Source organism: Oerskovia sp. Root918, assembly GCF_001428945.1.
Classification (GTDB): domain Bacteria; phylum Actinomycetota; class Actinomycetes; order Actinomycetales; family Cellulomonadaceae; genus Oerskovia; species Oerskovia enterophila.
Genome location: NZ_LMJG01000001.1, coordinates 1 through 115,343, shown reverse-complemented (window position 1 = coordinate 115,343; position 115,343 = coordinate 1). Strand labels below are relative to the sequence as shown.

At 72.9% G+C, this 115,343-nt stretch carries 95 protein-coding genes and 2 pseudogenes (1 of these 97 running past the window's edge); 31 read left to right on the top strand and 66 right to left on the bottom strand.

Going from position 1 to position 115,343, the window contains the following annotated elements; all coding sequences use genetic code 11:
• The 5 genes from ASE27_RS00490 to hisC form a co-directional block, all read right to left on the bottom strand.
• Positions 1–397: the beginning of a dihydrolipoamide acetyltransferase family protein gene (locus ASE27_RS00490; RefSeq protein ID WP_056644570.1), read on the bottom strand. 1,052 nt of this gene lie to the left of the window's left edge; the window shows 397 of its 1,449 coding nt (coding positions 1–397); the start codon lies at positions 395–397; its stop codon lies off the left edge, out of view.
• Positions 398–473: 76 nt separating this feature from the next.
• The gene (locus tag ASE27_RS00485; RefSeq protein ID WP_056644568.1) at positions 474–1,484 is read right to left on the bottom strand and encodes an alpha-ketoacid dehydrogenase subunit beta; all 1,011 of its coding nucleotides are present in this window, start codon (positions 1,482–1,484) and stop codon (positions 474–476) included.
• A complete protein-coding gene (gene pdhA, locus ASE27_RS00480; protein WP_056646445.1) occupies positions 1,481–2,611 on the bottom strand; it encodes a pyruvate dehydrogenase (acetyl-transferring) E1 component subunit alpha in 1,131 nt (376 codons plus the stop codon). The genes ASE27_RS00485 and pdhA (ASE27_RS00480) overlap by 4 nt, the downstream gene beginning before the upstream one ends.
• A 432-nt stretch (positions 2,612–3,043) precedes the next feature.
• On the bottom strand, positions 3,044–3,325 hold the full coding sequence (locus ASE27_RS00475) for a DUF805 domain-containing protein (RefSeq protein ID WP_200955864.1): 282 nt from the start codon (positions 3,323–3,325) through the stop codon (positions 3,044–3,046).
• Positions 3,326–3,370: 45 nt separating this feature from the next.
• Positions 3,371–4,423: a histidinol-phosphate transaminase gene (gene hisC, locus ASE27_RS00470; protein ID WP_235535313.1), complete on the bottom strand. Its 1,053-nt coding sequence runs from the start codon at positions 4,421–4,423 to the stop codon at positions 3,371–3,373.
• 216 nt (positions 4,424–4,639) lie between these two features.
• Here hisC and ASE27_RS00465 point away from each other — a divergent pair, with 216 nt between their 5' ends.
• Together ASE27_RS00465 and ASE27_RS00460 are read left to right on the top strand one after the other, a co-directional pair.
• Positions 4,640–5,029, top strand: coding sequence for a phage holin family protein (locus ASE27_RS00465; protein ID WP_056644566.1), 390 nt, complete (start codon positions 4,640–4,642; stop codon positions 5,027–5,029).
• Positions 5,030–5,110: 81 nt separating this feature from the next.
• A complete protein-coding gene (locus ASE27_RS00460) occupies positions 5,111–5,548 on the top strand; it encodes a protein-tyrosine phosphatase family protein (protein ID WP_056644564.1) in 438 nt (145 codons plus the stop codon).
• 34 nt (positions 5,549–5,582) lie between these two features.
• Here the strand turns inward: ASE27_RS00460 and ASE27_RS00455 are convergent, their stop codons facing one another.
• A complete protein-coding gene (locus ASE27_RS00455; protein WP_056644562.1) occupies positions 5,583–7,166 on the bottom strand; it encodes an alpha/beta fold hydrolase in 1,584 nt (527 codons plus the stop codon).
• Positions 7,163–7,462, bottom strand: a complete 300-nt coding sequence (locus ASE27_RS00450; protein ID WP_056644554.1) for a hypothetical protein — start codon at positions 7,460–7,462, stop codon at positions 7,163–7,165. Before ASE27_RS00450 ends, ASE27_RS00455 begins: the two co-directional genes overlap by 4 nt.
• Positions 7,463–7,642: 180 nt before the next feature.
• Between ASE27_RS00450 and purB the strand changes: the two genes are divergently transcribed.
• On the top strand, positions 7,643–9,115 hold the full coding sequence (gene purB / locus ASE27_RS00445; RefSeq protein ID WP_056644550.1) for an adenylosuccinate lyase: 1,473 nt from the start codon (positions 7,643–7,645) through the stop codon (positions 9,113–9,115).
• Between the two features lie 141 nt (positions 9,116–9,256).
• Here the strand turns inward: purB and ASE27_RS00440 are convergent, their stop codons facing one another.
• Together ASE27_RS00440 and ASE27_RS00435 are read right to left on the bottom strand one after the other, a co-directional pair.
• Entirely contained in the window at positions 9,257–10,300 is a 1,044-nt protein-coding gene (locus tag ASE27_RS00440; protein WP_056644546.1) for a hypothetical protein, read from the bottom strand.
• A complete protein-coding gene (locus tag ASE27_RS00435; RefSeq protein ID WP_056646437.1) occupies positions 10,297–10,695 on the bottom strand; it encodes a PadR family transcriptional regulator in 399 nt (132 codons plus the stop codon). The genes ASE27_RS00440 and ASE27_RS00435 overlap by 4 nt, the downstream gene beginning before the upstream one ends.
• A gap of 222 nt (positions 10,696–10,917) precedes the next feature.
• Between ASE27_RS00435 and ASE27_RS00430 the strand changes: the two genes are divergently transcribed.
• Entirely contained in the window at positions 10,918–12,621 is a 1,704-nt protein-coding gene (locus ASE27_RS00430) for a glycoside hydrolase family 10 protein (protein WP_235535312.1), read from the top strand.
• Between the two features lie 271 nt (positions 12,622–12,892).
• On the top strand, positions 12,893–14,704 hold the full coding sequence (locus ASE27_RS20040; RefSeq protein WP_056644543.1) for a hypothetical protein: 1,812 nt from the start codon (positions 12,893–12,895) through the stop codon (positions 14,702–14,704).
• Between the two features lie 124 nt (positions 14,705–14,828).
• Here the strand turns inward: ASE27_RS20040 and ASE27_RS00420 are convergent, their stop codons facing one another.
• On the bottom strand, positions 14,829–16,196 hold the full coding sequence (locus tag ASE27_RS00420; RefSeq protein WP_056644540.1) for an FAD-binding oxidoreductase: 1,368 nt from the start codon (positions 16,194–16,196) through the stop codon (positions 14,829–14,831).
• 198 nt (positions 16,197–16,394) lie between these two features.
• On the opposite strand from ASE27_RS00420, the gene ASE27_RS00415 reads away from it, so the two are divergent.
• Positions 16,395–17,831 (top strand): DUF2252 domain-containing protein, encoded by a 1,437-nt coding sequence (locus ASE27_RS00415; protein WP_056644537.1) that lies wholly within the window; start codon positions 16,395–16,397, stop codon positions 17,829–17,831.
• A 125-nt stretch (positions 17,832–17,956) separates the two neighbouring features.
• Here the strand turns inward: ASE27_RS00415 and ASE27_RS00410 are convergent, their stop codons facing one another.
• The 6 genes from ASE27_RS00410 to ASE27_RS00385 all read right to left on the bottom strand — a co-directional run bounded on the left by ASE27_RS00410 (position 17,957) and on the right by ASE27_RS00385 (position 22,902).
• Positions 17,957–18,706, bottom strand: a complete 750-nt coding sequence (locus ASE27_RS00410; RefSeq protein ID WP_056644534.1) for a hypothetical protein — start codon at positions 18,704–18,706, stop codon at positions 17,957–17,959.
• Positions 18,703–19,044 carry a PadR family transcriptional regulator gene (locus ASE27_RS00405; RefSeq protein WP_056644531.1) on the bottom strand — a complete coding sequence of 114 codons (342 nt, stop codon included), beginning with the start codon at positions 19,042–19,044 and terminating at the stop codon, positions 18,703–18,705. The genes ASE27_RS00410 and ASE27_RS00405 overlap by 4 nt, the downstream gene beginning before the upstream one ends.
• A gap of 86 nt (positions 19,045–19,130) precedes the next feature.
• Positions 19,131–20,054 (bottom strand): hypothetical protein, encoded by a 924-nt coding sequence (locus ASE27_RS00400; protein ID WP_056644527.1) that lies wholly within the window; start codon positions 20,052–20,054, stop codon positions 19,131–19,133.
• 67 nt (positions 20,055–20,121) lie between these two features.
• A complete protein-coding gene (locus tag ASE27_RS00395) occupies positions 20,122–20,397 on the bottom strand; it encodes a hypothetical protein (protein ID WP_056644524.1) in 276 nt (91 codons plus the stop codon).
• A complete protein-coding gene (locus tag ASE27_RS00390) occupies positions 20,397–21,674 on the bottom strand; it encodes a hypothetical protein (protein ID WP_056644519.1) in 1,278 nt (425 codons plus the stop codon). The genes ASE27_RS00395 and ASE27_RS00390 overlap by 1 nt, the downstream gene beginning before the upstream one ends.
• A gap of 10 nt (positions 21,675–21,684) precedes the next feature.
• Positions 21,685–22,902 carry an SHOCT domain-containing protein gene (locus ASE27_RS00385; RefSeq protein ID WP_056646430.1) on the bottom strand — a complete coding sequence of 406 codons (1,218 nt, stop codon included), beginning with the start codon at positions 22,900–22,902 and terminating at the stop codon, positions 21,685–21,687.
• Positions 22,903–23,142: 240 nt separating this feature from the next.
• Between ASE27_RS00385 and ASE27_RS00380 the strand changes: the two genes are divergently transcribed.
• Positions 23,143–23,571, top strand: a complete 429-nt coding sequence (locus ASE27_RS00380; RefSeq protein ID WP_162259206.1) for an NUDIX domain-containing protein — start codon at positions 23,143–23,145, stop codon at positions 23,569–23,571.
• Between the two features lie 113 nt (positions 23,572–23,684).
• On the opposite strand, the gene ASE27_RS00375 is transcribed toward ASE27_RS00380, so the two are convergent.
• Positions 23,685–25,154 carry a glutamyl-tRNA reductase gene (locus tag ASE27_RS00375; protein WP_056644513.1) on the bottom strand — a complete coding sequence of 490 codons (1,470 nt, stop codon included), beginning with the start codon at positions 25,152–25,154 and terminating at the stop codon, positions 23,685–23,687.
• Between the two features lie 49 nt (positions 25,155–25,203).
• Between ASE27_RS00375 and hemE the strand changes: the two genes are divergently transcribed.
• The 6 genes from hemE to hemL all read left to right on the top strand — a co-directional run bounded on the left by hemE (position 25,204) and on the right by hemL (position 32,983).
• A complete protein-coding gene (gene hemE, locus ASE27_RS00370) occupies positions 25,204–26,313 on the top strand; it encodes a uroporphyrinogen decarboxylase (RefSeq protein ID WP_056644510.1) in 1,110 nt (369 codons plus the stop codon).
• A 54-nt stretch (positions 26,314–26,367) separates the two neighbouring features.
• Positions 26,368–27,864: an NAD(P)/FAD-dependent oxidoreductase gene (locus ASE27_RS00365; RefSeq protein ID WP_056644508.1), complete on the top strand. Its 1,497-nt coding sequence runs from the start codon at positions 26,368–26,370 to the stop codon at positions 27,862–27,864.
• A 187-nt stretch (positions 27,865–28,051) separates the two neighbouring features.
• Positions 28,052–29,200 carry a hydroxymethylbilane synthase gene (gene hemC / locus ASE27_RS00360; RefSeq protein ID WP_082608345.1) on the top strand — a complete coding sequence of 383 codons (1,149 nt, stop codon included), beginning with the start codon at positions 28,052–28,054 and terminating at the stop codon, positions 29,198–29,200.
• Complete coding sequence (locus ASE27_RS00355) at positions 29,200–30,612, top strand: uroporphyrinogen-III synthase (protein WP_056644504.1); 1,413 nt, start codon at positions 29,200–29,202, stop codon at positions 30,610–30,612. Before hemC ends, ASE27_RS00355 begins: the two co-directional genes overlap by 1 nt.
• 32 nt (positions 30,613–30,644) lie before the next feature.
• Positions 30,645–31,607 carry a porphobilinogen synthase gene (gene hemB / locus ASE27_RS00350; protein ID WP_056646427.1) on the top strand — a complete coding sequence of 321 codons (963 nt, stop codon included), beginning with the start codon at positions 30,645–30,647 and terminating at the stop codon, positions 31,605–31,607.
• Positions 31,608–31,612: 5 nt separating this feature from the next.
• Positions 31,613–32,983, top strand: coding sequence for a glutamate-1-semialdehyde 2,1-aminomutase (gene hemL, locus ASE27_RS00345; protein ID WP_056644501.1), 1,371 nt, complete (start codon positions 31,613–31,615; stop codon positions 32,981–32,983).
• 173 nt (positions 32,984–33,156) lie between these two features.
• Here the strand turns inward: hemL and ASE27_RS00340 are convergent, their stop codons facing one another.
• Positions 33,157–33,744 (bottom strand): HdeD family acid-resistance protein, encoded by a 588-nt coding sequence (locus ASE27_RS00340; RefSeq protein WP_056644498.1) that lies wholly within the window; start codon positions 33,742–33,744, stop codon positions 33,157–33,159.
• Positions 33,745–34,012: 268 nt separating this feature from the next.
• Between ASE27_RS00340 and ASE27_RS00335 the strand changes: the two genes are divergently transcribed.
• The 3 genes from ASE27_RS00335 to ASE27_RS00325 all read left to right on the top strand — a co-directional run bounded on the left by ASE27_RS00335 (position 34,013) and on the right by ASE27_RS00325 (position 37,970).
• Positions 34,013–34,354: a metal-sensitive transcriptional regulator gene (locus ASE27_RS00335; protein ID WP_082608341.1), complete on the top strand. Its 342-nt coding sequence runs from the start codon at positions 34,013–34,015 to the stop codon at positions 34,352–34,354.
• A gap of 26 nt (positions 34,355–34,380) precedes the next feature.
• Positions 34,381–34,749: a heavy-metal-associated domain-containing protein gene (locus ASE27_RS19570; RefSeq protein ID WP_068625024.1), complete on the top strand. Its 369-nt coding sequence runs from the start codon at positions 34,381–34,383 to the stop codon at positions 34,747–34,749.
• Between the two features lie 380 nt (positions 34,750–35,129).
• Complete coding sequence (locus ASE27_RS00325) at positions 35,130–37,970, top strand: cation-translocating P-type ATPase (RefSeq protein WP_056644495.1); 2,841 nt, start codon at positions 35,130–35,132, stop codon at positions 37,968–37,970.
• A 163-nt stretch (positions 37,971–38,133) separates the two neighbouring features.
• Here ASE27_RS00325 and ASE27_RS00320 read toward each other — a convergent pair whose 3' ends face one another.
• The 8 genes from ASE27_RS00320 to ASE27_RS00285 form a co-directional block, all read right to left on the bottom strand.
• Positions 38,134–38,667 (bottom strand): hypothetical protein, encoded by a 534-nt coding sequence (locus ASE27_RS00320; RefSeq protein WP_157257323.1) that lies wholly within the window; start codon positions 38,665–38,667, stop codon positions 38,134–38,136.
• Positions 38,668–38,987: 320 nt separating this feature from the next.
• Positions 38,988–39,341, bottom strand: coding sequence for a hypothetical protein (locus ASE27_RS00315; RefSeq protein WP_235535310.1), 354 nt, complete (start codon positions 39,339–39,341; stop codon positions 38,988–38,990).
• The gene (locus ASE27_RS00310) at positions 39,338–40,288 is read right to left on the bottom strand and encodes an SPFH domain-containing protein (RefSeq protein ID WP_056644490.1); all 951 of its coding nucleotides are present in this window, start codon (positions 40,286–40,288) and stop codon (positions 39,338–39,340) included. Before ASE27_RS00310 ends, ASE27_RS00315 begins: the two co-directional genes overlap by 4 nt.
• 209 nt (positions 40,289–40,497) lie before the next feature.
• Complete coding sequence (locus ASE27_RS00305; RefSeq protein ID WP_056644487.1) at positions 40,498–41,301, bottom strand: ABC transporter permease; 804 nt, start codon at positions 41,299–41,301, stop codon at positions 40,498–40,500.
• Complete coding sequence (locus ASE27_RS20030; RefSeq protein WP_369818970.1) at positions 41,298–42,545, bottom strand: ABC transporter ATP-binding protein; 1,248 nt, start codon at positions 42,543–42,545, stop codon at positions 41,298–41,300. The genes ASE27_RS00305 and ASE27_RS20030 overlap by 4 nt, the downstream gene beginning before the upstream one ends.
• Complete coding sequence (locus ASE27_RS00295; protein WP_056644484.1) at positions 42,542–42,847, bottom strand: transcriptional regulator; 306 nt, start codon at positions 42,845–42,847, stop codon at positions 42,542–42,544. Before ASE27_RS00295 ends, ASE27_RS20030 begins: the two co-directional genes overlap by 4 nt.
• The gene (locus ASE27_RS00290) at positions 42,840–43,577 is read right to left on the bottom strand and encodes a hypothetical protein (protein WP_056644481.1); all 738 of its coding nucleotides are present in this window, start codon (positions 43,575–43,577) and stop codon (positions 42,840–42,842) included. The genes ASE27_RS00295 and ASE27_RS00290 overlap by 8 nt, the downstream gene beginning before the upstream one ends.
• A gap of 190 nt (positions 43,578–43,767) precedes the next feature.
• Entirely contained in the window at positions 43,768–44,919 is a 1,152-nt protein-coding gene (locus tag ASE27_RS00285) for a hypothetical protein (RefSeq protein ID WP_056644478.1), read from the bottom strand.
• Positions 44,920–45,128: 209 nt separating this feature from the next.
• Between ASE27_RS00285 and ASE27_RS00280 the strand changes: the two genes are divergently transcribed.
• On the top strand, positions 45,129–45,962 hold the full coding sequence (locus tag ASE27_RS00280) for a CPBP family intramembrane glutamic endopeptidase (protein ID WP_369800540.1): 834 nt from the start codon (positions 45,129–45,131) through the stop codon (positions 45,960–45,962).
• A gap of 94 nt (positions 45,963–46,056) precedes the next feature.
• On the opposite strand, the gene ASE27_RS00275 is transcribed toward ASE27_RS00280, so the two are convergent.
• From ASE27_RS00275 to ASE27_RS00255, 5 genes are all read right to left on the bottom strand, one after another.
• Positions 46,057–47,787 carry an ABC transporter ATP-binding protein gene (locus ASE27_RS00275; protein ID WP_056644474.1) on the bottom strand — a complete coding sequence of 577 codons (1,731 nt, stop codon included), beginning with the start codon at positions 47,785–47,787 and terminating at the stop codon, positions 46,057–46,059.
• Entirely contained in the window at positions 47,784–48,833 is a 1,050-nt protein-coding gene (locus ASE27_RS00270) for an ABC transporter permease (RefSeq protein WP_056644471.1), read from the bottom strand. Before ASE27_RS00270 ends, ASE27_RS00275 begins: the two co-directional genes overlap by 4 nt.
• 1 nt (position 48,834) lies before the next feature.
• Entirely contained in the window at positions 48,835–49,947 is a 1,113-nt protein-coding gene (locus tag ASE27_RS00265; RefSeq protein WP_082608340.1) for an ABC transporter permease, read from the bottom strand.
• A gap of 149 nt (positions 49,948–50,096) precedes the next feature.
• The gene (locus tag ASE27_RS00260; protein ID WP_056644468.1) at positions 50,097–51,743 is read right to left on the bottom strand and encodes an ABC transporter substrate-binding protein; all 1,647 of its coding nucleotides are present in this window, start codon (positions 51,741–51,743) and stop codon (positions 50,097–50,099) included.
• Positions 51,744–52,053: 310 nt separating this feature from the next.
• A complete protein-coding gene (locus ASE27_RS00255) occupies positions 52,054–53,025 on the bottom strand; it encodes an HdeD family acid-resistance protein (RefSeq protein WP_056644464.1) in 972 nt (323 codons plus the stop codon).
• A gap of 225 nt (positions 53,026–53,250) precedes the next feature.
• On the opposite strand from ASE27_RS00255, the gene ASE27_RS00250 reads away from it, so the two are divergent.
• Positions 53,251–56,118 (top strand): lysylphosphatidylglycerol synthase transmembrane domain-containing protein, encoded by a 2,868-nt coding sequence (locus tag ASE27_RS00250; RefSeq protein WP_082608339.1) that lies wholly within the window; start codon positions 53,251–53,253, stop codon positions 56,116–56,118.
• 31 nt (positions 56,119–56,149) lie between these two features.
• On the opposite strand, the gene ASE27_RS00245 is transcribed toward ASE27_RS00250, so the two are convergent.
• The 11 genes from ASE27_RS00245 to pdhA (ASE27_RS00195) form a co-directional block, all read right to left on the bottom strand.
• The gene (locus ASE27_RS00245; RefSeq protein WP_056644462.1) at positions 56,150–57,310 is read right to left on the bottom strand and encodes an acetyl-CoA C-acyltransferase; all 1,161 of its coding nucleotides are present in this window, start codon (positions 57,308–57,310) and stop codon (positions 56,150–56,152) included.
• A complete protein-coding gene (locus ASE27_RS00240) occupies positions 57,307–58,134 on the bottom strand; it encodes a 3-oxoacid CoA-transferase subunit B (protein WP_056644458.1) in 828 nt (275 codons plus the stop codon). The genes ASE27_RS00245 and ASE27_RS00240 overlap by 4 nt, the downstream gene beginning before the upstream one ends.
• Before the next feature lies 1 nt (position 58,135).
• A complete protein-coding gene (locus tag ASE27_RS00235; RefSeq protein WP_082608338.1) occupies positions 58,136–59,008 on the bottom strand; it encodes a CoA transferase subunit A in 873 nt (290 codons plus the stop codon).
• Entirely contained in the window at positions 59,005–59,931 is a 927-nt protein-coding gene (locus ASE27_RS00230; RefSeq protein ID WP_082608337.1) for a CoA ester lyase, read from the bottom strand. Before ASE27_RS00230 ends, ASE27_RS00235 begins: the two co-directional genes overlap by 4 nt.
• Positions 59,928–60,479, bottom strand: a complete 552-nt coding sequence (locus ASE27_RS00225) for a MaoC family dehydratase (protein ID WP_082608336.1) — start codon at positions 60,477–60,479, stop codon at positions 59,928–59,930. Before ASE27_RS00225 ends, ASE27_RS00230 begins: the two co-directional genes overlap by 4 nt.
• Before the next feature lie 104 nt (positions 60,480–60,583).
• Positions 60,584–61,768, bottom strand: a complete 1,185-nt coding sequence (locus ASE27_RS00220; RefSeq protein ID WP_056644454.1) for an acyl-CoA dehydrogenase family protein — start codon at positions 61,766–61,768, stop codon at positions 60,584–60,586.
• Positions 61,765–64,023 (bottom strand): biotin carboxylase N-terminal domain-containing protein, encoded by a 2,259-nt coding sequence (locus ASE27_RS00215; protein WP_056644451.1) that lies wholly within the window; start codon positions 64,021–64,023, stop codon positions 61,765–61,767. Before ASE27_RS00215 ends, ASE27_RS00220 begins: the two co-directional genes overlap by 4 nt.
• A gap of 53 nt (positions 64,024–64,076) precedes the next feature.
• On the bottom strand, positions 64,077–65,705 hold the full coding sequence (locus tag ASE27_RS00210) for a carboxyl transferase domain-containing protein (RefSeq protein WP_200955877.1): 1,629 nt from the start codon (positions 65,703–65,705) through the stop codon (positions 64,077–64,079).
• 44 nt (positions 65,706–65,749) lie between these two features.
• Complete coding sequence (locus ASE27_RS19565) at positions 65,750–67,840, bottom strand: dihydrolipoamide acetyltransferase family protein (RefSeq protein WP_235535309.1); 2,091 nt, start codon at positions 67,838–67,840, stop codon at positions 65,750–65,752.
• Positions 67,840–68,871 carry an alpha-ketoacid dehydrogenase subunit beta gene (locus ASE27_RS00200; protein ID WP_056644448.1) on the bottom strand — a complete coding sequence of 344 codons (1,032 nt, stop codon included), beginning with the start codon at positions 68,869–68,871 and terminating at the stop codon, positions 67,840–67,842. Before ASE27_RS00200 ends, ASE27_RS19565 begins: the two co-directional genes overlap by 1 nt.
• Positions 68,868–70,070, bottom strand: a complete 1,203-nt coding sequence (gene pdhA / locus ASE27_RS00195; protein WP_056644445.1) for a pyruvate dehydrogenase (acetyl-transferring) E1 component subunit alpha — start codon at positions 70,068–70,070, stop codon at positions 68,868–68,870. The genes ASE27_RS00200 and pdhA (ASE27_RS00195) overlap by 4 nt, the downstream gene beginning before the upstream one ends.
• Before the next feature lie 159 nt (positions 70,071–70,229).
• On the opposite strand from pdhA (ASE27_RS00195), the gene ASE27_RS00190 reads away from it, so the two are divergent.
• On the top strand, positions 70,230–70,703 hold the full coding sequence (locus ASE27_RS00190) for an Lrp/AsnC family transcriptional regulator (RefSeq protein ID WP_056644442.1): 474 nt from the start codon (positions 70,230–70,232) through the stop codon (positions 70,701–70,703).
• A 232-nt stretch (positions 70,704–70,935) separates the two neighbouring features.
• Here ASE27_RS00190 and ASE27_RS00185 read toward each other — a convergent pair whose 3' ends face one another.
• The 7 genes from ASE27_RS00185 to rpmB form a co-directional block, all read right to left on the bottom strand.
• Positions 70,936–74,733 (bottom strand): SCO7613 C-terminal domain-containing membrane protein, encoded by a 3,798-nt coding sequence (locus ASE27_RS00185; RefSeq protein ID WP_056644440.1) that lies wholly within the window; start codon positions 74,731–74,733, stop codon positions 70,936–70,938.
• Between the two features lie 62 nt (positions 74,734–74,795).
• Positions 74,796–76,091: a YibE/F family protein gene (locus ASE27_RS00180; RefSeq protein ID WP_082608335.1), complete on the bottom strand. Its 1,296-nt coding sequence runs from the start codon at positions 76,089–76,091 to the stop codon at positions 74,796–74,798.
• Between the two features lie 207 nt (positions 76,092–76,298).
• On the bottom strand, positions 76,299–76,580 hold the full coding sequence (locus tag ASE27_RS00175) for an HU family DNA-binding protein (protein WP_056644436.1): 282 nt from the start codon (positions 76,578–76,580) through the stop codon (positions 76,299–76,301).
• Between the two features lie 391 nt (positions 76,581–76,971).
• Positions 76,972–77,277: a type B 50S ribosomal protein L31 gene (locus tag ASE27_RS00170; protein WP_056644431.1), complete on the bottom strand. Its 306-nt coding sequence runs from the start codon at positions 77,275–77,277 to the stop codon at positions 76,972–76,974.
• Between the two features lie 48 nt (positions 77,278–77,325).
• Positions 77,326–77,631, bottom strand: a complete 306-nt coding sequence (rpsN, locus tag ASE27_RS00165; protein WP_056644428.1) for a 30S ribosomal protein S14 — start codon at positions 77,629–77,631, stop codon at positions 77,326–77,328.
• A gap of 10 nt (positions 77,632–77,641) precedes the next feature.
• A complete protein-coding gene (gene rpmG, locus ASE27_RS00160) occupies positions 77,642–77,809 on the bottom strand; it encodes a 50S ribosomal protein L33 (RefSeq protein WP_056644425.1) in 168 nt (55 codons plus the stop codon).
• Positions 77,809–78,045, bottom strand: coding sequence for a 50S ribosomal protein L28 (gene rpmB / locus ASE27_RS00155; RefSeq protein ID WP_056644422.1), 237 nt, complete (start codon positions 78,043–78,045; stop codon positions 77,809–77,811). Before rpmB ends, rpmG begins: the two co-directional genes overlap by 1 nt.
• Positions 78,046–78,159: 114 nt before the next feature.
• Here rpmB and ASE27_RS00150 point away from each other — a divergent pair, with 114 nt between their 5' ends.
• Positions 78,160–79,479, top strand: coding sequence for a GTP-binding protein (locus ASE27_RS00150; RefSeq protein WP_082608334.1), 1,320 nt, complete (start codon positions 78,160–78,162; stop codon positions 79,477–79,479).
• 120 nt (positions 79,480–79,599) lie between these two features.
• Here the strand turns inward: ASE27_RS00150 and ASE27_RS00145 are convergent, their stop codons facing one another.
• The 5 genes from ASE27_RS00145 to ASE27_RS00125 all read right to left on the bottom strand — a co-directional run bounded on the left by ASE27_RS00145 (position 79,600) and on the right by ASE27_RS00125 (position 89,270).
• Positions 79,600–83,934 (bottom strand): endo-alpha-N-acetylgalactosaminidase family protein, encoded by a 4,335-nt coding sequence (locus ASE27_RS00145; RefSeq protein ID WP_082608333.1) that lies wholly within the window; start codon positions 83,932–83,934, stop codon positions 79,600–79,602.
• A gap of 52 nt (positions 83,935–83,986) precedes the next feature.
• Positions 83,987–85,867, bottom strand: coding sequence for a beta-galactosidase (locus tag ASE27_RS00140; protein ID WP_235535308.1), 1,881 nt, complete (start codon positions 85,865–85,867; stop codon positions 83,987–83,989).
• On the bottom strand, positions 85,864–86,811 hold the full coding sequence (locus ASE27_RS00135; RefSeq protein ID WP_231907780.1) for a carbohydrate ABC transporter permease: 948 nt from the start codon (positions 86,809–86,811) through the stop codon (positions 85,864–85,866). Before ASE27_RS00135 ends, ASE27_RS00140 begins: the two co-directional genes overlap by 4 nt.
• Positions 86,808–87,761, bottom strand: coding sequence for a carbohydrate ABC transporter permease (locus ASE27_RS00130; protein WP_056644419.1), 954 nt, complete (start codon positions 87,759–87,761; stop codon positions 86,808–86,810). The genes ASE27_RS00135 and ASE27_RS00130 overlap by 4 nt, the downstream gene beginning before the upstream one ends.
• Positions 87,762–87,959: 198 nt before the next feature.
• Entirely contained in the window at positions 87,960–89,270 is a 1,311-nt protein-coding gene (locus ASE27_RS00125; protein WP_056644416.1) for an ABC transporter substrate-binding protein, read from the bottom strand.
• Between the two features lie 314 nt (positions 89,271–89,584).
• Here ASE27_RS00125 and ASE27_RS00120 point away from each other — a divergent pair, with 314 nt between their 5' ends.
• A complete protein-coding gene (locus ASE27_RS00120) occupies positions 89,585–90,649 on the top strand; it encodes a LacI family DNA-binding transcriptional regulator (RefSeq protein WP_235534099.1) in 1,065 nt (354 codons plus the stop codon).
• 111 nt (positions 90,650–90,760) lie between these two features.
• On the opposite strand, the gene ASE27_RS00115 is transcribed toward ASE27_RS00120, so the two are convergent.
• The 6 genes from ASE27_RS00115 to ASE27_RS00090 form a co-directional block, all read right to left on the bottom strand.
• Entirely contained in the window at positions 90,761–91,801 is a 1,041-nt protein-coding gene (locus ASE27_RS00115) for a nucleotidyl transferase AbiEii/AbiGii toxin family protein (RefSeq protein WP_082608332.1), read from the bottom strand.
• Positions 91,782–92,348, bottom strand: coding sequence for a type IV toxin-antitoxin system AbiEi family antitoxin domain-containing protein (locus tag ASE27_RS00110; protein ID WP_082608331.1), 567 nt, complete (start codon positions 92,346–92,348; stop codon positions 91,782–91,784). Before ASE27_RS00110 ends, ASE27_RS00115 begins: the two co-directional genes overlap by 20 nt.
• A 398-nt stretch (positions 92,349–92,746) precedes the next feature.
• Entirely contained in the window at positions 92,747–94,057 is a 1,311-nt protein-coding gene (locus ASE27_RS00105; protein ID WP_082608330.1) for a Dyp-type peroxidase, read from the bottom strand.
• Positions 94,050–94,667: a copper chaperone PCu(A)C gene (locus ASE27_RS00100; protein WP_056644407.1), complete on the bottom strand. Its 618-nt coding sequence runs from the start codon at positions 94,665–94,667 to the stop codon at positions 94,050–94,052. The genes ASE27_RS00105 and ASE27_RS00100 overlap by 8 nt, the downstream gene beginning before the upstream one ends.
• A gap of 149 nt (positions 94,668–94,816) precedes the next feature.
• Entirely contained in the window at positions 94,817–95,509 is a 693-nt protein-coding gene (locus tag ASE27_RS00095) for a copper resistance CopC family protein (RefSeq protein ID WP_082608329.1), read from the bottom strand.
• A gap of 97 nt (positions 95,510–95,606) precedes the next feature.
• A complete protein-coding gene (locus tag ASE27_RS00090; RefSeq protein ID WP_157257322.1) occupies positions 95,607–96,260 on the bottom strand; it encodes a hypothetical protein in 654 nt (217 codons plus the stop codon).
• Between the two features lie 107 nt (positions 96,261–96,367).
• Here ASE27_RS00090 and ASE27_RS00085 point away from each other — a divergent pair, with 107 nt between their 5' ends.
• Positions 96,368–97,606, top strand: a complete 1,239-nt coding sequence (locus tag ASE27_RS00085) for an amidohydrolase (RefSeq protein ID WP_056644399.1) — start codon at positions 96,368–96,370, stop codon at positions 97,604–97,606.
• A gap of 147 nt (positions 97,607–97,753) precedes the next feature.
• Here the strand turns inward: ASE27_RS00085 and ASE27_RS00080 are convergent, their stop codons facing one another.
• Positions 97,754–99,154: a glutamate decarboxylase gene (locus tag ASE27_RS00080; protein WP_056644395.1), complete on the bottom strand. Its 1,401-nt coding sequence runs from the start codon at positions 99,152–99,154 to the stop codon at positions 97,754–97,756.
• Positions 99,155–99,405: 251 nt separating this feature from the next.
• Between ASE27_RS00080 and ASE27_RS00075 the strand changes: the two genes are divergently transcribed.
• Both ASE27_RS00075 and ASE27_RS00070 read left to right on the top strand, forming a co-directional pair.
• Positions 99,406–100,089 (top strand): TetR/AcrR family transcriptional regulator, encoded by a 684-nt coding sequence (locus ASE27_RS00075; protein WP_056644393.1) that lies wholly within the window; start codon positions 99,406–99,408, stop codon positions 100,087–100,089.
• Between the two features lie 110 nt (positions 100,090–100,199).
• Positions 100,200–100,934 carry a glucose 1-dehydrogenase gene (locus ASE27_RS00070; RefSeq protein WP_056644391.1) on the top strand — a complete coding sequence of 245 codons (735 nt, stop codon included), beginning with the start codon at positions 100,200–100,202 and terminating at the stop codon, positions 100,932–100,934.
• 63 nt (positions 100,935–100,997) lie between these two features.
• On the opposite strand, the gene ASE27_RS00065 is transcribed toward ASE27_RS00070, so the two are convergent.
• Together ASE27_RS00065 and ASE27_RS00060 are read right to left on the bottom strand one after the other, a co-directional pair.
• Positions 100,998–101,387, bottom strand: a complete 390-nt coding sequence (locus ASE27_RS00065; RefSeq protein WP_231907778.1) for a TraR/DksA C4-type zinc finger protein — start codon at positions 101,385–101,387, stop codon at positions 100,998–101,000.
• Positions 101,384–101,752, bottom strand: coding sequence for a helix-turn-helix transcriptional regulator (locus ASE27_RS00060; RefSeq protein ID WP_056646386.1), 369 nt, complete (start codon positions 101,750–101,752; stop codon positions 101,384–101,386). The genes ASE27_RS00065 and ASE27_RS00060 overlap by 4 nt, the downstream gene beginning before the upstream one ends.
• 114 nt (positions 101,753–101,866) lie before the next feature.
• On the opposite strand from ASE27_RS00060, the pseudogene ASE27_RS00055 reads away from it, so the two are divergent.
• From ASE27_RS00055 to ASE27_RS00025, 7 genes and pseudogenes are all read left to right on the top strand, one after another.
• Positions 101,867–102,613 (top strand): annotated as a pseudogene (locus tag ASE27_RS00055) (NADPH-dependent F420 reductase); the annotation flags it as partial.
• Between the two features lie 138 nt (positions 102,614–102,751).
• Entirely contained in the window at positions 102,752–103,300 is a 549-nt protein-coding gene (locus ASE27_RS00050; protein WP_056644388.1) for a type II toxin-antitoxin system RatA family toxin, read from the top strand.
• A gap of 126 nt (positions 103,301–103,426) precedes the next feature.
• Complete coding sequence (locus ASE27_RS00045; protein WP_056644385.1) at positions 103,427–104,353, top strand: NADP-dependent oxidoreductase; 927 nt, start codon at positions 103,427–103,429, stop codon at positions 104,351–104,353.
• Between the two features lie 107 nt (positions 104,354–104,460).
• Positions 104,461–104,883 (top strand): MmcQ/YjbR family DNA-binding protein, encoded by a 423-nt coding sequence (locus ASE27_RS00040; RefSeq protein ID WP_056644381.1) that lies wholly within the window; start codon positions 104,461–104,463, stop codon positions 104,881–104,883.
• Between the two features lie 289 nt (positions 104,884–105,172).
• Positions 105,173–106,600, top strand: a complete 1,428-nt coding sequence (locus ASE27_RS00035; protein ID WP_056644378.1) for a sensor histidine kinase — start codon at positions 105,173–105,175, stop codon at positions 106,598–106,600.
• Positions 106,597–107,268, top strand: a complete 672-nt coding sequence (locus tag ASE27_RS00030; RefSeq protein ID WP_056644375.1) for a response regulator transcription factor — start codon at positions 106,597–106,599, stop codon at positions 107,266–107,268. The genes ASE27_RS00035 and ASE27_RS00030 overlap by 4 nt, the downstream gene beginning before the upstream one ends.
• Positions 107,269–107,431: 163 nt before the next feature.
• Positions 107,432–107,731 (top strand): SHOCT domain-containing protein, encoded by a 300-nt coding sequence (locus tag ASE27_RS00025; protein ID WP_056644373.1) that lies wholly within the window; start codon positions 107,432–107,434, stop codon positions 107,729–107,731.
• Between the two features lie 96 nt (positions 107,732–107,827).
• On the opposite strand, the gene ASE27_RS00020 is transcribed toward ASE27_RS00025, so the two are convergent.
• From ASE27_RS00020 to ASE27_RS21135, 3 genes and pseudogenes are all read right to left on the bottom strand, one after another.
• Positions 107,828–109,333: a dicarboxylate/amino acid:cation symporter gene (locus ASE27_RS00020; RefSeq protein ID WP_056644371.1), complete on the bottom strand. Its 1,506-nt coding sequence runs from the start codon at positions 109,331–109,333 to the stop codon at positions 107,828–107,830.
• A gap of 501 nt (positions 109,334–109,834) precedes the next feature.
• A complete protein-coding gene (locus ASE27_RS00015) occupies positions 109,835–110,245 on the bottom strand; it encodes a hypothetical protein (protein ID WP_235534180.1) in 411 nt (136 codons plus the stop codon).
• A 74-nt stretch (positions 110,246–110,319) separates the two neighbouring features.
• A pseudogene (locus ASE27_RS21135) lies at positions 110,320–110,439 on the bottom strand (DUF1016 domain-containing protein); the annotation flags it as partial.
• Between the last annotated feature and the right edge of the window lie 4,904 nt (positions 110,440–115,343).

The window sequence follows — 115,343 nt, the reverse complement described above, 5'->3', positions numbered from 1 at the left end:
CGGGGGACGCCGCAGCCACCGAGGCGCCACGGCGCGGGCGGCGCGCGCTCGCCTGCTCGGCGACGCCGTAGCCGACCAGCACCGCACCGCTGCCCGACGACTCCACCGCCGCGGGCTCCGCGGCCGGTGCCCCGGCGGACGGGGCTCCCGACGGGTCGGTGTCGACCACGATGATCGGCACGCCGACCTCGACCGTGTCTCCCTCGGCGACGAGCAGCTCGGCGACGACACCCGTGTACGGGGACGGGAGCTCGACGAGCGACTTCGCCGTCTCGATCTCCACGATCGTCTGGTTCACCGTGACCTCGTCACCCACGGCGACGTGCCACTGCACGATCTCCGCCTCGGTGAGTCCTTCGCCGGCGTCAGGGAGCTTGAACTGCTCGAAGGTGGGCACTGCCTGCTCCTCGGGTGATCGTGGTGCTGTGGTCAGGGGGTGGTGCGACGGGCCGGGCAGGCCGAGAGGTCCGGGCCTAGAACGACATGGCGCGGTCGACCGCGTCGAGGACACGGTCGAGGCTCGGCAGGTACTCGTGCTCGAGCTTGGCGACGGGGTACGGCGTGTGGAACCCGCCCACGCGCAGCACGGGCGACTGGAGCGAGTAGAAGCACTCCTCGGTCACGCGGGCGGCGATCTCAGCACCCGAGCCGAGGTAGGTCGCGGCCTCGTGCACCACGACGCAGCGCCCGGTCTTGCGGACCGACGCGACGACGGTCGCGGTGTCGAGCGGCGAGATGTTGCGCAGGTCGACGACCTCGATGCTCGTGCCCTCGGCAGCGGCGGCCGCCGCGACCTTGAGCGCGGTCGGGACGGTCGGGCCGTACGCGACGAGCGTGAGGTCCGTGCCCTCGCGCACCACGACGGCCGAGTTGAGCGTCGAGTCGCCCACCGGGCCGTCGAGCACGACGTCGCCCTTGTCCCAGTAGCGGCCCTTGGGCTCGAAGAACAGCACGGGGTCCGGGGACGCGATGGCCTCGCGGATCATCGAGTAGGCGTCCTGCGGGGTCGAGGGCGACACGACGCGCAGCCCGGGGGTGTGCGCGAACAGGGCCTCGGGGCTCTCGCTGTGGTGCTCGACCGCGCCGATCCCGCCGCCGAACGGCACACGGATGACCACGGGGAGCTGGAGACGACCGCGCGAGCGGTAGTGCATCTTGGCGAGCTGGGTCGTGATCTGGTCGTAGGCCGGGAAGATGAAGCCGTCGAACTGGATCTCGCACACGGGCCGGTAGCCGCGCAGCGCGAGCCCGATCGCCGTGCCGACGATGCCCGACTCCGCGAGCGGCGTGTCGACCACGCGGTCCTCGCCGAAGCTCGCCTGGAGGCCGTCGGTCACGCGGAAGACGCCGCCGAGGGGGCCGATGTCCTCGCCCATGAGCAGGACCTTGGGGTCGCTCGCGAGCGACGCGCGCAGGCCCTCGTTGATGGCCTTGCCCAGCGTGAGGCGGGACGTGGTGGTTGCCGTGGTGGTCGGCGCGCTCATCGTGCTCCTCCGTGCTGGTCGTGCGTGCGGGACGCGCCGTCGTCCGCGAAGGACGCCTCGTACTCCTCGAACCACTGGCGCTCGGCCGTGACGACCGAGTGCTCGGTCGCGTAGACGTGCTCGAACATGGACTCGGTCGAGGGGCGGCCCAGGCCGCGGACGAACGTCCGCAGGCGCTCGCCGAGCGCGTCGCCCTCGGCCGCGAGGTCCGCGGCCCACTGCTCGTCCCAGGCGCCCTCGGCCTCCAGGAGGAGGCGCAGGCGGTCGATGGGGTCCCGACGACGCCACACCGCCTCCTGCTCGGAGGTCCGGTAGCGCGTGGGGTCGTCCGAGGTGGTGTGGGCGCCCATGCGGTAGGTGTACGCCTCGATGAACGTGGGGCCGCCACCCGAGTGGGCCCGCTCGATCGCCTCGGCCGTCGCGGCGTAGCACGCGAGGACGTCGTTGCCGTCGACGCGGACGCTCGGGACGCCGAAGCCGTGCGCGCGCTGGTAGATGGGCACGCGCGACTGCTTGGTCGTGGGCTCGGAGATGGCCCACTGGTTGTTCTGGCAGAACAGCACGAGCGGCGCGTTGTTGACCGCGGCGAAGACGAGGGCCTCGCTCACGTCGCCCTGGGACGTGGCGCCGTCGCCGAAGTAGGTGACGACCGCGGTGTCCTTGGCCGGGTCCCCCGTGCCGACCAGGCCGTCGCGCTGGACGCCCATGGCGTACCCCGTCGCGTGCAGCGTGTGCGAGCCGATCACGAGCGTGTACAGGTGGAAGTTGTGCTCCTCCGGGTCCCAGCCGCCGTGGTCGACGCCGCGGAACTGGCGCAGGATGTCGGCGAGGTCGAGACCGCGCGTGTGGGCGACCCCGTGCTCGCGATAGGACGGGAAGACGTAGTCCTGCGGGGACAGTGCGCGACCCGACCCGATCTGCGCGGCCTCCTGGCCGAGCGACTGCGGGAAGAGGCCCAGCTCGCCCTGGCGCTGGAGCGACGTCGACTCGTCGTCGAACCGGCGGGTCAGGACCATGTCGCGGTACAGGCCGCGCAGCGCGTCGGCGTCCAGGTGGGCGACGCGCTCGCGGTAGGCCGCGTTCTCCGGGGTCTCGACCCGGACGCCGGCCGGGGTCAGGAGCTGCAGGAGCTCGGCGTCGACCGGGAGACCTGCCCCGGTGTCGACCTGCGGGTCAGCGGAGGACCCGACCTCGGGATCTGCTGCAACGGCGGTGTTCTGCTGGTTCACACGCTCTCCTTGGGTGCGGCCGGAGGCGGGGGCCCGGGTCGCTCGGGGGGTCGGTCCTCGGTCGTCTCCGACCGAACCTACGTTACCGTAGCTTACGCAAGCGTAGGCTACGAGTGCGTAGCTTCCTCCGCCATTGGAGGACAAACCTGGCCCGCCCGTCTTTGGAGGTTCCCTCCAACGACCTGTGACCCTTTCCCAGGTCTCACGGGGAGCGGCGGGGCGGATCGTTGGCACAATCCGTCAGGTCCGGCGCGCGTCCGGCCGGACGCGCGCTCGCGCGTCGGCCGGACGGTCGGGGGTCTGCCCCCGCGACGTCCGGGGGCCAGGGGGTCAGCCCGGCGGGTACGTGCTGGAGTACCCGGCCTGCGCCCGCAGTGCGTCGCGCTCGCGCGTGACGGGCCACGTCGAGAACGCGAACACCAGGAACATCACGATGTTCAGCAGGGGCACGATCCCGACGAGCACCCACCATCCCGAGTAGCCGGCCTTGCGGATGATCTGGATGTAGGCGATCAGGAAGATGATCGCGACAGCGGCCCAGATGATCAGGGCAGCAGTGCCGAAGAGCCAGCTGTACTCGTCCGGGATCTGGTCGACCGTGGGAGTGTCCATGCCGCGAGTCTTCTCTCGGTGGACCCCTCCGGCAACAGGTACCGGCTACCGCCAGCCCGCCGCGACCCGCAGGAACGCCTCGGTCGCCTCCTCCTCGCCCACGCTCACCCGGATGCCCTCGCCCGCGAACGGGCGCACCAGCAGACCGGCGGCCGACGCGCCCACGGCGAGCTCCGCCGTCGGGCCGCCGAGGGGGAACCACACGAAGTTCGCCTGCGTCTCCGGCAGGTCCCACCCCTGGTCACGCAGACCCTCGACCAGGCGCTCGCGCCGCGCGACCAGGTGCTCGACGCGCTCGAGCAGCTCGTCCTTGACCGACAGCGCCGCGAGCGCCGCACGCTGCGCGACGTGCGAGACGCCGAACGGCGTCGAGACCGCGCGGATGCCCGCCGCGAGCGCCGGCTCGGCGACGGCGTAGCCGACGCGCAGCCCCGCCAGCCCGTAGGCCTTGGACAGCGTGCGCAGCAGCACCACGTTGGGGTGCGCCGCGAGGACCGCGAGGCCGTCGGGAGCCTCGGGGTCGCGCACGAACTCGAGGTAGGCCTCGTCGAGGACCACCAGGACGTCGCCCGGCACGGACGCGAGGAACGCGTCGAGCTCGCCCGCGTGCACCACGGGGCCCGTCGGGTTGTTGGGCGTGCAGACCAGGACCACCCGCGTGCGGTCGCTGATCGCCGCGGCCATCGCTGGCAGGTCGAGGCGACCGTCCCGGGTCACCGGGACGCGCACCGACGTGCCGCCCGCGACCGCGACCGCGATCGGGTACGCCTCGAACGAGCGCCACGGGTAGACGACCTCGTCGCCCGCGTCCACGACGGCCGACAGGATGTGCGCGAGCACGGCCACCGATCCGTTGCCCACGACGACCTGCGCCGCGTCGACGCCCAGGTCGGTCGCGAGGGCCTCGGTCAGGTCGGTCGCGTACATGTCCGGGTAGCGGTTGGTGTCCGCGGCCGCGTCGACGATGGCCGCGACGACCGCGGCGGGCGGCGGGTAGGGGTTCTCGTTGGACGACAGCTTGAACGCGCTCGCCCCGGGCGCGAGGCGCGCGCCCGGCACGTAGGCCGGCAGGGCGGCGACGGCGGCACGCAGGGGCACGCGGGGGGCCTGGGACGCTGACGCTGGTGCGGACGTGGGCACGGAGGGCGTGGGGCTGGTCACGCCCTCCAGGATGCCACCCCGCCCAGCAGCCCGACGGCGGCGCTCACCTCGCGGGCCGGGTGCTGCGGGCGACCGAGCGACCGCGTGTGCGGGCGACCGGGCGACCGCGTGTGCGGGCGACCTCTCCCACCGGGCGGTGGCAGGATGACACGCATGAGCTTCGTCATCCGCGTCATCGTCACCGGCATCGCGATCTGGCTCACGAGCCTGTTCATGAGCAGCCACTTCGAGATCGTCGGCTCCGACTCCGTCGGCGGCCAGATCGTGATCGTCCTCGCCGTGGCCCTCATCTACTCGTTGGTCAACGCGATCATCAAGCCGATCGTCCAGGTCATCTCGATCCCGCTCTACATCCTCACGCTGGGTCTGTTCACGCTCGTCGTGAACGCCCTCATGCTGATGCTCACGGCGTGGATCACCGAGCAGACGGACTGGGGCATCCGGATCGAGGGCGGGTTCTGGTGGGCGATGCTCGCCGCGCTCATCATCGGTGTCCTGAACTTCGCGATCTCCGCGGTGGTCGCGCCCAAGTCGCGGGTCTGACCGCGCGCCCGGGCCGAGCGCGGGCCGAGCCCGTCGGCAGGACCCGCCCCGGATCGGCGCCGACCCTGGAGAGGGACACCCATGGGCCTGTGGAGCGACACGGCGGACGGGCTCGTCGTCCTGCCCGACGGGCGCCGTGTCCGCGGTCGCGGCCTGCACGCGGGACCGCCTGACCTGACCGAGCCCCCGGAGCTCGGCCTCTATCTCACCGCGCGGCCGCACGTCGAGGTCGCCTGGGAGTCGCGGTGGATCAGCTGGCCGGACTTCCGCCTCCCCCGCTCGCCGTCGGACGCGGTCGCAGCGCTCCGGGACACGTTCGAACGCTCGGCCTCGTCGCGGGTGGAGATCGCGTGCGACGGCGGCACGGGCCGCACCGGCACCGCGATGGCGATCCTCGCCCGGCTCGCCGGGATCCCGGGCGACGACGCCGTCGCCTGGGTCCGTGCGCACTACCGCGAGCGCGCGGTCGAGACCCCCTGGCAGCGGCGCTTCGCCGCCGGCGTCGACCTGTCTCGCTGAACCGTCCACGGCGGACCGCCGTCGTGGCCGTGCCTCAGCCACCCCGCGACTCCTCGAGCCCTTCGACGAGAACCCCGACCGCCCCGAGCGGGGTCAGGGCGCGAGCCGCGGCAGCGGGATCGAGCTCGAGCGCCCCGCGGAAGTAGCGCGCCTCGACGCGTTGCCCTGACACGGCCTCGTCGATCGCGGCGAGGTTGTCGGAGAGCCCCGGCTGGCCGACCTCGCGCGCCCGGCCCAGGACCGCGACGTGGAACGGCACGCCGTGCGGCACCTTCCCCCCGGTACCAGGTGCACCCTGGGCCTCCAGGTCTGCGCGGACGGTGACACGGTCCCGGCCGACGGGGTTGTCGGTGCCGTCGAGCTGGGAGACGCCCTCCTGCTCGATCTCGACGTGCGTGCCCCGCACGCCCGCAGGCAGGCTCGCCCCGCCCACGGGCGCGCCGGCGGTCAGGACGTGCCGGACGTCGTAGCGGGCGGCTCCCCCCGGAGCCCCGGTGGCGCCCGCCCCCGCGGCGGCCCCCGTCGCCGCGGTCGCGACGGCCATCGCGACCATGCCTCCCTGCGAGTGCCCCACGATCACGACCTCCTCCCCGGCAGGGATCTCGGCCTGCCGCATGGCCTCGAGGACGAACGCCGTGCTGTCCGCGTCGGCGCCCTGCACCAGGTCGAAGTTCGAGGTCATGCTGAACGGGGTGGTCGAGCTCCCCAGCTGCGTGCCCGGCACCGTCACGACCCAGGTCGCACGGTCGTCCACCCCGACGTACTTCTCGACCGACACGACCGAGTCGGGCAGGTCGTTGCCCTTGCCGTAGACCACGTCGATCCCCGACAGCAGCGCCTCGGCACTGTGCGCCACCGGTTTGGTGAACCCCGCGGGCAGGGCGTCGCCCTGCAGCTCGGTCGTCGTGACGTCCCGGGCGAACAACCCCCGGTACGACTGCGACACCCCGCGCAGCACCCCCGCGGCCTGGCCCACGCTCGACGTCCCCGCCAGGCCCGCCCAAGGCACCTGCCTGACGATGCCCACGCTCGATCCCCGGACGGCCTCGTCGTGGTAGGCGCCGGAGCCGGTGAGGAGCCGCGAGAGCTGGATCCCGTGACCCGTCGCCACGCCCTTCACGACGTCCACGACCCCCATGCCCATCACGACCCCGATCCCCACCCCGGGCACGCTCGCGAGCCACGAGACAACGGCCTCGGCACCGGACTCGCCCTCCTCGTAGATCCCGGCGGCCTTCCGGAGGCGGTCGATCAGGCCCTGGAGAATCCCCTCGGCCGACACGAGCGCATCGGTCAGAGCCACGATCTCCTCGAGCAGCACCGCGCGGGCCGCGACGACCTCCGCCGGCACCGGCACCCAGGAGCCGGGCACCCCTCCGAGCGAGGGCGCCCCGGGGTAGCAGGCCGCAGCCCCGTCGACCCAGCGGACCGACGACGACGGTCCGGCGAGCGACCCGCTGACCAGGCCGTGCGCGCGGCGCGCCTCGACGAGCGCGGCATCGACGCGCTGCACGGCCAGCCCGACCACGAGCGCGGCCGCGACCAGGTCGGCCGTCTCCACGAACGTGACGCCTCCCGAGACCACGATCCCCGCGGTCGGGTCGGACGTCCCGCTCATCGCAGGCTCGCCTCGGCGTTCGCGGTCTCGAGGGTCCGGACGTACCTCGTGGCCGCTCCCACAGCCCCGTCCGCGACCCGGTCCACGCGGTGCAGCTCGCGGACGGTCTCCTCGACGACGGCCCGGTATCCCTCCGAGGCGTCGCCCCGCCAGGCGATCGCTGCGCTCCGGTTCACGAGGGGGATCGCTGCGGCCGCCTGAGCGGCCGCCTGCTGCAGCTCGGGCCGTGGATCGACCACCTCGAGGGCAGGAGACCAGGCGGACGTGGCACCGGGGAGAGGGGCGGGGGTCGACATGCGCACGACCGTAGGGTCGTCCCCGGGCGCTCCGTCCGGCCGTCAGGCCCGGCTGTGGAGAAGCGTCGTCAGCGCTGGGCCTGTGCACGGCCAGATGGCCTCGCCGCCGGCACCTGCCCTCCCGCCGCCCGACCGCGAGACGCCCGCTCCGCCGTCGGGCACCCGTGGGAGAATGGCGCCATGCCTACGGACTCCGCCGACTCCGCCGCGCCTGTGACCACCCCCCAGCGCGCCACGCTCGCCGACATCACCCCTCCCATCGCCCTGGGCCCGCTCGACGGGCGCTACCGCGGCGCCGTCGCGCCCCTGGTCGACCACCTGAGCGAGGCCGCGCTCAACCGCGAGCGCCTCCACGTCGAGGTCGAGTGGCTCATCGCCCTCACCGAGGGGCCCGTGGTCCCGGGCGCGCCCACGCTGAGCGACGCCGAGAAGACGTACCTGCGCTCGATCGTCACGGACTTCGACGCCGCGGGCATCGCCGAGCTCGGCGAGATCGAGCGCGTCACGGTGCACGACGTCAAGGCGATCGAGTACTACATCAAGCGTCGCCTCGAGGCCGCCCCGAGCGTCCTGGGCGAGGGCACGGTCCTGCCGTCGGCGGGCGAGCTGGTGCACTTCGCGTGCACGAGCGAGGACATCAACAACCTGTCGTACGCGCTCATGGTGCAGGGCGCGGTGCGCGACGTGTGGCTGCCCGCCGCGACGGCCCTCGCGGACCAGCTCGCGGACATGGCGCGCGAGCACGCGGCCGTCCCGCTGCTGAGCCGCACGCACGGCCAGCCTGCGACGCCGTCGACGCTCGGCAAGGAGCTCGCCGTGCTCGCGCACCGCCTGCGCCGCCAGCTGCGCCGCATCGAGGGCGCCGAGTACCTCGGCAAGCTCAACGGCGCGACGGGCACGTACGGCGCGCACACGGTCGCGGTCCCCGGCGTCGACTGGCCCGCGGTCTCGAAGTCCTTCGTCGAGAGCCTCGGCCTCACGTGGAACCCGCTCACGACGCAGATCGAGTCGCACGACTGGCAGGCCGAGCTCTACAGCGACGTGGCCCGCTTCAACCGCATCCTCCACAACCTCAGCACCGACGTGTGGACGTACATCTCGCTCGGCTTCTTCAAGCAGATCCCAGTGCCGGGTGCGACGGGGTCCTCGACCATGCCGCACAAGGTCAACCCGATCCGCTTCGAGAACGCCGAGGCGAACCTCGAGATCTCCTCGGCGCTGCTCGACACGCTCGCCTCGACGCTCGTGACCTCGCGCCTCCAGCGCGACCTCACGGACTCGACGACGCAGCGCAACATCGGCCCCGCGTTCGGCCACTCGCTGCTCGCGGTGGACAACGTCTCGCGCGGGCTGCGCGCCCTCGCGGTCAACGCGGACCTGCTCGCCGCGGACCTCGACGCCAACTGGGAGGTGCTCGGCGAGCCCATCCAGTCGGCCATGCGCGCGGCCTCGGTCGCGGGCGTGCCCGGCATGGAGAACCCGTACGAGCGCCTCAAGGACCTCACGCGCGGGCACCGGCTCACGGGCGAGGAGATGCGGGAGTTCGTCCAGGGCCTCGGCCTGCCCGGCGACGTCACGCGCCGCCTCACCGACCTCACCCCGGGTACGTACACGGGCATCGCGGAGCAGCTCGTGGGCGAGTACCTGGACTGAGTCCGGGCATGTGGGCTGCCGAGAGCTCATCTGCGCCGCCGAGAACGGGGTTGCGGTCGTCATCCGACGGATAGCGACCGCAACCCCGTTCTCGTCGCGTCGATGGCGCGTCGTGGGCGGAGCGGGCACCCTCATGCCGGGTCAGGCCGTCGTCAGGTCTCCGCCGGTCGATCTCTTCCTGCGCTCGGCGGCCTGGTCACCGATCCGGTCGACCGTCCAGCGCAGTGCCAGGAACGTCGCGGCCGCGACGAGGAGCAGGACAAGGACGTCTGCGCGCTCGTACCCGTAGAAGGGGTAGGTGCGCGACCCGAAGATCCCCACGCGTCCGATCATGAACGCCGCGAAGATCCCACCGAGCAACGGCACCGCGTCGCGCGTCGCCTGGATCACCACGAGCACGACCAGCCCCACGACCACCGGCACCACGATCGTGCCGGTCGTGAGCCGCCAGATCGGCGACAGGTATCGCCACGACGGCCCGGCCCCCGTGAACTCGCCCCAGGCCAGCGCGGCGAGCACCGTGGCGATACCGGCTGGAGCGATGCCCCAGCGCCACCCGTAGGGCCGTTCGCCCGTCCGGGTCCGTTCGACCAGGGCGAGCGCGAACGCCGCCATGCCCACGACCCACACGGCCTCGACATAGGCCGCCTGCAACGCGTCCTGCCAGATCATCACACCCAGCGCGACCGTCGAGACGACGGTTCCCGCGACGACGAGGGTCCGGCCGGTACGGAGGAGACCGCACAGCACCAGGACGAGACCCGCCCCCCACAGGACCCACCCCGGCGCGAACGGGTGGCTGGACACGGCGAGCCACGGGCCGCGATGTCCCAACGTGACGGCGGCCGCCACGAGGGTCTTGGCGGCCGGAACCATCAACAGGAGCGGCAGCACGAGCACGAGGAGCGTCGCGGCCGATCGTCGGCGTCCCGGGGTAGGTCCGAGCGGGACGACCGCCCACTCGCGCACAGCGGCCAGCACCAGGTCGCGGCGCTCGGCCGGCGACGGACGGGACTGCCCGGGACGCGCGCCGTCGAGCAGGTGCCCGAGCATCTCGGCCTCGTGCTCACGCCGATACGAGTACGGGAAGAGCCGCAGGAGGCGGCGGTAGTCGCGGACGAGCACGGGTGCGACGGGCAGCGCCTCGTCGGCGGATCCCGCCTGCTCGGGACCGTCGGCGGTCATGCGGGCACCGGCCCGGTGCCCAGGCCCGACGGCGCCGCACCGGTCGATCGGCTGGGCGCGGCGGTCCGTGGGCTGCGCCGGGCGCCCAACCGTTCCAGGGCGCGTCGCGCCTGGGCCTCGGCTCGGTGCGCCTCGGCCTCGAGCCGCACCCCGCCCGCGGCCGTGAGCCGGTAGTACCGGCGCAGTCGCGAGTCGACGACCTCCTCGTGGTCGACCTCGACGAGCCCCGCGGCGGCGAGCCGGTCGATCGCGCCGTAGAGCGTCCCGACGCGCAGCGTGATGCGGCCGTCCGAGCTGACCTCGACGTCCTTGGCGATGCCATAGCCGTGCAGCGGGCCGGCAGCGAGCGCCGACAGGATGAGGAACGCGGGTTCCTGGAGCGGTTTGGATGCCATGCCGAGGAACATACTCTCGTCACAAATATATAGCGCAACGACACTCCGGCGGTCCGACCCCTCGGACCTCAGCAGCCTCGACCACCTCGAGAACGAGGTTGCGGTCACTCTCGGGTCCCCTGGCGATTGCGCCCTCGTTCTCGGCCGGGCACGCGCCGCCGCGCGACACCCTTGCTGTGGCGCAATCCTTCACAATATGTAAGAACTGTGAAATTCTCTTCCATGCATCTGACCCGTACCAACGGAGGCATGGACATGACGCACCACCCGAGCGACCCCACCGCGGACGCCCCCGCTCCCACCACCCCCTCGCCCGAGGTCACCGGCCTCGGCCGTCGGGGCTTCCTCACGCTCGCGACCGCCGGCGTCGCGGCCAGCACGCTGAGCGTGACGATCGGCTCCTTCTCCCCCGCTGCAGCCGCGACCGCACCCGTCCCTGCGACGGGAGCTGCGCCGTCGGGCCCTGTGCCGCGCAAGCGCGAGCTGCGCGCCATGTGGATCTCGAGCGTCGTCAACATCGACTGGCCCTCGGCCGCCGGGCTCAGCGCCGAGCAGCAGAAGGCCGAGTACCTGCACTGGCTCGACGTCGCCCAGCAGTACCGGCTCAACGCCGTGTTCGTGCAGGTCAGGCCCACGGCCGACGCGTTCTGGCCCAGCCCCTACGAGCCGTGGTCGCAGTACCTGACCGGCACCCAGGGCAAGGACCCCGGCTACGACCCGCTCGCGTTCGTCGTCGAGGAGTCGCACCGGCGCAACATCGAGATCCACGCCTGGTACAACCCGTACCGCGTCTCGATGCAGGCGGACCCCGCCCAGCTCGTCCCCGAGCACCCTGCCCGCCAGCACCCCGAGTGGGTATGGGCCTACGGCGGCAAGCTCTACTTCGACCCGGGCATCCCCGAGGCGCAGGAGCACATCCAGCGCGCGATCCTGCACTCGGTCGAGAACTACGACCTCGACGGCGTGCACTTCGACGACTACTTCTACCCCTACGCGGTCGCGGGGCAGACCATCCCCGACGCGCACACCTACGCGACGCACGGCGCGGGCTTCGCGACCGTCGAGGACTGGCGCCGCCACAACGTCGACACGTTCGTGCAGTCCATCTCGCAGCGCATCAAGGCGACCAAGCCATGGGTCAAGTTCGGGATCAGCCCGTTCGGGATCTGGCGCAACGCCTCGACCGACCCGCGCGGCTCGGCCACGAGCGGCTCGCAGTCCTACGACATGCAGTTCGCCGACACGCGCAAGTGGGTCACCGAGGGCTGGCTCGACTACATCAACCCGCAGATCTACTGGCAGATCGGGCTCGCCGTCGCGGACTACGCGAAGCTCGTGCCGTGGTGGGCCGAGGTCGCGGCGCAGTCCGGCACGCAGCTCTTCGTGGGCGAGGCGCTCTACAAGGTCACGTCGGGCGTCTTCACCGACCCCGCCGAGATGTCGAACCACCTGACCTTCACGCAGCAGGTCGACGCCGAGGTCGCGCCCGTGCTGGGCAACGTCTACTTCTCGGCCAAGCACGTCCCCGCCGACCCGCAGGGCTCCATGACCCGGGTGCTCGAGGACCACTACCGGCACCCCGCGCTCGTGCCCGCGATGCCCCGGCTCGGGGTCTCACCGCTGCGCGTCCCGGTCCTCGCCAACGCCCGGCGAGTCCCCGAGGGCGTCCGGCTGCACTGGAACGACACGGGCCCTCGCAGGACCCGGGCCACGGCCTTCGCGATCTACCGGGTCGAGGGCGACGCCCGCCGCATCGACATCGAGGACGCCGCCAACCTCGTCGCGACCGTCCGCACCTCTGGGCACGTCGTGCAGGACTGGGTGGACGAGACCGCGCTCACCGGGCACCGCTACACCTACGTGGTCACCGCGCTCGACCGGCTGTGGAACGAGTCGCGCCCCAGCGAGGCGCGCCGGTCCGTCTGACCTGACCCTCTGGGCTCAGGCCCGACGAGAAGTGAGTAGATGCCCCTGATCCGACGGGATCAGGGGCATCTACTCACTTCTCGGCACGACACACCGGTGCCGAGACCTCTCGACCAGATCCACGACGACGGACGGCCGCCCGGGAAGCGTGCGCGTCGTCGACCGACCTGCGTCGGGGCCCACCTGGGGACTCCTCCCCATGTCGCGATCCTGCACCGTCACGTAGCGTGTCCTCGTCCAGGACTCCCTGCCGGTTGAAAGAGGTTCGCCCGTGGTCATGTACGGCGCCGACGTCGCAGCACTGCGCGACCTCGCCACGAGCCTCGACGGCGGGGCTGGCGTCCTCGACCAGGCGCGCTCGAAGGTCCGCGGCTCGTTCCACTCGGTGCCCTGGTACGGGCCCGACGCGGAGCAGGAGCGCGGCCAGTGGGACGGCCGGCTCGAGCCCCTGCTGACGCAGACGGCCCAGTCCCTGCGCGACGCGGCGACGACCCTCCGGCGCAACGCCGACGACCAGGAGAGCACGAGCGCGGCGGACACCGGGTCGTCGGGCGGCGCCGGCGGGTCAGGCGGCACCGGCGGCTCGGTCGGCGGTTCCGGGTCGGGTGGGCCCGGCGGCGGTTCCGGAGGCGGAGCCGGCTCAGGCTCCTCCTCAGGGGTCGACGACGCCGAGTCCCCCGGCGGCCCGACCGTCACCGTCAAGGGGACCCAGGAGTCGGGGACGGACAACGGCTCGCTCGGTTCGCCCGCGACCGAGGGCAGCGGCGGCTCGGTCTCGGGGGGCGTGACGTACGACCCGACCACCGGGGAGACCACGGTCTCCGGCTCGGGCACGCTCGAGAACTGGTTCCAGACCACGAACGGCTCCAAGGTGACGTTCGGCCTGACCGGTGGTGCCGAGCTCACGTCGGGCGAGAAGAGCGAGGACGGGTTCACCACCTGGACGACCAAGTCCGACGTCTCGGTGGGCGTCGAGGGCGGGTTCGACAAGGGGGGCAACGGCGTCAGCGGCAGCTACACCACGGGTGTGACCTCCGAGTACGCGGTCAAGGTGCCCGACGGCGCCAAGATCACCGACCCGGGTGCCGTCAACCCGTTCGACCCCTCGACCATGCCGACCGGCTCGACCGTCACCATGGACAGCGGGAGCTACACGGGCACCGAGCTCGAGGCCTCGTTCCGGCACATCGCCATGAAGTCGGGCATCGAGGAGTCCGCCGGGGTGAGCAGCGTGATCGAGAAGACGGGCGACGACACCGTGCGCATCACGTCCGGCCCCACGGACGCGCTGAGCAACTACGGCGGGCTCGGCGTCGACTTCGAGGCCGTCAAGGTCCTGCTGGGCAACACGACCTCGCTCGACGGCGCGTCGCTGCGCAGCGCCGAGCTGGACCTCTCGACGCCCGAGGGCCGGGCCGCGTACGACACCTACCTCCTCACGGGCGAGATCCCGCAGGACGCGTCGACGGGCATCTCGGGGCTCACGACGATCGAGAAGATCGACTACAAGTCCACGACGTCGCTCGACGTCGAGACGCCCGTGGGCGGCGCGTCGTGGGACCTCGGCGAGAACTCGGGCTCGGCCGTGGTCACGACCTACCCGGACGGGTCGGCGGACCAGCAGACCAAGCTCAGCTACGGGGGGCGCAGCGACACGTTCTTCTCGCAGGCCTTCAACCCGGACGGGACCGAGAACACCGCAGGTCGCACCTACACGTACACGGTCGAGGCCGACCAGATGTCGACCCAGCTCTTCAACCAGAGCGAGTTCTCGGGCCTCGACGCGGGCGGCACGGTCAAGGAGGGGGACGTGCTCCGGCTCACGCTCACCGAGCGCCAGATGGCGACGCTCCACGCCAACGCGGTCGAGTACAGCCAGGACAGCATCGGGGTCAACCAGGTCTCCGCCCTGGCGCTCGACTACGACGGCAAGCCCGTGAGCACGTTCGACTACGCCGCGAGCCTGGCCCGTGGTCCGCGCAGCGACGGTTCGCTCGTCGAGATGCTCTTCTCCATCAACCAGGGCTCCGGCGGCGGCGGCGACCTCAAGCAGTTCCCCGGGACCATCACGCCGGCCACGTAGGCACGGGCACAGCAGGAGGGGCCCGTCGTCTCACCCAGGGGGCCGGGCATCACGGCCCGACGGCGCCGCGCCCCCTCCCGTCGTCTCGCCTCGAGCGTCGGGGCGGGACGACGGCGCCGGGCCCTCACGCGGGCATGAGGAACCGGCCGTCGGGGTCCAGGTCACGACGCACGGTCGCGAGGTGCGCCTGGTCGGCGGGCGACCACAGGTCGATCATGGCGGCCTCGCTCACCGCCCCGGCGAGATTCGCCTGGGTACGACCGAGCGACCACGGCTGCACGGCCTCGAGGAGCCCGCGGATCGCGGCCGGCACGGCCGTCTCGAAGAGCTCGGGGACGGGAACTCCGATCACGAAGAGCGAGAACGCGGCGTCACGGCCGGTCACGCTGTCGGGACCGTGCGCGCCGTCGCCGAGCGCCCCGCCCAGGTGGCGGATCTCGGCCATCATCAGCGGTGCGGTCGACTGCGGCCCGGCGACGGCGAGCAGCGCCTCCGCGGTCTGCGGCTCGAACGTGTGCAGCAGGGTCGAGCCGTCGAGCACGGGCATGGGGTCGGTCGGGTCCTGGTGGACCGCTCCGATCGCGGCGTACGGCATCTCGCCGATCGAGTCCAGGATGATCGGGGCCGCGTCGCGCAACGGGGCGATCGCCTCGGCCACCTCCGCGAGGGGGCGGGTCGAGGCGACCCTGACGTTCGCGACGTACTGACCTCGCAGGGGCTCGGGCAGGAACTCGAGCGGGGGCAGCCGCAGCAGCGCGACCGAGGTCGTGATGTCGGCGGGGGCGGTCGCGACCCAGTCGGCGTAGGCGCGGAACATGGTCGCGGCGTCGTCCCCGACCGCGAAGAAGCTCCCTCCGGTGATGGTCGCGAGGGGCAGGAGCCTGATCGTCACGGACGTGATGATCCCCAGGCCCCACTTGCCGCCGCGCAGGGCGCGCAGGACCTCGGGGTGGTGGTCGGCGTCGACATGGAGGAGGTCGCCGTCCCCCGTCACGACGTCGGCCGCGAGGAGGTAGTTCGAGCCGAAGCCGACCTCCCGGGCGAGCGGGCTCATCCCGCCGCCCAGCAGGAAGCCGACGACTCCCACGTCGGGCGACGACCCGGTGACGGCGGCGAGCCCGAGGGGCGTGACGGCGTCGAGCACGTCCCTCCAGCGGGAGCCGGCGGCGACGCGCGCGGTACGCGCGGGCTCGTCGACCTCGACGCCCGTCAGGCCCGCGGTCGTGAGCGCGATGCCACCGTCGATCCCGCGCGCGAACCCGTGGCCCGTGCTGAAGACCGCGACGGGCAGTCCGAACGTCTTGGCGACGCGCACGGTCGCCTGGACGTCGGCGGTGGACGTGGCGTGGACGACGTAGTCGGGACGGTGCTCGACGGCGACGTTCATGCCCGAGAGCCGGGCCTCGGCGGCGTTGCCGGGCAGGACGCGGCCGGTCACGGCCTGCGTGAGGGCGTCGAGGACGACGTCCTGCGTGATCTCGTGGGTGGTCATGGGCGTTTCCCTCTCGAACAAGGTGGGGAGCGCGGAGCAGCGCTACCCCAGAAAGAGAGCTGGGAGCGCTTCCGGTGACAGGTCAGCCGAAGGTGCCGGGAATGTCCGCCGAGGCTGATGCTTCCACCGCGCCCTGGGTGACCGCGCGCGCCATGATGAGCGAGGGCGCCCTCACGCCCACGGACCCGAGGAGCGACGATGCCCCAGACCACGGACCAGCCCCCCGACCGCGCGCCGTTGCGCGGGACGCCCTCGCCCGAGCACCGCAAGGAGCAGGGACGCGCAGCCCGCACGCTCCTCCCCCGTCGCTCGACCGCCGCGTGGACGCCGCCGACCGACCGTCGCGACCCCGTCGCGATCCTCCAGGCCCAGAACGCGAGCCGGGTCGCGTCGCTCGTCCCGCTCCGCATGGGACGCATGGCCGCCACCCCCTTCTCGTTCTACCGGGGGGCGGCCGCGGTCATGGCGGCCGACCTCGGCACCGGGCCGCGCACGGACCTGACCGTCCAGCTCTGCGGCGACGCGCACCTCGCGAACTTCGGCGGGTTCGCGTCCCCCGAGCGCTCGCTGGTCTTCGACATCAACGACTTCGACGAGACGCACCGCGGCCCCTTCGAGTGGGACCTCCAGCGGCTCGTCGCGAGCCTCGAGATCGCGGGACGCCACCGCGGCATGTCCCACCAGGAGCGCGAGCGGATCACGCTCGCCGCGGCGCGCGGGTACCGCCAGACGCTCCGCACGTTCGCCGACCTGGGCCACCTCGACCTGTGGCACGTGCAGCTCCGCGGCGACGAGATCGTCGAACGGTGGAACGGGTCGGTCCCTCCTGGCGTCATGGACAACCTCCGCAAGGCGCTGCGCAAGGCGCGGACCAAGGACCGGCAGAAGGCCCGGCGTCGGCTCACCACGCTGCGCGACGACGGCGAGCTGCGGTTCGTGAGCGACCCGCCCCTGCTCGTCCCGGTGCGCGACCTGTTCGACGACGCCGAGCAGGCTCGCCTCCTCGGCGTCGTGACCACGGCCCTCGCGGCCTACGGCGACTCGCTCACGGGCGCCCGGCGCATCCTGCTCGAGCGCTACCGCCTCGTCGACCTGGCTCGGCGCGTGGTCGGGGTCGGGAGCGTCGGCACACGCTGCTGGGTCGCGCTGCTCGTCGGCCGGGACAACGACGACCCCCTGTTCCTCCAGGTCAAGGAGGCCGAGCCGTCGGTCCTCGAGCCCTACACGTCGGCCAGCCCGTACCCCGAGAACGGGCGCCGCGTGGTCGAGGGACAGCGCCTCCTGCAGGCCACGAGCGACGCCCTGCTCGGCTGGAACACCGTGCACGGCGCCGACGAGCGCCCCCACGACTACTACTTCCGCCAGCTCTGGGACTGGAAGGTCTCGGCGGACCTCGAGACGATGCTCCCGGTCGCGATGGCCGCCTACGCGCAGATGTGCGCGTGGGTCCTCGCCCGCGGGCACGCCCGCTCGGGCGACGCCCTCGCGATCAGCGCGTACCTCGGCAAGGGCGACGTCGCGGACCACTCGTTCACCGAGTTCGCCCGTCGCTACGCCGACCAGAACGCCCTGGACCACCAGGCCCTCCTCGACGCGATCGCCGCGGGCGACGTGGAGGCGGTCCTGGGCGTCTGACGCCGGGGCTGGCGCGGCGTCGGACGCCCCCGTCGGCCCGGGCCATCTCGTGCCCGACGGCGCCGCCCACCTCGCGCGGACGCGTCCCGTCGGGGGGCGTCCGCGGCGAGGCGGTCGGGGGCGGCTCAGGCGTCGGCGGTTCGGCCCGCTGTGGACCGCGCGAGCCCCCGGCGCAGGAGGACCACCTGGTAGACGAGCGCCGCCAGGACGATCGCCCCGAGCAGGACCGTCAGGACCAGCCCGCCGACGTTCGCACCCGCGGCGTCGCACGTGGTCGTGAAGTCCCCGCTCGTCGGCGCGTGGAAACCGCCGTCCGACCCCTCGGCCGTGATCGCGCCCACGGCCGAGGGGCCCGCGGCGGACAGGGAGCCGACCGACGCGCAGCTCGCGGACGGCAGCAGCATCATGCCCGTGAGCCCGAGCCACGCGGCCCCCGCCCCGAAGCCCGAGACGATGCCCCAGATCTTCTCGTTCGTGGTCCAGAGCGGCGAGGCACCGAGCAGGACCGCTGCGACGAGCCACAGGACGCCCGGGAGGAGCAACGGTGCCCCGACGATGCCCACGAGGGCGAGGGCGAACACGACCGGGGCGACCCACGCACCGGTGAGGGCGGGACGAGAGGAGGCTCCGCCGTCGGGCAGGGGATCCCTGAGCGCACCCGACGCCGCTCGCGCCACGTCCTCCGGGGCGCCGAGCGACGCGAGGACCGCCGCGACCTCCTGCTCGCTGGGCTCGTGCCCCAGCTCGGCGAGGCTCGCATCGACGTGCTCGCGCACCCCACCCAGGACGTCGGCCCGCTCGGCGGGATCGACGTGCGCGAGCATCCGCGCGAGGTCGTCCAGGTACGCGCTGATCGCGTCGTTCGTGCGGTTCATCGGTGGCTCCCCAGGGTCGAGTCGACGGCGTCGCGGAAGGGCGCCCAGGTGCGGGCGAAGGTCTCGAGGGCTGCGCGCCCCTCAGGGGTCAGGGCGTAGTAGCGCCGAGGTGGTCCGGCGTCGGACTCGCGCCAGTGCGTCTCCACGAGCCCGCCCCTGCGCAGCCGCGCGAGGAGCGGATAGAGCGTGCCCTCACCGCTCAGGAGCACCCCGTCCGTGGAGAGGCGGCGGGCGATGTCCAGGCCGTACCACTCGTCGTCGGCCAGGAGCGCGAGCACGCAGTACTCGATCGCCCCTCGCCGGAGGTTCGTGAGGATCATGTCCTCGCTAGGTACCATGCGAGACAAGATAGCACCATGTGCGGAGGCCCGGTAGACGCTTCACGTGGGACCGAACGGGGTGCAGCGAGGCCCGGCGCGGGCCGTCAGATCTGGTCGAGGCGACGCAGGATCGCGCCCTCGCGCAGCGCCCACGGGCAGATCTCGACCTCCGCGACGCGCAACGCCTTCATGGTCTCCTCCGCGACCACGCCGCCCGCGACGATCTGATAGGTCCGCTCGGCCGTGATCCCCGGCAGCTCGGTACGACCCGCCGCAGGGATGCGCGCGAGGCGCGGCACCCAGTCGGACAGCTGCGAACGCTCCATGCGCCACCGCTCTTCCGGACCCACGACCGCGACCTTCATGCCCGCGAGCCGCGCGAGCGACCGGAACGTCTTGGAGGTCGCGACCACGTGGTCGGGACGCGGCAGCGCCTTGATCTCGCCGAGGGCCTCGGCGAGCACCCCACGCACGTGCGAGCGCAGCGCCGCGACCTGGTGGGCCGTGGGCGGGTCGTCCGGGAGGTGCTCGATGGTCATCCGCCCGGCCCCCAGGGGGACGGAGACCGCGACGTCGGGCTCCTCGTCGAGGCCCGAGGCGATCTCGAGCGAACCACCACCGATGTCCAGGACCATGAGCCGACCCGACGCCCACCCGTGCCAGCGCCTCGCCGCGAGGAACGTCAGCCGCGCCTCCTCAGGACCCGAGAGGACCTCGATCGGGACCCCGACACGCTCCTCGATCTCCGCGAGCACCTCGGGGCCGTTGGTCGCCTCGCGCAGCGCGGACGTCGCGAGCGCGAGCGACTCGTCGACCTCGTACTCGCGGGCCAGCGCCGCCGCCCGGTCGGCCGCCTCGAGCAGGGCGTCGACGCCCTCGGCCGAGATCGAGCCGTCGGGCTGGAGGTAGCGCATGAGACGGACGACCGAACGGCCCGACGCCGCCGGGTCCGGGCGGGCACCGCGCACCGCGTCCACGACGAGCATGTGGACGGTGTTGGAACCGATGTCGAGCACTCCGAGTCGCATCCGCCCACGGTAGCGGGGGACGCGAAGGGCGACCGGACGGCCCGCCGGGCGGGAGCCCTCGCGCCCTCTACGACCGGTGGTTGGCGCCCGACATCCTGCTGTTCGTCCGGCCGACGAGCCGGCGCACGTGGACGTCCGACCCGCGCACCGCACGCACCTCGGAGCGCGTGTCCCTCCGGTGGTCATGACGCTCGCCCGCGTTGCGGTACCGGCGCCAGGTCAACCAGTAGAAGAGCGGCCCGGCGAGCAGCAGCAGACCCACGACGACGAGCCGAAGGGCCCCCTCCTCGCCGGACGAGGACTCGGCCGCCACGGTGAGCGCATCCAGGGCGAGCAGGTGCATCAGGTCCCGATCATGACGAGGAGGGCCATCACGGCCGCGACGGCCTCGACGGCGAGGGACACCGCGAGCAGGCGGCGGCGGTTGACCGGGACGGAGCCCATGGTCTCGCCCGTCCGCCCGTTGACCGCGACGTAGTGCAGGACCGAGCTCCCGTTCTTGCGGACCTCGTGGTACGAGTACAGCCACACGGGCAGGTAGGCAGCGACCCAGCGCTGGCCCACGACCTCGAGCTGCTGGTGGTCCCACCGGAGACCGCGGTCGTAGGCCTCGATCATGTCGAGCGCCCGGAACCGGGCGATCTCCTTGGCCTGAGCGAACGCGGGCTCGCGCACGTCGTCGATGTCGGTGTCGCGCCGCTCCGCGGTGAACCCCGAGAGGAAGTTGGAGTCGTAGCGGACCGCGTTCTCGACGTCGAACGGCAGGATCGTGTTGATGACGTTGTTCGTCCGCGAGCTCGCGCCGTGGTCCCGTCGGTCCGCGGAGGACTCGAGCGTCAGGTCGTCGACGTGCAGGTCGAACTCGCGCACGACGTCGTAGACGTCGGCGTCGTAGCGCCGCTCGTCGCGCTCCTCGCCGTCGGCCCCCTTGACCTTGACGGTGTAGGACCGCACGAGACGCTCGCCCTGCCCGGACAACCGGGCCTTGGTGTTGAGGTCCGCGACGAGGTACGGCATGTAGACCCCGACGACGCTCTCCGGGACGAACTCGGCCCGGAAGGTCGGGTGGGCGTAGAAGCGACGCTTGCCGACGAACTCCCGGATGCGCGTGATCGCTTCGTCCTTGGCCAGGCGGAACGGCAGCACGACGTCGGGCACCGCGCCGTTGGGGACCTGCTGGTTGACCGACAACGTGTTGCGGCACCAGTGGCAGCGCGCCTGGGTGCCGTGCGCGGTGTCGACGACGACGTCCGCACCGCACGCCGAGCACCGGAACGTGAGGACCTCGTCGGTCCCCGGCACGATCGCGGCGGTGCCGGACCCGACGACGACGCCGCGCAGCGCGCCGATGTCGCCGTCGAGGCCGAGGTCCGCGATCGTCCCGGCAGCGGCCCACTCGTACCGGCAGAACCCGCAGCGCAGGTTCCCGGTCGCGACGTTGAGCGAGATCTCGGTCGCCCCGCACCGTGAGCACTTGACGAGACCGTCGCTGGCCCCGACGTCGGTACGGACGATGGCCGGCCCGCCGTCCCGTGTCCCGACGGGCGGCGGGGACACCTCCTGCGGGGAGGCAGGCGGGGCCGACGACGGGACGGCCGCCTCCGGCTCGTGGACAGTCATCGTCGGCGCCTCAGAACCCGAGGACCTTGGCCTTGGCGGTGTCGTAGTCCGCCTGCGTGATGAGTCCCTGGTCAAGCATGGCCTTGAGCTGCGTGAGCTTCGCGACCGGGTCCTCGGTGGGCGGGGCGGCGGCGGGCGCCGCGGCGACCGGTGCGCTCTGCACGGGAACCTGCTGGAGCGGGACGACGGGCTGCTGGAGCCCGGCCATCGCGCCGCCCGCGGCGTTCATCCCCATGCCGAGGATCGCCATGTTCGCGCCGCCCCCGGCTCCTCCTGGGTTCTCTCCCGCAGCCTGGATGCCGCGCGCGGCAGCCTGCTGGAGGAACGAGTTCCCGCGAGCACCTGCGAGCGCGTCAGCCTTCTTGACGTCGCTCAGCAGCGCCCTGGTGTCCTCGTCGTACTCGATCGCCGCGAGCGCGACCTTGACGATCGACAGACCGCGGTAGGACGTCCACTGGTAGCCCTCCTCGACCGCGCCGGCCAGCGACTGCGCGAACCCGACCGAGTCGCTCTGGATCCGGGTGATCCGGTTCCCCTTGTCCGGGTCGTTGGTGTAGCTCGAGAACGCTGCCGCGAGCGACCCGACGACCTCGGTGAAGAGCTGGCTCGCGGCGTCGTTGTCGAGGTCGGAGAAGTCGAACACCTTCGCGCCCGTACCGAGGTAGGTCAGCGGCACGAACTGCTTGACGAAGAGGATCGGGTCGACGATGCGCAGGGTGTAGGTGCCACGCGTCACGGCACCCACCTGGGCGCCGAGGTACGCATCGTCCCAGTAGATCTCCGACTGCGTACCGAACCGGTTGTTCGGCAGCTCCTTGAGGTTCACGTAGAACCCGAGCTGCTGCGACCCGGGTTGCCCGCCGAACTTGAAGCGTTCCCACGTGGTCTTGATCAGCGGGCTCAGGAAGCCGTTGTCGGCGAAGATCGACTGGGAGTTCTGGTCGTCGGACGTGAACAGGTAGCCACCCGGTTCGGCCACGAAGCCCGTGAGCGCGCCGTCCTGGAACGTCAGGAGCCCGTAGCCCTCGGGAACGACGAAACGGCTGCCGTTCGTGATGATGTTCGCCGAGCCCTTGGTGTTGGACCCGCGCCCCGCGTTCTGCCCCTGCGCGACCGCCGGGAAGAGCGCCGCGGTCGGCGCCAGGTTCGTGGGCGGGGTCAGGAAGTCCTTCCACTGGTCCGCGAGCGTGCCGCCGAGGGCACCAGCAAAGGCCTTGATGAATCCCATCGAGCTCTCCGTCCGATCGGGCGGACGGAGCCGCGCGTGACCTGTCGTCGTCGCGGCCGACGCCCTGAGGCCCTCGACCGCGATCGGCACAGTATCGACTTTCGTTCTGAAACGGAACTATCGGCGAGTTTCCGGCGCATCCGCTCTCACGGACCGGACCGCCGACGGTGACCGACCCGCCCGCCCACGGTGACCGACCCGCCCGCCCACGGTGACGCACCGGATGACAGGATGTTCTCCGTGACCTCCCCCTCTCCCCTCACCGCACCCCTGAAGACCGTCGGCTGGATCCACGTCGTGGACGGGCGGCTGCTCGTCGTCCGCAGCCGGGACAACGACCTGTTCTTCATGCCGGGCGGCAAGCTCGACCCCGGTGAGAGCGACGAGCAGGCCCTGGTCCGGGAGATCGAGGAGGAGCTCGGCGTGCTGCTCGACCCTGCCACGGTGAGGTCCGGCCTCGTCGCCGAGGCGCCCGGCCACGGGCTCGGCGGGCGGCTCGTGCGGATGCACTGCCTCTACGCCGACCTGTTGCCCGGGTCCCCCGAGCCGGCGCCTCGTGCCGAGGTCCGTGAGGTCACGTGGGTCACGGCGAACGACGCGCACCGTGTCCCGCCCGCGGGCCGGATCGTCCTGGAGCGGCTGGCGGCGACGGGAGAGCTCGCGGCCTGACGCGGACCGTCACTCGGTCGAGCACGGGGTTGCGATCGGTCGAGCACGAGGTTGCAGTCGCAAGTCGCACGAGAACGACCGCAACCTCGTGCTCGACCGAGAGCCGGACCGGGTCAGCGCCCCGCGCACGCCTCGACGTCGAGCCCGTTGGTCCCAGCACTGCGGAGCGCTTCCTCGGCGTCGGCCACCACGGCCGAGGCCTCTGCCTGGGCCGACGCGAGGGCCGACGACCGGGCCGCGACGATCGCGTCGTGCAGGTCGGCGTGCACGCGGCGACGGACCGAGCGCGTGAGCGCCTCGGTCTCGGCGTCGTCGACCTCGGTCCCCGCGGCGCGGCGCTCGGCCACGCGCTCGGCGACCTCGGCCGCGATCCGCCGGTCGGCGTCGTCGAGCAGCTCCATGACGGCCGTGTCGGCCGCGCGCCCCAGGCGCGTCTCCTCGAAGTCCCGCGTGGCACGGTCCACGATCCGCCGTGCCTGCCCGACGACGAGCGACCCGAGCGCGGGTGAGTGCGCCTTGAGGGAGGCCAGGTCGTAGAGCAGGACGCCGTCGACGTCCGCGACGCGCGGGTCGACGTCGCGGTGCAACGCCAGGTCGAGGACCACCATGGGCCGGTGCAGCGCCTCGTCACCCGCGGCCTCCGCGGCGCGGGACCGGGCACGGACGAGCGCGGCGGCGTCGAGCACGTGGCCCAGCGCGTCACCTCCGGCGGCGGCTCCGTCACCCTCGGCGCCCGGCCCGGTCCCCCTCGGCGCACCCGCACCCGCACCCGGACCACCACGGCCAGCCCCACCGCCGTCCGCGTCGGCGACCACCCGTCCCCGCGCCCCGCTGCACGAGACCACGAGGTCGGCGTCCTCGAGAGCCGCCACGAGATCCGTCACCGCGACGGCGCCCCGGTCGGCCGCGAACTGCTCGGCGCGACCCGACCCCGAGTACACGCGCACGTCCTCGCAGCCCCGCGCCCGCAGCGCGGCGAGCGACGCGCCGGCGTACGAGCCCGTCCCGATGAGCACCGTGCGGACCTGGCGCCACGGCGGGAGCTCGGCGCTCGCGAGGTCGAGCCCCAGGGACACGACCGACCGGCCGTTGCCACCGAGCGTCGTCTCGTTGCTGATCTTCTTGGAGGTCCGGGACGCGGTCTGGAACAGGAGCTCGAGCGTGGACGACGTCGCACCGCCCTCGCGGGCCTCCTCGAGCGCACGCTTGACCTGCCCGGCGATCTCTCGCTCGCCCACGACCATCGAGTCCAGGCCGGCGGCGACCTCGAAGAGGTGAGCGGCGACGTCGGGCCCGGTGCGGGTCGAGAACGCCCCGACCGCCACGTCCTCCGCGACTCCCGACGCCGCGGCGACGAGCCGCGCGACCTCGTGCGACGCGTGCTGCACGCCCCGCCCGTCCACGGGCGAGTCGACGTCCAGGTACACCTCGAACCGGTTGCACGTCGCGACGACGACGGCACCGGTGATCGCTTCGCAGGTCTCGACGGCCGTCCGCCCGACCGACGCGGCTCCGGTGGAGAGGAGCTCGAGGGTGGACATGTCCAGCTCGTGGTGACTTGCAGTCATCGACAGGAGAACCACAGTGCTCCGATTGAATCATTCCTCCCCGCGCACGGCAGAATCGGTTCTTGTGACGTTCACCGCGCTTTCAGACAACCACCCTCTCGTCGACGGCCGGACGACGAATTCTCCCCTCGTGCGCGCTTTGCGCGGCGACCGCCCGGAAACCACACCCGTGTGGTTCATGCGGCAGGCCGGTCGGTCCCTTCCCGAGTACCGCGAGCTGCGCCAGGGCATCGGCATGCTCGACTCGTGCCTGCGCCCGGACCTGGCGAGCGAGATCACGCTCCAGCCCGTGCGCCGCCACGGCGTGGACGCGGGGATCTTCTTCTCGGACATCGTCATCCCGCTCAAGCTCGCGGGGGTCGACGTGGACATCGTCCCGGGCGTCGGTCCGGTCATGGGGCAGGCCTACCGGACGCCCGACGACGTCGCTCGCCTCGTCGAGCACGAGCTCACCCCGGAGTCGCTCGCGCCCGTGACGGAGGCCGTCGCGCTCACGGTCGCGGCGCTCGGTTCGACGCCCCTCATCGGGTTCGCGGGCGCGCCGTTCACGCTCGCGGCCTACCTGGTCGAGGGGCGCCCCTCGCGCGACCACCTCGCGGCGCGCACGCTCATGCACGCGGACCCCGAGTCGTGGGCCCGCCTGACGGCGTGGACCGCGCAGATCACGGGCGCGTTCCTGCGCGCCCAGGTCCTGGCCGGGGCCAGCGCCGCCCAGCTGTTCGACTCGTGGGCCGGCAGCCTGTCGCTCGAGGACTACCTCACGGGCGCCAAGCCGGGGAGCACGGTCGCGCTGTCGCAGGTCAGCGACCTGGGCGTCCCGGCGATCCACTTCGGGACGGGCACCGGGCACCTGCTCGGGGCCATGCGTGACTCCCTCACCGAGGCCGGTGTGACGCACCCGACCGTGGGCGTGGACTACCGCACGCCGCTCGACGAGGCCGCGGCGACCCTCGGGGGGTACGTGCCGGTCCAGGGCAACATCGACCCGGCGCTGCTCGCCGCGCCGTGGCCCGTGCTCGAGGCGCACGTCCGCGACGTCCTGCGCCGTGGGAGCGCTGCCCCCGGGCACGTGGTGAACCTCGGCCACGGTGTGCCGCCCGAGACCGACCCGACCGTCCTGACCCGGGTCGTCGAGCTCGTCCATTCCGTCCGGAACGTGTCGGAACCCGCGTGACCCCGGGGTCCCGCACGGTCTGACACACCCTCACAGCGGGGGCACACTTGACGTGTGCACCCCGTTGCTGATGGATCGTCCGGCCCTTCCTCCTCCACGTTCGACGCCGTGGTCGTCGGCGCGGGCATCGCCGGCCTGACCGCCGCGCGCTCCCTGCGCCGCCGCGGCCTGCGCGTCCTCGTCCTCGAGGCGGCCGACCGCCCGGGCGGCCCCGTGCACGGCGACAAGCTGGGCTCGACGGGCCTGTCGGTCGACGTGGGCGCCGAGTCGTTCGCGGCCCGCGGGTCCGCCGTGGGCGACCTGGTCGCCGACCTGGGCCTGACGGTCGTCGAGCCCGCCCCGATCAGCGCGTGGGGCTATGCCGCTAGCCGCGCGTTCCCGCTGCCGAAGGCCGGGATCATGGGCATCCCGGCGCACCCGTTCGCGGCCGACGTGCGCCGCGCGGTCGGCTGGCCCGGTGCGCTGCGCGCGGGCATGGACCGGATCAAGCCGCGCCGGTGGGTCGACGAGGAGAACCTCGAGACGTTCGCGCGCTCGCGCCTGGGACGCCGCGTCGCGGAACGGCTCGTGGCGCCGGTCGCCGCGGGCGTCCACTCGGCGCCGCTCGAACGTCTCGACGTCGATGCCGTGGCCCCGGGCCTGCGCGAGGCCTACGCCCGCGAGGGCTCGTTGACCCGGGCGGTCGCCGCGATGCGCGCCCAGGCCCCGGCGGGCTCTGCGGTGCGCGGCATCGAGGGCGGCATGCACCGCCTCGTCGAGGAGCTCACGCTCGCCGTGACGAGCGACGTGCCCGACGGCGGGGCTCCCGCCGGGAGCGCGGGCCCGGCGGGGGTGCTGCTCGTGCGCCACGAGGTGGTCGCGCTGGACCGTGACGGCGACCAGGGGTGGAGCGTCCAGGCCGAGGGTCCTGGGGGCCCCACGACCTTCCGGGCCCCGCGCCTGCTGGTCACGACGCCCGCGGTCGTCGACCTGGTGTCCCCGCTCGCGGGCCGCACGGCCGACCCGGTGCCGGACCCCGAGCCCGGCGCGGACATCCGTCTCGTGACGCTCATGCTCGAGGCCCCTGAGCTCGACGCGGCCCCGCGGGGCAGCGGGCTGCTGGTCGCGCCGAAGCCCCGCACCTGGTCGACGCGCGACGAGAACCACCGGGCCGGCGCGCACGACCCCGTCCAGGCCAAGGCCCTGACCCACTCGACCGCGAAGTGGCCGTGGCTGGCCGCCCGGGTGGCGGGCGCCGTCGGGCCGGGGAACCACGTGGTGCGCCTGAGCTACGGGCGCATCGGCGAGACGGTCGAGCCGACGCTCGACCAGGTCGTGCGCGACGCCTCGGTGCTGCTCGGGGTCGACCTCGACGGCAAGGTGCGCGAGCACCTGTCGACGCGCTGGAACGGGTCGCTCCCCCCGCCCACGCCCGTCTACCGGCGTGAGGTCGCGGCGTTCGTCGAGCGGGTCTCGCACGTCGACGGGCTCGGGGTCACGGGTGGCTGGATCGCGGGTACGGGGCTCGCGGCGATCGTCGGGCACGCCCAGGACTGCGCCGAGCAGCTCTGATCCTCGGGGGCGGTGCGGACGGCACCTCATGCCTTCCGCATTCCTGCGACAAACGTCCTGACAATTCGTCTCGTTGTTCTGACCTCGCGTCAGGTCGATGTCACTCGCGCCTCCTTTCCGCAGAATGCCGCGCCGCACCGGTTCACGCGCATTTCGACAATGCCTCCGGGCAGAGGAGACTAGGAGCGTGAGCATTCGTGTCGGAACCCGTGGCAGCGCCCTCGCGACGACCCAGACGGGACTCGTCGCACGACGCATCGAGCACCTGACCGGGCACCCGGTGGAGATCGTGCGCATCCGCACCGAGGGCGACGTCCGCTCGGGCTCGCTCGCCTCGATGGGCGGCACCGGGGTGTTCGTGACCGCGCTGCGCGAGGCCCTGCTCGACGGCCGCTGCGACGTCGCGGTCCACTCGCTCAAGGACCTGCCGACCGGCGCGGCCGAGGGGCTGACCCTCGTGACCCCCGAGCGCGAGAACCCGCGCGACGTCCTGTGCGCCCGGAACGGCTGGACGCTCGCGACCCTGCCGCGCGGCGCCAAGGTCGGCACCGGGTCCCCGCGCCGCGCGGCCCAGCTCCTCGCGGTCCGCCCCGACCTCGACGTGCTCGACATCCGCGGCAACGTCGACACGCGCCTCGCGCGCGCTCTCGGCCCCGACGCGGACCTCGACGCGGTCGTCCTCGCCTACGCGGGGCTCTCGCGCCTGGGCCGGCTCGACGCGGTCTCCGAGGTCATCGACGTGCGCGTCATGGCCCCCGCGCCCGGGCAGGGGGCCCTGGGCGTCGAGGTCCGGACCGCGGACCTGTCTCCCCTCGCGTCGTTCGACCTCCTGCCCGACGGCGGCACGCGCCAGCCCCTCGACCTCGCCGAGGTCGTCGCGGGCCTCGACCACCTCCCGACCCGCCTCGCGGTCCTCGCCGAGCGCGCGCTGCTCGCCCGGCTCGAGGCCGGGTGCGCGGCACCCGTCGGGGCGCACGCCGTGGTCGAGGACGACCAGCTCCATCTCTCGGCCGTCGTCGCGCGGCTCGACGGCGGGCAGGTCCTCACGCACTCGGCCCGGGTCGCGCTGCCGCCGGTCTCCGGTGGAGCCGGACGCTCGGCCGACACGACCGACGCGCTGGCCCGCGGCCTGGGCGTCGAGGTCGCCGACGCCCTCCTGGCCGGCGGGGCCGCCGAGCTCGCGCCCCTGCGCGCTACCGGTCCTGGCGGGGGCTCGCTCGCTCGGGCCGAGGCGCCCGCGCTCTGGGCCCCGGGCACGGCGCCGACCGGCGGTACCGAGGACGACGAGCTCACGGTCGGCGGCACCGACGCCCCCGTGGGCCCGGAGCAGCGCTGATGCCAGGCCGGCTGCGCGACCCCCAGCGCGGGCGCGACCTGCCTCCCGTGCCGGCACGCCCGGCCACGCCTGCTGCGGACACCTCCTCCGAGACTCCCGCCCGCCCCGCCGCGGTGAGCGACGCCGTCGGGCCGGACGACGCTGCCCCTCCCACGGACACCGACGCTCCCGCGGCGAGTGGCGCCGTCGGGCAGGGGGACGTGCCCGCGGCGCACGACCCGGCCACCTCCGGACCGGCCCGCGCCGTCGGGGCGCTGACCGGTACCACCGTCCTGGTGCCCCGCTCGCCCGAGCGAGCCGAGCCCCTCGCCGCGCGGCTGCGCGCGCAGGGTGCGACCGTGCTCGTGAGCCCGGCGATCGAGCGCGCCCCCATCGAGGACACCGCAGCGATGGACGCCGCCGTCGCGGACCTCGCGCACGGCGCCTTCGCGTGGGTCGTGGTGACGAGCGTCAACGCGATCGACGAGCTGACCGCGAGCGCCGCGCGCCGCGGACTGGACCTCGCCGCGCTGGCCGGACCTGCGGGAACCGGTGGCGCTGCCGACTCCGCGGGTGCTGGCACGCGGTGGGCTGCGGTCGGGCCCGCGACGCGGCGCGCGCTCGAGGCCGTGGGCGTCCACGTGGACCTCGAGGCGACCGTGAACTCGGCGCGCGGTCTGCTCGCGGCGTTCGACGCGCTCACCGATCAGTTGTCAGAAGCACACCGGGCGGAACCCCGGGCCACTTCTGACGACTCGTCGGCGAGCACCTCGTCGCGGCGCGTGCTCGTGCCGCAGGGCGACCTCGCGAAGCCCACCATGGCCGAGGGCCTGCGCGAGCGCGGCTGGGACGTCCACGTCGTGACCGCGTACCGGACCGTGTCGCACGCGCTCTCCCCGGAGGTCGTCGAGGCGTGGCGGGCCGGGGCGGTCGACGTGGTCGTGCTGACGTCGGGCAGCGTGGCGCGCGAGGTCGCGGCCCAGCTCGGCGTGGACCCCCGCGTCGCGGGGGTCGCGATCGGGGAGCCGACGGCGGAGGCCGCGCACGCGGTCGGGCTGCGGATCGACGCCGTGGCCGAGAAGGCGACCGACGAGGCGCTGGCCGGTGCTGTGCTGCGCGTCGGCGCCGAGCTGTCAGAAGCACGCCGGGGTATCCCCCGGGTCAGTTCTGACAACGAATCTCTCGGCGCGGGGCCAGGGCCAGCGGGAGCGGCGGGTCCGGTGGGCCCCGTGGGCCCCGTGGGCCCGGGGCGCAGCAGGACCGTCCCGTCCCCCGACCCGGCTCCCACCGGCACCCCCACGTCCCCCGACCCGGCTCCCACCGGCACCCCCACGTCCCCGGCACCCCTCGACCAGTTGTCAGAAGCACACCGGGCCATACCCCGGCCCAGCTCTGACAACCCATCCCCCACAGAAGGCAGGAACCTCCCGTGATCCGTCCCCGCCGCCTGCGCTCGACCCCGCAGATGCGCCGGCTCGTCGCCGAGACCCGGCTGCACGCCGCCGACCTCGTGCTCCCCCTGTTCATCAAGGAGGGCCTGACCGAGCCCAAGCCGCTCGGGTCCATGCCGGGCATCGTGCAGCACACCGAGGCGAGCCTCGCCGAGGCCGTCGCACAGGCCACCGCGGCCGGGGTCGGCGGCGTCATGCTGTTCGGCATCCCCGAGCACCGCGACGCGACCGGCTCGCAGGCCGACGCCCCCGGCGGGATCCTCAACCGGGCCGTCCGCATCGCGCGCGACGCCGCCCGGGACGCCGCTGCCGGCACGGGCCGACCGGGACCGGTCGTCATGGCCGACCTGTGCCTCGACGAGTTCACCGACCACGGGCACTGCGGGGTCCTGACGACCGGCCCGGACGGCGACCTGGTCGTGGACAACGACGCGACCCTCGTCCGCTACGCCTCGATGGCCCGCGCGCTCGCCGAGGCGGGCGCGGAGGTCGTGGCGCCGTCGGGCATGATGGACGGCCAGGTCGCCGTGATCCGCGAGGCCCTCGACGACGCCGGGCACGCGGGCGTGAGCATCCTGGCGTACAGCGCCAAGTACGCGAGCGCGTTCTACGGTCCGTTCCGCGAGGCCGTCGACTCGACGCTCCAGGGCGACCGCCGCACCTACCAGATGGACTCCGCGAACTTCCGCGAGGGCCTGCGCGAGGCCGACCTCGACCTGGCCGAGGGCGCCGACATGGTCATGGTCAAGCCCGCAGGCTCGTACCTCGACGTGCTCGCGGCCGTGGCCGAGCGCAGCGACGTCCCCGTCGCCGCCTACCAGGTCTCGGGCGAGTACGCGATGATCGAGGCCGCGGCCGCGAACGGCTGGATCGACCGGCGCGGCGCCGTCCTGGAGTCCGTGCTCGGCATCAAGCGCGCGGGCGCCGACATCATCCTGACCTACTGGGCCCTCGAGATCGCAGAATGGATTCGGTGACACCGATGACGATCCACCCCGCCGGCTCCCCGGCGCACGCGACCACCCTCCACGACAACCACGAGGCGTTCGTGCGCGCCCAGGGCGCGATCCCCGGCGGCGTGAACTCGCCCGTGCGGGCCTACGGCTCGGTCGGCGGCGACCCGCGGTTCATCGCGAGCGCGCGTGGCGCGTACGTCACCGACGTCACGGGCCGCGAGTACGTGGACCTCGTGTGCTCGTGGGGTCCCGCGCTCCTGGGCCACGCGCACCCAGCAGTCGTCGCGGCCGTGCAGGACGCTGCGGCACGCGGACTGTCGTTCGGCGCCCCGACGCTGGGCGAGGTCGACCTCGCGGAGGAGGTCCGCCGTCGGGTCCCCGCCGCCGAGCGCGTCCGCCTGGTCTCGACGGGCACCGAGGCGACCATGACCGCGGTGCGCCTCGCGCGCGGCTTCACGGGCCGCAACCTGATCATCAAGTTCGCGGGCTGCTACCACGGGCACGTCGACTCGCTGCTCGCCGAGGCGGGATCGGGCGTCGCGACGCTCGCGCTGCCCGGCTCGGCCGGCGTGACCGAGGCCAGCGCGGCCGAGACCCTCGTGCTGCCCTACAACGACCTCGACGCCGTCGAGCGCGCGTTCACCGAGCGCGGCTCGGAGATCGCCGCGGTCATCACCGAGGCAGCCCCGGCGAACATGGGGATCGTCCCGCCCGCCCCCGGCTACAACGAGGGCCTGCGCCGCATCACGTCCGCGCACGGCGCGCTGCTGATCCTCGACGAGGTCCTCACGGGCTTCCGCGTGGGTCCGAGCGGCTGGTGGGGCCTTGAGGCAGGCCTGGCCGCGGGCGCCCTCCCCGAGTACACGCCCGACCTCTTCACGTTCGGCAAGGTCATCGGCGGCGGCATGCCCGTCGCGGCACTGGGCGGACCGGCCTCGATCATGGACCAGCTCGCGCCGCTCGGCCCGGTCTACCAGGCGGGCACGCTCTCGGGGAACCCGGTCGCGGTCGCGGCGGGCCTCGCGACGCTGCGCCTGGCCGACGCCGCCGTGTACGCGCGCGTCGACCACGTCGCCCAGGTCGTGGGGGACGCCGCGAGCGCGGCCCTCGCCGCCGAGGGTGTCGCGCACCGCCTGCAGCGCTCGGGCAACCTGTTCTCGATCATGTTCGGCGACTTCGCCGCCGCGGCCGGGGTCCGCAACTACGCCCAGGCGCAGGCCCAGGACGCGTTCCGCTACAAGGCGTTCTTCCACGCGATGCTCGACGCCGGGGTCAACCTGCCGCCGTCGGTCTTCGAGGCGTGGTTCGTGTCGTCGGCGCACGACGACGCCGCGGTCGAGCGCATCCTCGCAGCGCTCCCGGACGGAGCGAAGGCCGCGGCGCGAGCCACGGCCTGAGCCCTGCACGCCCGGCCCGGGCGCGGGGTGAGGGTGCCTGGTGGGTGAGCGGCGCCGTCGGGCACCTTCCTCCGTGCCCGACGGCGCCGCTCACCTCACGCCCTGCCGCGCCGTGGTGCACGGCGCGGCAGGCGGTCCCGCCGGTCGAGGGGGGCTCGACCGACGGGGGCCGGTCAGTAGGTGACCTGACCGGCCTTCTTGCCGAGGCTGCGGATCTGGAAGCCGAACGCGATGAGCGAGATGCCCCACACGAGGGCCACGATCGCGAGGATCCAGACGATCGACACGACGCCCGCGCCGACGTTGAAGAGCACGAGCAGACCGAACACGAGCGACAGCAGGCCCGCGAAGACTCCCCAGCCCCAGCCGCTGCCGGGGACCTTGCGCAGCTCGATGCTCGCGATCGCCTGGAAGATCCCGAGGACCACGGCCCACAGACCCACGATCCACACGAGGACCTCGGCGGTCTTGCCGGGCCACACGAGCAGCACGATGCCGACCGCGACGCTCACGAGGCCGACCGTGACGAGCGCTGCGGTGCCGCCGGTCCCCCGGCGACGGATGCCCTCGACGATCTCGAACAGGCCGTCGACGAGCGTGAAGATCGCGACGATCCAGATGAAGACGACGGCCGTGATCTCCGGCCACGCGAGCGCGACGATGCCGAAGAGGATCGCGATCACGCCGCGGATCACGGGCCAGTACCAGACTTGCTTGGCGGCGGAGGAGAAGGCTGTGAGGATCGGGTCCTGCGTTGTCATGGTGGGCTCCTGACGTCGGGTCGAGTCCCGCCAGGAACGCTGGAGCACCGTCCGTGCGGGCTGTTCGGTTCTCATCGAACACCCGAAACGGCACTATGTCGTGGCGAACGCCGCATTCGTCGCAGAGGGCGGGCTGCGCGTGCGCGACCGGGGGCCCGGACGGCCTGCGCGGGACCTTCGGCCCCTTGACAAGGGGATACCCCTCCCGGGTACTTTGGAGGGTGGTACCCAGTAGGGGTATCTGCGAGAGCGAACACGGAGGCCCAGCATGAGCGACACGACCACCCAGCACCCGGTCGAGCCGGGTCTTGCCCCTGCCCACACCGGCCCGCACGGATATGCCTCCGACAAGGAGGCCTACCTCAAGCGCATGCGCCGCATCGAGGGCCAGGTCCGCGGGATCGCCCGCATGATCGACGAGGACGTCTACTGCATCGACATCCTCACCCAGGTCTCCGCGGTGACCAAGGCTCTCCAGGCGGTGTCCATCGGACTCGTCGAGGACCACCTCGGCCACTGCGTCGTCGACGCCGCCCGGTCCTCCGAGGCCGAGGGCGCCGCCAAGGTCCGCGAGGCGTCCGAGGCCATCGCCCGACTCGTCCGCAGCTGACACCCACCCCCTCTCAAGGAGCACCCATGAGCACCGTCACCACCCTCGGCGTCACCGGCATGACCTGCGGCAACTGCGTCTCGCACGTGACCAAGGACGTCGGCGCGGTCGCCGGCGTCGAGAACATCAGCGTGGACCTGAACGTCGGCGGGGCCTCCGAGGTCACCGTGTTCTCGGACGACCCGCTCGACGAGGCCGCGCTGCGCGAGGCCGTGGACGAGGCCGGCTACGAGGTCACGAGCTACGAGGTCCAGCTCGACGCCCAGGCTGCGCAGTCGGCCGAGCAGGCCGCGGACCGCAAGGCGCACAACTGCGGCTGCGGCTGCGGCACGGACTCCGCGGCGGACGCGGCCCCGGCCGTGAAGACGTACGACCTCCAGGTCCCCCAGGCCTGACGCTCCCGTCGCCACGGATCAGTTGTCAGAACCACGCCGGTCCATGCACCGGCCACGTTCTGACAACTGATCCGCGCAGGGTGCTTCAGTGCCCGTGAGGCCCCAGCCCCACGCTCGTCCTGACCGCTCGACCCGCCCGACGACGGAGCACCGGCCGGGCGCCCGGCCCACGCTCCGCCGTCGGGCACCGCTCCACCCGCACGCCGCGTGCCGACGCCTCGGCCACGCCGCCCGCCCGCAGGACCGACGGTCGCACACCGTGACCCGCGACAGCGCGTGGAGCGCGCCCACCGTCCTCCGGCCGCGAACAGCGGGCCGCGACGGAGAAACCCACCCGGCGAGACCCGCCGGACGCACCACCGGACCTCCCAGGAGCAACCATGACCACCCCCACCGGCCTGACCGCCGGCCCCACGTTCGTCGAGGTCGACCTCGCGATCGAGGGCATGACGTGCGCGTCGTGCGTCGCGCGCGTCGAGAAGCGGCTCAACCGCGTCGACGGCGCCCAGGCCACCGTGAACCTGCCGCTCGAGAGCGCGCACGTCGTGCTGCCCGACGGCGTGACCGACGCCGAGCTCGTCGCAGCGGTCGAGAAGGCGGGCTACCAGGCGCGGGTCACGGGCCGGCGCGTCGCCGCGTCAGCGGTTGCCGCGACGGCGGCTGCTGCGGCGCCCGTCGCTGAGCCTGTGGCGCCCACCGGCGGCGTGGTGACGGGGGCTCGTGCTGCCGGGGTTGGTACCGGTGTCGGCGTCGCGGCTCCCGCTGCCGGGACCTCGACGCCCGCCGGGGCCGAATCCGCACCGGCGAGCCCCTCGGTTCGCCCGATGTCCGACGCAGCCCCGGCCGCGACCGACACCTCGGCCCCCACGCGCGACCGCGGCGCCGACCTCGCCCGACGACTCAAGGTCGCCGCGGTCCTCACGCTGCCCGTCGTGCTGCTGTCGATGATCCCGGCGCTGCAGTTCCCGGGCTGGCAGTGGGTCGTCACGGCCCTCGCGCTGCCGGTCGTGACGTGGGGCGCGTGGCCCTTCCACACCGCTGCCTTCCGCGCGGCCCGCCACGGCGCCTCGACCATGGACACGCTCGTGTCGATCGGCGTGATCGCCGCGACCCTGTGGTCGCTGTGGGCGCTGCTGCTGGGCGGCGCGGGCGAGATCGGCATACAGATGCAGGTCTCGCTGCTGCCGTCGCGGGAGCATGCCGCGATGCCCGAGCTCTACTTCGAGGTCGCGGCCGTCGTCACGACGTTCCTCCTCGCGGGCCGCTGGTCCGAGCACCGCTCGCGCCGCAAGGCCGGCGACGCGCTGCGCTCGCTCCTCGCGATGGGCGCCAAGGACGCCGAGCGCGTCACGACCGGTCCCGACGGTCAGCGCGTGACCGAGCGCGTGCCCGTCGCCGCCCTGCGCGAGGGCGACCTGTTCACGGTCCGCCCGGGCGAGAAGATCGCGACCGACGGCGTCGTGGTCGAGGGCAGCTCCGCCGTCGACACCTCGCTCCTGACGGGCGAGCCCGTGCCCGTCGACGTGACGCCGGGCGACGACGTCACCGGCGCGACCGTCAACACCTCGGGCCACCTGCTCGTCCGTGCGACGCGCGTGGGCGAGGAGACGACGCTCGCGCAGATCGGTCGCCTCGTGAGCCAGGCGCAGACGGGCAAGGCTCCCGTGCAGCGCCTCGCGGACCGGATCTCGGCCGTGTTCGTGCCGATCGTCCTCGTCCTGGCCGTGCTCACCCTGGGTGGCTGGCTGCTCGCGGGGGCGAGCACGCAGTTCGCGTTCACGGCGGCCGTGGCCGTGCTCATCATCGCGTGCCCGTGCGCCCTGGGGCTCGCGACGCCGACGGCCCTGCTCGTCGGGACGGGCCGCGGCGCGCAGCTCGGCATCCTCATCAAAGGCCCCGAGGTCCTCGAGTCCACGCGCCGCGTCGAGGTGATCGTGCTCGACAAGACCGGCACCGTGACGCAGGGGCGCATGGCCCTCGAGCGTGTGGTCACGCGCGACGGCGAGCTCGACCTGTCGTCGGAGCCGGCGCGGGCTGCTGCTGGTTCGTCGAGCGAGGGACCCGACGGCGCCGCTCACCACGCCCTGCGCCTCGCCGGCGCGGTCGAAGGGTTGAGCGAGCACCCGATCGCGCAGGCCGTCGCGGCTGCCGCGGCGCGGGTCGCGGGGGTCGGACCGGGGTCGGCTGCTCCTGAGGCGCCTGCCGGTGCTGGCGGTACCGTCGCAGAGCAGGTCGGGACAGCGGCTCTCGCGGCCGCCCCCGATCAGGTGTCAGAAGCACACCGGGCTATCCCCCGGCCCAGTTCTGACAACTCGTCCGTGGCGGGTGTCGAGACCGGGGGTGTCGAGACCGGGGCCGACGGCGTCGTGATCGGCTCCGCGCAGGTCTTCGACTTCGTGAGCTCTCCCGGTGGCGGGGTCAGCGGCCTGGTCCGCACCGCGCACTCGGGTCTGTCCCCCGCGGGAGCGCTCAACGCGCAGCGGGTCCTGGTCGGACGCCCCTCGTGGCTCGCCGAGCAGGGCATCACGTTCGACGCCTCGGAGCCCTCGAGCCCCGAGGATGAGGCTCGCCCCGGCACTGCAGGGACCGACCTGCGCCGCGCGTTCGACGAGGCCGAGTCCACGGGCGCGACCGCCGTCGTCGTCGCCTGGAACGGCACCGCCCAGGGCGTCCTGGTCCTGCGCGACCCGGTCAAGGAGACCTCGGCCCAGGCCGTGGCCGAGCTCCGCAAGCTGGGCCTGCGCCCCCTCCTCCTCACGGGCGACAACGCGGGCGCGGCGCGGGTCGCCGCCCAGCAGGTCGGCATCGCGGAGGAGGACGTGATCGCGCAGGTCCTGCCGCAGGACAAGGTCGACGTCGTCGCACGCCTGCGCGCCGAAGGTCGGGTCGTCGCGATGGTCGGGGACGGCGTGAACGACGCCGCGGCACTGGCCGGGGCCGACCTGGGGCTGGCCATGGGCACGGGCACCGACGTCGCGATCGAGGCGAGCGACATCACGCTGGTCCGCGGCGACCTGCGCTCGGCCGCGACGGCGATCCGGCTCTCGCGCCAGACGTTGCGCATCATCAAGCAGAACCTCTTCTGGGCCTTCGCCTACAACGTGGCGGCGATCCCGCTCGCGGCGGCGGGCCTGCTCAACCCGATGATCGCGGGGGCGGCGATGGCCATGAGCTCGGTGCTCGTCGTCGGGAACTCGCTGCGGCTGCGCTCGGCGGGCTGAGCACGGGGCCTGCGCGGGCGGGGTTCTGCGCGGGCGGGGTTTGCCGGGGTGCCGAGAACGAGGTTCCGCGCAGTCGAGAACGGGGTTGCGGTCGTTATCCACCGGATAACGTCCGCAACCCCGTTCTCGGCACCTGGAGAGGGCTCGACGGTGCCGGTCAGGACTACGACGCCCAGCCGGCCACGATCGTCGCGACCGCCCCCACCATGAAGACTGCCGTGCAGGAGCCCCCGACGATCCGGGCGACGCGCATCGCCGGAGGCGTCGGGCCCTCCCCCGGGTCCAGGAGCCCCAGGCGCGCAGGACCGGCGAAGGAGGGGCGGACGGGGACGTGGAACTGGCGGACGTCGTCGTCGGTCAGTGCCGGTGGAGGCTCGTGCGCGAGCGCCGCCGCGGTCCGCTGATCGCGCAGCCGGCCGACCTGCAGCGCGTAGAAGGCCAGGACGCCGTACTGGCTCAGGTAGAACAGCCCCAGCGCCAGCACCGTCACGCCGAGGCAGACCGTCACGGCCGACTGCGAGGACCAGAGCACGGCACCGCCCACGACCGTGATCGCGGTCCCGAGCAGCAGCCACAGCGGCACCGTCCCCCAGCTGCGCGAGTGATCGGTCGTGTAGCGCGATGCCGACCTCGTCGGCCGGCTCGAGTCAGCGAGCTGGTCGGCCAGGCTCGGCTTGTCGTCCTCCCACCACGCCACGTGGTCCACCTCTCGTCGTGGCGGTCCGGCGACCACCGCCTGGGAACAGTAGCGGCCATGGACCCGGGGCTCAACGGGGAGGACTGCCCATCGGTCGGACCGGAGCAACCGGAGCGCCCCGGCCCAGGCGGGCTGCTCGGACCGACTGTGCGAACCGACCAGGTGACCAAGGTGACCGAGGTGACGTAGCCCCCGACGCTCTGCGCCGAGCATGCGGTCGTCGTTCGATTCGCGCCGATTCACGACGCCAACCGCATGCTCGACCCCCGCAGAGGGTTGCTCGGCAGGCAGTCACCGTCCCGGACGGCACCACGCGTCGGTCACTCCGCCGGCGGCCGCCCCGGACGGCGTGGCGGGCGCACGTCCCGCGGGAGCCGCCCCTCGGCGTCGAGGGCCCGGCGCAGCACCATGTCGATCTGCGCGTTGACGCTCCGCAGCTCGTCCGACGCCCACCGAGCGAGCGCGTCGTGGACTGCCGGGTCGAGGCGCAGCAGGACCTGCTTCCGCTCGGCCCGGGGCCTCCGTGGCGCACCCTCGCGCTCGACGCTCGCTCCGCCGTCGGGCACCCCCGCACCCGGCGCACCCTCGGGCCCGACGCTCGCTCCGCCGTCGGGTCCCGGCTCTCCCGCCCCCGGCGACCCGCCGGGAGCCGGCGCCGGGACCTCCGGCGTCACGAGTAGAGCGACCCGGCGTTGACGACGGGGGTCGCGCGGCTGTCGCTGCACAGCACGACGAGGAGGTTCGACACCATGGCGGCGCGTCGCTCGTCGTCGAGCGTGACGATCGACTCGGCCTCGAGGCGCTGGAGCGCGTCCTCGACCATCGACACCGCGCCCTCGACGATCCTCGACCGGGCCGCGATGATCGCCCCGGCCTGCTGGCGCTGGAGCATGGCCTGCGCGATCTCCGGGGCGTACGCGAGGTTGGAGATGCGGGCCTCGACGACCTCGATGCCCGCGATGACGACGCGCGCCGCGACCTCCTGCGCGATCTCGGCCGACACGAGCTCGGTCGCGCCGCGCAGGCTCTCCTCGCCCTCGTCGGCCTGGTCGTACGGGTGGGACATCGCGACGTGGCGCAGCGCGGACTCGGACTGGACGCGGACGAAGTCCTCGTAGTCCTGGACGGCGAACGTGGCCTTCGCGGTGTCGGCGACCTGCCACACGACGATCGCGGCGATGTTGATGGGGTTGCCGTCGGCGTCGTTGACCTTGAGCTCGCTCGTCTCGAAGTTGCGCACGCGCACCGAGACCCGCTTGTGCGTCGTGAGCGGGACCGTGAAGACGAGGCCCGTGCGGCGGATCGTGCCGAGGTAGCGGCCGAAGAGCTGGACCACGAGGGTCTGGCCGGGGTTGACGACCCCGAGCCCGGTCAGGAGCAGGACCGCGAGCACCGACACGACGACGCCGCCGAGGACCGCGAAGCCCTCGCCCTGGGCGAAGAGCACGACCGCGCCGACCGCGAGCAGCGCCACGCCGAGCAGCGCGACCAGGGCGCCGCCCGCGCCGGTCGACCAGGCGGGGCTCTCGGTCACGTCGACGCGCGTGCCGTCGTGCCCGACGGGTCGGCCGCTCGGCTCGCCGCCCACGGACTCCTGCGGTGGGGCCGTCGTCTCGGTCATGGCTGTTCCTCTCGTCGGGCTACGGCGCCTCGCGCTCCGCATCTATCAAAGTGATATCACATTAGGGATGGTCGGCGGAAGCGGGCGGGCGTGCTCGCCGAGCACGAGGTTCCGCGCAGTCGAGCACGAGGTTGCGGTCGCTTTCCCGTGGATAGCGACCGCAACCTCGTTCTCGGCACCACGTCAGCACCACGTCAGCCCCCAGAGGGCTACTTGAACCGACGCCCCTCGTCCCGCCGGTACGCCCACACCGCCAGGACCGCGAACACCACGGTCCACCCCACCAGCACGACCCACGCGAGCGCGTACGCCGGTTCGCCCGTGAGCGCCTGGACCAGCAGGTCTCGACCGGCGCGCGTCGGGGTGGTCATCGAGATCGTGTCGAGCCACGGCGGGAACAGGAACGGCGGCAGGAACAGGCCGCCCGCGAACGCGAGCGGGAACAGGATGACCTGCACCACGGGCAGCGCGGCCTTGGCCGAGAGCGAGTACCCGATCGCGATGCCCAGCAGCACGAACGGCACCGACACGAGCAGCACGGTCCCGACTCCCGCGAGCAGCTGCGACCACGTCACGGTGGCCGCGGTCAGCAACCACCCGATGAGGATGAGCGGCACGAGCCCGAACAGCGAGAAGATCCCACCGTTGAGGATGCGCGCGATCATGCGCGGCGCGGGGCCCGCCGGCAGCGAGCGCAGGAACGGGTCGAACGGCAGCGCCCGGTCCTCCGCGACGCCCAGCCCGTACGTGAACAGGCTCGCGGAGCAGATCGCGAACAGCCCGAGCGACGCGACGGCCGTGGTCGCCGCGACAGGGTTGTCCGCGACCTCCTTCTGCGGCACGACGAAGAAGAACATCGCGAGCGCCGGGAACAGCAGGTTCCCGAGGACCGCGATGGGCACGCGCACGGTCTCGAGGAACTGGTACTTGAGGTGGATCCAGGTGAGGGTCGCGGCGCTGGGCGGACGCCCGCTCACGCCGGGGGTCGTGGTGACTGCGTCGAGGGTGCTCATCGCGCGCTCTCCTCCTCGGAGGTCCGGTCCAGGGTGCCCGACGGCGCCACGCCCGTCGGGGTTCCCGCGTGACCGCGGGAGGGGGGCGCGTCGGGCCCGCCGAACCCGGCGCTCGTCGGGCGGGCGGCGCCGGCCGGTCGGCCGGCCCCGGATGCGTGTCCCGGAGGAGCACTCCCCGCAGGGCCGCTCGCGACCATCTGCTCGAACGCCTCCTCGAGGCTCGCGCCCCGGATCTCGAGCCCGTGGAACGGCAGGCCCGAGGTCACGAGCGTGCGGACGAGCTCGTCGGCGTCGGCCGTGTACAGCTCGTAGCGCCAGCCAGCGGCAACAGATCCGGCATCCCTGGTTCCTATGCCCCCGGCTCCAGCCCCGCTCTCCACCGCGACGGCCCCACCGGCTCCCCCGGCGCCTCCCGCACCGCCCGCAGCGGTCCGCTCCGAACGCACCACGCCCGGCAGGTCGGTCCCCAGGTCCGCGGTGCTGCGCACGACGACGCGCCGCAGCCCGACGCGGCGCAGGATCGCGTCGAGCGTGTCGTCGGCCTTGACCATGCCCTGGTCGATCACGACGACGCGCTGCGCGAGCGCCTGCACCTCCTCGAGGTAGTGGCTCGTGAGCAGCACGGTCCCGCCGCCCGCGTGGTACTCGCGGATCGCGGCCCACAACGCCTGGCGCGCCCCGACGTCGAGCCCCGTGGTGGGCTCGTCGAGCAGCACGACCCGGGGCCGCCCGACGAGCGAGAGCGCGACCGCGAGCCGCCGCTTCTGCCCGCCGGACATGGCCCCGGTCTGGCGCCCGGCGAGCTCGGACAGCCCGAACTGCTCGAGCAGCTGCCCCGTGGGCACGGGGTTCGCGTAGTGCCTGCCGACGAAGTCGACCACCTCGCGCACCTTGAGCGTCGCGGGCAGCCCGGTCTCCTGCGGCGTCAGGCCGAGCCCTTGCCGGGACGAGGCGTCGCGCGGGTTGCCGCCGAACAGGCGCACGACGCCCGAGTCGGGCTTGCGCTGCCCGCTCACGAGCGAGAGCAGCGTCGACTTCCCGGCGCCGTTGGGGCCCAGGAGGCCCACGAGCTCGCCGGCCCCGACCTCGAGGGTCACGTCGTCGAGAGCGACGACGTCGCCGAAGCGGCGGGTCACGTGCTGCGCGGACACGAGGGACCCGCCAGGTGCCGAACCTCCTCGCACGGCGGGACGGGCGGTGGCCGGCGGGGCCTCCTGTCGGGCGGCTGAGTGCTGGGTGCTCACGATCCGGCTCCTCTCAGGAGCGTGCTCAGGGACTCGGTGTAGACCTCGAAGGCGCGGCGCCCCCGAGGGGTCAGGCTGATGTAGGTGGCCGGCGTGCGGCCCTCGTGGGTCTTGGTGACCGTCACGTACTCGGCGTCCTCGAGCTTGCGCAGGTGCGTCGACAGGTTGCCCGCGGTCATGTCGAGAAGCTTCTGGAGCTTGGGGAACGCGATCTGGTCGCCCGCGCCGAGGGCCGCGAGCGTCGCGACGACGCGCAGGCGCGACTGGGCATGGATGACCGGGTCGAGCTCGACGTCAGGCACGGGCGCCTCCCGCGATCCGGCGCCGGGTCCGCAGACGCAGCACCTGCTCGACGAGCGCCATGAGCAGGAACCCGCCGCCGCCCGCGGCGGCCATGACGAGGTACAGGCCTGGTTGCCCCACGATCGTCGCGGCCCCGGCGACGAGCAGGATCCACACGCCCAGGACGTACAGGCGCGTCTCCTGCCACATGGCCCCGCCGGCGAGGTACATGATCCCGACCACCAGGCACGACAGGGAGTTGCTCGCGAGCGCCATGACCTCGGGATTCGCTCCCGCCCGGGCGAGGCCGCCGAGGACCATGCTCATGGCGGCGAACGAGATGAACCAGGCCCAGCCGTAGAGCGCGCCCGAGCGGGCGCTCGCCCCGCGCACCCCGCTCACGCGGGTCATGATGTGCACGATCGTGATCGCCACGGCGCTCACGATGAGGAAGCTGAAGGCGAGGAAGGCCCAGGGCTCGGGCTGCCCGACGGCGCCGCCCGCCCCGGTCGGTCCGGTCACCGCCCCCGCGGCGTCGGCCGTGCGCAGCGAGCTCACGTAGAGCGTCGTGTAGCCCAGCAGCCAGGCCAGCCCCCAGACCCCGTAGAGGACACGGCCGTCAGGCTCGACGTCCTTGGCCTTCTCCTGCTGGGCCGCGATGAGGCGCAGGCTCTCGGCCGGGTCGAGCGGCAGGTCGTCGTCGGGCTCCCGGGCGGGTCCGGCGGTCTGGTCGGGATTCTGGGCGGGCACGGCGGCTCCTCCTGAGGTTTGTACTGCAAACTACTTTGTAGCCTGCCAGGAGGAGCGGTCGAGCGCAAGGGGTCTCGGGCACGGGAAATGCGAGCCGCCTGCGCCGAGAAGTGAGTAGATGCCCCTGATCCGCGTGGATCAGGGGCATCTACTCACTTCTCGGCGTCGGCAGGTACGGACCTGGTGCGCGTCAGGACGTCGCCGAGCCCGAGGTCCCGGTCCCCGGGGCACCCTCGGCACCAGTGCCGCTCCCGGTCCCGCTGCCCGTCCCCGTACCGGGCAGCTGCTCGAGGTCGGTGCCTCCCGAGCCCGAGCCGGCACCCGAGCCGCCGGTGTCCCCGCCCGTCCCCGGCGTCGGGTCCGGTGCCGGGGTGACCGGCGTGGTGGGCTCGGGGTCCGGGACCGTGGTCGGCGGGTCGGTCGGCGCAGGGGCCGGCACGCTCTCGCTCGGCGCCGGGCTGGGCGTGGTGCCCGAGCTCGGCGCGTCGGTCGAGGGGTCGGTCGTGCCACCCGTCGTGTCGCCGGTGTCGCCGGTCGACGCGGGCTCGCGCGAGACGACGTGGCTGATGGTCGTCCCCGAGCCCTCCTCGCCGCGCAGGATCTCGCTCAGCGGCCGCCCGGCGACGACCTCGACCAGGGTCACGCCCACGAGGAGCACGACGAACACCGCGACCGTCGACAGGATCAGGGTGCGCCGGCTCGGCCGGCGCGAGTCCGCCGTGTCATCGCCCGCTGCCCCGTCGCCCGAGGCGTCGCCGTCGTCGGGGAGGTCCGTGGCGCCGTCGGGCCTGTCCCCTGCCTGCGCGCCCGCCGCGGTGCGCAGGTCGTCGAGGTGCGTGCCCTCGAGGTCGTCGGGGCCCAGCACCGCGGTGTCGCCGAGCCGCGCGGTGTCCCCGACCGCGGGGAGCACCGCGGTGCCGCTCCCGGTCGCGTCCGTGCCCTCGCCCGGCCCACCGGCGGAGCCGTCCGAGCCCCCGGCGCCCTGTCCGTGCGAACCCGCGAGCGTCGGCAGCAGGACCTTGCGCCCGTTCTTGCCGACCGGCAGGACCACGCCCGCCTGGAGGGCCGCCTTCATCTGGCGTCGCGTCTTGAGGATCGAGCGCGTGTAGATGTTGTTCCCGACGATCGTCAGGACCGAGGCGATGCCCGCACCGATGATCGTCCCGGCGACCCCCAGGTACGACAGCAGGACCGTCGAGCTCACCGCAGCGAGCGCGCTCGCCACGACCTGCGTGACGCTGATGCCTGGCGGCTTCTCGTCGAGGTCGTCGGCGGGGTCGTTCGGTGCTGCGGAGTCGTCTCGGGCGGTCGGGCTGATGGAGGGGGGTCTGTTCGAAGTCACGGTCCTCCCAGCGTAGGAAACGGGTCTGCACGCCCCCCGGACGCCTGTTGACCAACCCACGAGGATTGTGTGAAGACCGCTCGGCGCGCCTTCGCACGGGGTGCTATAACGACCAGGTGACCACTCCTCCCGGCACTCCCCCCGGCTCTGGCGCCGAGCCAGCAGCACCGACCGGCACGCCGCGCGAGCCCGGAACAGCGGGGGTCGGTGTGGCACCCACAGGCGAGGCCGGGGGCGGGAAGCGGTCGCGCTGGGCCCCCACGACGGCCGACCGCCCCGAGACCCGCCGCCGCATCGGGGCCGAGATCTGGATCCTGCTGGGACTGAGCCTCGGCCGGTCCGGGGTCTACGCGGTCGTCAACATCATCGCGCGCCTCACCGAGGGCACCCCGCTCGCCCAGCAGAGCGCGAGCCTCAACAACAGCCAGTCGCCCCGCCCCTACCTCGACCTGACCTACCAGATCCTCAGCATCGGGTTCGCGCTCATCCCGGTCGCGCTCGCGCTCTACCTGCTCTCGGCGCGCGGGCGGTCGGTCACGCGGGCGATCGGGCTCGACGGCAGCCGGCCGTGGCGCGACACGGGCTGGGGCGTCGCGCTCGCCGCGGTCATCGGCATCCCGGGCCTGGGGCTGTACGTCGCCGGGCGTGCCCTCGGGATCACGGTCGAGGTCAACCCGGCCAACCTCGCGGACTACTGGTGGACCGTGCCGATCCTGATCCTCGCGGCCCTCCAGAACGGCCTGCTCGAGGAGGTCATCGCGGTCGCGTACCTGTTCGAGCGCACCAAGGACCTGGGCTGGGGCCGCGTGAAGTTCGTCGTGTGGAGCTCGCTGCTGCGCGGCTCGTACCACCTGTACCAGGGCATCGGGCCGTTCGTCGGGAACGTGGTCATGGGCGTCGTGTTCTCGTGGTTCTACACGAGCAGGTGGGGGCGGCACCGCGTGGTCCCGCTCGTGATCGCCCACACGATCCTCGACGTGGTCGCGTTCGTGGGCTACGCCCTGCTGCCGCGCGAGTGGCTCGAGGCGCTGGGCGTCGGGTAGTGGCACATCGCTGAGTGCGGAGCTCTTGCGCGACACGCCGGGCGCGTCGCGCAAGAGCTCCGCACTCAGCGGACCGTCAGACCCGCAGCGGAACTCAGACCCGCAGCGCCGCCAGCTCCTCCCGGCGCTCGGCCTGGAGCACCGGGTCCGGCACGGGCAGCGAGGCCAGGAGCTGCTTGGTGTACGTGTGCTGCGGCGCGCCCAGCACCTCGGCCGACGTGCCCTCCTCGACGAGCCGGCCCCGGTAGAGCACCGCGATCCGGTCGGCGAGCAGGTCCACGACCGCGAGGTCGTGGCTGATGAAGAGGCACGCGAAACCCAGCTCGCGCTGGAGCTCGGCGAACAGCTCGAGCACGCGCGCCTGGACCGACACGTCGAGCGCAGACGTCGGCTCGTCCGCGACGAGCAGCTCGGGATCGAGCGCGAGCGCGCGGGCCAGGCTCGCGCGCTGACGCTGGCCGCCGCTCAGCTCGTGCGGGTAGCGGTCGCCGTACGCGCGCGGGAGCTGGACCGACTCGAGCAGCTCGTCGACGCGTCCCCGGGCGTCCCCCGCGTCGGCAGCCCGCCCGTGCACCACGAGCGGCTCGGCCACGCACTCGGCGATCGTGAGCAACGGGTTGAAGCTCGACGCCGGGTCCTGGAACACGAACCCGATGCGCGGCCGCACGGGCCGCACCTCGCGCTCCCGAGCGCCCCGCATCTCGACGCCCAGCACCGACAGCGACCCGCCCGTCACGGGCGTGAGACCGCCGATGGCCCGGCCGATCGTCGTCTTGCCCGAGCCCGACTCGCCCACGAGCCCCAGCACCTCGCCGGGACGGATCGACAGGTCCACCCCGTCGACCGCGACGAACGCGGGCTTGCGGAACCGCCCCGGGTACTCGATCCGCAGCCCCTGGGCCACGACCACGGGTTCCCCCTCGGCCCAGCCGTCGGCGCGGGCCTCGACCCGGGCCGCCGCGTTGACCACGCCCCCGCCGACGCGGGGCACCGCGTCCAGGAGCGCGCGCGTGTACTCGGCCTGCGGGTCCTCGAACAGCGACCGCACGTCGGCCTGCTCGACGACCTTGCCCTGGTACATCACGGCCACGCGGTCCGCGAGGTCCGCGACCACGCCCATGTTGTGCGTGATGAGCACGATCGCGGTCCCGAACTCGTCGCGGCAGCGCCGCAGCAGGTCGAGGATCTCGGCCTGGACGGTCACGTCGAGCGCGGTCGTCGGCTCGTCCGCGACGATGAGCCCGGGGTCGAGCACGAGCGCCATCGCGATGACGATGCGCTGCTTCTGCCCGCCCGAGAACTGGTGCGGGTACTTGTCGACCGCCGTCTCGGGGTCGGGGATCCCGACCCTGCGCAGCACGTCGACCGCCTGCCGGCGCCCTTCCGCACGGCGCACGCGCCGGTGCGCGCGCAGCCCCTCGACGATCTGCCACCCCACGGTGAAGACGGGGTTGAGCGCGGCCGACGGCTCCTGGAAGACCATCGCGACGTCCGTGCCGCGCACGGCCCGGAGCTGGGCCCGGGTCAGGCTCACGACGTCGGACCCGCTCGTCCCCTCCTTGTTCGACAGCACGACGGCGCCACGCGCCGTCGCGGTCTCCGGCAGCAGACCGAGGATCGTCTTGGCCGTCACGGTCTTGCCGCTGCCGCTCTCGCCGACGACCGCGAGCACCTCCCCCGGGGCCACCTCGAGGTCGACCCCGTCGACCGCCAGGATCGGTCCGGCGTCGGTCGCGAACGAGACCGTGAGGTCCCGGATGGTGACGACCGCGCCCTGCTCGCGCGACGTCGTCGGGCCTTCGCCTGCTGCCTGCTGCGCGCTCACGGGCGCACCTCGATTCCCTCGTCGCCCAGCGTCCCCGAACCTTCCAGACCACCCAGGCCCGCCGGGCCGGCCACGAGCGAGCCTCCCGGCACGACCGACGTCTCCGCGACCTCGCCCGCACCGACGGCCGCCGCCCGGCGGCTGCGCAGGCGGGGGTCGGCCAGGTCGTTGAGGCTCTCGCCCACGAGCGTGATGCCCAGGACCGCGAGCACGATCGCGAGGCCCGGGAAGAGCGCGGTCCACCAGATCCCGCTCGTCACGTCGGACAACGACTTGTTGAGGTCGTAGCCCCACTCGGCCGCGGCCGTCGGCTCGATCCCGAAGCCCAGGAACCCGAGCCCCGCGAGCGTGAGGATCGCCTCCGACGCGTTGAGCGTCACGATGAGCGGGAGCGTGCGCGTCGCGTTGCGCAGCACGTGCCGACCCATGATCCGGCGGTGCGGCGTGCCGATCACGCGCGCCGAGTCGATGTACGCCTCGGCCTTGATCCGCACGGTCTCGGCGCGGATCACGCGGAAGTACTGCGGGATGAAGACCACGGTGATCGAGAGCGCGGCCGCGAGGATGCCGCCCCACAGCTTGGACTGGCCTCCGCTGATGACGATCGCGAGCAGGATCGCGAGGAGCAGCGACGGGAACGCGTAGATCGCGTCGCACAGGACCACGAGCACGCGGTCGAGCCAGCCGCCGAAGTACCCCGAGACCAGGCCCAGCAGGATGCCGATCACGATCGACGCCGCGATCGCGACCACGATCACCAGGGCCGCGGTCTGCGCACCCCAGATCACGCGCGACAGGACGTCGTAGCCGCCCACGGTCGTGCCGAGCAGGTGCTCGGCCGACGGCGGCTGCTGCGCGCCGAACGCCCCGTCCGCGTTGCGGAGCTGGCTGTACCCGTAGGGCGCGAGCAGCGGCGCGGCCAGGGCCGTGAGGAGGAAGAGCCCCGTGATGATCAGGCCCGCGACGAGCATGCCGCGCTGGAGCCCGACGCTCTGGCGGAGCTGGTGGACCACGGGCAGGCGTCCCCAGGAGAGTCGTCGTGCCATGTCAGTACCTCACCCTCGGGTCGATGAGCGCCGCGAGGACGTCCACGAGGAAGTTCGTGATCGCGACGATCACGGCCAGCAGGACGACGATCCCCTGGACCGCGACGAAGTCACGGGCCTGGAGGTACTGCGAGAGCATGAAGCCGAGGCCCTTCCACTCGAAGGTCGTCTCGGTCAGGACCGCCCCGGCCAGGAGCATCGCGATCTGCATGCCCATGACCGTGATGATCGGGATGAGCGCCGGCCGCCACGCGTGCGTGCGGACGAGGCGACGCTCCGAGACGCCGCGCGAGCGGGCCGCGTCGACGTAGTCGGTCGCGAGCGTCCCGATCACGTTGGTCCGGACGAGGCGCAGGAACACCCCGGCGGTCAGGAGCCCCAGGGCGACCCCGGGCAGGACCGCGTGCATCAGGACGTCGCCCAGGACGGCGGGGTCGCCCGTGCGGATCGCGTCCACGACGTAGAAGCCCGACGGGTCCGGGAGCGAGAGCATCTGCAGCTCGGCGCCGGTCGAGGCACGGCCCGCGACGGGGAACCAGCCGAGGCCGACCGAGAAGACCAGCTTGAGCAGGAGGCCCGCGAAGAACACGGGGGTCGCGTAGCAGAGGATCGCGAAGACGCGCAGGAACGCGTCGGGGACCCGGTCGCGGTGGTGGGCCGCGAGCAGCCCGAGCGGGATGCCGACCAGGAACGCGATGATCAGCGCGTAGACCGCGAGCTCGAGCGTCGCCGCACCGTAGGTCGTGAGGATCTCGGAGACCGGGCGGTTGTCGCTGATCGTGGTGCCGAAGTCGCCGCGCAGGATCCCGCCAAGGTACTCGAGGTACTGGACGATGATCGGGCGGTCGTAGCCGGCCGCGTGGATGCGCTCGGCGAGCTGGTCGGCCCGGAGTCTGCCGCCGAGCGCCGCGGTGATGGGGTCGCCCGTCGCGCGCATGACGAAGAAGACGGTCGTCACGAGGATGAAGACGGTCGGGATGATGAGGAGGAACCGGACCAGGACGTACCGCCCGAGCCCACCTCCTCCGGACGTCCTGGGCCGCGGGGTGGTGGGGCGTGGGGTCCTGGCGCCTGGCGGGTCGGCCGTGGTCACCTGGTCGGTCGTCGTGGTCATGTCGTCCGTTCGTCGTGGTCCGAGCCACGCTGCTCGGTTGCCTGCGGTGCTGCGGGCGCTCGGCGGAGGTCGCTCGCACGGCCCGCCGAGAGCCGTCGGGGCGGGGCGGCCCGGCCGTCGCCGGTCGGGCCACCCCGCGTCCTCGGGGATCAGCTCTTCGAGAGCGCTCCGTAGCGGAACTTGAACGACGCGTCGAGCGTGTCCTCGGTCCCGTCGACGCCCGTGCCGACGACCGCGACCTGTGCGCCCTGGAGGTACGGGACGGTCGAGAGGTCGGCGGCGACCTTCTCCTGGATCTCCTCGATGAGGGCCGTGCGGGCTGCCGCGTCGGGCGTGGCGGCCTGCTGGAGGATCAGGTCGTTGACCTCCTGGTTGTCGTAGTGGTTCGCGAGGAAGTTCTCCTGGAGGAAGAACGGCGTGAGGTAGTTGTCGGCGTCCGAGTAGTCCGGGAACCAGCCGAGCTGGTAGGCGGGGTAGACGTCGGCCGTGCGGTCCTTGGCGTACTGGACCCACTCGGTGGTCTGCAGGTCGACCGTGAACAGGCCGCTCTTCTCGAGCTGGTCCTTGATGAGCGCGTACTCCTCACCGGAGGACGGCCCGTAGTGGTCGTTGCTGTACTGCAGGTCGAGCACCACGGGGACGGTGACCCCGGCGGCCTCGAGCGTGGCCTTGGCCTTGTCGGCGTCGGCCCCGCCCTGCCCGTCGCCGTAGAGCTCCTTGAGCGGCTCGACCGCGCCGGTCAGACCCGCGGGGACGTACGAGTACAGCGGCGTGTAGGTGCCCTTGTAGACCTGGGTCGCGATCTCCTCGCGGTCGATCAGGTCCGCGACGGCCTGGCGCACGGCGAGAGCCTTGGCCGGGTCCGCGCCCTCGGCCTTGGCGCCGTAGGGCTGGGAGTCGAAGTTGAACGTGATGTAGCGGATCTCTCCGCCCGGGCCGTCGACGACCTTGACCTTGTCGTTGCCCCGGAGGTCGTCGATGTCGGTCGCGGACAGGCTGCGGAAGGCGACGTCGATGTTGCCCTCCTGGATGTCGAGCTTCAGGTTGGAGGCGTCGGTGTAGTACTTGGTGTTGACCTTCGCCGTCTTGGCCTCGCCGAGCACGCCCTGGTAGTCGGGGTTGGCCTCGTAGGAGATCAGGTTGTTGAAGTCGTACTTGGCGATCGAGTACTGCCCGGCGAACGCCTTGCCCGCGACGATGTCGGCGTCGGGCGTGAGCGCGTCGGCCGCGAACACCTCCTCGTCGACGATGGGGCCGGCAGGGCTCGACAGGATCTGCGGGAAGACCTGGTCGTCGGGCGACTTGAGCGTGAAGACGACGGTCGTGTCGTCGGGTGTCGCGACGCTCTCCAGGTTGTAGAGCAGCGAGGCGGGGCCGTTCTCGTCGTTGATGGCGACCTGCCGGTCGAACGTGAACTTCACGTCGGAGGACGTGAGGTCGTGGCCGTTGGCGAACTTCAGGCCCGGCTTGAGCTTGACGGTGTACTCGGTCGGCGCCGTGAACTCGGCGGACTCCGCGATGTCGGGCTCGACGTCCGGGCTCCCGTAGGGGGTGTTGAGCAGGAACGGGAACACCTGGTTCATGACCGCGAACGACCCGTTGTCGTAGGAGCCGGCCGGGTCGAGCGTCGTGACCTTGTCGGTCGTGCCGATCGTCAGCGCGCCTCCTGCGCTCGCGTTGCTGCTGCCGCCGTCGTCGTTCGTCCCGCTGCCGCTGCCGCACGCCGTGAGCGTGAACGTCACGACGGCGATGCCTGCCGTTGCGGCGAGGAGCCGCTTCCTCGAAACGGTCGTCATCCGTCACACCTCTTCTTCGGGGTCATGAGGTGGGTGCGCGGTGGCGCTCCCACGGCCTGGTTCTGCGACCAAGGTCCGTGATGTCTAACACACTGTTGTTTCGGTCAAGCACCTCGGAACGGCTCAGCACGGCGGTTCCGAGCATCTTGTTACCGGGTCGTAACCCCCGTCGCCACATGGTGAGACGGATCACAGTCGTGAAGTTACCGAGGAGTACGGTCCGGTGCGTCACGGCCATTTCGAGGCGGTGGACCGCGCCGTGCGGGGTCGCCCGCTCGGGACCGCCAGCGCTGTCACCGGCGGCGCACGCTCAGCGCCCGGACGTCTCCTGCCCGACGTCGGAGCCCGGCTCGCGCGGCCCGGTCACCTCGTCGGGAGCGGGGGTCGGCAGGCGGTCCTCCGCAGGGACGTTCAGCACGCTCCCGGCGCCGGCGCCTCCGAGCTCCTCGACCGGGCGAGCCGGCGACAGCTCGCCGCCCGACCCGGCCGCCCCGCCCGACCCGGCCACCGTCCCGGCGACCTCACCGCCCGCGGTGAGCTCCGCCGTCGGGCCCGACGCCGGTACGCCCTCCGGAGCGGGCGTCGCCGCGGCCTCCGCGACCACCGGGGCCGTGGCCCCCGCGCCCAGCACCGACCCGCCCGTGACGACCACGCCCGCCGCGACCGCCTGCGCACGCAGGTCAGCCAGCTCGCGCGCGACCGACCGGACCCCGAAGCCCGAGACCACGTGGATCGCCCCCGCGACGAACGCGTACAGGCCGAACACGACGACCGTCAGGCTCAGGACGTCGTCGGCGTCGACGGGGCGCGTGACGAGCAGCAGGCCGAACAGCGTCGAGACGATGCCGAACGTCAGCAGCCACGGCCACCCCAGGTCCCTGTTGCGCACGAGCCCGGCCGCGCCCACGATCGCCGTGACCCCCAGGACCAGGACCCACACGACCAGGACGTAGTAGAGCGCGGTCACGCTGAGGTCCGGCCAGAACATGACCGCGGCGCCGAAGAGCAGGTTGACGACGGCCTGCGCGAGCCACCAGGTCCACCCGACCTGCTTGCGGTGCGCCAGGCCCTGGACCGCGACGAGGACCGCGTCGGCCACGAGGAAGATCCCGAAGACCCAGCGCAGCGTCTCGAACGCCTCGAGCGGCTGGATCATGAGCAGCAGCCCGAGCACGACCAGGAGCAGCCCGCGCACCACGGGGAGCCACCAGACGTTCTTGAACGCGTTGAGCGGTTCGGGGATCTCGACCGTGTCCCGCCCTCTGCGCCTGCTCCGGACCATGCGCCACCACCGTTCGTCGTGCGCCGTGCACCCTGCCCCGCGCCCAGGGCGATCGCCCTCGGCGCGCCTGCCAGAATGGGAGCGCTACCTGCGTTCATCCTGCTGGAGGTTGGTCACACTCGCCCGGCGAAGCACGTCGGACAACGGGAGCAAGCGGGCAAATCACCCGGCAGAAAGTGGCGTAATACCGCGCCTCTCGGGACCTCCCGCCCTAGACTCGCAAGCATGTCTGCGCGTGCTCACGACCCGGCCGGTCCTCCGGCGACGGCCGAGCCACGCCCCCAGGTCCACGAGGTCGGGTCGTTCGAGACGACCGAGCACGAGGCCCCGGACCCCCGCTCGTTCCGCGCGTTCCTGGCGACACCGCGTGCCGTCGGCGACGGGACGGACCCCACGGTCCAGATCGTCGACACCCCCGAGGCGCGCGTGCGCCACCCGAGCGACCTCGTCGGGATCGTGCTGTGCGCCCTGGGCGTCGCGCTCGTCATGTTCATGTCCGTGTACGCGCACGGCACCACGGCAGGCGTCGCCGAGGACGTCCAGGGGTTCTCCGACCTCCTCGCGAGGATCCTCTTCATCCCGGTCGCGGTCCTCGAGGGCCTCGTGACGCTCGCGATCCCCACGGCCGTCCTCATCGAGCTCGGCATCCGCAAGCTCGGACGCCAGGTCGTCGAGTCGATCGCCGCGGCCGCGATCGGCATGCTCCTGGGCATCGCCATGACCTACTCGGTGCTGACGTTCGGGTCGGCCGACCTGATCCAGGGCCTGTCGGTCCGCATCCGCGGCGAGTGGCAGCTCAGCATCCCCGGCTACGTCGCCGCGATCAGCGGACTGCTCACCGCGGCCGGCCCCCGCACCCGGCGCCGCACGGTCGCCTGGTCCTGGAACCTGCTGTTCATCGCGCTCGGCGTCGTCCTCATCACGGCCCAGGTCTCGCTGCCGGGCGCGATCATCACGCTCCTGCTCGGCCGGATCGCCGGCAACGCCGTCCGGTGGGTGTCCGGGGTGCGCAGCGAGCGAGCCTACGGACCGCACCTGGTCGACGGCGTCCGGCGGGCCGGGTACTCGCCCACCGCCCTCGTCCGCGTGCGCGACGTGTCCCAGCCCGCAGAGCTCGCCGAGGCGGCAGAGGACCCCATCACCGAGGTCAACGCCGACGGCGAGATCACGGGTGAGGTGCACGTCGGCGTCGTGCGCATCGCCGGCACGGACGAGGACTCGGCGCTCACCGCGGACGCGCGCATCACGGGCGACCACCTGTCCGGCGCCCTGGGCGACGGGGTCAGCGAGCCCGCCGAGGCCCCGTCGGACCCCGCGGCCATCGCGCTGACCCGCTCCGGTGACAACCGCGTCTACGCGATGTTCACCGAGGACGGGGTGCGGCGCGACGTCGTGGTGCTCGACGGCGACCGGCAGGTCGTCGGCTTCATCACGCGATTCTGGCGCTCGCTGCGCCTGCGAGGCATCGAAGGACGCGCCGCGATCTCCCTCAAGGCCGTCGCCGAGCGCACCGCGCTGCTCGCCTACGCGGCCCGCGCCGCAGGGGTCCGGACGCCGCGCCTGCTGGGCGTGGCCGAGGCCGACGACTCGATGATCCTGGTCCAGGAGCACGCGGTCGGCGCGGTCTCGCTGCGCGACCTGCCCGACGACGAGGTCACCGACGCCGTCCTCACCGAGGCCTGGCACCAGATCCAGCTCGCGCACGACGCCGGGCTCTCGCACCGCGCCCTGACCTCCGACGTGATGCTCGTGAGCCGGGGAGAGCCGGGCGGCGCCTCGACGCACCCGGCGGGGACGGGCACGGACCCCGCGTCGGCGACCGTCGACCTCCGCCCCGAGGGCGCCGAGGCCGGCCCCGACGACTCCGAGGTCAAGGTCTGGCTGACCGGGTGGGAGCAGGGAGACATCGCGTCGTCCGAGCTGTCGCGCCGCATGGACCTCACGCAGATGGTCGCGCTCCTCGCGCTGCGCGTGGGCGCGCAGCGCGCCGTGGCCTCGGCCGTGAGCGTGCTGCCCAACGAGGACATCGCGGCGATCGGGCCGCTCCTCCAGTCGATCGCGCTGCCCGTGAGCACGCGCGAGGAGATGCGCGCCAACAAGGAGCTCTTCAAGGACCTGCGGGCCGCGCTCGTCGAGCGCCTGCCGGAGACGGACGTCGAGCCCCAGCGCATCACGCGCTTCGGGGCCCGGACGATCATCACGCTGACCCTGACGATCGTCGCGGTGACCGTGGTCGTCACGACCATGAACTTCCAGCAGATCGCCGAGGCCGTCTCCCAGGCCAACCCCTGGTGGGCCGTCATCTCGTTCGCGCTGGGCATCCTCACCTGGTTCGGCGCCGCCCTGACGTTCGTGGCGTTCTCGCCCGTGAAGCTGCCCATGATCCGCGCGACGCTGACCCAGATGGCCGGGTCGTTCGTGGCCCTCGCGGCACCGGCCGGGATCGGACCGGCGGCCCTCAACCTGCGCATGCTCACCAAGCGGAACGTGTCGACCCCCATGGCCGTCGCGACCGTGGCCCTGGTCCAGGTGTCGCAGTTCGTCATCACGATCCTGCTGCTGGTCGTCCTGTCGATGACGGCCCGGTCGGGCGGCCTCATCAAGCTGCCCTCGACCACCGTGCTGCTCGCGATCACGGGCGTCGCTCTCGCCGTGATCGCGACGCTGCTCGTCCCGGCCGTCCGGCGCTGGGTGCTCGCCAAGATCCGGCCCACGGTCCAGCAGGTCTGGCCGCGACTGTCCGAGATGCTCAGCCAGCCGGGACGCCTGGCCCTCGGCTTCGGCGGGAACATCATCATGACGCTCGGCTACGTGCTCGCGTTCGACGCGGCCCTCGCGGCGTTCGGACAGGAGCTCGCGCTCGTCGACGTGGCCGTGATCTACCTGGTCGGCAACGCTGCGGGCGCGGCGGTCCCGACCCCCGGCGGCCTGGGCACGATCGAGATCGCCCTGACCGCCGGCCTGACCGCCGCGGGCATCCCGCCCGCGATCGCCACCTCGGCCACGATCCTGTTCCGTGTCGCGACCTACTGGGCCCGCATCCCCATCGGCTGGGCCGCGATGCGCTTCCTGCAGCGCAAGGGCGACCTCTAGCGCGCGAGCTCCCGCAGCCGCTCCGGATCACCTACCCCTGCAGCACCACCGCCGAGCCCTGTCCCCCGCCGCCGCACAGCGCGGCCGCCCCCACGGTGTCGCCGCCCAGCGCCGCGAGCCGCCGCGCCAGGTGACCGACGATGCGCGCGCCCGACGCCCCGATGGGGTGCCCGAGCGCGATGGCCCCACCGTTGGCGTCGACGATCGCGGGGTCGACGCCCAGCAGGTCCGTCGACGCGAGGGCCACGACCGCGAAGGCCTCGTTGATCTCGACCGCGGACAGCTCGCCGACCTCCAGCCCGGCCCGGGCGCAGGCCGCGCGGATCGCGTTGGCGGGCTGCGCGTGCAGCGAGACGTCGGGACCGGCCACGAGCGCGTGACCCAGGACCCGGGCGCCGGTCAGCCCACGCCGGTCCGCCTCCTCGTCGCTCACGAGCACGAGCGCTGCGGCGCCGTCGGAGATCTGCGAGGCGTTCCCTGCCGTGATGGTGCCGTCCTCGCGGAAGGCGGGACGCAGCCGCGCCAGGACCTCGGCCGTGGTGTCGACGCGCACGCCGTCGTCGGCCTCGACCAGGCGCCCGCCCCGCCCGGGCGTCTGGAACGGCGCGATCTCGCCCCGCAGGAAGTCGGCCGCCGCGGCTGCCCGCGCGTGCGACGCCGCCGCGAACGCGTCCTGGTCCGCTCTGCTGATCCCGATCCCCTCGCCGTGGCGCTCGGTGCTGAGCCCCATCGAGTCCCGCTCGAACGCGTCGCGCAGCCCGTCGTGCGCGAGCGTGTCCACGAGGGTCACGTCGCCGAACTTCTGGCCCGCCCGCGACCCGACCCACGCGTGCGGTGCGAGGCTCATGGACTCCTGCCCCACGGCCACGACGACCTGGGCCTCGCCCACGGTGATGAGCCGGTGCGCCTGCACCACGGCCTCCATGCCGGACAAGCACACCGCGTTGAGCGTCATCGCGGGCACCGAGTACGGCACGCCCGCGCCGACCGCGGCCTGCCGTGCGGGGTTCTGACCGGCCCCGCCCTGGAGCACCTGTCCGGCGAGGACGAGCTCGACGTCGTCGGGCATCATTCCTGCGTCCGCGAGCGCCGCGCCCAGCGCGTGCGCCCCGAGCGTCGCGGCGGGCACGGCCGCGAAGGCGCCGTTGAAGCGCACGAACGGGGTGCGCGCGTACCCCACGATGACCGTCATGCTTCCTCCTGGTGTCCTGGGCGGGTCGCCGTGCGGGTGGTCGCCCCGGCCGCGGGCCGTGGTTCCTCCAGCCCGACGGCGTAGCTCGCCTCGGTCGCGTCGCGCACCTCGTCGAGGGTCACGCCGGGCGCGACGGCGCGGAGCACGAGGCCGCGGCGCGAGGCCCCTGGTCCTCCTGGTCCCGATGAGTTGTCAGAACGTGGCCGGGGAATACCCCGGCCACCTTCTGACAACGAGTCCGTGGCGGTCGGGACCCCGGGGGATGCGGGCGGCGCGAGGTCGACGACGTCGAAGACCGCGCGGTCCGTGATGATCCGGTCCACCACGGCCTGCCCCGTGAGCGGCAGCCCGCACACGTGCCGGAGCTTGGGCGACCCGTCGCGCGCCACGTGGTCCATGAGGACGACGATGCGCGGCGTGCCCGCGACGAGGTCCATGGCCCCGCCCATGCCCTTGACGAGCTTCCCGGGCACGGTCCAGTTGGCGAGGTCGCCCTTCTCGGAGACCTCGAGCGCACCGAGGATCGCGATGTCGACGTGCCCGCCCCGGATCATGGCGAACGACGTCGCGGAGTCGAAGTAGCTCGCGCCCGGCAGCGCCGTGACGGTCTGCTTGCCGGCGTTGATGAGGTCGGCGTCCTCCTCGCCGTCGAGCGGGAACGGCCCGATCCCCAGCATCCCGTTCTCGCTCTGCAGCGTGATCGAGACTCCGGGCGGCAGGTGGTTCGCGACGAGCGTGGGGATGCCGATCCCGAGGTTCACGTAGTCGCCGTCGTGCAGCTCGGCCGCGGCGATCGCGGCCATCTGGTCCCGGTCCCAGGGCATGTCAGGACTCCTTTCCTGCGGCGGGCACCGGGGCGGCGGCCTCGGCACCCGTGCTCGGTCCCGCGCCGTCCCCGCCCGCCGCGGGCGCGGCAGCCCTCGGCGCCGCCCCACGAGCCCGCACGGTGCGCTGCTCGATGTCCTTGACCCGCGGCCGCGCGGGCACGAGCCGGTCGACGAAGATCCCGGGCGTGACCACGACGTCGGGATCGAGGGGCTCGTCGGCCAGGATCTCGGCCTCGACCACCGTGACGCGGCCGGCCGTCGCGACGAGCGGGTTGAAGTTCCGCGCCGTGAACCGGTAGGTGAGGTTGCCGTAGGCGTCGGCCCGGTGCGCGTGCACCAGGGCGAGGTCGGCGACGATGCCGCGCTCGAGGACGTAGCGACGCCCGTCGAACTCCTCGACGGGCTTGCCCTCCGCGACCGGTGTCCCGACGCCCGTGGCCGTGTAGAACGCGGGGATGCCCGCGCCGCCGGCGCGCAGGCGCTCGGCGAGCGTGCCCTGCGGCACGAACTCGACCTCGAGGTCGCCGTCGAGGTACCGCTGCGCGAACAGCTTGTTCTCCCCCACGTAGGAGGACAGGACCTTGTCGACCTGGTCGCTCTCGAGCAGCAGCCCGAGCCCCTTGCCGTCGACGCCCATGTTGTTGGACACCACGGTCAGGCCCCGCACGCCCGAGTCGCGCACGGCCTCGATGAGATCGGCCGGGATGCCGCACAGCCCGAACCCGCCCACGGCGATCGTCATCCCGTCGCGCAGCAGCCCGTCGAGGGCGGTGGCCGCGTCGAGGTAGCCCTTGGCGCCCTGCGGGTCGCTCCTCGCGTCGCGTCGGGCCGGGGCGTCGTCGCTCACCGGCCGGGTTCCGTCGGTCGTCATGTCGGCCTGCTTCCTGTGCGGAGGGCGTCCGGGGCCGTCCGCCCGGTGGTGTCCGGGGTCTCGAACGATCCGGCGGTCCGTGCCGACCCGGCCGCGCCTGCCTCGTCAGCCTGCCCGGCCGCGTCGGCCCGCCGCAGCACGGCCTCGGCGTGCCGGAGCGAGGGGCCGTCGATCATCACGCCGTCGTGCACGAACACGCCGTCGTGCCCGCGTGCGGCGGCCAGCAGCGTGCGGGCGCCATCGACGGCGGAGCGCGGGGGCGCGTACGCGGCCCGGATCACGGGGACGTGCGACGGGTGGATGCACGCGGTCGCGGCGAAGCCGACGGCCGCGGCGTCGAGCGCCTCGTCGCGCAGACCGTCGAGGTCCTCGATCGCGAGGTGCACCGCGTCGACCGCGGCCACGCCCGCGGCCCCCGCGGCGAGCAGCACCGCGGAGCGCGCGGCGCGCGCGACGTCCCGGTAGCCCCCGTCGGGGAACCGGCTCGACGTCCCGCCGAGCGAGGCGACCAGGTCGTCGGCCCCCCACATGAGGGCCACGACGCCGGGCCGGCGGGCCAGCTCGGGCGCAGCCAGCACGCCCGCGGCCGTCTCGCACAGCGCGACCACGCGCAGCCCGCCGAGGCCGAGCGGCAGCCGCTCGTCGGCCTTGGGCACCATGACGGTCCGGTAGGCGGTGCGGGCGAGCGCGGCCAGGTCGGCGAGGTGCTCCGGGGTCCCGACCGCGTTGACCCGCACGATCGTCCGCGCCGGGTCGAGGGGTTCGGCGAGCAGCGCGTCGCGGGCTGCGGCCTTGCGGTCCGGCGCGACCGCGTCCTCGAGGTCGAGGATCACGGCGTCGGCGCGATCGAGCGCCTTGCGGTACCGGTCCGGCCGGTCGGCGGGGCAGAAGAGGAGCGCGGGCCCCAGGTCGAAGGTCGTCACGAGGGGTCGCCCTCCTGCCCGACGGCGTCACGCGCCCCCGCGCCCGGCCCACCCTCCGTGGTGGTCGCGACGGCCGTCTCGTGCGCGGCGCGCGTCCACACGAGCGTCGACCGCACGGCCCGGGCCACGAGCACGCCGTCCTGGTTGTGCCCGCGGTGCTCGAACGTCACGACGCCCTGCCCGGGCCGCGAGGCGGACGGCCGCTTCTCGAGCACCACGGTCGAGGAGTACAGGGTGTCGCCGTGGAACACCGGGTGCGGGAACGCGACCTCGGCGAACCCGAGGTTGGCGACGATCGTGCCCTGCGTGAGCTGCGCGACCGAGGCCCCGACGAGCGTCGAGAGCGTGAGCATCGAGTTCACGAGGCGCTGCCCGAACGGCTGGGTCGCGGCCCACGCGGCGTCGAGGTGGAGCGACTGGGTGTTCATGGTCAGCGTCGTGAACAGGACGTTGTCGGCCTCGGTCAGCGTGCGCCCCGGGCGGTGGACGTAGCGGACCTCGGTCTCGAGCTCGTCGTAGTAGAGCCCGCGCTGCTCGATCTCCCGCATCCTGCGCTCCTTCCTGCTGGTCTGATGTGTGTCCCGGGTGCCGAGAACGAGGTTGCGGTCGTTCTGGCCGGCATACCGACCACGACCTCGTTCTCGACCGCGGCTCAGGCCGTGAGCCCCAGCCCGCGCGCGATGATCATGAGCTGCACCTCGGTCGTCCCCTCCCCGATCTCGAGCACCTTGGAGTCCCGGTAGTGGCGGGCCACGGGGTTCTCGTTGAGGAACCCGTAGCCGCCGAAGATCTGCGAGGCGTCGCGCGCGTTGGCCATGGCCGCCTCGCTGCCCACGAGCTTCGCGATCGACGCCTCGACCTTGAAGGGCGCGTCGTTCGCGAGCTTCGACGCCGCGTCGTAGTAGCAGAGCCGTGCCTGGTGGACGCGGGCCGCCATGCGCGAGAGCGTGAACGCGATGTGCTGGTTCGAGCCGATGTCGCGGCCGAACACGTTGCGCGTCCGCGCGTACCGCAGCGCCTCCTCCAAGCACCCTTGGGCAGCCCCCGTGGCGAGCGCCGCGAACGCGACGCGGCCCTCGTCGAGCACGCGCAGGAAGTTCGCGTACCCGCGCCCCTGCTCGCCCAGCAGGTTCGCCTCGGGGACCCGGACGTCCTCAAAGGTCAGCGGGTGGGTGTCGGACGTGTGCCACCCGACCTTGTCGTACGCCGGCCCGACCGTGAACCCCTTCGTCCCCGACGGCACGAGGATGCTCGACAGCTCCTTCTTCACGGTCCCGTCGGCCCGGGTCTCCTCGCCCGTGACCGCGGTGACGGTCACGACGCTCGTGATGGGCGTCCCGGAGTTGGTGATGAACTGCTTGCTGCCGTCGATGACCCACACCCCGGCGCCGCCGTCGGGCCCGGTCTCGATCTGTGCCGTCGTGCGCGTCGCGCCCGCGTCGGAGCCCGCCTCGGCCTCGGTCAGCCCGAACGCCGCGAGAGCCCGTCCCGTGACCAGGTCCGGCAGCCACCGCTCGCGCTGCGCGGCGGTCCCGTGCCGGACGATCGGCATGATGCCGAGCCCGACGCCGGCCTCGAGGGTGACCGCGATGCTCTGGTCGACGCGCGCGAGCGCCTCGACCGCGAGGCACAGCGAGAGGTAGTCCTTGCCCTGGCCGCCGTGCTCGACGGCGAAGGGCAGGCCGAACAGCCCCAGGTCGCCCATCTCGCGGATGATGTCGAGCGGCAGGCGGCGCTCGGTGTCGTACGTGTACGCCGCGGGCGCGACGACGGTGTCCGCGAACTCGCGCACGGTGTCGCTGAGCTTGCGCTGCTCGTCGGTGAGCTCGGTGTTCATGGCGCTCCTGGGGTGTGGGAGGGGACGGGGACGGCCGGGGTACCGGCCTGGGTGGGGACGTGCGAGGGCGGCGTGACCACCGCGGGGGCAGGCCCGTCCGCCGGGGCGGGAGACACGTCGTCGGGCACCTGGTCGACGCGCGCGACCACCTCGTCGCGGCGCACCAGGTCTCCCGGGCGGATCGTGAGCCGCACGACGCCCGCGTGCGGGGCCCTCAGCGCGTGCTCCATCTTCATGGCCTCGACCGTGACGAGGACCGCGCCCGCGGCGACGGTCTCGCCGTCCGCGACCGCGACCGTCACGACCGTGCCGGGCATGCCCGCGCGGACGTCGGGGCTCGTGAGAACGTCGGCGCCGTCGGCGTAGGCACCGCGGGCGGCGGCACGGAGGGCGAGGAGCTCGGCGCGCGTCGGGACCGCGACCTGGACCACCCGGCCCCCGCGCGCGAGCCACACGCTCGCGTCCCTGGGGTCGGCCGCCAGGTCCACGGTCTCTCCCACCCCGTCCACGACGTAGCGCCACGCGTGCGCGCTCCCCGCGACGGGGGTCAGCGCGGCCCGCCGGGCTGCCTGTGGGTCCCCGTCCACGTGCACGACGGCGTCGCTCGCCTCTCCCGTCACGGTCACCTCGCGGGGTGCACGCGTCGGGGTCGTCGTGCCGGGCGCCGTGTCGACCAGGGTGACCCTGCGTGGGCGCGGCGCGGCGTTGAGACGCCAGCCGTCGTCTGCACCCCACGGGCCGGTCGCGTGCGGCGTCGCGCCCCGGGAGCCGGGAGCGCGCGCCCCGAGCGAGAACAGCGCGACGGCCACGAGGTCGTCCTCGGTCGCGGTCCCCGGGGGCACTCCCCCCGCCGCCACGAACCGCTCGATCAGCCCCGTGTCGAGGTCGCCGGACCGGACGTCCGGGTCCCCGAGGAGTGCCCGCAGGAAGCCGATGTTGGTGTCGACCCCCAGGACGAGCGTCTCCGCGAGCAGGCGGTCGAGCCGGTCGAGCGCCTGGGCGCGGTCGGCGCCGTGCGCGACGGCCTTCGCGAGCAGCGGGTCGTAGTCGCCCCCGACGCGCAGCCCCTCGGTGAGGCTGCTGTCGAGACGCCACCCCTCGCCGTCGGGCTCGGTGAGCGCGAGGACCTCGCCCGTCGCGGGCAGGAACCCGCGGGCCGGGGACTCGGCGTAGATCCGCGCCTCGATCGCGTGGCCCCGCAGCGCGACGTCCTCCTGCGCGAACCCCAGCGCCTCCCCCGCCGCGACGCGCAGCTGGGCCTCGACCAGGTCGAGGCCCGTGACCATCTCGGTCACAGGATGCTCGACCTGCAGGCGCGTGTTCATCTCGATGAAGAAGAACGTGGTCGGGTCGTCGGCGGGCACGAGGAACTCGACCGTCCCGGCGCCCTCGTAGTCCACGCTGCGCGCGACCTCGCACGCGGCGGCCCCGATCCGGGCACGGGTCGCGGCGTCGAGCAGGGGCGACGGCGCCTCCTCGACCACCTTCTGGTGGCGGCGCTGGAGGGAGCACTCGCGCTCTCCCAGGTGCACGACGGCGCCGCGCGAGTCCGCGAGCACCTGCACCTCGATGTGGCGCGGCCGGGCGACCAGGCGCTCGACGAGCAGCGTGCCGTCGCCGAACGACCGGGTCGCGACGCGTCGGGCGCTCGTGAGCGCGGCCGGGAGGTCGTCGGCCGACGTCACGACCTGCATGCCCTTGCCGCCGCCCCCCGCGGAGGGCTTGACCAGCAGCGGGAAGCCGACGTCGCGCGCGGCCCGCGCGAGCGCCTCGTCGTCGAGCGCTCGGCCCGTCACGGGGTCGCGGCCCGTGCTGCCCGGCACGACCGGGACCCCGCGCGCCGCGACGATCTCCTTGGCCGTGATCTTGTCGGCCATGGCCTCGAGCGCCGCGACGCTCGGCCCGACGAACACGATGCCCGCGTCCGCGCAGGCCCGCGCGAGCTCGGGGTTCTCCGACAGGAAGCCGTAGCCGGGGTGGACCGCGTCGGCGCCCGTGGCGCGGGCCGCGTCGATGATCGCGGGCACGCTCAGGTACGACTCGGTCGCGGGGGCCGGGCCGATCCGCACCGCGGCGTCGGCGAGGGACACGTGGCGCGCGCCGGCGTCGGCGTCGCTGTGGACCGCGACCGACCGGATGCCGAGGCGCCGCAGCGTGGCGATGATGCGGCACGCGATCTCGCCGCGGTTGGCGACGAGGACCGTGCCGAAGGGGCGCCGCCCCGCGGACGAGTTGTCAGAGCTGGGCCGGGGCATAGCCCGGCTCGCTTCTGACAACTGGTCGGTGGTGTGCTGCGGGAGCATGGCCCTCACATCCTGAAGAGCCCGAACCGCGGGCCCTCGGTCGGGGCCAGAGGCGTGCGGGCGCACACGTCGAGCGCGAGTCCCAGCACGCGGCGCGTGTCGGCGGGGTCGATGATGCCGTCGTCCCAGAGCCGGGCCGTCGCGTAGTACGGGTCGCCCTGCTCCTCGTAGCGCGAGCGGATGTCCTCGCGGAACGCGGCCTCGTCGTCGGGCGCCCACTGCTCGCCCCGCGCCGCGAGCTGGTCGGCCTTGACCGTCGCGAGCACCGACGCGGCCTGCGGGCCGCCCATGACCGAGATCCGGCTCGCGGGCCACGACCACAGGAAGCGCGGCGAGTACGCGCGCCCGCACATCGAGTAGTTGCCCGCCCCGAACGACCCGCCGACCACGACCGTCAGCCTGGGCACGCGCGTCGTCGCGACGGCCGTGACCATCTTGGCTCCGTCCTTGGCGATCCCCCCGGCCTCGGCGTCCGTGCCGACCATGAACCCCGAGATGTTCTGCAGGAACACGAGCGGGATGCCGCGCTGGTCGCACAGCTCGACGAAGTGCGCGCCCTTGAGCGCCGACGGGCTGAACAGGACCCCGTTGTTCGCGACGATCCCCACGGGGTGCCCGTGCAGGTGCGCGAACCCCGTGACCAGGGTGTCGCCGTACTCGCGCTTGAACTCGTGGAACACGCTGCCGTCGACGAGCCGCGCGACGATCTCGCGCGCGTCGTAGGGCGCCTGGACGTCGACCGGGACCGCGCCGTACAGGCTCTCGCCCGGCCCGCCGGGCTCGTCCTGCCCGACGGCGGGCGGGGCGGTCTCGCGCACGGCCCACGCGGGTGCGGGGTCCGGCGGGAGCGTCGAGACGATGCGGCGCACGATCGCGAGCGCGTGCTCGTCGTCCTCCGCGAGGTGGTCCGTGACGCCCGAGCGGCGCGCGTGCAGGTCGCCGCCGCCCAGCTCCTCGGCCGTGACGACCTCGCCGATCGCGGCCTTCACGAGCGGCGGGCCGCCCAGGAAGATCGTGCCCTGGTTCCGCACGATCACGGTCTCGTCGCTCATCGCGGGCACGTACGCGCCGCCCGCGGTGCACGAGCCCAGGACCGCCGCGATCTGCGGGATGCCCGCGGCCGAGAGCCGGGCCTGGTGGTAGAAGATCCGGCCGAAGTGGTCACGGTCGGGGAAGACCTCGGCCTGCAGCGGCAGGAACGCGCCGCCCGAGTCGACCAGGTAGATGCACGGCAGCCGGTTCTCGAGCGCGATCTCCTGGGCCCGCAGGTGCTTCTTGACCGTGAGCGGGTGGTACGTGCCGCCCTTGACCGTCGCGTCGTTGCACACGACCAGCACCTGGCGGCCCTCGACCAGGCCGATCCCCGCGATCACGCCCGCGCCGGGCCACTCGCCGCCCAGCATCCCTTCGGCCGCGAGCGGCGCGATCTCCAGGAACGGGCTGCCCTCGTCGAGCAGGTGCTCGACGCGCTCGCGGGGCAGCAGCTTGCCGCGCGCGACGTGCCGGGCGCGCGCCTGCTCGGGGCCGCCGAGCGCGGCACGGGCCGAGCGCTCGCGCAGCCCCGCGACGAGCGCTCGCTGCGCCGCGTCGTTGGCCAGGGCCGTGGCGGAGGCCGGGTCGACGGTCGTCCCCAGGACGTCGCCGACGCCCGGCGCGCGCGTGCTCGGCAGGGTCGCGGTCACGACGCGCCGCCCGTCCGGCGAGCGGCCTGGCCGTCAGGGTCAGCCGGGTCGGCCGGGTCGGCCGGGTCGGCCGGGTCGGCCGGGTCCCCCGCGAGCAGCAGGGCGAGCGCCGGGTCGGCGAGCAGCGCACCGAGCTCGGCGAGGAAGCGGGCGCCCTGCTCGCCGTCGACCACACGGTGGTCGAACGACAGGCTCAGCGTCACGACGTCGCGCAGCGCGACCTGGCCCTCGTGCTCCCACGGGCGGCGGCGCACGGCCCCGACGCCCAGGATCGCGGCCTCCCCCGGGACCAGGATCGGCGTCCCGGCGTCGACGCCGAACACCCCGACGTTGGTGATCGTGATGGTCCCGCCCGTCAGCCGCTCGGGCGCGGTGCGTCCGCTGCGGGCCGTCGCGGTGAGGTCCGCGAGCGCCTCGGCGAGGCCCGTGAGCCCGAGCGTGTGCGCGTCGGGCACGTGCGGCACGACGAGCCCTCGCTCGGTCGCGACCGCTATCCCCAGGTGCACGCGCGGGCTGTGGACGATCTCGGCGCTCCCGTCCGGCAGGTCCTCCCACCGGCTGGCGAGCGACGGGTGCCGCGGCAGCACGACGCACAGCGCCCGCGCCACGAGCGCCAGGACCGTGATGCGCGTCCCGCGGGCGAGCGGGTGGCTCCGGAGCCGGTCGAGGAGCTCGGTGCTGGGCGTGACGTCGACCGTGAGGAAGACGGTCGCCTGGGGAGCGGTGAACGCGCTCGCGACCATCGCGGCGGCGGTGTGCTTGCGCACGCCGCGCACGGGGGTGCGCGTCTCGCGGGTACCAGGGTCGCCCGTCCCTCGGCCGGGGGTCCCGTCGGCGCGCAGGCCCGACGGCGTCGCTCCCGCCCCATGGTCGGGCGCGGCCGGCACACGGTCCTCGTCGGGCGGGGGGAAGCTGCCGGCACGACGGGCTGCCGCGCGGGCCAGCCCGGACTGGCCGAGGATGTCGCGCAACGAGGTCGGCGCGAAGCGCCCCGTCGTGCGGAGCGCGGTCTCGTCCCCGTCGGCGTCCGTCCCGGTGGTGTCGTGGCCCGCTGTGCCGCGGTCGGCGACGTCGCCGGTCACGAACCCTCGGGACAGCGGGCCCGCGGCGGCCGTGCTCGGCAGGCCGTGGACGCCGTTGCGCTCGCGCCCCGTCCCCGCTCCTCGACCGGCCAGGGCGCCGGTCCCTGTCCCGGTCCGGTGGCCCGTCGCCTGTTCGGCCCCGGCAGCCGTGCCGTCCCTGGCCCCGGCCTGCGCGCAGCTCACGGCCGACAGGACGTCCTCGCGGGTCACGAGCCCGCGGGCCCCCGTCCCGACGACCCGTTCGAGGTGGACCCCGAGCAGCTTGGCGAGCCGGCGCACGGGCGGCGTCGAGCGCGGTCGCTCGGCCGGGACGGCCTCACCCGCACCCGCGAGGGTCCCCGTACCGGTGCCGGGACGCTGGCCGGGCGCCGGCTCGTCCGTCGAGATCGGGCTGGTGGGGGTTCCGACCGGGCCTTCGACCCCCGTACGCCCGTTCTCGATCGCGGCGCGAGCAGGAGCGCGTCGGGCACGTCGCGCGGGTCGGCCCGACCGCTCCGGCCGCGCCCCGTACCCGACGAGGTTCGGCTGAGGCGCCTCCTCGGCGACCTCCGCGTCGCCGCCGGCCGAGTCCCCCGCGGAAGCCGCGCCGTCGGGCACCCGAACCGCCGTACCAGCGCCCGCCGAACTGCCCGCGGACGCACCGCCGTCGGGCGCTCGACCCGCCTGACCCTTGCCGGACGCCCTCCCCACGGACGCACCGCCGTCGGGCCGCGTGCCCGCGGAACCGCCTGACGAGGACGTGCCTCCCGGCGCCTCGCCCTCGTCGGGGACCTCGAACGTCACGAGGGGTTCCCCGACGTTGACCGTCTGCCCCGGCTCGGCGTGCAGCACCGTGACGACCCCGGCGTAGGGCGACGGGAGGTCGACGAGCGCCTTGGCGGTCTCGACCTCCGCGATGACCTGGTTCAGCTCGACCGTGTCGCCCGCGGCGACGTGCCAGCTCACGAGGTCGGACTCGGTGAGGCCCTCGCCGAGGTCGGGCAGGCGGAACTCGCGCGTGCTCATCACCGTGCCGCCCCCTCGAACGCCGGGCTGTCGGACTCGTCGTACGCCCCGCGCCCCAGGACGCGGTCCACGCCGTCGAGCAGGCGGTCGAGGTCGGGGACCTGGTGCTGCTCGAGCTTGGCGGGCGGGTACGGGACGTCGTGCCCCGTGACGCGGAAGGGCGCGGCCTCGAGATGCTCGAAGCAGCGCTCGGTCGCCGCCGCGGCGATCTCGGCGCCCAGGCCCGCCTGGTGCGGCGCCTCGTGCGCGACGACCAGGTGGCCCGTCTTGCGGACCGACGCCGCCACGGTCGCGTGGTCGATGGGCGAGAGCGAGCGCAGGTCCACGACCTCGACCGACACACCCTCGTCGGCGGCGGCGACGGCCGCGTCCCGGGCCGTCGTCACGAGCGACCCGAACGTCACCAGCGTGACGTCGGTGCCCGGCACCACGACGCGCGCTGCGTCCATGGGCGGTGCCGAGCGGAGGTCGGCCGCCTCGTTGACCTCGCCCTTGAGGTGGTAGCGACGCTTGGGCTCGAAGAACACGACCGGGTCGTCGCACGCGATGGCCTGCTGGAGCACGGTGTACGCGTCCTGCGGGTCCGAGACGGTCACGACGCGCAGTCCCGCGGTGTGCGCGAAGTACGCCTCGGGCGACTCCGAGTGGTGCTCGGCGGCACCGAGCCCCCCGCCCACGGGGATGCGGATCGTGATCGGCAGGCGCACGGCCCCGCCCGTGCGGGCGTGCATCTTGGCGAGCTGGGACACGATCTGGTCAAACGCGACGTACACGAACCCGTCGAACTGGATCTCGCACACGGGCCGGTAGCCGCGGTACGCGAGGCCCACGGCCGTGCCCAGGATGCCCGACTCGGCGAGCGGGGTGTCGAGCACGCGGCGCGGCCCGAACTCCTTCTGCAGCCCGTCGGTCACGCGGTACACGCCACCGAGCCGGCCCACGTCCTCACCCATGACGACGACCTTGTCGTCGTTCGCGAGCGACCTGCGCAACCCCGCGTTGAGGGCCTTGGCGAGCGTCAGGGTGGTCATCGGGCGCCTCCGGTCGGTGCGTCGGTGCCGGTGGCCGGGTCGGTGGTGCCGGCGGCGGGGTCGGCGGGCCCGTCGCCGTCCGCACCGTCGGCGAACCCCTCGAGGTACTGCGCGTACGCGGCGCGCTCGGCCGCGAGCGCCGCGTGCGGCTCGGCGTAGACGTGGTCGAAGATCGTGAGCGCGGGCGGGTCCTCGAGCGCGATGCACCCGGCCCGCAGCTCGGCCGCGGCCCGGTCGGCGACGCCCTGGACGCGGGCCTCCTCGTCGGCGGTCAGCAGGCCGAGCCCCGTGAGGTAGGTCCGGTAGCGGGAGATCGGGTCGCGGCCCGCCCAGGTCTCGAGCTCCGCGGGGTCGCGGTAGCGCGTGGGGTCGTCGGCCGTGGTGTGCGGGCCCATGCGGTAGGTCACGGCCTCGACGAACGTGGCGCCGCCGCCCGTGCGGGCCCTGTCGAGGGCCTCGTGCATGACGGCGAGGACCGCGAGGACGTCGTTGCCGTCGACGCGCACGCCCGGGAGCCCGAACCCCGCGGCGCGGTCGACGAGCGGCACGGTCGACTGGATTGTTACGGGCTCCGAGATCGCCCACTGGTTGTTCTGGCAGAAGAACACCACGGGGGCGCCGTAGGTCGCGGCGAAGACGAACGCCTCGTTGACGTCGCCCTGGCTCATGGCGCCGTCGCCCAGGTAGGCGACCGCGACGGCGTCGGCACCGTCGTTCTGGACGCCCATGGCGTAGCCCGTCGCGTGCAGGGTCTGGGCGCCGATGATGACCTGAGGCGTCGCCATGTTGACCGCGTACGGGTCCCAGCCCGACGCCGTCACGCCGCGCCACACCCGCACGAGCTCGACGAGCGCGACACCCCGCGTGTACGCCACGGCGTGCTCGCGATAGCTCGAGAACACGAAGTCGTCGGCGTGCAGCGCCCGGCCCGACCCGATCTGCGCGGCCTCCTGGCCCAGCAGCGGGGGCCACAGCGCGAGCTCACCCTGGCGTTGGAGGGCCGTGGCCTCGGCATCGAGGCGCCGCACCACGATCATGTCCTCGTAGAGGCGCAGCGCGAGCGCGGGGTCCGCGTCGAGCCCTTCGAGCCATCGGTCGTACTGCGTCGATCCGTGTCGTGCACCGGTCTCGTCGAGCAGCTGGACGGCGTCCAGCCCCGTTCCCCGCACTACCCGGCTGTCCACCTGGCTGGGCGTCATCGCGTCACCTCGCGTCTGCTCCCGTGCTCACCGTCGAGCACCCCGGCGCTCCTCGTCGAGCACCGGATACCGCGAACGTAACCCCACCCCGCACATGGCTCCAGTCATCACGGAAAGGCTGGGCAGTGTGCTGCGCGTCACAGGGATAGGCTGAACACTGTGCGCAGCTACGATGCCGTCGACCTCGATCTCCTCGTCGCGCTCGCGAAGGACCCGCGCGGCACGATCGTCGCGCTCGCCGAGCGCCTGCGGCTCTCGCGGAACACGGTGCACGCACGCATGGCCCACCTCGAGGAGGCCGGTGCGTTCCTCGACTTCGACCGGCGCATCGACCCGGAGTTCCTGGGGCACCCGCTGACGGCGTTCATCGAGGTCGAGGTCAAGCAGAAGGAGCTGAGCCGCATCGTGGCGACGCTCGCGGAGATCCCCGAGGTCCTCCAGGCCCACGGCCGCTCGGGCACGTCGGACCTGCGGGTACTGGTCGCGTGCCGCACCACGGACCACCTGTTCCGCATCGACGCCGCGATCCTCGCGATCGACGGTGTCGAGCGCACCGAGACCTCGCTCTCGATGGGCGAGCTCATCCCCTACCGGGTGCGGCCGCTGATCGAGCGGGCGCGCAAGACCCTCTGACGAGGGCGTGGGCCGGAGTCAGCGGCAGAGGGGTCGACGGCGGAGTGATCAGCGACTGAGGGCCCGCGGCGGGGGGGCAGCGCCCGGGGGCGGAGCCCTCGACGAGCAGGTTCGGCTGGGCAGGAACGGCGTTCGCTGAGCAGGAGCCGCTCCTGGTCAGCCGAACAGCCCCGACACAAGCCCCCGGACCCGGCGTGGGCCGGGTCAGCGGGGGCAACCACTTCCCCCGTCCTCACCGCAGGTCGCGCAGGTACGCCGCAGCGCCGTCGAACGCGGCCATGCGCCGCTCGTAGTAGACCGCGAGGATCAGCAGCAGCCCGCCCGCGGCGGTCAGCGTGAGCATCCACGGCCCGGCCGAGATGGCCGTCCCGAGCTGGCTCACGAACACCACGAGGATCTCGACCGGGAGCACCACGACGCCCAGGACGAACGGTGCCGCGAGGTGCAGGCGCGTCCCGACCAGCACGGCCGCGAGCGCGAGCCCGACCACGAGCACGGCCCGCCAGGTCCGGGCGTCGGTGTAGGTCGCGAGGACCGAGGGGCCCAGCGTCGCGGCGATCCCGACCGCGAGCGTGCGCCACGAGCCCACGAACCCGACGGGCCAGTCCGCGAGCCGCGCCACCGGCGCTCGTCCCGGCGCGGGCGCGGGACCCGACGACGCCACGAACGCCAGGTATCCCGCGACCAGCAGGCCCGCCCCGAGGGGCAGGGAGAAGACCTCGACACGCAGCTCGCGCGGGGACCAAGCGCCGATCGCGGTGACGAGCGCGAGCCCCCACACGAACCACGCCGGAGGCCAGCGCAGGTCCTCGGGCGCCGTCGTGCGCAGCGCCTGGCGCACGGTGTGCACGACGAGCACCAGGAGCGCGACCTCGAGCGACCAGGTCAGGACGATCGCGGTCCAGCTCTCGCCGACCGCGGCCACGGGCCCGACGACGGCGAGCACCATCGCGGGCGCGGCCCACCACCGCCGGGCCGTGGGGGCGAGCCGGAGGTGGGCGACGTCGTCGGGCCCGGCGCCCGTCGCCCCTGGCCCCGTGGACGCCGCCGACACCACCCGGTGTCCCGCGAGCGCCGCGAGCGCGGCCCCGGCCGCGGACCAGGCGAGCGCCCCGAGGTAGGTCGCCGTCGGGTCGTCCCCGGCGCCCCCCGAGGCTGCGACGAACCGCAGCGCGGCGGCCAGGCCGCCGACCGACGCGAGCACCGCGGCGAGCGACAGGTACGTCGCGGCATCCCTCGCCCACGAGGTGCTGACGCGGGTGCCGCGGGCCGCGAGCCGGCGGGCGACCTCACCACCGACGACGAGCACGAGCCCCAGGGCGAGGAGCACGGGGTTGCGCCACGGACCCGCGTCGGGCAGGAGGATCGAGACGAGCAGCGACGGCACCACGAGCAGTGCGAGGCCCCCCGCGACCAGGCGTCGACCACCCGGTCCGCGACGCGCGAGGATCCCGCCGACCACGACCGCCGCGAGCGCGGGCGGCGCGGTGTACGCCTCGACGAGACCGACCCCGAGCAGGCTCAGCAAGGACCACAACGCCCCGACCCACAGCGCGGCCGCGAGCCACCACGTCCAGCGGCGGGCGGGTCGACCCGCGACGACCGCGGCGCCGGTCCCCAGGACCAGGAGCACGATCATCGCGGTCTCGGGCCCCGCCGAGACGCGCACCAGCGAGAGCAGGACCGCGACCGCGGACGTGACGAGCGTGCTGACCTCGACCGCCCGGCCGACCGGCTCGGTGTGCGCGTCCGGGAGCCCGCGCGCGCCGAGGAACGCGAGGGCCTGCGGGACGGCCACGGCCGCGACGGCCGTGAGGATCGCGACGAGCGGGAGCACGACGGGCGACCCGCTGCCCGGGACGAGCTCCGCGCCCAGGCACACGAGCACGACCGAGGCCGTCGGGAGCAGGAGCCCGGCCGCCGCGACCCGCACGGCGCGCGTCATCCCGGGGCGTCGTGTCAGGACCAGGACGGCCTCGAGCGCGAGCATGGTCGCGGCGGCCACGGTCGACCAGTAGCTGCGCTCCTCGAGGACCGAGGCCACGCCCAGGACGAACGGCACCGACGTCGTGACCAGGACGGCCCACCACGAGGGACGGTCGACGGCCCGCAGGCGCGTCACGACGATCGCCACGACCGAGGCCGTGACCGACACGACCGCGAGCGCCTCGACCCCCGCGAGGCCCGCCCACCCGAGCGTCATGCCCAGGACCAGGAGCGCGTACCCGTAGCCGACGCCCACGAGGTACGGGCGGACCCCCGCGGGCACGACCCGTCGGGCGAGCAGCAGGAGCCCCAGCACGACGGCGCCGCCCAGGACCGCGGTCGGGCGCGCCGCCCAGGAGACGACGGCTGCCATGCCCGTCAGGGCGAACGTGCCCGCGAGCGCCGCTGCGAACCACGGGGCCCGGCGCGCCGCAGCCCACCGGTCGGTGAGCACGAGGAGCGCGAGGGCCAGGGCCGCGAGCAGCCCGAACGACGTGAGCGCAGCCCACGCCGGGTGCAGCGCGATCCCGGTGAGCAGGAAGAGCACGACCCACGGCAGGCCGGCGCGGGCACCCGAGCCGAGCCACGTCCCGAGGCGGAGCACGCTCAGGCCGAGGAGCGCCAGGGCGAGCGCACCGACCCCGACGAGCGCGGCCGTCGTCGTCGCGTCGTCGAACACGCCGTCCTGGGCGAGCGGGACGTCCGTGAACGACCACTGCGGACCTGCCGCCCGGACCGATGTCAGCGCGACCAGCACGCGCGCGGCCAGGTACCCGACCGCCGGGAGGGTCGCCGTCGCGAAGACCACGAGCGCGCCCGTCACGAGCGCCTCCCGGGAGCGTGCCGTGGCCCGCGCGGCCGTCGCGGCCGCGACCAGGACGGCGCCGGCCGCGAGTCCGGCGACGGGGGCCAGGCCGATCGACCACGGCCAGTGCCCGACGCCGAGGAGCACCGCCGCGAGGACCGCCACCGCGCCCGTGACCCACCACCAGAGCCGCTGCCCCGTGCACCGGGCCAGGATCGCGGCCGTCGCAGCACCCCCGACCATGACCAGGGCCGCGCCGCTCCACCCGGGGAGCCACGAGACCGGCGGGACGGCCATGCCGACGAGGAGCGCGGTCGGGTACACGAGGTAGCGCGCGACCTGGAGCACGGTCGTCTCCGCGACCAGACGGGATCCGAGCCTGGTACCCGAGACGCGCGCGACCGGCAGCTCCAGGAGGGTCACGAGGCAGGCCGCGAGCATGCCGACCGCGTACACCCCGGACTCCGTCCCGAGGTCCCCGGACGCGCCCCCGGCGACCGCGCCCGCGAGGACCACGGGAACCACCGGGGCGAGGATCAGCCCGGCGGCGCTCCAGGTCCGCATGCGCACCAGGTGCCCGGCCACCAGCAGACCCGCCGAGACGAGGAGCAGCAGCATGCCGCGCGCGAGCGCCGGGTCCGTGCCACCGAGCAGCCCGGCGCTCAGGAACAGCTCGACGTCGACGAGCAGCAGGACGACGCCGAGCGCACCGATCGACTCGGCCGAGGCGCCCATGCCCCGCAGGCGCAGGAACACGGCGGCCCCGAGCGCGAGGAGCGTGACGACGCCCGTGACGAGCGCCCGGACCGCGAGGTCGTCCGCGAGCGTGAAGAAGACGAACACGATCGTCGCGACCGCGAGCAGCCCGGCCCCCGCGCTCGCGAGGATGGGCTGGAGGCCGACGCTCGACCGGGTCGGTGCCGGTGCCGGTGCCGCGGGAGCGGTGTACACCGGTCGGCGCGCTGCGCCCGCCACGGGCACGGGGGGCTGGGGGCGGGCCGGGGCCCCCTGGGCGCGGAGCCGCTCGTCCGCGGACCGCAGGGCGCGCAGACCGGCGGCTCGCCGGTCGAGCGCGGCGGCCGCGTCGCGCGACGCGCGCAGCACCTCGACCGCCCACGGCCCCGACAGGGCGAGGCCGCACGCCTCGCAGCGGGTCGACGTGAGGACGGTCCCGCACCCGGGGCACGCGTGCTGGTCGCGCAGCCGCTCCGTCGCGACCTCGACCCACTGTTCGCTCATGCGCACATCATGGCGAACTCCCAGGTCAGGCATCGGCCCGTCCCGTGGGGTGTCGGTGTCGATCAGGTGAAGGGGGTGCTCCGGGCCAGGTCGTCGTCGCGGTCCGGGTCCACCGTCTCGCCCGAGGTGTCCGCACGAACCACGGTGTCCGCGGCGTCGACGGTGCCCAGCACGCCCGTCGGCACCGTCACGGCCGCGATCGCGGTCGTGAGCGGGATCGCGAGCACGAGCCCGATCGACCCGACGAGCGTCCGGACGACCTCCTCGGCGATCTCCCCCGAGGTCAGGCTCACGCCGAGCGCCTGGTCGGACAGCCAGACCGCCATGAGCAGCGGCAGGGCCGCCCCCACGTACGCGAACGCGATGGTGTAGACGGTCGAGGCGATGTGGTCGCGGCCGATCCGCATGGCCCGGGAGAAGAGCTCGCGCCGTGAGGCGCCCGGCGCGAGCGCGCGCAGCTCCCACACGGTCGACGCCTGGGTGATCGTGACGTCGTTGAGCACGCCCATCCCCGCGAGGACGATCCCGCAGATCGCGATGCCCTGGAGGTCGATCGCGGGGGCGTAGGACGGGAGCCAGAGCGCCTCCTCGGACGTGAGCCCGGTGATGTGCGAGGTCCGGGCGCCCCACGCGGCCAGGACGGCCGTCAGCGCCAGACCGACGAGCGTGCCGACCATGGCGGTCGACGTCCGGGCCGTGAACCCGTGGGCCACGTAGAGCACCACGAACATCACGGCCGACGACGTCACGAGGGCCACGTAGAGGGAGCTCTGGCCCGAGAGCAGCGCGGGCAGCGTGAACTGCCCGATCACGACGAGCGCGACGGCGAGCCCCGCGAGCGCCGCGAGCCCGCGCAACCGGGCGACCGCGAGCACGAGGACCGCGTAGGCGATCGCGAGCAGGGCGATCGGGATGCCGCGCTCGAAGTCCAGGAAGACGTAGGGGGTCCCCCCGTCGCCCGCAGCCTGCTCGATGTGGAGGAGGCGGAGCCTGTCGCCGACCTCGAAGCCGTGGTGGACGTACTCGGGTGGTGCGACCACCTCGACCTCGGTGCCGTCGTCGAGACGTACGGGGACCAGACCGGTCTCGACCTCAGCCTCACCGGTCACCTCGCCGAACACCACGAACGCGCCCTGGGCGGTCACCGGGATCTGGTCCGGCACGTCGGCCCCGCGAGGCCAGAGCGCGACGAGCCCGACGATCGTCAGCACCAGCGCGGGGACCAGGATCGCCGCGAGCACGAGCCGGACCCGTCTGCTCGCAGGGGGCGTCGGGCCGTCGCCGTGCGCGTGCCCCCCGCGGTCGGGACCGCTCCGTGCTCGCCGTGCTCGCCTCGTCGGGTGCTGCGGGACGCTCATGGTGCCCTCCGGTCGGGGTCGGGCGCACGCCCTGGACCCGCCCACCTTAGAGAATGAGAACAGTTATCGCTAGCGCTCCACGCCCGACCGCCACGCACCCAGGGCACGACACAGGCCCGGGTGCCCGACGTCGTCGGGCACCCGGGCCTGTGTCAGTGGTGCGGGGCGCGGCCCCGCGGTGCGGCACGCCTCAGCGCGCCGCGAGGATCACTTGGTGACGGCCTTCTTCAGGAGGCTGCCGGCGCTGATCTTGACACCGAAGCCGGCGGGGATCTGGATCTCCTCGCCGGTGCGGGGGTTGCGGCCCGTGCGAGCGGCACGCTCGACGCGCTCGACCGAGAGCAGGCCGGTGACCTTGACGGCCTCGCCGTTGCCGAGCGACTCGACGAGGACTTCCTGGAACGCGTTGAGGGCGTTCTCGGCCTGAGCCTTGGTCAGGTCGGACTTTGCGGCGATGGCCGAGACGAGCTCAGACTTGTTGAGCGACATGCGGATCCCTTCATCGGTTCACGCCTCGCGGTGGGCACCGCGCGACGTTGAGGTCTCAGTTTGCCAGCCGTGAGGCGGGACTTCGTGGACAACACTAAGGAATCTACGGGGGTTTCCGCGCGTTTCCGCGCCGAACGTGTTTCTCTGAACGCGGAATCTTGCCCGTTTTGCCCTGAATGTGACCTACTTGGCGCCCCCGGGACCCCCGGAGGAGCTCCACGCGCACAAGATCCGCACACGCGAGAGGCGCTCGACGACGCGCCCACAGCCCCGTTCGCCGTCACTCGGCGCGCTGCAGCACGCCCCGGTACGCACGGAGCCGCCCACCCCGAGGGGTGGGCGGCTCTCCTGGCCACGAGCTGGCGACCGCGGCCCGACGACGAGCGACGGCTCAGCGGCCCTCGCTCTTCGCGGCACCTCCCGTGGCGCCCTTGCCGTAGCGCTGACGGAACTTCTCGACGCGGCCGGCGGTGTCCACGACGCGCGCGGTACCCGTGTAGAACGGGTGGCTCGCGCTCGAGATGTCGACGTCGACGACCGGGTAGGTGTTGCCGTCGGTCCACACGATCGTCTTGTCCGGACGGCCAGGACCCGACGCGCTGGTCCCCGCGAGGGTGGAACGCGTCAGGAACGCGAAGTCGGCCGAGATGTCGCGGAACACGACCGGTCCGTACTCGGGGTGGATGTCCTTCTTCATGGGTGCTCCTCTACGACTCTCGACTGCTGGGCTCTCGACGGGTGTCGACTACCAGCTGGACTTGGTGACGCCCGGCAGCTCCCCGCGGTGCGCCATGTCGCGCAGCCGGATGCGGGAGAGGCCGAAACGCCGGTTGTACGCGCGCGGACGACCGTCGACCACGTCGCGGTTGCGCAGGCGGGTCGCGCTCGCGTCGCGAGGCTGCTTGCGCAGCTCCGTCGCGGCCGCCTCCTTCTCGGCGTCCGAGGCGCTGGGCGACGCGATGATCCTCTTGAGCTCGGCGCGCCGCTCGGCGTACCGAGCGACGATCACCTCGCGCTGCTCGTTGCGCGCGATCTTGGACTTCTTGGCCATGCGGCTCCCCTTACCGTTCCTCGCGGAACGCGACGTGTGCCCGGGCGACCGGGTCGTACTTGAGCAGGGTCAGCCGGTCCGGGTCGTTCCGACGGTTCTTGCGGGTCACGTACGTGTACCCGGTCCCTGCGGTCGAGCGCAGCGTGACCACGGGACGCAGCTCGGTGCGTGCTGCCATCAGACCTTCTCCCCTCGAGCGATGATGCGTGCGACGACCGCGTCGATCCCTCGACGGTCGATCGTCCTGATCCCCTGGGCGCTCACTCTCAGCCTGACATGCCGGCCCAGTGACGGCACCCAGTAGCGCTTGTGCTGGATGTTGGGGTCGAAGCGACGCCTGGTCCGCACGTGCGAGTGCGAGATCGAGCGGCCGAACCCCGGCGAGGTGCCGAGCACCTGGCAGACGGCGGACATGAGCTTCCCTTCGGTGGGTCGTGGAGACCCGACGGTACTTACTGAGAACGATTCTCGTCAAGAGGTATGCTCTCGACTGATGAGAACCGTTCTCTGTAGAGGTGGAGCGTCCAGATGCCCGCAGATATTCCCGGGGCCCCCGGCACGGCAGCGAGCCGCCGCGCGGCCTCGCCGGCCTCGACGAGCAGCGGCCCGGCCCCCGACCCGAGCGACCCGCCGGGCCGCGTCCCGCTCAGCGTGCTCGCCACGATCGACCCGGTGCTGCGCGACACCACGGTCTTCGGGCTCGTGACCGACACCCCGCGGTCGGTCGTCCTGCGCCACGACATCCGTGCCGAGGACGGGACCCTGCGCCGCCTCGTCGTGGACGCGACCGGGGTCGTCGAGGACACGCTCGTCGACCTCGAGCACGCGTGCCTGTCGTGCGCGGTCCGCGAGGACGCGATCCCCACGCTGCGCGGCCTCGCACGCGACGGACGCTGGGACCAGGTGCTCCTCGCCCTGCCCGTGTCGGCCGAGCCGCTGCCGGTCGCGCGGGCCCTGGGCGGCGCGACCCGGCCAGGGGGTGCGCTCGACGGGTTGCGGCTCGCCACGGTCCTCACGGTCGTCGACCTCGCCGCGGTCGAGACCGATCTCCTCGACGACGACCTGCTCGAGGAGCGCGGCCTCGCGCTCACCACCGCCGACCACCGCTCGGTCGGCGAGGTGCTCGCGGCCCAGGTCGAGCACGCCGACCTCGTGGTCACGACGGGCGCGCCCTGCCCGGCCCTCCTGGACGGTCCCGGGACGCCCACCCGACGCCCCCTGCCCGACGGCGCCTCCCACCCGGGCGCGTCCGCTGCGGTCCACGCCGCGCAGGACAGGCGGCACGCGAGCGCACGCACGGGATCGGGCCTCGTCGACAGGCTCATGGCCGACGGCTCGACCCTGCTCGACAGCCTCGACGGGCTGCATCTCGCGGACCTGTCCGCGGCGACGCACGACGCGACCCGCGCCGAGCGCCGCGCCCACCCGTTCGGGACGCGCGCCGTCGTCGGGCAGGACGAGGAGACCGGGACCTGGACCCTCGAGCTGTCCTCCGACCTGCCGTTCGACCCGCAGCGCCTCCTGCACCAGGTCCGGCGCCTCGGGACCGGGCGCCTGCGCAGCCGCGGCGTGTTCTGGGTCCCCAACCGGCCCGACTCGATGTGCGCGTGGGACGGCGCGGGCGGGCAGCTGAGCATCGGAGAGGTCGGGACGTGGGAGGACCTCGCGCCCCGGACCCGGCTGGTCTTCACGGGGGCAGCCGACTCGGCCGGGGACCGCGACGAGCTGCGCGCGGCGTTCACCGAGATCCTCGCGACGCGCGAGGAGGTCGCCGACGGCGGGCTGCGCTGGCTCGGCCGTGAGGACGTGCTCGCTCCCTGGCTCGGGGCGCGCACCGACGCCGTCTGAGGACGAGCAAGGCCCCGGGAACCGTCGTGGGTCCCGGGGCATTGCTCGTGGTGCTCGACGGCCGGCTCGCACCGGCCGCCGTCCGTCCGCCGGGAGCACCCCCGGCGGACGCCTCGCGGGCTAGCCGCAGCTCGTGGCCGCGTACTCGCTCTCGATCGTGGTCGTGACCTCCTTGCCGTCGACCGTGGCGGTCGCCGTCACGGTCGCCGTGCCCGCCTCGATCGCGTCCTTGCGGGTCGCGAACGTCTGGCTGGCGCTCTTGCCCGGCTGGACCTGCTGGAAGGTCTTGGTGCCGAACGGCGTGGAGATCTTCACGTCGACCGGGAAGTCCTCCTCGTTGACCGCGCGGACCGCGAGCTGGACGCGCGAGGCCGTGCACTGGGCCTTGGCCGCCGTGGTGACCTCGAGCTCGGGCTCGGGCTCGACCGGGTCGGCACAGGACACCTTGGCGGAGCCCCAGTCGGCGTGGTCGTTGCCGTTGCCGTCGCCGCCGTCGGTCACGATCAGGTCGAGGTAGCGGACCCCCGTGACCGGCACGTCCAGGTCGACGGTCTTGCCGCCGCCCTTGAGCACCTCGGTCTGGGCGAGCTGGGTGCCGTCACCCACGACCTTGAACTGCACCGTGCCCTTGGTGCCCTGGACGTCGTCGACCCCCACGGTCGCCGTGAACGCGTCGCACTGCGCGGCGAGGAAGACCCGGACCGACGAGTTCGCGTGCGTGCCGAGGCCCTTCTCGTGCGCGACGCCGCGCAGCGAGAGAGGCTTGCCGTCCTTCTCGCCCTGCTCGCCGTTGGACAGGTCGCGCTCGACCGGTCCCCACCCGTTGGTCGTCGAGACGAACGGCAGGTCGCTGACCCAGTTCTCGCCACCGTTCGGCGGCACGACGACCCACACCGACTGGCCGGCCTCGACCGACCGCTCGCCGACGGGCGCAGCCGTGGTCGTGTACGAGCCGCCCGAGGTGAGCGTGTAGGCGTCGGCGGTGATCTTGCCGTGCGGGGTGACCTGCCACGTCGTGGTCAGGACGCCGCCGGCCGGGAGCGTGGCCGCGGTCGAGGCGTTGGTCGCCTCGACCTCCCAGCCCTCGGGCACGTCGAGCGTCACCGCGACGTCCGCGACGGCCACGGGCTCGTGGACCGTGAGGCGCGTCGTGACGGTGCTCGCGACGTCGGGCTCGAACGCGACGGGTCCGGGGGACACCGTCAGGGACGCGCAGGCCGGGGTGGCCTCGGCCGGACCCAGGTCCACGACGCGGAAGTCGTCGAGGATCAGGTCGGACTGGTTGCCGCCCGCGGTGAGCTTGCGCAGCCCCACCCAGGTGTCGCCGCAGCCGCTGGCCACGACGTCCTCGGAGAACGTCGCGGTCGTGCGCTGCTGCCCCAGCGGGGTCGCGTGGGTCTCGACCGACGCCGGGGCGCCGCTCGCGACCGAGTCGTAGCCCGTGACCCACTGGTACTCGCCGCCGTTGCCCGACTGGTAGTCGAAGCTCACGCGGTACTGACGCCCCGCCTCGAGCTTCACGGTGCTGGGCACGGTGCGGTAGACGAGGCCCTTGTTCTCCTCGTGCGCCTTGAGCGACCAGTCGCCGGACAGCGCGTCGTCGACGAGCTTCCCGTTCCAGCCGGCCTGCGTGTAGGGCGCGTTGCGCTGGGCGATGTGCGTGCGCGGGTCGGTCACGCCGCCCGCGTCGCCCTTGACGAACGGTCCCCAGCCCTGGGGCACGTTCTCGAAGTCCTCGAACGCGACGACCGTGCCGGTCTCACCCTCGACGGCCGGGGCCACCGAGCGCGTGGCGCTCACGACGCGCAGGTCGTCGACCCGCACGACGGCGTCGCCCGCCGAGGCGGAGACCGTCAGCGTCGGGCGGGCCGGGCCCGTGACGTCGACGAGCACCTGGACGCGCTGGTAGTAGCGGTTGTTCTTCTCGTCGGCCGCGACGAGGTTCTTGGCGGTCGAGCGCTCGACGACGGTGCTCGCGTTCTGCGCGACGCCCTCGCCCGAGACGGACAGGGTGGTCGAGCGGGACTTCCCGGGCTGGACCTCGACCCACGCGCTCACGGCGTAGGTCCCGGTCGAGAGCTCACCGAGCTGCTGGCTCAGCGACGAGGCGCCCGCACCGAGCGTCGCGACGCGCTGCCCGTTGGCGAGCGTCTCGATGCCCGTGGTGCCGGTCGTCTCGTACGCGTCGAGCGTCGCGGCGTTGAAGCCGGGGTCGACGATGCCGCTCGCGGCGCCCCACGCGACGTCCTCGGCCGAGGGGGTCGCGACGCCCTGCGGGTACAGCACGTAGGGCTGGCCCGCGGTCGCGTCGACCGTGACCTTGCCGCCCGTGACCGGGACGTCCGCGACCTTCTCGCGGCCCGTGGTCGTGAGCTTGTACATGGTCAGGCTCGTGGCCCCGGCGAGCTCGTCCGTGAGGGTCCACGTGGTCGAGCCGCCGGCCGGGTTGTAGTGGTAGAGCTTGCTGCCCTCGGCAGCCTCTCCCTCGAGCCCGGGGGCGTCGGACGCGTTCCACGGCAGGAGGTAGGTGCCGCCCTGGGCGACGACGGCGTCCCCGACGAGGATCTGCCGGTCGGCCGCGGTCGTGCCGCGGGCCGAGACGTCACCCGTGAAGTCGATCCGGTCGGTGCCCCAGCGCACGATCTCCTGGTGCTGGAGGAACTTGGTCGGGACGTTGGTCGTCCAGATGTTCTTGTAGAACGCGTTCCAGTCGGTCTGCCCGGTCCAGCCCTCGAACTCGACGAGCCGCGCGTTGCCGAGCAGCGGGTGCGGGTTCCAGGTGTCCTTCTCGGCGTTGTCGATGAAGCGCACGATCTGGGAGTTCAGGCCCTTGTTCGCGGCGCCGCCGTAGTTCTCGTCGGCGGACCAGTGGCTCCACAGCGAGTTCGCCTCGAACTTGTCGGACCACTCGGTCGCGATCTGGAGGTCGTTGGCGCGGGCCGCGTCCGCGAGGGCGCGGGCCTGCCAGCCGAAGTTGTAGTAGACGTCGACGTAGAGGAGGTCCAGGTTGCCCTGGGTCTCGTCGGCGAGCTGGCCGATGCGTGCGGCCAGGTCACCGCTGTTCACGTCGCGGCGCTGGTCGATGTAGTACGACTGGCCGAGCCAGTTCCAGCCCTTGGCCGAGGGGTCGACGAGCTCGTCGGAGAAGGCGTTCGCCTCGGCGTAGGCCTCGGTCGCGTTGATGTGGACGCCGAAGTCGGCGTTCCAGTCGCCACCCTGCGCGAGCAGCGTGTTCATGTCCTCGAGGCCGCCCGCGCGCTCGTTGTAGTTGCCGCCGTAGTCGGGGTGCGCGGAGTCGTGCCCCTCGGAGCCGTAGCCCTTGAGCAGCGCCATCTGGCCCAGGCCGTCGGTCGCGAGCGAGATGCGCTTGACGTCGTCGAGCGTGCGCAGGAACGGGTGCGTGGCCTGCGAGGCAAAGTTGAACGGGATGTGGGTCACGACGCGGTCGGCGATCTGGTCGGCGCCGAGCGCCTTGGGGGCGGTCGCGCGGAACGCGATCGCGCCGTCCTGCCAGTCGACCTTGTCGTCGGCGTTGGCGTCGGCCGTCACGACGACGGTCGCGTACGGGAGCTCCTCGGTGACCGGCGAGCCCTGGGCCCGGTAGGTCCACGCGCCGCTCCAGACGCCCACGCGCACGCCGCCGTCGGCCGCGCGCGCCTGGCGCTGCAGGCGGTTGCCGTCCGCGGCGGCCTTGCCGTTGGCCTCGTCGTAGACGCTGTTGGTCACGATCGTGGCCGACAGCGCGCTCGTGCTCACGATCGCGTACGCGGACCCGACCGGGTTCGCGTTGACGGGGGTCTGCCCCGTGACGGACGTGAACGTGTCGCCGACCTTGCCGCGGTCCGGGCTGATGACCGCCGAGGCGACCACGGCCGACGGGTCGGCCGACGAGACCGAGAGCAGGTCGTGGCCCGGGACCTCGATGGTCCCGACGCGGAACGCCTCGGTGTCGGTCACGCCCGTGACGCGGAACGTCACGGCGCTGCCCTCGACCTCGAGGCGCGTGTCGATGCTGACGCCCGCGAGGTCGGGGAACGTCAGGCGGTAGTCCCGGCTCGTCTCGCCGGGCTCGCCCGCCTCGACAGCGACGGCCCGGTCGGTGCCGTTGAGGCGCACCTTCGTGACGGTCGCGGTGCTGCCCGCGAGCGAGGCACCCGACGCGCGGTCGGTGTAGCTCAGGACCCGCGGGAAGTCCGCGGCGACCTGGACGTCGAGCTGCGCCGAGCGCAGCGTGGCCGCGCCCTCGACGCTCGCGGCCGCGACCTGCTCGGCCGTCAGGCCGAGGGCAGAGAGCGACGTCGCGCTGCTCGCCGGGGTGTGGACCGCCGCGGCCGCGGCGGGCAGCGCCGCGAACGGCACCACCACCGCGGTCGCGAGCGCCACGAGGCTGCGGGCACGGCGCGAGGCGCCCCCCGGGTGGGAACCGGCCCGAGGGCCAGGGGAATGTCGAACCATGTGCTGATCTCCTTCGATAGCAGTTCATCGGCCGTCCCCCGACCGACGGGCGTCACAGCTCTTCGACGTACTCCTCGGGCTCGCCGAGGACGGCCTCGTCCGTCAGCTCGAGGTCGGAACCGACCGCGTGCAGCTCGAGGACCGTGACGGTGTTGCTCCCCGCGCGCAGCAGCGGCGCGGGGACGTAGAGGGTGTGCTGGGGGCCGCGCTCCCAGTAGCGGCCGAGCAGCACGTCGTTGACCCACACGAAGCCCTTGGTCCAGCCGGGCAGGGTCAGGAAGGTGTCGGCGGGCTCGTCGAGGTCGAGGGCCGTCCGGGCCAGGACGCCCTGGGCCCCGACGGCGTCGCGGGGCACGCTCGGGGCGTCCGCGGCGTCGGGCTCACCCGCCGCCCACAGCCCGTCCACGGGCAGCAGGTCGAGCGGCAGCGACCGCGAGGTCCAGCCGTGCACGATCCGGCGCTCGACCAGGACGTCGCCCAGGATCCCCTTGTGCTCACCGAGCCGGGGGCCGTAGTTGATGCGGCCGAGGTTCTCCACGAGGATCTCGAGCCGCACGGGCACGCCCTCCCCGTGGACCGTGAGCCCGCGGTGCGAGGTCTCGCGCTCCAGCACGCCGACCTCCCGGCCGTCGACGTAGACCGTCGCGCGGTCGTGCAGCCCGAGGACCGAGAGCGTGCTGTCTCCCGGAGGGAGCACGGGCGTGGCCGTGTGGAGCACGAGCCCGGCGTTCTGTCCGAGCTCCTCGAACGTCAGGGGCGACGACCGGACGACCGCAGCGCCCGACGCCCGCAGCGCGGGCAGGAGCGGGCGCGTGCTCACGGGCGGCAGGGCGCGCGCGGCGAGCTTGGGCGACGGCGCGATCCACCGGTCGTCCTGGGCGTCCTCGGGGATCCGGGTCCCGTGCGCGGCGTGCTCGGACAAGACCTTGCGCAGCGCGAAGAACTTGGGGGTCACGCTCCCGTCCTCGGCGACCGCGGCGTCCGAGTCGTAGCTCGTGACCGTGGGCTGCAGGCGGGTCCCGTCGTGGTTCGCTCCGGCCGTGAGCCCGAAGTTGGTGCCACCGTGCGCCATGTAGAGGCTCACGGAGCCGCCGAGGTCGAGGAGGTCGCGCACGTCGGCCGCGGCGCTGTCCGCACCGCGCACGTGGTGCGGGTCGCCCCAGTGGTCGAACCAGCCGTTCCAGAACTCGGCGCACACGAACGGCTGCTCCCCGCGGCGGGCCGTGAGCTTGTCGAGCGCCTGTCCGGGACGGCTGCCGAACGTGGCCGCCGCCAGCACGCCGGGGAGCGAACCGCCGTCGAGCATGAGGTCCGTGGGGCCGTCCGCCGTGAAGAGGAGCTCGTCGATGCCGCGCTCCACGAGCGCGTCGTGCACCCACGCCATGTAGGCGTGGTCGTCGCCGAAGCTGCCGTACTCGTTCTCCACCTGGACGGCCACGACCGGGCCGCCGCGGTTCGCCTGGAGCGCCGCGATGCGCGGCAGCAGCTCGTCGAACCAGGCCGCGACCGCGGCGAGGTAGGCCTCGTCGCTGCACCGGAGCCGGATCCCGGGCGTCGCGGTGAGCCACGCGGGCAGGCCGCCGTTGTCCCACTCGGCGCAGATGTACGGCCCGGGGCGCACGACCACGTCGAGTCCCAGGTCGCCCGCGAGGCGCACGAACCGCTCGACGTCGCGCCACCCGGTGAAGTCGAACGTGCCGCGCGCGGCCTCGTGCCAGTTCCACGGGACGTAGGTGTCGACCGTGTTGAGGCCCATGGCGCGCAGGCGCAGGAGGCGGTCCTCCCACAGGTCCGGGTGGACCCGGAAGTAGTGGACCGAGCCCGAGAGCATCCGGTGGGGCACGCCGTCGCGCACGAGGGTCGCGCCGTCGGCGCGCAGGGTCTGGCCGCCGGCCGGGCTCGAGGCCCGGTCGGCTGGGTCGTGCTGGCTCACTTGATAGCCCCCGCTGCAAGTCCGGAGCGCCAGAAGCGCTGGAGGGAGAGGAACGCGACGATGAGCGGGACGACCGCCACGAACGCGCCGATGATGACCATGTGCCGCTCGATCTGGCCGGCCTGGACCAGGGCGTTCCAGCTCACCAGCCCGACCGTGACGGGCCGCAGGTTCTCGGAGATGAGGACCTGCGAGGGGAGCAGGAAGTTGTTCCAGATCTCGACGAACTGGAAGAGGAAGATCGTGACGAGCGCGGGGGCCATCATCTTGAGGCTGACCCCGAAGAAGATGCGGCCCTCGTTCGCACCGTCGAGACGCGCGGCCTCGATGACCTCGTCGGGCACCGAGCTCGCGGCGAAGATGCGGCCCAGGTAGACGCCGAACGGGCTCACGATACTCGGCAGGAGCACCGCGAAGTAGGTGTTGACGATGCCCGTCGCGGAGAACATGAGGAACAGCGGGAGCGTGAACAGCACCTTGGGGATGAGGACCGCACCGAGGACCACGCCGAACAGCAGGCCCTTGCCGCGGAACTCGTACTTGGCCAGGGCGTAGCCCGTCGCGACCGCGATGAGCGTCCCGAGCCCCGCGCCGACGATCGAGTAGAGCGCCGAGTTCGCCATCCAGACGGCGAAGATCCCGTCCTTGTACGCGAACAGGTCCTGGATGTTCCCGAAGAGGTCGAAGTTCGAGAACCACAGGGGGCTGCCCGCGAACGTGAACCCGGCGTCCTTGGTCGCCGCGACGAACAGCCACCACAGGGGGAACAGGAAGTACACGGCGGTCAGCGCGAGCACCGCGGTGACCGCGATGCGGCTCGTGGCCGTGGTCTCGATCGAGTCCTTGCGCAGGCCGTCCGGGGTCCCCTTCGGGGCGGAGCGCTTGCGGCGCAGGCGGTTGCCCGCGGTCTTCTCGGCCACGACGGGCACGCTGCTCGTGGTCACGAGGACCTCCTGGACGTCAGACGGAAGAAGAGGACGGACAGCACGGCCACGCCCACGGCGAGGAGCACCGACTGGGCTGCGGCGTACGGGTAGTTGGCCGACTGGAGCGAGGCCTGCGCGGCCATGATCGGCGTGTAGCTCGCGTCGATCGCCCCGGTGCTCTGCTTGAGCACGAACGGCTCGTTGTAGAGCTGCGCCGAGCCGATGATCGAGAAGATCGTGGTGAGGAGGATCGCGGGCCGCACGAGCGGGATCTTGATGCTCCACGCGGTGCGCCACGGCGAGGCCCCGTCGAGCTTGGCGGCCTCGAGCACCTCGCCCGGGACCCCCTGGAGCGCGGCGTAGATGATGATCATGTTGTAGCCCGTCCAGCCCCACGTCACGACGTTGGCGACGGCCCACAGCGCGAGGCCCTGGCTGAGGAAGTTGACCTCGATCCCGAACCACCCGAGCACCTGACCCATGGGACCGTTGGTGGGCGAGTAGAGGAACGACCACATGAGCGCCGAGACCACGGTCGGCACCGCGTAGGGCGCGAAGCTCGAGAGCCGGAAGAATCCCTTGGCCCGGGCCGAGGCCGAGTCGATCAGGAGCGCGATCCCGAGCGCGAGGACCAGCATGACGGGCACCTGCACCACGCCGAACAGGAGAACGCGCCCGATCGAGCTGATGAACTTCTCGTCACCCAGCGCGTACGCGTAGTTGAACAGGGGGTCGAAGATCTCCTGCGTGCCGCCCAGGCCGAGCGCGTCGCGCTGGATCCGGAACAGGCTCTTGTAGAGCGCGAAGAGGATCGGTGCGACGTACATCCCGACGAACAGCACCACGAACGGTCCGACGAACCAGATCGCGTACCGGCTGGTCCGGCTGCGCGGCCGCCTGGGCGGCGTGGCCGCCGTGGGCTTGGTCTCCACCGGCGGCGGTGCCGCCGACGTCAGGCTCGTGGTCATGGTGGGTTCCTCAGGGGGATGCGTCGTGGTGCCCGACGACGTCACGCGCCAGGGTGCACCGGTGCTCGGAGGTGCGTGGCGTCGTCGGGCCTTCTGCTGCTGTGCTGCGGTGATGCGGTGATGCTCGGGTGATGCTGTGCCGGTCGGTGCGACCCGGCCGTCGAGACCGGGTCGCACCGCTCGTGCGGGACCGTCAGGTCACTCGTTGACGGCGATGCCCTGCTGCTTGAGCTCGGACTCGGTCGCCTCGCGGGCGCCCGTGAGCGCGGTCGCGACGGTCGCGCCGCCCTCCTTGGCGTAGGCCTGCTTCATGCCCGTGGCGAGCGTGCCGACCAGGGTCGAGACGCCGGGGCCCCAGGCCCAGTCCTCGTTGACCTGACCCGAGGCGGTCTTGAAGACGTCGGCGACGACCTGTCCGCCGAAGTAGTCGTCACCCGAGGTGAGGAGCTCGGACTCGAGGCCCGCGACCGAGGCCGGGTAGACGCCGCCGCCCTCGATGAGCGAGTCGACCGAGCCCGGGTCGGTGCTGAGCCAGTTGGCCACGGTCCAGGCGGCCTCGGGGTCGTCGCAGCCCTTGAGGACCGCGGAGAGGCTGCCGCCCACGTTGCCGGTCTTGGCGTCGCCGGCCTCCCACTGCGGGAGCTCGGCCACGGCCCAGTCGCCGGCCGAGGCCGCCGCGGAGTCCTTGAGGATGCCGGAGAACCAGGCCGCGCCCACGATCGTGGCGATCGAGCCGTCACCGAGGCCCGCGGACCACTCGTCGCTCCAGATGCCCGCACCGATCAGGTCGGCGTCGATCAGGCCCTGCCAGTAGCTCGCGACCTCGAGGTTCTCGGGCGAGTCGGGCGTGATGGACCAGGCGCCGTCCTTGATCTCGTACCAAGGGGCGCCGGCCTGCCAGGCGAAGCCCGAGTAGTCGTAGTCCTCGTAGGTGCCCGTGAGCTTGACGCCCGCGGCCTTGAGCTGCTCGCCCGCGGCCTGGTACTCGTCCCACGTGGTCGGCACGGCCACGCCGTTCGCCTCGAAGACGGTCTTGTTGTAGAACATCACCATGGGGCCCTGGTCCTGCGGGGCGCCGTAGATCTTGTCGCCCACCGAGACGCCGGCCCAGCCTGCGGGGGCATAGAGGTCCTTGTCGGCCGAGGCGAACTCGGTGACGTCCACGACGTTGCCCTCGGCGACGAAGCTGGGGAGGGTCTCGAAGCCCACCTGGGCGAGGCACGGGGCGTTGCCCGCGGTGATCGAGTTGCGGATCTTGTCGTAGCCGCCCTTGTTGCCGGGCTCGATCTGCGTGTACTTGATCTGGATGTCGTCGTGCGCGGCGTTGAACGCCTTCGCGGCCTCGTCGTACCCGGCGGCCCAGGTCCAGACCTCGACCTCCTTGACCTTGCCGTCGCCCTCGGCCGATCCGCTGCCGGACGTCGAGTCGGACGAGCAGGCGGTCAGGCCGCCCACCGTGAGGGTGAGGATCGACGCGACCCCGGCTGCCTTGATGATCGATGACTTCATGACTCTCCTTCTGACCACACTGTGCTGAGGATGGAGCGGCGACGGCGCCGCGGTCTGCGTGGGGCACACTCTGACACACCGTTGATATGGATCACAACCCTTGCAACATCTGGATGCTCGGTCTGCGTGAATCCGTCACTTTTCGCTGCATGTTCTGACTGTTATGGTCAACACAGGTAACAGTTGGGTGACGGCGACGTGGGCCAGGCAGGCCTGCGGTGTTGACGTCCACTACGCTGCGGAGCACATCCGTGGCCACGCACACCGAGGTGCCCGACGCTCCGCGAGCGGCCCTCACGCCCGAAGGAGAGCACGTGGAACCACCGTCACGGTCCGAGCGGTCGGAGCCGGCGCAGAGCACCACCACGGTCGCTCCCCCGCGAGGCCGCGGCCCCGCCATGGCCGACGTCGCCCGCGTCGCAGGCGTGTCCGCGCAGACCGTCTCGCGCGTCCTGTCGGGGCACCCCAACGTCAACGAGACCACCCGCAACCGGGTGCGTGCCGCCGTCGAGCAGACCGGCTACCGCCGCAACAGCCTCGCTCGCGCGCTCGTGACCGGGCGCAGCAAGACCATCGGCGTCATCACGCACGAGACCGACTTCTACTCGGGCAGCGCCATGATGCTCGGCATGCAGCGCGCGGCCCGCGACGGCGGCTACTTCGTCAGCACCGCGAGCACCGCGTCGCTCTCGCCCGCGTCGATCGCGCAGGCCGTCGAGCGGCTCCTCGACCAGGGCGTCGACGGCCTGGTCATCGCCGTGCCCGTGCGCGACGACGAGTCGCTCGGCGACCTCATCCACGGGACCCCGACGGTCGTCGTGGACGGCATGCAGTCGTCGGCGACCGAGGTCGTCGCGGTCGACCAGGTCGCGGCCGGGCGCGCGGCGACCGAGCACCTCCTGGAGCTGGGCCACGAGACCGTGTGGCACCTCGCGGGCCCCGCGTCGTGGAACGACGCCAACGGACGCACGGCCGGGTGGCGGGCCGCGCTCGAGGACGCGGGGTGCACCGAGCCCCCCGTCCTCTACGGCGACTGGAGCCCCGAGTCGGGGTACCGCAACGGCCTGGTCCTGGGCCGCCTGCCCGAGGTCACGGCGGTGTTCGTCGCGAGCGACGAGATGGCGTTCGGGCTGATCCGCGGACTGACCGAGATGGGTCGGCGCGTGCCCGAGGACGTGTCGGTCGTGGGCATGGACGACATCGCGCTCGCCGCGTACTGCGCTCCCCCGCTCACCACGGTCCGCCAGCCGTTCCACCTGACCGGTCGCCTCGCGGTCGAGCACGTGATCGCGCTCATCGCGGACCCGACGACGGTGCACGAGCCCGAGGTCGTGCTGCCAGAGCTCGCGGTGCGCCTCAGCACGGCGCCGCCGCGCTGAGCCATGGGCGGGACGAGGCCTTGGTGATCGAACGAATGGCCAAGTACGCCCTCTGGATGTCGGCTGCGTCGGCGACGACAGGCTCAGATTCAACGCGTGAGGCGCACGCGACTACTGGGCGTGCTCTCCCTTCAGTTCCCCGTCGCCACACTCGTCGTCTTCGTCATCTTCATCGTCATCATCGCTGTCGTCACCGTCCGAACCGTTGGCCGGGGACACAGCTGCGTCAATCTGCGCCAGCCACGCGTTGAGCTCCGCAACTGCTTCGTCGAGCGTAAGGTCCATCTGCGCATCGGCCGCGGCGCGCGCGTAGTCGGTCGGCCAGTGCGGGTGAGCGACCACGACGCACGGCCACGTACGCACAGCGCGACTCAGGGCCTGGGCATCGCGTGCACGCGCGACGAAGAGGTCGACGACGGCTGCGCGCACGACGGCGGGGTCCTGGCCGATCTCGGCGAGGTCGCGAAGCAGCAGCAGGTCGACGACGTCGCGTGCCCTGTCATTGACCGCAGTCGGCGGGTCGTGGGGGTCAGTGCAGGCGTGGATCTTCTGCGCGACCTGGTAGCGCATCGCAATGCCCACCATCGCGGTAGGGTCCGGAAGCCCGAGGCCTGCCAATGTAGGCGGCGTGAACGGTTCAGGCTCAGCGCCAGCACTACCTTCGTCAGGCGCGATCTCAACCTGGATCCTGCGCCACGTCTTCCCCCGGAGCTCGACGACGACGTCGAAGCGGCGCGGCTTGACGACGCGGGCAGGAGCTTGGATGACCTCGACGGCGTCCCGTCGCAGCGTCAGCGGGCCCCAGGGTTCGGCGAACTCGTCATCGAGCTTGGCAAGGAAGTCATCGATATCACCGCGGATGAGCCCGTCCACGTCCTTGGTCGCGCGCTTGGGCGCGCTGGGAAGCCGATGCTGCAGCAGAGTACCGCCCTTGAGCAGGAAGAGCGGCTGGCCGGTTGTGTCCAGGGCTCGCTGTAGCGCCGCGATGACAACTGTGGATGCAACGAGCCAGGCCAGGCGGCCGCCGCGGCCCCCCAGGCGCTTCTCGGCCTGCAGGAGCCAAGAGTTGAGCACTGTGACCGACGCGGGTTCCTTGTTCTTGGCAGGCAGTTCGGCAAGACCTTGGGGCAGATCAGCGCTCTGCTGTGTCACGGTTCGCCAGTCTCCTTCGCAGGTCAGCGCTCTCGCTCGGGGTGACGCGCCCTGTCTCGCGGGCCGCCGTCAGGGCCTGGCGTAGAAGGTAGGTCGGGGTGCCCGTGTCGATGCACTGGGCGATCGCTGTCGCGGCTGTCACCGTCGGGATCTGTTCGAACCATCCGATCTGGCGGGTATCGAGGTCTTGGTGGTGGACCTCGATCCCGTCGGCGCCGGCACGCCGGATTCGGCAACGCCTGGGCACGGTGACGTGGATCCTGTCGGGGTTGACATCGCTGAGCCCGTAGAGATCGAGGGCGGTCTCGTGAGACAACGCGGCTTCGTCGACACCAGTCCACAGCACTGCCAGATGCAGGTCGTCGTACTCGCTCACCGGGACGACGGTCACACGGTAGACGCCATGAGCGACCTTCTCCAGGTAGCCGCGCGCGACGAGCTGCTTGAGCGCGTGCGGGCTGTGCCCTTCGCGCAGCGCGTCGACGCGGCGGACGAACCCGTGGCTGTCGAAAGCCCCTTCGAGCAGGCGGTCGCGAGCGTGCGGCATGTCAAAAGGGTACCGCCAGTGGCACCCTTTTGACATCGTGTGGCGACGAGGCATCGCCAACGGGGGCTTGGCCGAGGAATGCGACACAGGTCAGCTGTCTCAAACGAGCCCGCTCTGCCGAAGGTCCACCCTCCGACCCCGGACGCGCCGGAGGCGGCCCGTCGCGTGAGCGCCCCCCTGCAGCGCTCACACCACGGGCCGCCTCCGACCCTCGCGCTCGTCACGACCCCCATCGACGACCGAGCACTCACATGACTCAGAGGAGGGGCCTCCTCCTTTGATACAGAACGCCGACGTGACCCGCATCACATTCTGACATCGGGTGTCACCATCCGCAGCGGAGCGGCCCGTGCCGAGCGCCACGAGGCGCCCTGCACGGGCCGTCCGGTCGGCCGCGCTCAGCCCAGCAGCGCCTGTCCCAGGAACTCGCCCTCGGCGCAGCCCGGCGGCACCGCGAAGACCGCGGAACCGATCGGCGTCGTCCACTCGTTGAGCAGGTCCACCTCGTCGAGCCGCCGCTGGACCGGCACGAACTGCCGGTCGACGTCCGCCTGGAACGTCACGAACACCAGGCCCGAGCTGCTGAGCGCGCCAGGGTCCGCCGCGACGTCGGGTGCGTCGTCGTAGCTGTACGCACGCCGCAGGAACCGCTCGGCCGGGTCGCTGGTCCGCGCCCTCCGCACGTGCGCCGCCGGCCCGATCACGGTCAACCCGTGCGGACCGACCGCCTCGAGGTCCGGCTCGTCGTGCTCCTTCTCGCCCGTGAGCGGCGCGCCGTCGGCGAGGCGACGCCCCATGACGGCCTCGCGCGTGGAACGGTCGACCTCGTCCCACGTGTCGAGCTCCATGCGGATGCGCCGCACGACCATCGACGTGCCGCCCGCGAGCCACCCGTCCGTGCCGTCCGACCACACGAGCGGGGCGTCCGCGACGGGGTCCAGGTTCCGGGTCCCGTCGATCTGCCCCATGAGGTTGCGCATGGTCCGGCCCGCGGGCTCGCTCCCGACCGACCGCCGGAAGCCCTTCTGCAGCCACCGCACCGACGCGAAGTCCCGCGCCTCGCGGAGCAGCATCCGGACCGCGTGCGAGACCGTGACCTCGTCGTCGGCGCAGACCTGGAGCACCAGGTCACCGTCGTTCCAGCGGTCCTCGAGCCGGTCCACGGCGAACGCCGGCAGCGGACCCAGCCAGGCGGGACGCCGGTCGTCGAGGCCCGCGGCCGTGAAGACCGCGGGCCCGTAGCCCACCGTGACCGTGAGGCGCGCGGGCACCTCGGCGAGCTCGGGCTCGGTGTCGGTCAGGCCCGGGCGCCCCTCGGTGAGACGCACGACGTCGTCGGTCCAGATCCGCATGAGCCGCACGAGCGCGTCCCGGTCGGTGCCGGGGGCGAGGTTCAGCGCGACGAGCGTCAGGTACGCCTGGGGAGGCGTCTCGACGCCCGCCTGGCGCGGGCCGTGGAAGGGCACGCGCAGGTCACCGTGCAGCGCGAGGGCTCCTGCGGTGCCCGACGACGCCGCTCCCGTCGCGGGGGCCGTGGCCCTCCCGGCCCACGCACCTCCCGCACCGGCGACCGCGACCGCACCCGCGGCGGCCCCGCCGACCAGGAACGCCCGGCGCGAGACCCTGGCCCGCCGGGTGGGGTCGGCGGGCGGCGTCGGTTCCTGATCGGGGGCGGAACCGAGGCCCGTACGGGACGCGCGGTCAGCCATCGTGGCTCATGTCGTGACCCTCGTGACCCTCGTCGTAGTCCTCCTTGGCCCCCGCGAACGTGCGGGCCGGAGCCGTGACGACGAGCGTCGAGCCGTCGCTCAGCTCGAGCGTGACGTCGTACTCGGCCCCGGGCTCGACCGGTGACGAGAGCTCCATGAGCATGAGGTGGTCGCCGCCCGGCTCGAACGCGCGCTCGCCGCCCGCGGGGATCGTCAGACCGCCCTGCTTCTCGCGCATGACCATGGCGCCCGAGTCGTCGGTCGCCATCTCGTGGATCTGGACCGGGGACAGGTCGGACGTCGCGCCGACGACCGTGACGTCCTGGTCGCTGTCGTTGTGCAGGACGGCGAAGGCCGCCGTCATCCCCGAGTCGGCCGCCTTGATCCAGGGGTCGGTCGCGGTCAGGTGGTCGGCTGCCGTGCCCGTCGACGCGCTGCCGGACGAGGCGCTCGGCGCGGGCGCACCGGACGAGGTGTCGGCCGAGGTCGTCGAGCATCCCGCGACCGCGAGCAGCGCGAGCGTCGTGACGGCCGCGCCGAGCAGGGCCGTACGCCGCGGGCGGGCGGAAGCGGATCGGGGCGAGGGGTGGGTGGTGGTGCGTGCAGTCATGGTGGTTCCTTCGAGAGGCCCGGCGTCGTGGCGCGCGAGGGCGGCCCGCGGCGCGGGTCGTGCGCGGTCCGGGGCAGGACGGGACGCACGACCGACGGGTCGCGGGAACGCCCGGGCGACGAGTCGCCGGGAAGTGGGTGGAGGGTCTGTCAGTCCTGCTGGCGGCGGCGCACGATCAGCACCGCGACGACGACGGCCGCGGCCGCGAGCACCCCGATGCCGATCAGCAGCGGGGCGATCGAGCGGCCCTCGTCACCGGTCTCCTCGGGCACTGCCGACGTGGTCGCCTCGGTCGTCGTGTCCTCGGTGGCCGACGGCGTCACGGCCGAGGGCTCCTCGCTCGCCGTGGTCGGGGCAGGCTCGGGAGCCGCCGCGACCGCGAACGAGAACGTGCCCTCGATGGGGTGGCCGTCAGACGAGACGACGCGCCACGCGACCGTGTACGTGTCACCGGTCAGCTCGGCGGGCCACGGGAACGTCGCGGAGGTCCCCTCGATCGTGGGGCTGCCCTGCGCGACGACGGTCCCCGCGGAGTCGGTCACGACGACCTGGGGCTCGACCGCGAGCGGCTCGGTGCTGAACGTCATGGTCAGTGCCGCGGGGGCCGTGGCGAGCTGCGCGCCGTCGGCCGGGTCGGAGCTGATGATGCGGTCGTGCGCCTGGGCCGGGACGGCACCGCCGACGCTGAGCAGCAGGGTCGCTGCGAGCGTCGCGAGGGCGGCGAGGACCGCCACCAGGAGACGGGCCGGGCCGGCGAGGGGTGCGGGGCGTGCGAGGGAGACCGCTCGCCCTCGGCGTGAAGTGGGCGTGGACGGGTGGGACTGGTCGGTCTGCAAAGGCATGGAAGAGGCTCTCGATGAGGCGCGGCACGAGCTCGCGCAAGGGGTACCCAGGGGGCGGCCGGCCTCGTCGATGGTCCGCGCGCGAGCGCGGACGGGGTCAGGAAGGAAGGGCGACGGGCCGGGCGAGCAGCGGTGGCCCGCGCGTCGTCGGGATCCGCAGGTGGACCGTCGTCGCGCGGGACGGCGCCACGACCGGGGTCGGGAGCCGGTGCGCGACGGGCAGCGCCGGCAGCATGTCCGTGAGCGCCGTCCGCGGGGCGAGCCACGCCAGCAGCAGGCCGAGCGCCCGCTCGCCGTGGGCGACGACCAGGGCCACGACCAAGGTCGCGAGCACGTGCGCCAGGACCATCCACGCTCCCGCGGGCGTCTCGTGCGGGAGGTGCGCGACGCCGTCGGGCAGGAGGGGCGCGCCCGCGGCGCACGCCGACACCTGAGCCGCTGCCCCGTGCCCCGCGTGCCCCGCCGCGGCGCCCGCCGCCGGGGCGCACGTGACGCCCGCGCCGAACCCCAGGCCGTAGTGCAGCGCGACCTGGCCCGTGCCGAGGACCGCGACCAGTCGAGCGAACGTGAGGCGGAAGCGGGCCGCGAACGTCGCGCCGGCCATCGTGAACGCGGCCAGGGCCGCGAGGATCAGCGGGTCCGGGAGCGTGCCACCGCCGACGCGGTGCGCGAGCGCCGCGAGGGCGAGCACCAGGGTCGCGACGAGACCGGCGCGCGCGACGCGCAACGGACCGGCGACCTGGGTGAGCACGGGGACCACCCTAGCGGGACATGACGCGGCGTCTGATCCTGCTTTCGGTGGGCGCACGGCCCGTCCCCGAGTACTGGGCCCGCCCGGTCGGGGAGAGGATAGAGCGCATGACCACACGCAACAGCATCGCCATCACGAACGGCTACGTCGTCCCCGTCGCCTCCGCACCCCTGGAGAACGCGACCGTCCTCGTCGAGGACGGTGTCATCACGGCCGTGGGCCAGGACGTCGTCGTGCCCGACGGCGTCCGCACGCTCGACGCCGGGGGCCGCTGGGTCCTGCCCGGGTTCGTCGAGTCGCACGGCCACATGGGCGTCATGGAGGAGGCCGAGGGCTGGGCCGGCAACGACACCAACGAGATGACCGACCCCAACGGCGCCGCGCTGCGCGCGCTGGACGCCATCAACGTCGAGGACGAGGGATTCCGCGACGCGCTCGTGGGCGGCGTGACGTCGGCCGTCATCAAGCCCGGCTCGGGCAACCCGATCGGCGGCCAGACCGTCGCGATCAAGACCTGGGGCGGGCGGACCGTCGACGAGCAGGTCATCCGCGAGGCCGTGTCGGTGAAGTCGGCGCTGGGCGAGAACCCCAAGCGCGTCTACGGCGACCAGAAGAAGCTCCCGTCCACGCGCCTGGGCGTCGCGAACGTGATCCGCAAGGCGTTCGTCGACGCGCAGAACTACGTCGCCAAGCGCGACGCCGCCGAGGCGAAGGGCGAGCCGTTCGACCGCGACCTCGCCAAGGAGACCCTGGGCCGCGTGCTCGCGGGCGAGCTCTACTGGGACCAGCACACGCACCGCGCCGACGACATCGCGACCGCGCTGCGCCTCGCGGACGAGTTCGGCTACCAGCTCGTCATCAACCACGGGACCGACGGCGCCGCGGTCGCCGACGTCCTCGCCGAGCGCGACGTCCCGGTCATCTTCGGCCCGCTGTTCACGTCACGCTCCAAGATCGAGCTGCGCAACCGGAACATCGCCAGCCTCGGGGCGCTCGCACGGGCCGGGGTCCGCGTCGCGATCACGACCGACCACCCCGTGGTGCCCATCAACTTCCTGGTCCACCAGGCGTCGCTCGCGGTCAAGGAGGGTCTCGACCGCGACGTCGCGATCCAGGCGCTCACGACGAACCCGGCCGCGTTCCTGGGGCTCGACGACCGCATCGGCTCGCTGCGCCCCGGGCTCGACGGCGACGTCGTGATCTGGTCCGGCGACCCGCTCGACGTGACCTCGCGCGCCGAGAACGTGTTCGTGACCGGCACCGAGGTCTACACCTGGGACCGCGCGGCGGCCGGTGGGCGCGGAGCGGGCCGGGTCGTGGAGCGCGGGGAGCGCTTCGCGGACTGACCCGTGAGGTGGGACGGGCGCTCCGGGCCGGCCCGCCCGGCCCGAGGTAGAACGTGCTGCGCGAGGTAGAACCCGCCGAGCACTACGTCGCTCAGCGCGTTCTACCTCGCGTCCCGCGTCGACCTGACCTCTCCGGTCACGCGCACCTCAGTGGTGGAACCCCTTGCTCACGGCCTCGACCGGCATGGGTGACTCGAGCGCGTCGAGGAACGCGATCTCCGTCCGGATGTCGCCGAGCAGGCTGGCCGCCAGGTCGCGGCTCAGCCCGTTGCGCACCACGATGCGCTGGACCGTCAGCTCCTCGAGGTCCACGGGCATGGGGTACGACGGCAGGAGCCACCCCTTGGTCCGCAGCCGCTCGGACAGGTGGTAGAGCGTCCACTTGTCGGTGTAGCCCTTCTTGAGGCTCCAGGCGAAGACCGGGATGTCGCTCCCGTCGTTCCACAGGTCGAACTGCGGCATCTTCGCGATCTCGCCCGAGAGGTAGAGCGCGACGTCCTGCGAGGCCTTCTGCACCTTGTAGTAGCCGTCGTAGCCGAGGCGGAGGAACAGGTAGTACTGGAGCAGGACCTGCGAGCCGGGCCGGGAGAAGTTGAGCGCGAACGTCGGCATGTCACCGCCCAGGTAGCTCACCGAGAAGACGAGGTCCTCGGGCAGCGCAGCCTTGTCCCGCCAGACGACCCACCCGAGCCCGGGGTACACGAGCCCGTACTTGTGGGCCGAGGTGTTGATCGACACCACGCGCTCGACCCGGAAGTCCCACACCAGGTCCGGCTGGAGGAACGGCGCGATCATGGCTCCTGACGCGCCGTCGACGTGGATGGGGACGTCGAGCCCGGTCGCGGCCTGGATCTCGTCGAGCACGGCCGAGATCTTCTCGACCGGCTCGTAGGCCCCGGTGTACGTGACCCCGAGGATCGCGACGACCCCGATCGTGTTCTCGTCCACGTACTTCTCGAGCTCGAACCCGTCGAGCACCTTGTGCTCGAGCGAGATGGGGACGTAGCGGGCCTCGACGTCCCAGTAGTTGCAGAACTTCTCCCAGCAGACCTGGACCGCGCTCGACAGCACGAGGTTGGGCTTCTCGGTCGACTTCCCCGCGGCGCGGCGCGCGTGCTGCCAGCGCCGCTTGAGCGCGAGCCCGCCCAGCATGGCGGCCTCGGAGGACCCGATGGTCGAGGTCCCGATCGTGCTCGCCGGGTCCGGCGCGTTCCACAGGTCGCCGAGGATCTTCCAGCACCGGGTCTCGATCGCGGCCGTGGCCGGGTACTCGTCCTTGTCGATCATGTTCTTGTCGGCGGTCTCGGCGTTGAGCCTCTGCGCGTAGGGGTCCATCCAGGTGCCGACGAACGTCGCGAGGTTGAGGCGGGCGTTGCCGTCGAGCATCGCCTCGTCGTGGACGATCTGGTAGGCCGTCTCGGGGAAGGACTCCCCCGGCGGCAGGACGTTGCGAGGCAGCTCGGTCGCCTCTCCCGGTCGGGAGAACAGCGGGTTCATGGCGACGACGTCGCGCTCCTCGGACTCTGCACCACGGTTCGATCCGGACATGTTCGTCCCTTTGGCAGGAGGGAGGGCGGGTCGGTCGATCCGCCCGACCTTCCCACGGTAGGTCCGTGCCAGGAGGACCGCCCGGCGAGGCGTCCGGGTCGTTCGGGACAGGGCCGACAGGACCGACTTTCCGCCCTTTCCGCGTCTCGGCCGCGCTTAGACGACAGGCGTTGCCAAAATGGTTGCCCGGGCGTACTGTCGAAGTGTCAGCACGTTTCGCGGGCCCGTCCCGCACCCACCGAGGAGGCGACATGGACCCCCGCATCGAACGCACGACCGCAGCACTGCGGACCGCGGTCCTCGAGCTCGCCACCGAGCACGACATCGACGACGTCACCGTGTCCCAGGTCGCCGCGCGCGCCGGGATCAACCGCGCGACCTTCTACGACCACGCGAGCAGCCCGGCCGATCTCCTCACGGGCATCCTGCGCACCGAGCTCGATGCGATCCGCGACGAGCTCTTCGCGACTGTCGGCGTGATGCCCGACGGCGGAGCCGCCCAGGAGGGCGGGCCCGGCCCGGGTGCACCCCGAGCCGGCACGGAGACGAGCACCGCCACCGCCACGCCCCCCGATCCCCGCCGGGTCGTCGACTCCATCACCCGCTCGGTCGCCGGGCACGTCGACGCGCACGCCGACATCTACGAGCGTGCTCGCGACGGCGGGCTCAGCGCGCCCCTGTTCCGGCTGCTCGCCGAGCACTTCACCGAGACGCTGCGAGCCTTCCTCGTGAGCCACCCGCACCTCATGCCGGTCTCCCACGACGCCGGGCCCACGGACGTCGAGCAGGCCGCCCACGCGTACGCGTGCTACGTCGGGCTCGGCTCGGTCGGGGCCCTCGAGTCGTGGCTCGCCACCCCCGTGCCGCGCGACCCGGAGTTCTTCCCCCGGATCGCCCGCACCTCGCTCGCCTCCTGGTGGACCGCGCCGAACTGACCCGGCGCCCCACCCGCGCAGGCGGGCTTCACCGCACACCGCACGCTCCGCCGTCGGGCACCCCACGAGGGCTCCCCCGACCCCGGGCACACCCGAAAGGAGGCCCCACCATGGGCCGCGTGTTCAACAAGGTCGCCATCGTCACCGGAGGAACCGGAGGCATGGGCGTCACCCACGCCAAGGCGCTCGTCGCCGAGGGCGCCAAGGTCGTCGTCGCCGACCTCGACGACGCCAAGGGCGAGGCGCTCGCCACCGAGCTCGGCGAGAACGCCGCGTACATCCACCTCGACGTGACCAAGGAGGAGGACTGGGACGCCGCCGTCGCGTTCACGCTCGAGACGTTCGGCCGCATCGACGTGCTCGTCAACAACGCCGGGATCGCGAACGCGGCGCCCATCACCGAGTTCACGCCCGACATGTGGCGCAAGATCATCGACATCAACCTCACGGGCACGTTCCTCGGCATCCACGCCGTCGCCCCGGTCATGGCCAAGGCCGGGCGCGGGTCGATCATCAACATCTCGTCGGTCGAGGGCATGCGCGGCAGCGCGGGCCTGCACGGCTACGTCGCGTCGAAGTTCGGCGTCCGCGGGCTCACCAAGTCCGTGGCCCTGGACCTCGGCCCCTCGGGCGTGCGCGTCAACTCGGTCCACCCGGGATTCATCAAGACGCCCATGACCGAGAAGATCAGCCACGACCTCCTGCCCATCCCCCTGGGCCGTCCCGCCGAGCCCGAGGAGGTCTCGCAGCTCGTCCTGTTCCTCGCGAGCGACGAGTCGAGCTACTCGACGGGCTCCGAGTTCATCATCGACGGCGGGCTCATCGCGGGGGTCCCGCACAAGTAGGCCCTCGCACCGGCCGGTCCGGTGGACCCGGGCGGGCGAGGCGGACACCTCGCCCGCCCGGGTCTACCTCCTCTCGCGTCCGGACCTGCCGGCGGCCGACGCGCACGCGATGCACAGCCGCGCGGTCGGGCGGGCCTCGAGCCGCGCCTCGCCCACGGGCCCGCCGCACGCCTCGCACGTGCCGTACGTGCTTGCGTCGAGCCGGGCGAGGGCGGCGTCGACCTCGGCGACCTGCTGCTCGGCGAGCCGTTGGAGCGCGCCGACCTGGGCTCGCTCGAACGCGATGGTCGCGCCGTCCGGGTCGTGCTCGTCGTCGGCGTTGGAGTCCTTGGACGCCTCGACGATCCCGGCCACCTCGCCGCGCAGGGCCTCGGTACGGGCCGTGCCCTCGTCGCGCAGCGCCAGCAACCGCGCCCGCACGACGGCGTCACGCGCCTCGGGTGCGCCCGTCACCGTGGCCCCGGGGTGTCCGCGCCCAGGGCGCTCGTCGACGGGGGCGGAACGGCCAGCTCTCTGAGGACGAGCGGCATCAGTCCGGGGAAGCGGCTGTCGAGCTCCTCGCGGCGCAGCCAGTTGCGGTGGCGCGTGCCGTCCACCTCCTGGCGGATCAGCCCGGACTCCCGGAGCACTCGCCAGTGCCTCGTGAGCGCCGACTTGGACACGCCGAAGCTGGAGGTGCTGCATGACGTCCCCGGGTCGGCGGCGATGTAAGCCACGAGCGCACGGCGGACGGGATCGGCCAGCGCCGACATGACCTCGAAGAGGTCGATCTCGTCCACGGCGGGGATCGTGAGCGGCTTCGCCAGACGACTGGCCACCTTCGCACCCTTCTCTCTCGGCATACGTTGCCATGTTCACCAGAGGGTGTACATTTCGATGTACGTGTTTCAGCGTACATCAGGTAGCGGTGCTGGACAGCGAGAAGACGACGTACGACGACTGGAGGAATGACCATGGCCAGGCTGGGGATCATCGGCAGCGGCGCGATCGGCGCCGGCATCGCACGACTCGCGGTCGCTGCTGGGCACGAGGTGACGATCGCGAACTCTCGGGGCCCGGAGTCGCTGACCGGGCTCGTCGACGAGCTCGACGGGAGAGTCCGGGCGGGTGACGTCGCCGAAGCGGCACGCTTCGGCGAGATCGTCGTCCTCGCCGTGCCGCTGTCGGCGTACGACGCCCTCCCGGTCGACGCGCTCGACGCGCTCGACGGCAAGGCCGTGCTCTCGACGGGCAACTACTACCCGTCGCGCGACGGGCGGATCGAGGACCTCGACTCGGGGGCCGTGACCACGGCCGAGCACGAGCAGTCGCTCCTGCCCGGCGCCGTGATCGTCAAGGCGTTCAACAACATCGTCGCGCACCACATCCCGCTGCTGGCGCGCCCTGCGGAGGCCCCCGACCGGTCCGGGCTTGCGGTCGCGGGCGACGACGCCGACGCCCTGCACGCGGTGTCGGAGCTGGTCGGCACGCTGGGGTTCGAGCCGGTCGATGCAGGCAGCCTCGCCGAGTCCTGGCGGTTCGAGCCAGAATCGGGCGCGTACACGAACGTCTACGCCGCCGACCCGGACCTCTTCGCCCGGGACTACCTCGCGGACAAGGGCACACCTCTTCCCCCTGATCGCCTGCGCGATCTCCTGACTGCGTCACTCCGCCCGGACGTCGCCGGACGCACCTTCTGAGACGCCGCACGTACTCCGGCCGAGGCGGGAGCCCACGAGGCCTTCGTCAGCCCGCCGCTGCCTCGGCAGCAGCCGGGGTCCCACCGGGCTCGTCGACTCCCCCGGGACTCTGTGGGTCCCCCGTGCAAGGATCGGAGCGTGCCCGTCGTCGAGTCGTCCGTGATCGTCCCCGTGGACCCTGCCACCGCTTTCGCGGTCTCGCAGACCACGGGCGACGTCCGTCTGCGCTGGGACCCGTTCATCCACTCCCAGCGGTTCCTCGACGACGCGACGGCCCCCGCCAAGGGGGTCCGCACCCTCACCCGGCACCGCGCGGGCCTGCGGATGGTCAGCGAGTACGTCTCGTACAACCCGCCGACCAACGTCGGGATGAAGATGGTCGAGGGCCCGTGGTTCTTCGCGAGCATGGCGGGCGGCTGGCGTTTCTCACCCGCTCCTGGCCGTGACGTAGAACACCCCGAGCACGCCGCGACGAGAGCCGTGTGGCGGTACAGCTTCACGTGCCGCCCCGCGTGGCTCGCTCCCCTGGCCGAGCGCATCGGGTCGTGGCTCCTGAGCCGCGACATCCAGCGGCGGATCAACGGTTTCGCGCGTGGCTGCGCAGATCCCGTGGTCCTCGCAGCGGTCCGCGAGCAGGCCCCACCGTCGGCCCCCCAGCCCGGGCTCGCGACGCCCGACCGCACCTGACCAGCAGCGCGACCCACCGTCGTCGGGCATGACAGGACTCCGTCCGGGATGGAAGAGTGGCAAACCGGTTTCGCGCGAACCGCACATCTTCCTCCCCGCGCCCCCACATCTCGAAGAGGTAGACCCATGAGCACCGCGATCTTCTACGACCGCCACGGCGGTGTCGACGTCCTGCGCGTCGGCGACGAGCCCGTGCCGGCGCCCGGTGACGGGGAGCTCGTCGTCGCTAACCGCGTGATCGGGGTCAACCCGGCGGACGTGAAGAAGCTCGCCGGGAAGTTCGGCGGTGCCGGTGAGTTCCCGCAGGTGCTCGGCTTCGAGGCCGCCGGGGTCGTCGAGGCCGTGGGCGAGGGCGTCGAGGGCTTCTCGGTGGGCGACGAGGTCGTCTGGAGCGGCACGGGGGCCCAGCGCGAGAGGTCGGTGGTCCAGGCTGCCAAGACGCGGGCCAAGCCCGCCAACGTGTCGTTCGAGCAGGCCGCGGTCCTGCCCGTCGCCGCAGCCGCAGCGTTCTCGGCGCTGGCCCAGGCCGGCGTCGGCGACAAGGACGTGGTGCTGATCCACGGGGCGTCGGGCGGGGTCGGTTCTGCGGCGGTGCAGATCGCGAAGGCCCTCGGGGCGCGCGTCGTCGGCTCGGCGTCCGCGGCGAACCACGACTACCTGCGCGGGCTCGACGCGACGCCCGTGGCGTACGGCCCGGGGCTCACCGAGGCGGTCCGCGCCCTGCCGGACGGGCTCTCCGCGGTGACGGCCGTCATCGACCTGGTCGGGTCCCCGGAGACCGTCGCCCAGACCGTCCAGCTCCTCGGACCCGACGGCCTGACCCGCGACGGCAGCCCGCGCGCCGTGACGCTCGTGGAGACCGAGGAGTCGCTCGCCGCGGGCATCGCGACCAAGACGTCCCGCAAGGGCGCGCTGCGCGAGGCGCTCGCGCTCGCCGAGGCCGGGCTGCTGACCCTGGAGATCTCGGCGCGCTTCCCGCTGACCGAGGCCGCGTGGGCCGTCCAGCAGGTCGCGGACGGGCACGTGCGCGGCAAGGTCGTGCTCGAGGTCTGACGCACCCTCAGCTCTGAGTGCGGAGTTCTTGTGCGACACGCCGGGCGTGTTGCACAAGAACTCCGCACCCAACGGTGCGCGTGGGTGCCGCATGGTTCGCTGGAACCATGCCTGCCGCCTCCACGCCCGACGACGCCGCTCACCTCGGCGAGCTGCGTCGCCTCGCCCTGGCCTTCCCGGGCGTCGAGGAGAGGGTCTCGCACGGACGCGTGACGTTCCGGGCACGGCTGCTGTTCGCGGTCCACGGCGGCATGACCAAGGCCACCCCCACGTCGCCCGCCCGGCAGTACCCGGACGCGCTGCTCGTCAAGGTGGACCCCGCCGAGGAGGCCGCGCTCGCGCAGGACCCTCGCTTCTTCGTACCGGCCTACTACGGGCCGGCCGGCTGGCTCGGGCTCGACCTCGAGGCCGCACCGGTCGACTGGCAGGAGGTCGCCGAGCTGCTCGACATGTCCTACCGCGAGGTCGCGGGCCCACGGCTCGTGGCCCGGCTCGACGCGGAGGGGTCGCCCGCGGGGCGTCGGTCGTAGCGGGGCGCCAGTCGTCGGGGCGTCGGTCGTAGCAGGGTCGGTCTGGACGGGACCGTCGGCGGTACGTCTTGCTCGGGCCACCCCCTCCCGATCCCCCGGACTCCCCGCGAGGTAGAACGTGCTGCGCGAGGTAGTACGCGCTGCGTTCTACCTCGCGCAGCACGTTCTACCTCGGCACCAGCACCCGGCTCGCGGCACCCCGGCACCGCCAGCCCTCGGCACCCGCGTACCGCCCCCGACGGTACCCGGGGCGGACGCGCCTTCCCTCCCCTCGGCGTAGCGTGGCCGCATGGTCGGCGACGGGAGGTCCACAGGGTCCCCGGGCGCTCCGTGGGGCCCGCCGTGGCGTGGCGAGCGACCCGGCCCGACGGGTCCCTGGTCCTGGTCGCACGACGGCAGCGAGGGCGGGCCGAGCGACGGCCCGACCGACCCCGTCGACCTCACCGGACCGTTCGACCACCGCCGTCCGCGCCTCTTCCTCGCGATCGTCACGGCGCTCGTCGCGGTCCTCGGCACCCTGGGCGCCGCGCACGGCCAGCCCGACGCCGAGCCCCTCGACGCGCTCGCGCTCGCCCTGGTGCTGGTCTCGCCCATGGTGCTCGCGACCATCCCGCGCCGCCACGTCCTGGCCACCACCCTGAGCCTCGCCGCGACGGGCGCCTACCTGCTGCTGGGCTACCCGTGGGGGCCCGTGCTCGTCCCGACGGTCGCGGTCCTCGCGGCCGTGATGCTCGCGGGACCCGCTGCGCACGGGCGCGTCGTCGCGTGGTCGGGCGTCGTGGTGCTCGCGGGGATCACGACCACGGCGGCGACGCTGCGGGGCGGGCCCCCCACGGTCGCGCTGCTCGGAGGGCTCGCCTGGACGACGGTCGCCCTGCTCGCCGCCGGCGGCGCCAGGGGGCGCGTCGCCCGCATGGCGGCGGTCCGTGCGGCCCGGCGCGAGCACGAGGTCAACGCCGTGACGGCCGAGCGCCTGCGCATCGCGCGCGAGCTGCACGACGTCCTGGCCCACTCGCTGTCGGCGATCAACGTGCAGGCGGGCGTCGGGCTGCACCTCCTGGACCGCGACCCCGAGCAGGCTCGTGCGGCCCTCGCCGCGATCCGTGCGACGAGCCGCGAGTCGCTCGACGAGGTCCGGACCGTGCTCGGCATCGTGCGCGCCGAGGGCGGCGAGGTCCCCCGCTCGCCCGCGTGGGACCTCGGAGCGCTACCGCGCCTGGTCGGGTCGGTCCCGGGCGTCGCGGTCGGTCTCACGGTCGAGGACGCCGCGCACGACGCCGCCCCTCGCCTGGCCGGGATCGTCTACCGCGTGGTCCAGGAGTCGCTCACCAACGTCCAGCGCCATGCGGTGGGCGCCACGCGCACGACGGTCGAGGTCCGGGTGGTCGGCACGGGCGACGCCTCGGCCCCCACCCCGCGCACAGGCCTGCCCCGCTCCCTCGTGGTCACGGTGTCCGACGACGGAGCCGCCCCCGCGGACCGGCCGGCGGACCCGTCGCGGTCGGGCGGGCACGACGACCGGCTCGACGCCGAGGGATACGGCCTGCGGGGCATGCGCGAGCGCGTGACCGACGCGGGCGGGACCCTCACGGCCGGCCCCGGACCGCGGGGCGGCTTCCTCGTCGAGGCGAGGCTCCCGTGGGAGGCGCGCGGCGCCGTCGGGCCGGACGAGGACCCCACCACCGACCGCACCCCCGCAGACCAGGAGAACCCATGATCCGCGTCGTGCTCGCCGACGACCAGAGCCTCGTGCGCGGAGGCTTCCGCGCACTGATCGACTCCGAACCGGACCTCCAGGTCGTGGGCGAGGCCGCGACGGGTGACGACGCGGTGCGGTTCGCGCTCGACCTGCTGCCCGACGTCGTGCTCATGGACATCCGCATGCCCGGCCTCGACGGGCTCGAGGCGACGCGGCGGATCGTGGCGGACCCGGCGGCGTCGGGCGTGCACGTGGTCGTGGTGACCACGTTCGAGCTCGACGAGTACGTGACCGAGGCGATCCGCAGCGGCGCGAGCGGGTTCCTCGTCAAGGACACCGAGCCCGAGAACCTGGTACGCGCCGTGCGGGTCGCCGCGGGCGGGGACGCGCTCCTCTCCCCGACCGTGACCCGCCGGCTGCTCGCGCGCGTGGCCGACGCGACGCGCACCGTCGCGCCCGTGCCCGGGCTCACCGACCTCACGCCGCGCGAGCACGAGGTCCTGGTCGAGGTCGCTCGCGGGCTGTCCAACGAGGAGATCGCGCGGGCGCTGTACCTGTCGGAGTCGACCGTCAAGACCCACGTCTCGCGCGTCATGACCAAGCTGCGAGCACGTGACCGGGCACAGCTCGTGGTCGCTGCCTACGAGGCGGGCATCGTGCGCCCGGGCTGGGGCCAGGGGCGCTGAGCCTGCCGGCCTCCCCCGGCCCGGGCGGTACCAGCGGGGTACGCGACAGACATCCCCGGACCGACGACGGACGTCGCCCCGGAGGGAAGCCTGGAGACGTGGCCGCATCCCGCGGCCGGACGCGGCGCCCGCCGCGCGTCACCAGCCCACCCAGGAGGCTCCCATGCTCACCACTCTCACGACCGCGACGACCGACGTCCTCGCCCACGGCGGCGCGGGCTGGGGACCGGGACCGTGGTGGTTCGTCTTCCCGCTGCTGTGGTTCGCCCTGTTCGCCACCGTGATCTTCCTGTTCGCCCGCCGCGCCAGGCGCGGCGGGCCGTGGGGGCACCCCGGCGGTCCGGGCGCCTGGCGCGGCGGCAACGACCCCGTCTCGATCCTGGGCGAGCGCTACGCGCGCGGAGAGATCGACGAGACGGAGTATCGCCAGCGCCTCGAGGTCCTCACACCCCGGGACCGCTGACCTCCCGGGAAACGCTGAGTGCGGAGCAGTTGTCGTCGATACGTCGCATCGACGACAACTACTCCGCACTCAGCGGGAGGCGGGTGGGACGTGGCGTCAGCGCGCCCCGACCAGCTCCTCGTCGGCGGCCGAGGCCGCAGGCTTGTCGGACGCGTTCGCGGTCGACGAGTCGACGTCCGACGCGACCGTGGACTCGTTCGACTCGTCCTCGTCGTCCGTGAACAGGTCCTCCACGTTCACGCCCTCGTACTGCTCGAGGTCGAGGATGCCCTCACGCTTGGCCACGACCGTCGGCACGAGCACCTGACCCGCGACGTTGACCGCGGTGCGGCCCATGTCGAGGATCGGGTCGATCGCGAGCAGCAGGCCCACGCCCGCGAGCGGCAGGCCCAGCGTCGACAGCGTCAGCGTGAGCATGACGATCGCGCCGGTCAGGCCCGCGGTCGCCGCGGAACCCACGACGGACACGAACGCGATGAGCAGGTAGTCCGTGAAGGACAGGTCGATCCCGAAGAGCTGGGCGATGAAGATCGCGGAGATCGCCGGGTAGATCGAGGCGCAACCGTCCATCTTGGTGGTCGCGGCGAGCGGCACGGCGAACGACGCGTACTCGCGCGGGACGCCGAGGTTCCGCTCGGTCACGCGCTGCGTCACGGGCAGCGTGCCGATCGAGGAGCGCGACACGAACGCGAGCTGGATCGCGGGCCAGGCGCCCTTGAAGTAGCTCGTGATCTTCAGACCGTTGGTCCGCAGGATCACGGGGTAGACGACGAACAGCACGAGCGCGAGACCGATGTAGATCGCAGCGGCGAACGTCGCGAGCGGGGCCAGCAAGTCCCACCCGTACGTCGCGACGGCGTTGCCGATGAGGCCCAGCGTGCCGAGCGGCGCGAGGCGGATGATCCACCACAGGACGGTCTGGATGATCGAGAGCGCCGAGCGGTTGAACGCCAGGAACGGGTCGGCCTTCTTGCCCGACTTGAGCGCCGCGATGCCGATGATCAGCGAGATGACGACGATCTGGAGCACGTTGAACGAGATCGACGTGCTCGCGCCGTTCACGACGCCCTCGACCTGCTCGATCTGCGTGCGCGCCCCGATGCCCAGGAAGTTGCTCGGGATGAAGCCGTTGAGGAAGTCGAGCCACGAGCCCGAGCCGCCCGGCTCGCTGCCGTCGGCCGCCGAGAGCGTGGTGTTCGCCCCGGGCTTGAGCACGAGGCCCAGCCCGATCCCGATCACCACGGACACAAGCGCCGTGATGGCGAACCACAGGATGGTCTGGCCCGCGAGGCGCGCGGCGTTGGTCACGTTCCGCAGGTTCGCGATCGACGCGACGATCGCCGTGAAGACGAGCGGCGGGACGATCGCCTTGAGCAGCGTCACGAACGACGAGCCGATCGTCGCGAGCGTCGTCGTGAGCCAGTTCGGGACCTCGTCGGGGGTGCCGGCGCCGGACGCCGGACCCATCGACAGCGCGGCCCAGCCGAGCAGCACGCCCAGCACGAGGGCGACGAGGATCTGGACCGTGAAGGACGGCGCCTTCAGGCGGCGCTTGGGCGCGGGGGCACCGTTCGCGGACTTCTCCGGCGCGGCGGGAGCCACGGCCTGCGAGGAGGAAGAGGAGGAGGGCACGGTTCTGCTTTCTTCGTCACGGGCGCGTGGGGCGCCCAGGGATCGCGAGCATCGCGAGAGGGAGGGAGCGCAGTCGTCCCGGCCCGGAGGAAGGAGGATCCCGACGTCAGGGACGCGAGCCCGTACGGGTCGCGCGCCTCGTGCGCAGCGCAGCCGGGGCGGGTCCGTGCAGCACGGGCTCGCGGCGGGCACGCCGAGGTCAGGAGGGTGGGGAGGACTGCTGTGCGGGCCGCGGGGCCCAGCGGTTCAGTGGGTCAACAACAGAGCGCGCTGGCGACTCGTCGCAGATCGACGTCACGGCGCGCGGTGAAGTTCCACCGGTTCAGCAAGGATTCGACTCCCGTTCGGGCCGGCCCGAGGACCGGCGGTGCGGGCGATCGTCGCCCGCGGCTACCGATAGTAGCCGAGGAAGGAACGCCGTCGGACCGTCGGTGTATTCCCTGGGACGCGGCGGCGTCTCCGCAGGACCCGCTACGGAGCCTCGATACGAAGCCCGGCCAGGGCCTCGGGGACGGGCGACCGCCCGGGCCCGCCCGCCCGCACCCAGCGGTGCAGCGCCTCGCTCGACGCGTCGCCGGCCAGCCGTTCGAACCAGACCGGGCCTGCCTCGACCCGGGCGGCGGGCGTGGGGCGCACGACGACCACGTCCCCGCGCTCGCACGCGTCGAGGCAGTCGACCAGGGTCAGGCCCGCGTCGCCGCTCGCGGCGATCGCCTCGACGCGCGCGAGCTGGCCGCCCGGGAGCGGGTCACCCGCGCCGAGCGTCTCGCCGACGCACAGGCGGCACACGGTCAGTCCGGGGACGGTCCTGCGAGGACGTCGCGTCGCGCTCCCGCCAGGATCCGTCCTGTCGCCCTCGGTCCTGCTCTCGTTCCCTCGCACCGGCCAAAGATACCCCCATGAGGTATTGGCCCCGGCCCCAGAGAAGTTGTGCAACAGCATGTTGCACCAATTCCTCACCACCCAGGCCAGGCGCGGGCGACTGAGCGCATGCAGAGCAGGTTCCGCCTCGACCAGCCCCGCTGTCCGGGGAACGCCGCCCGCAGGTCCGCCGCGAGCCGGTCGACGACCTTCGTACCCCAGCCCGCACCTCCTGGCGATCAGGGATGCCCTGGCCGATCGACTAGCACCGCCGCAACACTTCGATGTTCGCCGCCGGGGCCGCGCCTACCCGGCCGGCACGTACCCGATCCTTGAGCCGCGACAGCGGCTTGCCATACCCGTCCGGTCCGACCTCGATCGCGCCGCCCACGCCATCATCACAGGTGCACCACGCCCCCGCGAGACCGGCCATTCAGCCACCTCCGACGGACGCCGAAGATGGACTTCATGTCACTTCGCCGGATTGGGCGGTCTGCCTGCTTCCACGCCCCGCTGGCAGTCTGGCGACACAGCTGGGTCCTGTGCCTTCGGACTGAGGCCGTCGTGAAGGTCGAGGTCAGAGTACGAGGGTTCGGCGTCCTGGGTGCAGATCTGTCGACGCCACCAGCGGATCATTGCGTGACGTAGTCGTTGGAACACTCCGAGATCCGAATGCGAGGTGTGCACTCGTACGCCTCCCTCCGAGGGCTGCCCCGCGCGGGCAGCGTCTTGCTGCGAGGACCGGCGGGGTCTGTGCCTCGCCGCCTGTTGGGCGGCGAGGCACAGACCCCGTCTAGTTAGTGGTGCGTCGCTGACGTGCTGCCATGAGCGCCAGTGCCCCGATCAGGATGAGCAGAGCCGCACTTCCAGCGATCCAGCCGATGGATGCGCCGGTGAGGGCGAGGCCACCGCCTGGCTTGCCCGGGGTCCCGGGGTCGCCAGGCTTGTCGGGTGTCGCGCATGCCGTTGCGGTGTCGGCAAGGTCGTTGTGAGCGATGCCGGCCACGTTGGCGAACCCTCCGGGTTCCCCGGTGCCGGGGGCGGGGCAGGCGTATGTCGATGCGTCAGTGGTTGTGGGATCGACCTTCGCGTGGACCTGCACCTGGTAGTTGTGAATTCCTCCCGCCTCGAGTGGCACGTCGGTGGCCACGACGTTGACGGGGTCGCCCTCGCCTCCCTGACCGGTCCATGTGGCCGAAGGCGTCACGCCTTCGGGAGCGGACGTGACGGTCGAGGACGTCACGTCGATGCCGGTGCCGTACCGCAGACGGTCGGTCAGGGTGTAGTCGCCCTGGGCTGCACCGTCGTTGATAGCGACGATCTCGTAGGTGACTGCCCAGGTGCCGTTCGCGTCCTTGACCGGGTTGCCGATGATCGACTTGGTGATGTCGATCGAGGGCACCGGTGCACAGTCCGTGTCGGTCTGGGTGTTGCCGTTCTCGTCAGTCAGCGTCGCCGCGTTGTTCAGTCCCTGCTCGAGGGTGTTCGAGCCGGTCGGGGCGGTGCAGGCTGGGGAGCCGGTCCCGTCCTGGCCGATATCGGCGAAGTGCAACGACACGCCTGCGATGACGGTGACCCGGTAGACGTGCGGGGCGTACCCGTCATCGTCCAGGCCACCGATGCTGACATCGGTGGCGATGCGCTGGTCGCTGTCCCCGTCGAAGCCGGCGTTGAGGGCGATGCCCTCGGGGCCGGTGACGTTGACGGACTCGACCGTGATGACCGGTGCGAAGAGGAGCTCGTCATCCAGGTCGTACGTGGTTGCCTCGACACCGACGTTGCCCACGGTCAGGTCGTAGACGACCTCCCACTGCCCGCCGCCGACTGGCTGAGCCGAGACCAGGGCCTTGTCCAAGGTCGGCTTGCCGGGGCGCACGCACTCGTCGTCCGTGCCCTCCAGGGCGTTCCACCCGACCGAGGCGACGTTGTTCAGTGCGCCCGGGACCGCCCCGCCCTCGTCCGTGGTGCAGATGTCCGAATCCGGGACCTGCACAGCGGACAGATCAGCCGCGTAGCGGACCGTGACCGTGTAGGTGTGCACCACCGGTGCACCTGTCGCACCGGCGATCGGCTGCCCGGTCACCATGCGCAGGTTCTCCAGACCGTCGTAGGCCTCGTTGAACCCGACTCGCTCCGGGGCGTCGGTCACGATGTCCTGGATCCCCACGACCTGCACGCCTTCGCCCGGTGCGAGCGCATCGTCCAGGTCGTAGTGCCCACTACCCGGTCCGCGGTTGGTGACCGTGAGCTCGTAGACCACGTCGTACACGCCGTCCTCACCCTCGACCGGGGTCACCGCGCCCGACAGGGACTTGGTGATCTCGATCAGCGGCAGGGTGGCACATGCGTCGTCGCCAGTGGTCTCACCGTTGTGGGTGAGCTCGGTCGAGTTCGCCAGTCCCCCGTTCTCACCAGACCCGGGGGCCGGGCACTGCAGTGTCTCCGGGGTGACCACAGCCTGGTCGAGAGAGACGACGACCTGCACCTGATAGGTGTGGTTCGCGCCGGCCGTGAGCGTGACGTCGGTGGCGACGACGTTCTCCGCCGAGCCTGCAGCACCCTGACCGGTCCAGCCCGCGTTGGTCGCCACACCCTCAGGTGAGGCGGTCACCGCGGCGGTACCGATGACGATGCCCGCGCCGTACTGGAGCTGATCGCTCAGGTCATAGTCGCCTGCAGCCGCACCGGTGTTCGATGCGACCAGGTCATAGGTGATCGTCCATGTCCCGTCACCGTTGGGCGTGGGACCAGCACTGATGGTCTTGGTCACGTCGATCAGTGGCAGGGTGGCGCACACGTCGTCGCCCTGAACCTCACCGTTGTGGGTCAGGGTGGTCGAGTTCGCCAGACCACCGCTCTCCCCCGAGCCCGGGGCCGGGCACTGGAGCGCGCCAGGATCGATCGCGGCATCGTCCATCTCAACCGTGACCGTGACCCGATAGGTGTGAGTCCCACCGGCAGCGAGCTCGATCCCCGCGGCCACGACGTTCACGGGAGCTCCGTCGGCCCCCAGCCCCGTCCAGTCAGCGTTGGTCGTCACACCGTCCGGCGCCGTGGTGACTGCGGCCCTGACGATCTCGATGCCCTCGCCGTAGTGCAACTGGTCGCTCAGGTCATAGTCCCCCGCAGCCGCACCCGTGTTCCTCGCGACCAGGTCATACACGATCGCCCACGTCCCGTCACCGTTGGGGGTAGGACCAAAGCTGATCGTCTTGGTGACGTCGATCAGTGGCAGCGTGGCGCACACGTCGTCCTGCGCGACGGTCCCGTTGTGGGTCAGGGTCGTCGAGTTCGCCAGACCACCGTTCTCCCCCGAGCCCGGGGCCGGGCACTGGAGCTCGCCAGGATCGATGGTGGCCTCGTCCATCTGGACAGTGACCGTCACCTGATAGGTGTGAGTCCCACCGGCGGCGAGCTCGATCCCCGTAGCCACGACGTTCGCTGGGGCGCCGTCGGCGCCCAGCCCCGTCCAGTCCAGATTGGTCTGGACACCGTCGGGTGCGCTGGTGACCGCGGCGCTGGTGATCTCGATGCCCTCGCCGTAATGCAACCGGTCGCTCAGGTCATAGTCCCCAGCAGCCGAACCAGTGTTGGTCGCGACCAGGTCGTAGACGATGGTCCACGTCCCGTCACCGTTGGGCGTAGGCCCAGCACTGATGGTCTTGTCGACCGTGATCGCAGCGACCGTCACACAGGCCTCGGCCGAATCGGTCAGGCCGTTGTAGTTGATCCCCGCGGCGTTCGACAGCCCGCCCTGGGCTCCGCCTGGCTCCGCGGAGCACGGCGTGATCACCGGAGCCCCCTGGNTCGGTCAGGCCGTTGTAGTTGATCCCCGCGGCGTTCGACAGCCCGCCCTGGGCTCCGCCTGGCTCCGCGGAGCACGGCGTGATCACCGGAGCCCCCTGAGCACCCTCGGCCAGGGCAAGGACGACCTCGACCTGGTAGGTGTGGGTGCCGCCAGCAGCGAGCTCCACCACAGAGGCGATGACGTTCTCCGCCGCGCCCTCAGCCCCGAGACCGGTCCAGGACGGCGAAGCCGTCACACCSTCYGGGGYGGTRGTCACAGCGCCCGAGCGGACCTCGAGGTCGCCGTCAGCGGTCATACGGTCGCTCACGTCGTACGTGCCCTGAGCTGCGCCGGTGTTGGTGGCCACGACGTCGTAGGTGACCGTCCACGTCCCGTCACCGTTCGGTGTCGGCCCCGCACTGACCGTCTTGGTCACGTCGATCAGCGGCAGGGAGGCACATGCGTCGTCCTGCGCGACGGTCCCGTTGTGGGTCAAGGTCGTCGAGTTCGCCAGACCGCCGTTCTCACCCGAGCCCGGGGCCGGGCACTGAAGTGTCTCCGGGGTGACCACAGCCTGGTCAAGAGAGACGACGACCTGCACCTTGTACGTGTGCGAGGCCCCCGCTCCAAGCGCGATGCCNCCGGGGCCGGGCACTGAAGTGTCTCCGGGGTGACCACAGCCTGGTCAAGAGAGACGACGACCTGCACCTTGTACGTGTGCGAGGCCCCCGCTCCAAGCGCGATGCCAGTGGCGACGAGGTTCTCCGCGTCGGAGTCCAGCGCTCCGAGCCCGGTCCAGTCAGCGTTGGTCGTCACACCGTCGGGTGCGCTGGTGACCGCGGCGCTGGTGATCTCGATGCCCTCGCCATAATGCAACCGGTCGCTCAGGTCATAGTCCCCAGCAGCCGAACCAGTGTTGGTCGCGACCAGGTCATAGGTGATCGTCCATGTCCCGTCACCGTTGGGCGTGGGGCCGGAACTGATGGTCTTGTCGACCGTGATGGATGCGACCGTCACACAGGCCTCGGCCGAATCGGTCAGGCCGTTGTAGTTGATCCCCGCGGCGTTCGACAGCCCGCCCTGGGCTCCGCCTGGCTCCGCGGAATCGGTCAGGCCGTTGTAGTTGATCCCCGCGGCGTTCGACAGCCCGCCCTGGGCTCCGCCTGGCTCCGCGGAGCACGGCGTGATCACCGGAGCCCCCTGGGTGCCGTCTGCCAGGGCGAGAACGACTTCGACCTGGTAGGTGTGGGTGCCGCCAGCAGCGAGCTCCACCACAGAGGCGATGACGTTCTCCGCCGCGCCCTCAGCCCCGAGACCGGTCCAGGACGGCGA

Excerpts from the sequence above, each read along its gene's own strand:
- ASE27_RS00485 (WP_056644568.1), bottom strand. The coding sequence starts at position 1,484 with ATGAGCGCGCCGACCACCACGGCAACCACCACGTCCCGCCTCACGCTG.
- ASE27_RS00475 (WP_200955864.1), bottom strand. The coding sequence starts at position 3,325 with ATGGACACTCCCACGGTCGACCAGATCCCGGACGAGTACAGCTGGCTC.
- ASE27_RS00465 (WP_056644566.1), top strand. The coding sequence starts at position 4,640 with ATGAGCTTCGTCATCCGCGTCATCGTCACCGGCATCGCGATCTGGCTC.
- ASE27_RS00460 (WP_056644564.1), top strand. The coding sequence starts at position 5,111 with ATGGGCCTGTGGAGCGACACGGCGGACGGGCTCGTCGTCCTGCCCGAC.
- ASE27_RS00455 (WP_056644562.1), bottom strand. The coding sequence starts at position 7,166 with ATGAGCGGGACGTCCGACCCGACCGCGGGGATCGTGGTCTCGGGAGGC.
- ASE27_RS00450 (WP_056644554.1), bottom strand. The coding sequence starts at position 7,462 with ATGTCGACCCCCGCCCCTCTCCCCGGTGCCACGTCCGCCTGGTCTCCT.
- purB (WP_056644550.1), top strand. The coding sequence starts at position 7,643 with ATGCCTACGGACTCCGCCGACTCCGCCGCGCCTGTGACCACCCCCCAG.
- ASE27_RS00440 (WP_056644546.1), bottom strand. The coding sequence starts at position 10,300 with ATGACCGCCGACGGTCCCGAGCAGGCGGGATCCGCCGACGAGGCGCTG.
- ASE27_RS00435 (WP_056646437.1), bottom strand. The coding sequence starts at position 10,695 with ATGGCATCCAAACCGCTCCAGGAACCCGCGTTCCTCATCCTGTCGGCG.
- ASE27_RS00430 (WP_235535312.1), top strand. The coding sequence starts at position 10,918 with ATGCATCTGACCCGTACCAACGGAGGCATGGACATGACGCACCACCCG.
- ASE27_RS00420 (WP_056644540.1), bottom strand. The coding sequence starts at position 16,196 with ATGACCACCCACGAGATCACGCAGGACGTCGTCCTCGACGCCCTCACG.
- ASE27_RS00415 (WP_056644537.1), top strand. The coding sequence starts at position 16,395 with ATGCCCCAGACCACGGACCAGCCCCCCGACCGCGCGCCGTTGCGCGGG.
- ASE27_RS00410 (WP_056644534.1), bottom strand. The coding sequence starts at position 18,706 with ATGAACCGCACGAACGACGCGATCAGCGCGTACCTGGACGACCTCGCG.
- ASE27_RS00405 (WP_056644531.1), bottom strand. The coding sequence starts at position 19,044 with ATGGTACCTAGCGAGGACATGATCCTCACGAACCTCCGGCGAGGGGCG.
- ASE27_RS00400 (WP_056644527.1), bottom strand. The coding sequence starts at position 20,054 with ATGCGACTCGGAGTGCTCGACATCGGTTCCAACACCGTCCACATGCTC.
- ASE27_RS00395 (WP_056644524.1), bottom strand. The coding sequence starts at position 20,397 with ATGCACCTGCTCGCCCTGGATGCGCTCACCGTGGCGGCCGAGTCCTCG.
- ASE27_RS00390 (WP_056644519.1), bottom strand. The coding sequence starts at position 21,674 with ATGACTGTCCACGAGCCGGAGGCGGCCGTCCCGTCGTCGGCCCCGCCT.
- ASE27_RS00385 (WP_056646430.1), bottom strand. The coding sequence starts at position 22,902 with ATGGGATTCATCAAGGCCTTTGCTGGTGCCCTCGGCGGCACGCTCGCG.
- ASE27_RS00355 (WP_056644504.1), top strand. The coding sequence starts at position 29,200 with ATGCCAGGCCGGCTGCGCGACCCCCAGCGCGGGCGCGACCTGCCTCCC.
- hemB (WP_056646427.1), top strand. The coding sequence starts at position 30,645 with ATGCGCCGGCTCGTCGCCGAGACCCGGCTGCACGCCGCCGACCTCGTG.
- hemL (WP_056644501.1), top strand. The coding sequence starts at position 31,613 with ATGACGATCCACCCCGCCGGCTCCCCGGCGCACGCGACCACCCTCCAC.
- ASE27_RS00340 (WP_056644498.1), bottom strand. The coding sequence starts at position 33,744 with ATGACAACGCAGGACCCGATCCTCACAGCCTTCTCCTCCGCCGCCAAG.
- ASE27_RS00335 (WP_082608341.1), top strand. The coding sequence starts at position 34,013 with ATGAGCGACACGACCACCCAGCACCCGGTCGAGCCGGGTCTTGCCCCT.
- ASE27_RS19570 (WP_068625024.1), top strand. The coding sequence starts at position 34,381 with ATGAGCACCGTCACCACCCTCGGCGTCACCGGCATGACCTGCGGCAAC.
- ASE27_RS00325 (WP_056644495.1), top strand. The coding sequence starts at position 35,130 with ATGACCACCCCCACCGGCCTGACCGCCGGCCCCACGTTCGTCGAGGTC.
- ASE27_RS00310 (WP_056644490.1), bottom strand. The coding sequence starts at position 40,288 with ATGACCGAGACGACGGCCCCACCGCAGGAGTCCGTGGGCGGCGAGCCG.
- ASE27_RS00305 (WP_056644487.1), bottom strand. The coding sequence starts at position 41,301 with ATGAGCACCCTCGACGCAGTCACCACGACCCCCGGCGTGAGCGGGCGT.
- ASE27_RS00270 (WP_056644471.1), bottom strand. The coding sequence starts at position 48,833 with ATGGCACGACGACTCTCCTGGGGACGCCTGCCCGTGGTCCACCAGCTC.
- ASE27_RS00265 (WP_082608340.1), bottom strand. The coding sequence starts at position 49,947 with ATGACCACGACGACCGACCAGGTGACCACGGCCGACCCGCCAGGCGCC.
- ASE27_RS00260 (WP_056644468.1), bottom strand. The coding sequence starts at position 51,743 with ATGACGACCGTTTCGAGGAAGCGGCTCCTCGCCGCAACGGCAGGCATC.
- ASE27_RS00255 (WP_056644464.1), bottom strand. The coding sequence starts at position 53,025 with ATGGTCCGGAGCAGGCGCAGAGGGCGGGACACGGTCGAGATCCCCGAA.
- ASE27_RS00250 (WP_082608339.1), top strand. The coding sequence starts at position 53,251 with ATGTCTGCGCGTGCTCACGACCCGGCCGGTCCTCCGGCGACGGCCGAG.
- ASE27_RS00245 (WP_056644462.1), bottom strand. The coding sequence starts at position 57,310 with ATGACGGTCATCGTGGGGTACGCGCGCACCCCGTTCGTGCGCTTCAAC.
- ASE27_RS00240 (WP_056644458.1), bottom strand. The coding sequence starts at position 58,134 with ATGCCCTGGGACCGGGACCAGATGGCCGCGATCGCCGCGGCCGAGCTG.
- ASE27_RS00235 (WP_082608338.1), bottom strand. The coding sequence starts at position 59,008 with ATGACGACCGACGGAACCCGGCCGGTGAGCGACGACGCCCCGGCCCGA.
- ASE27_RS00225 (WP_082608336.1), bottom strand. The coding sequence starts at position 60,479 with ATGCGGGAGATCGAGCAGCGCGGGCTCTACTACGACGAGCTCGAGACC.
- ASE27_RS00220 (WP_056644454.1), bottom strand. The coding sequence starts at position 61,768 with ATGAACACCGAGCTCACCGACGAGCAGCGCAAGCTCAGCGACACCGTG.
- ASE27_RS00215 (WP_056644451.1), bottom strand. The coding sequence starts at position 64,023 with ATGCCCCGGCCCAGCTCTGACAACTCGTCCGCGGGGCGGCGCCCCTTC.
- ASE27_RS19565 (WP_235535309.1), bottom strand. The coding sequence starts at position 67,840 with ATGAGCACGCGCGAGTTCCGCCTGCCCGACCTCGGCGAGGGCCTCACC.
- ASE27_RS00200 (WP_056644448.1), bottom strand. The coding sequence starts at position 68,871 with ATGACCACCCTGACGCTCGCCAAGGCCCTCAACGCGGGGTTGCGCAGG.
- pdhA (WP_056644445.1), bottom strand. The coding sequence starts at position 70,070 with ATGACGCCCAGCCAGGTGGACAGCCGGGTAGTGCGGGGAACGGGGCTG.
- ASE27_RS00185 (WP_056644440.1), bottom strand. The coding sequence starts at position 74,733 with ATGAGCGAACAGTGGGTCGAGGTCGCGACGGAGCGGCTGCGCGACCAG.
- ASE27_RS00180 (WP_082608335.1), bottom strand. The coding sequence starts at position 76,091 with ATGAGCGTCCCGCAGCACCCGACGAGGCGAGCACGGCGAGCACGGAGC.
- ASE27_RS00175 (WP_056644436.1), bottom strand. The coding sequence starts at position 76,580 with ATGTCGCTCAACAAGTCTGAGCTCGTCTCGGCCATCGCCGCAAAGTCC.
- ASE27_RS00170 (WP_056644431.1), bottom strand. The coding sequence starts at position 77,277 with ATGAAGAAGGACATCCACCCCGAGTACGGACCGGTCGTGTTCCGCGAC.
- rpsN (WP_056644428.1), bottom strand. The coding sequence starts at position 77,631 with ATGGCCAAGAAGTCCAAGATCGCGCGCAACGAGCAGCGCGAGGTGATC.
- rpmG (WP_056644425.1), bottom strand. The coding sequence starts at position 77,809 with ATGGCAGCACGCACCGAGCTGCGTCCCGTGGTCACGCTGCGCTCGACC.
- rpmB (WP_056644422.1), bottom strand. The coding sequence starts at position 78,045 with ATGTCCGCCGTCTGCCAGGTGCTCGGCACCTCGCCGGGGTTCGGCCGC.
- ASE27_RS00150 (WP_082608334.1), top strand. The coding sequence starts at position 78,160 with ATGCCCGCAGATATTCCCGGGGCCCCCGGCACGGCAGCGAGCCGCCGC.
- ASE27_RS00145 (WP_082608333.1), bottom strand. The coding sequence starts at position 83,934 with ATGGTTCGACATTCCCCTGGCCCTCGGGCCGGTTCCCACCCGGGGGGC.
- ASE27_RS00130 (WP_056644419.1), bottom strand. The coding sequence starts at position 87,761 with ATGACCACGAGCCTGACGTCGGCGGCACCGCCGCCGGTGGAGACCAAG.
- ASE27_RS00125 (WP_056644416.1), bottom strand. The coding sequence starts at position 89,270 with ATGAAGTCATCGATCATCAAGGCAGCCGGGGTCGCGTCGATCCTCACC.
- ASE27_RS00110 (WP_082608331.1), bottom strand. The coding sequence starts at position 92,348 with ATGCCGCACGCTCGCGACCGCCTGCTCGAAGGGGCTTTCGACAGCCAC.
- ASE27_RS00105 (WP_082608330.1), bottom strand. The coding sequence starts at position 94,057 with ATGGCTGACCGCGCGTCCCGTACGGGCCTCGGTTCCGCCCCCGATCAG.
- ASE27_RS00100 (WP_056644407.1), bottom strand. The coding sequence starts at position 94,667 with ATGACTGCACGCACCACCACCCACCCCTCGCCCCGATCCGCTTCCGCC.
- ASE27_RS00095 (WP_082608329.1), bottom strand. The coding sequence starts at position 95,509 with ATGCCTTTGCAGACCGACCAGTCCCACCCGTCCACGCCCACTTCACGC.
- ASE27_RS00085 (WP_056644399.1), top strand. The coding sequence starts at position 96,368 with ATGACCACACGCAACAGCATCGCCATCACGAACGGCTACGTCGTCCCC.
- ASE27_RS00080 (WP_056644395.1), bottom strand. The coding sequence starts at position 99,154 with ATGTCCGGATCGAACCGTGGTGCAGAGTCCGAGGAGCGCGACGTCGTC.
- ASE27_RS00075 (WP_056644393.1), top strand. The coding sequence starts at position 99,406 with ATGGACCCCCGCATCGAACGCACGACCGCAGCACTGCGGACCGCGGTC.
- ASE27_RS00070 (WP_056644391.1), top strand. The coding sequence starts at position 100,200 with ATGGGCCGCGTGTTCAACAAGGTCGCCATCGTCACCGGAGGAACCGGA.
- ASE27_RS00045 (WP_056644385.1), top strand. The coding sequence starts at position 103,427 with ATGAGCACCGCGATCTTCTACGACCGCCACGGCGGTGTCGACGTCCTG.
- ASE27_RS00040 (WP_056644381.1), top strand. The coding sequence starts at position 104,461 with ATGCCTGCCGCCTCCACGCCCGACGACGCCGCTCACCTCGGCGAGCTG.
- ASE27_RS00035 (WP_056644378.1), top strand. The coding sequence starts at position 105,173 with ATGGTCGGCGACGGGAGGTCCACAGGGTCCCCGGGCGCTCCGTGGGGC.
- ASE27_RS00030 (WP_056644375.1), top strand. The coding sequence starts at position 106,597 with ATGATCCGCGTCGTGCTCGCCGACGACCAGAGCCTCGTGCGCGGAGGC.
- ASE27_RS00025 (WP_056644373.1), top strand. The coding sequence starts at position 107,432 with ATGCTCACCACTCTCACGACCGCGACGACCGACGTCCTCGCCCACGGC.